The organism is Psychrobacter sp. TB15 (genome assembly GCF_000511655.1).
Classification (GTDB): Bacteria; Pseudomonadota; Gammaproteobacteria; order Pseudomonadales; family Moraxellaceae; genus Psychrobacter; species Psychrobacter submarinus.
This window is the reverse complement of sequence record NZ_AYXN01000015.1, coordinates 57672-173014: the sequence shown is the minus strand read 5'-3', so window position 1 is coordinate 173014 and position 115343 is coordinate 57672. Positions and strand designations below refer to the sequence as shown.

Annotated in this window: 101 protein-coding genes, 1 tRNA gene and 1 pseudogene (2 of these 103 cut by a window edge); 59 read left to right on the top strand and 44 right to left on the bottom strand. The window is 45.0% G+C overall.

What is annotated here, in order from left to right:
- From W234_RS0103560 to W234_RS0103545, 4 genes are all read right to left on the bottom strand, one after another.
- Positions 1-1276, bottom strand: partial view of an SLC13 family permease gene (locus W234_RS0103560; protein WP_025644809.1) — the 5' portion only. It extends 146 nt beyond the left edge of the window; 1276 of the gene's 1422 nt are visible here — the first part of the coding sequence; its start codon is at positions 1274-1276; its stop codon lies beyond the left edge, outside the window.
- Between the two features lie 576 nt (positions 1277-1852).
- Positions 1853-2764, bottom strand: a complete 912-nt coding sequence (locus W234_RS0103555; RefSeq protein WP_025644807.1) for a histone deacetylase — start codon at positions 2762-2764, stop codon at positions 1853-1855.
- A 93-nt stretch (positions 2765-2857) separates the two neighbouring features.
- A complete protein-coding gene (locus tag W234_RS0103550) occupies positions 2858-3688 on the bottom strand; it encodes a YbjN domain-containing protein (RefSeq protein WP_025644805.1) in 831 nt (276 codons plus the stop codon).
- Positions 3689-3769: 81 nt separating this feature from the next.
- A complete protein-coding gene (locus W234_RS0103545; protein WP_025644803.1) occupies positions 3770-4879 on the bottom strand; it encodes a hypothetical protein in 1110 nt (369 codons plus the stop codon).
- Between the two features lie 259 nt (positions 4880-5138).
- Between W234_RS0103545 and ccmA the strand changes: the two genes are divergently transcribed.
- The 5 genes from ccmA (at position 5139) to ccmE (ending at position 8993) form a co-directional block, all read left to right on the top strand.
- Positions 5139-5846: a heme ABC exporter ATP-binding protein CcmA gene (gene ccmA, locus W234_RS0103540; protein WP_025644802.1), complete on the top strand. Its 708-nt coding sequence runs from the start codon at positions 5139-5141 to the stop codon at positions 5844-5846.
- Positions 5847-6099: 253 nt separating this feature from the next.
- Positions 6100-6756, top strand: a complete 657-nt coding sequence (locus tag W234_RS0103535) for a heme exporter protein CcmB (protein WP_037058858.1) — start codon at positions 6100-6102, stop codon at positions 6754-6756.
- 263 nt (positions 6757-7019) lie between these two features.
- On the top strand, positions 7020-7808 hold the full coding sequence (ccmC, locus tag W234_RS0103530; protein ID WP_025644795.1) for a heme ABC transporter permease CcmC: 789 nt from the start codon (positions 7020-7022) through the stop codon (positions 7806-7808).
- A gap of 112 nt (positions 7809-7920) precedes the next feature.
- Positions 7921-8136 (top strand): heme exporter protein CcmD, encoded by a 216-nt coding sequence (gene ccmD / locus W234_RS0103525; protein ID WP_025644793.1) that lies wholly within the window; start codon positions 7921-7923, stop codon positions 8134-8136.
- A 356-nt stretch (positions 8137-8492) separates the two neighbouring features.
- On the top strand, positions 8493-8993 hold the full coding sequence (ccmE, locus tag W234_RS0103520) for a cytochrome c maturation protein CcmE (RefSeq protein ID WP_025644791.1): 501 nt from the start codon (positions 8493-8495) through the stop codon (positions 8991-8993).
- A gap of 139 nt (positions 8994-9132) precedes the next feature.
- Here ccmE and W234_RS0103515 read toward each other — a convergent pair whose 3' ends face one another.
- The 7 genes from W234_RS0103515 to W234_RS0103485 form a co-directional block, all read right to left on the bottom strand.
- A complete protein-coding gene (locus W234_RS0103515) occupies positions 9133-9981 on the bottom strand; it encodes an aldo/keto reductase (RefSeq protein ID WP_025644789.1) in 849 nt (282 codons plus the stop codon).
- Positions 9982-10445: 464 nt separating this feature from the next.
- Entirely contained in the window at positions 10446-11399 is a 954-nt protein-coding gene (locus tag W234_RS0103510) for a MetQ/NlpA family ABC transporter substrate-binding protein (protein ID WP_025644787.1), read from the bottom strand.
- A 319-nt stretch (positions 11400-11718) separates the two neighbouring features.
- Complete coding sequence (locus W234_RS0103505; RefSeq protein WP_025644785.1) at positions 11719-12405, bottom strand: methionine ABC transporter permease; 687 nt, start codon at positions 12403-12405, stop codon at positions 11719-11721.
- A 30-nt stretch (positions 12406-12435) separates the two neighbouring features.
- The gene (locus tag W234_RS0103500; RefSeq protein WP_025644783.1) at positions 12436-13206 is read right to left on the bottom strand and encodes a methionine ABC transporter ATP-binding protein; all 771 of its coding nucleotides are present in this window, start codon (positions 13204-13206) and stop codon (positions 12436-12438) included.
- Positions 13207-13398: 192 nt separating this feature from the next.
- On the bottom strand, positions 13399-15528 hold the full coding sequence (locus W234_RS0103495) for an ATP-binding protein (protein ID WP_025644781.1): 2130 nt from the start codon (positions 15526-15528) through the stop codon (positions 13399-13401).
- 80 nt (positions 15529-15608) lie between these two features.
- Positions 15609-16328 (bottom strand): response regulator transcription factor, encoded by a 720-nt coding sequence (locus W234_RS0103490; RefSeq protein WP_025644780.1) that lies wholly within the window; start codon positions 16326-16328, stop codon positions 15609-15611.
- A 440-nt stretch (positions 16329-16768) separates the two neighbouring features.
- A complete protein-coding gene (locus W234_RS0103485) occupies positions 16769-18154 on the bottom strand; it encodes an efflux RND transporter periplasmic adaptor subunit (protein ID WP_025644778.1) in 1386 nt (461 codons plus the stop codon).
- A 420-nt stretch (positions 18155-18574) separates the two neighbouring features.
- Between W234_RS0103485 and pilG the strand changes: the two genes are divergently transcribed.
- The 6 genes and pseudogenes from pilG (at position 18575) to W234_RS0103455 (ending at position 28257) form a co-directional block, all read left to right on the top strand.
- Complete coding sequence (pilG, locus tag W234_RS0103480) at positions 18575-18952, top strand: twitching motility response regulator PilG (RefSeq protein ID WP_025644776.1); 378 nt, start codon at positions 18575-18577, stop codon at positions 18950-18952.
- Between the two features lie 90 nt (positions 18953-19042).
- The gene (locus tag W234_RS0103475; protein WP_025644774.1) at positions 19043-19405 is read left to right on the top strand and encodes a response regulator; all 363 of its coding nucleotides are present in this window, start codon (positions 19043-19045) and stop codon (positions 19403-19405) included.
- A 3-nt stretch (positions 19406-19408) separates the two neighbouring features.
- Entirely contained in the window at positions 19409-19939 is a 531-nt protein-coding gene (locus W234_RS0103470) for a chemotaxis protein CheW (RefSeq protein WP_025644772.1), read from the top strand.
- Between the two features lie 513 nt (positions 19940-20452).
- Positions 20453-21502: pseudogene (locus W234_RS0103465) on the top strand (methyl-accepting chemotaxis protein); the annotation flags it as partial.
- Positions 21503-21711: 209 nt separating this feature from the next.
- Positions 21712-27579 (top strand): Hpt domain-containing protein, encoded by a 5868-nt coding sequence (locus W234_RS0103460; protein WP_025644768.1) that lies wholly within the window; start codon positions 21712-21714, stop codon positions 27577-27579.
- 141 nt (positions 27580-27720) lie between these two features.
- Positions 27721-28257 (top strand): hypothetical protein, encoded by a 537-nt coding sequence (locus W234_RS0103455; protein WP_025644766.1) that lies wholly within the window; start codon positions 27721-27723, stop codon positions 28255-28257.
- A gap of 206 nt (positions 28258-28463) precedes the next feature.
- Here W234_RS0103455 and minE read toward each other — a convergent pair whose 3' ends face one another.
- The 5 genes from minE to W234_RS0103430 all read right to left on the bottom strand — a co-directional run bounded on the left by minE (position 28464) and on the right by W234_RS0103430 (position 33213).
- The gene (minE, locus tag W234_RS0103450) at positions 28464-28754 is read right to left on the bottom strand and encodes a cell division topological specificity factor MinE (RefSeq protein WP_025644764.1); all 291 of its coding nucleotides are present in this window, start codon (positions 28752-28754) and stop codon (positions 28464-28466) included.
- Positions 28755-28756: 2 nt separating this feature from the next.
- Positions 28757-29569 (bottom strand): septum site-determining protein MinD, encoded by an 813-nt coding sequence (gene minD, locus W234_RS0103445; protein ID WP_025644762.1) that lies wholly within the window; start codon positions 29567-29569, stop codon positions 28757-28759.
- Between the two features lie 385 nt (positions 29570-29954).
- Entirely contained in the window at positions 29955-30785 is an 831-nt protein-coding gene (gene minC, locus W234_RS0103440) for a septum site-determining protein MinC (RefSeq protein WP_025644760.1), read from the bottom strand.
- Positions 30786-31075: 290 nt separating this feature from the next.
- Positions 31076-32131, bottom strand: a complete 1056-nt coding sequence (locus tag W234_RS0103435; protein WP_025644758.1) for a hypothetical protein — start codon at positions 32129-32131, stop codon at positions 31076-31078.
- 110 nt (positions 32132-32241) lie between these two features.
- The gene (locus W234_RS0103430) at positions 32242-33213 is read right to left on the bottom strand and encodes an acyltransferase (protein WP_025644756.1); all 972 of its coding nucleotides are present in this window, start codon (positions 33211-33213) and stop codon (positions 32242-32244) included.
- 962 nt (positions 33214-34175) lie between these two features.
- Between W234_RS0103430 and W234_RS0103425 the strand changes: the two genes are divergently transcribed.
- The 7 genes from W234_RS0103425 (at position 34176) to W234_RS0103395 (ending at position 42499) form a co-directional block, all read left to right on the top strand.
- Positions 34176-34832, top strand: a complete 657-nt coding sequence (locus W234_RS0103425) for an OmpA family protein (protein ID WP_025644754.1) — start codon at positions 34176-34178, stop codon at positions 34830-34832.
- Between the two features lie 222 nt (positions 34833-35054).
- Complete coding sequence (locus W234_RS0103420; RefSeq protein ID WP_156923942.1) at positions 35055-36506, top strand: imelysin family protein; 1452 nt, start codon at positions 35055-35057, stop codon at positions 36504-36506.
- Between the two features lie 309 nt (positions 36507-36815).
- A complete protein-coding gene (locus W234_RS0103415) occupies positions 36816-38468 on the top strand; it encodes a di-heme oxidoredictase family protein (RefSeq protein ID WP_025644750.1) in 1653 nt (550 codons plus the stop codon).
- A gap of 30 nt (positions 38469-38498) precedes the next feature.
- Positions 38499-39656, top strand: a complete 1158-nt coding sequence (locus tag W234_RS0103410) for an imelysin family protein (protein ID WP_025644748.1) — start codon at positions 38499-38501, stop codon at positions 39654-39656.
- 90 nt (positions 39657-39746) lie between these two features.
- Positions 39747-41150, top strand: coding sequence for a DUF1513 domain-containing protein (locus W234_RS0103405; RefSeq protein WP_025644746.1), 1404 nt, complete (start codon positions 39747-39749; stop codon positions 41148-41150).
- Between the two features lie 9 nt (positions 41151-41159).
- Complete coding sequence (locus tag W234_RS0103400) at positions 41160-41843, top strand: M48 family metallopeptidase (RefSeq protein WP_029374359.1); 684 nt, start codon at positions 41160-41162, stop codon at positions 41841-41843.
- 53 nt (positions 41844-41896) lie between these two features.
- A complete protein-coding gene (locus W234_RS0103395; RefSeq protein ID WP_025644742.1) occupies positions 41897-42499 on the top strand; it encodes a methyltransferase domain-containing protein in 603 nt (200 codons plus the stop codon).
- Here W234_RS0103395 and W234_RS0103390 read toward each other — a convergent pair.
- Together W234_RS0103390 and W234_RS0103385 are read right to left on the bottom strand one after the other, a co-directional pair.
- On the bottom strand, positions 42480-43139 hold the full coding sequence (locus W234_RS0103390; protein ID WP_025644740.1) for a hypothetical protein: 660 nt from the start codon (positions 43137-43139) through the stop codon (positions 42480-42482). The genes W234_RS0103395 and W234_RS0103390 overlap by 20 nt on opposite strands.
- Positions 43140-43145: 6 nt before the next feature.
- Positions 43146-44054 carry a hydrogen peroxide-inducible genes activator gene (locus tag W234_RS0103385; protein WP_025644738.1) on the bottom strand — a complete coding sequence of 303 codons (909 nt, stop codon included), beginning with the start codon at positions 44052-44054 and terminating at the stop codon, positions 43146-43148.
- Positions 44055-44429: 375 nt separating this feature from the next.
- Here W234_RS0103385 and ahpC point away from each other — a divergent pair, with 375 nt between their 5' ends.
- Positions 44430-44996, top strand: a complete 567-nt coding sequence (ahpC, locus tag W234_RS0103380) for an alkyl hydroperoxide reductase subunit C (protein ID WP_025644737.1) — start codon at positions 44430-44432, stop codon at positions 44994-44996.
- 285 nt (positions 44997-45281) lie between these two features.
- Here the strand turns inward: ahpC and W234_RS0103375 are convergent, their stop codons facing one another.
- Positions 45282-45530 (bottom strand): YdcH family protein, encoded by a 249-nt coding sequence (locus W234_RS0103375; protein WP_025644735.1) that lies wholly within the window; start codon positions 45528-45530, stop codon positions 45282-45284.
- 453 nt (positions 45531-45983) lie between these two features.
- On the opposite strand from W234_RS0103375, the gene ahpF reads away from it, so the two are divergent.
- Entirely contained in the window at positions 45984-47570 is a 1587-nt protein-coding gene (ahpF, locus tag W234_RS0103370) for an alkyl hydroperoxide reductase subunit F (protein WP_025644733.1), read from the top strand.
- Positions 47571-47953: 383 nt separating this feature from the next.
- Positions 47954-49402 carry an alanine/glycine:cation symporter family protein gene (locus W234_RS0103365; protein ID WP_025644731.1) on the top strand — a complete coding sequence of 483 codons (1449 nt, stop codon included), beginning with the start codon at positions 47954-47956 and terminating at the stop codon, positions 49400-49402.
- 431 nt (positions 49403-49833) lie between these two features.
- Here W234_RS0103365 and W234_RS0103360 read toward each other — a convergent pair whose 3' ends face one another.
- The 4 genes from W234_RS0103360 to W234_RS0103345 all read right to left on the bottom strand — a co-directional run bounded on the left by W234_RS0103360 (position 49834) and on the right by W234_RS0103345 (position 52928).
- Positions 49834-50166: a TIGR01244 family sulfur transferase gene (locus W234_RS0103360; RefSeq protein ID WP_025644729.1), complete on the bottom strand. Its 333-nt coding sequence runs from the start codon at positions 50164-50166 to the stop codon at positions 49834-49836.
- Between the two features lie 119 nt (positions 50167-50285).
- Positions 50286-50612 (bottom strand): beta-lactamase hydrolase domain-containing protein, encoded by a 327-nt coding sequence (locus W234_RS0103355; RefSeq protein WP_025644728.1) that lies wholly within the window; start codon positions 50610-50612, stop codon positions 50286-50288.
- Positions 50613-50757: 145 nt separating this feature from the next.
- A complete protein-coding gene (locus W234_RS0103350; RefSeq protein WP_025644727.1) occupies positions 50758-52467 on the bottom strand; it encodes a SulP family inorganic anion transporter in 1710 nt (569 codons plus the stop codon).
- 89 nt (positions 52468-52556) lie between these two features.
- Positions 52557-52928 carry an ArsR/SmtB family transcription factor gene (locus tag W234_RS0103345; RefSeq protein WP_413771570.1) on the bottom strand — a complete coding sequence of 124 codons (372 nt, stop codon included), beginning with the start codon at positions 52926-52928 and terminating at the stop codon, positions 52557-52559.
- 240 nt (positions 52929-53168) lie between these two features.
- On the opposite strand from W234_RS0103345, the gene W234_RS0103340 reads away from it, so the two are divergent.
- From W234_RS0103340 to trxC, 3 genes are all read left to right on the top strand, one after another.
- Complete coding sequence (locus W234_RS0103340; protein ID WP_025644725.1) at positions 53169-54038, top strand: MBL fold metallo-hydrolase; 870 nt, start codon at positions 53169-53171, stop codon at positions 54036-54038.
- Positions 54039-54083: 45 nt separating this feature from the next.
- The gene (locus W234_RS0103335; protein ID WP_025644724.1) at positions 54084-54704 is read left to right on the top strand and encodes a class I SAM-dependent methyltransferase; all 621 of its coding nucleotides are present in this window, start codon (positions 54084-54086) and stop codon (positions 54702-54704) included.
- Positions 54705-54806: 102 nt separating this feature from the next.
- Complete coding sequence (trxC, locus tag W234_RS0103330) at positions 54807-55244, top strand: thioredoxin TrxC (protein ID WP_025644723.1); 438 nt, start codon at positions 54807-54809, stop codon at positions 55242-55244.
- 122 nt (positions 55245-55366) lie between these two features.
- On the opposite strand, the gene W234_RS0103325 is transcribed toward trxC, so the two are convergent.
- The 4 genes from W234_RS0103325 to W234_RS0103310 form a co-directional block, all read right to left on the bottom strand.
- Positions 55367-55768: a hypothetical protein gene (locus W234_RS0103325; protein ID WP_025644722.1), complete on the bottom strand. Its 402-nt coding sequence runs from the start codon at positions 55766-55768 to the stop codon at positions 55367-55369.
- 60 nt (positions 55769-55828) lie between these two features.
- Complete coding sequence (locus tag W234_RS0103320) at positions 55829-56188, bottom strand: SirB2 family protein (RefSeq protein ID WP_025644720.1); 360 nt, start codon at positions 56186-56188, stop codon at positions 55829-55831.
- A gap of 69 nt (positions 56189-56257) precedes the next feature.
- Positions 56258-56587, bottom strand: a complete 330-nt coding sequence (locus tag W234_RS0103315; protein WP_025644718.1) for a BolA family protein — start codon at positions 56585-56587, stop codon at positions 56258-56260.
- A 215-nt stretch (positions 56588-56802) separates the two neighbouring features.
- On the bottom strand, positions 56803-57615 hold the full coding sequence (locus W234_RS0103310; protein WP_025644716.1) for a M48 family metallopeptidase: 813 nt from the start codon (positions 57613-57615) through the stop codon (positions 56803-56805).
- Between the two features lie 416 nt (positions 57616-58031).
- On the opposite strand from W234_RS0103310, the gene W234_RS0103305 reads away from it, so the two are divergent.
- Positions 58032-58106: transfer RNA gene (locus W234_RS0103305), tRNA-Gly, on the top strand.
- A gap of 490 nt (positions 58107-58596) precedes the next feature.
- Here the strand turns inward: W234_RS0103305 and W234_RS0103295 are convergent.
- From W234_RS0103295 to nadR, 3 genes are all read right to left on the bottom strand, one after another.
- Positions 58597-59049: a DUF962 domain-containing protein gene (locus W234_RS0103295; protein WP_025644714.1), complete on the bottom strand. Its 453-nt coding sequence runs from the start codon at positions 59047-59049 to the stop codon at positions 58597-58599.
- Positions 59050-59181: 132 nt separating this feature from the next.
- Positions 59182-59928 carry a nicotinamide riboside transporter PnuC gene (pnuC, locus tag W234_RS0103290; protein ID WP_025644712.1) on the bottom strand — a complete coding sequence of 249 codons (747 nt, stop codon included), beginning with the start codon at positions 59926-59928 and terminating at the stop codon, positions 59182-59184.
- Positions 59929-60044: 116 nt separating this feature from the next.
- A complete protein-coding gene (gene nadR / locus W234_RS0103285) occupies positions 60045-61091 on the bottom strand; it encodes a multifunctional transcriptional regulator/nicotinamide-nucleotide adenylyltransferase/ribosylnicotinamide kinase NadR (RefSeq protein WP_025644710.1) in 1047 nt (348 codons plus the stop codon).
- 386 nt (positions 61092-61477) lie between these two features.
- On the opposite strand from nadR, the gene W234_RS0103280 reads away from it, so the two are divergent.
- The 4 genes from W234_RS0103280 to W234_RS0103265 all read left to right on the top strand — a co-directional run bounded on the left by W234_RS0103280 (position 61478) and on the right by W234_RS0103265 (position 66029).
- Complete coding sequence (locus tag W234_RS0103280) at positions 61478-61690, top strand: PspC domain-containing protein (RefSeq protein WP_025644708.1); 213 nt, start codon at positions 61478-61480, stop codon at positions 61688-61690.
- A gap of 740 nt (positions 61691-62430) precedes the next feature.
- Positions 62431-63435, top strand: coding sequence for a glycine--tRNA ligase subunit alpha (gene glyQ, locus W234_RS0103275; protein ID WP_025644706.1), 1005 nt, complete (start codon positions 62431-62433; stop codon positions 63433-63435).
- Between the two features lie 9 nt (positions 63436-63444).
- A complete protein-coding gene (glyS, locus tag W234_RS0103270; protein WP_025644704.1) occupies positions 63445-65538 on the top strand; it encodes a glycine--tRNA ligase subunit beta in 2094 nt (697 codons plus the stop codon).
- A 173-nt stretch (positions 65539-65711) separates the two neighbouring features.
- Positions 65712-66029 carry a hypothetical protein gene (locus W234_RS0103265; RefSeq protein ID WP_025644701.1) on the top strand — a complete coding sequence of 106 codons (318 nt, stop codon included), beginning with the start codon at positions 65712-65714 and terminating at the stop codon, positions 66027-66029.
- Positions 66030-66053: 24 nt separating this feature from the next.
- Here W234_RS0103265 and W234_RS14140 read toward each other — a convergent pair whose 3' ends face one another.
- Entirely contained in the window at positions 66054-66623 is a 570-nt protein-coding gene (locus tag W234_RS14140) for a cell division protein ZapA (protein WP_025644699.1), read from the bottom strand.
- Positions 66624-66667: 44 nt separating this feature from the next.
- A complete protein-coding gene (locus tag W234_RS0103255) occupies positions 66668-67129 on the bottom strand; it encodes a hypothetical protein (protein ID WP_025644697.1) in 462 nt (153 codons plus the stop codon).
- 189 nt (positions 67130-67318) lie between these two features.
- On the opposite strand from W234_RS0103255, the gene W234_RS0103250 reads away from it, so the two are divergent.
- From W234_RS0103250 to W234_RS0103235, 4 genes are all read left to right on the top strand, one after another.
- The gene (locus W234_RS0103250; RefSeq protein ID WP_025644696.1) at positions 67319-67972 is read left to right on the top strand and encodes a UPF0149 family protein; all 654 of its coding nucleotides are present in this window, start codon (positions 67319-67321) and stop codon (positions 67970-67972) included.
- 34 nt (positions 67973-68006) lie between these two features.
- Positions 68007-68231, top strand: a complete 225-nt coding sequence (locus W234_RS0103245; protein ID WP_025644694.1) for a hypothetical protein — start codon at positions 68007-68009, stop codon at positions 68229-68231.
- Between the two features lie 30 nt (positions 68232-68261).
- Positions 68262-69497 (top strand): acetylornithine deacetylase, encoded by a 1236-nt coding sequence (argE, locus tag W234_RS0103240; protein ID WP_025644692.1) that lies wholly within the window; start codon positions 68262-68264, stop codon positions 69495-69497.
- Between the two features lie 144 nt (positions 69498-69641).
- Positions 69642-70379 (top strand): LysE family translocator, encoded by a 738-nt coding sequence (locus W234_RS0103235; protein ID WP_025644690.1) that lies wholly within the window; start codon positions 69642-69644, stop codon positions 70377-70379.
- A gap of 278 nt (positions 70380-70657) precedes the next feature.
- On the opposite strand, the gene miaB is transcribed toward W234_RS0103235, so the two are convergent.
- Positions 70658-72145, bottom strand: coding sequence for a tRNA (N6-isopentenyl adenosine(37)-C2)-methylthiotransferase MiaB (gene miaB / locus W234_RS0103230; RefSeq protein WP_025644688.1), 1488 nt, complete (start codon positions 72143-72145; stop codon positions 70658-70660).
- Between the two features lie 545 nt (positions 72146-72690).
- Here miaB and W234_RS0103225 point away from each other — a divergent pair.
- The 4 genes from W234_RS0103225 to W234_RS0103210 all read left to right on the top strand — a co-directional run bounded on the left by W234_RS0103225 (position 72691) and on the right by W234_RS0103210 (position 77890).
- Positions 72691-74841 (top strand): lytic transglycosylase domain-containing protein, encoded by a 2151-nt coding sequence (locus W234_RS0103225; RefSeq protein ID WP_084212608.1) that lies wholly within the window; start codon positions 72691-72693, stop codon positions 74839-74841.
- Positions 74842-75278: 437 nt separating this feature from the next.
- Positions 75279-75914 (top strand): hypothetical protein, encoded by a 636-nt coding sequence (locus tag W234_RS0103220; protein ID WP_025644685.1) that lies wholly within the window; start codon positions 75279-75281, stop codon positions 75912-75914.
- A gap of 515 nt (positions 75915-76429) precedes the next feature.
- Positions 76430-77413, top strand: a complete 984-nt coding sequence (locus W234_RS0103215) for a malate dehydrogenase (RefSeq protein ID WP_025644683.1) — start codon at positions 76430-76432, stop codon at positions 77411-77413.
- A 237-nt stretch (positions 77414-77650) separates the two neighbouring features.
- On the top strand, positions 77651-77890 hold the full coding sequence (locus tag W234_RS0103210) for a DUF2789 domain-containing protein (RefSeq protein ID WP_025644681.1): 240 nt from the start codon (positions 77651-77653) through the stop codon (positions 77888-77890).
- A gap of 104 nt (positions 77891-77994) precedes the next feature.
- Here the strand turns inward: W234_RS0103210 and ribF are convergent, their stop codons facing one another.
- Positions 77995-79035: a bifunctional riboflavin kinase/FAD synthetase gene (ribF, locus tag W234_RS0103205; RefSeq protein WP_025644679.1), complete on the bottom strand. Its 1041-nt coding sequence runs from the start codon at positions 79033-79035 to the stop codon at positions 77995-77997.
- A gap of 148 nt (positions 79036-79183) precedes the next feature.
- Here ribF and W234_RS0103200 point away from each other — a divergent pair, with 148 nt between their 5' ends.
- Entirely contained in the window at positions 79184-79792 is a 609-nt protein-coding gene (locus tag W234_RS0103200) for a GNAT family N-acetyltransferase (protein WP_025644677.1), read from the top strand.
- Positions 79793-79849: 57 nt separating this feature from the next.
- Here the strand turns inward: W234_RS0103200 and W234_RS0103195 are convergent, their stop codons facing one another.
- The 3 genes from W234_RS0103195 to ampD form a co-directional block, all read right to left on the bottom strand.
- A complete protein-coding gene (locus W234_RS0103195; RefSeq protein WP_025644675.1) occupies positions 79850-80479 on the bottom strand; it encodes a hypothetical protein in 630 nt (209 codons plus the stop codon).
- A gap of 104 nt (positions 80480-80583) precedes the next feature.
- Positions 80584-82134, bottom strand: coding sequence for a murein biosynthesis integral membrane protein MurJ (gene murJ, locus W234_RS0103190; protein WP_037058790.1), 1551 nt, complete (start codon positions 82132-82134; stop codon positions 80584-80586).
- Positions 82135-82251: 117 nt separating this feature from the next.
- Positions 82252-82866, bottom strand: a complete 615-nt coding sequence (gene ampD / locus W234_RS0103185) for a 1,6-anhydro-N-acetylmuramyl-L-alanine amidase AmpD (RefSeq protein ID WP_025644671.1) — start codon at positions 82864-82866, stop codon at positions 82252-82254.
- 216 nt (positions 82867-83082) lie between these two features.
- On the opposite strand from ampD, the gene W234_RS0103180 reads away from it, so the two are divergent.
- From W234_RS0103180 to lpxC, 12 genes are all read left to right on the top strand, one after another.
- Complete coding sequence (locus W234_RS0103180; protein ID WP_025644669.1) at positions 83083-85299, top strand: DUF4105 domain-containing protein; 2217 nt, start codon at positions 83083-83085, stop codon at positions 85297-85299.
- Between the two features lie 67 nt (positions 85300-85366).
- Positions 85367-86233: an NAD-dependent epimerase/dehydratase family protein gene (locus W234_RS0103175; protein ID WP_025644667.1), complete on the top strand. Its 867-nt coding sequence runs from the start codon at positions 85367-85369 to the stop codon at positions 86231-86233.
- A 47-nt stretch (positions 86234-86280) separates the two neighbouring features.
- Positions 86281-87321 carry a hypothetical protein gene (locus tag W234_RS0103170; protein WP_025644665.1) on the top strand — a complete coding sequence of 347 codons (1041 nt, stop codon included), beginning with the start codon at positions 86281-86283 and terminating at the stop codon, positions 87319-87321.
- Positions 87322-87421: 100 nt separating this feature from the next.
- On the top strand, positions 87422-88165 hold the full coding sequence (gene pyrE, locus W234_RS0103165) for an orotate phosphoribosyltransferase (RefSeq protein WP_025644663.1): 744 nt from the start codon (positions 87422-87424) through the stop codon (positions 88163-88165).
- Positions 88166-88217: 52 nt separating this feature from the next.
- Positions 88218-89195, top strand: coding sequence for a glutathione synthase (gene gshB, locus W234_RS0103160; RefSeq protein ID WP_025644661.1), 978 nt, complete (start codon positions 88218-88220; stop codon positions 89193-89195).
- A gap of 139 nt (positions 89196-89334) precedes the next feature.
- Complete coding sequence (gene murG / locus W234_RS0103155) at positions 89335-90420, top strand: undecaprenyldiphospho-muramoylpentapeptide beta-N-acetylglucosaminyltransferase (RefSeq protein ID WP_025644659.1); 1086 nt, start codon at positions 89335-89337, stop codon at positions 90418-90420.
- Between the two features lie 94 nt (positions 90421-90514).
- Positions 90515-91954 (top strand): UDP-N-acetylmuramate--L-alanine ligase, encoded by a 1440-nt coding sequence (gene murC, locus W234_RS0103150; RefSeq protein ID WP_025644657.1) that lies wholly within the window; start codon positions 90515-90517, stop codon positions 91952-91954.
- A 72-nt stretch (positions 91955-92026) separates the two neighbouring features.
- Positions 92027-93121 (top strand): D-alanine--D-alanine ligase, encoded by a 1095-nt coding sequence (locus W234_RS0103145; RefSeq protein WP_025644655.1) that lies wholly within the window; start codon positions 92027-92029, stop codon positions 93119-93121.
- Between the two features lie 348 nt (positions 93122-93469).
- Positions 93470-94282 (top strand): cell division protein FtsQ/DivIB, encoded by an 813-nt coding sequence (locus tag W234_RS0103140; protein ID WP_025644653.1) that lies wholly within the window; start codon positions 93470-93472, stop codon positions 94280-94282.
- Positions 94283-94398: 116 nt separating this feature from the next.
- Positions 94399-95733, top strand: a complete 1335-nt coding sequence (ftsA, locus tag W234_RS0103135; protein ID WP_227501897.1) for a cell division protein FtsA — start codon at positions 94399-94401, stop codon at positions 95731-95733.
- A gap of 145 nt (positions 95734-95878) precedes the next feature.
- Entirely contained in the window at positions 95879-97057 is a 1179-nt protein-coding gene (ftsZ, locus tag W234_RS0103130) for a cell division protein FtsZ (protein ID WP_025644649.1), read from the top strand.
- 391 nt (positions 97058-97448) lie between these two features.
- Complete coding sequence (gene lpxC, locus W234_RS0103125) at positions 97449-98366, top strand: UDP-3-O-acyl-N-acetylglucosamine deacetylase (RefSeq protein WP_025644648.1); 918 nt, start codon at positions 97449-97451, stop codon at positions 98364-98366.
- A gap of 288 nt (positions 98367-98654) precedes the next feature.
- Here the strand turns inward: lpxC and W234_RS0103120 are convergent, their stop codons facing one another.
- Positions 98655-99158, bottom strand: a complete 504-nt coding sequence (locus W234_RS0103120; protein ID WP_025644647.1) for a hypothetical protein — start codon at positions 99156-99158, stop codon at positions 98655-98657.
- A gap of 215 nt (positions 99159-99373) precedes the next feature.
- Here W234_RS0103120 and W234_RS0103115 point away from each other — a divergent pair, with 215 nt between their 5' ends.
- On the top strand, positions 99374-100102 hold the full coding sequence (locus W234_RS0103115; RefSeq protein WP_025644646.1) for a CHAP domain-containing protein: 729 nt from the start codon (positions 99374-99376) through the stop codon (positions 100100-100102).
- Positions 100103-100250: 148 nt separating this feature from the next.
- On the opposite strand, the gene W234_RS0103110 is transcribed toward W234_RS0103115, so the two are convergent.
- Both W234_RS0103110 and W234_RS0103105 read right to left on the bottom strand, forming a co-directional pair.
- Positions 100251-100952, bottom strand: coding sequence for a hypothetical protein (locus tag W234_RS0103110; protein WP_025644645.1), 702 nt, complete (start codon positions 100950-100952; stop codon positions 100251-100253).
- 165 nt (positions 100953-101117) lie between these two features.
- Positions 101118-101429 (bottom strand): YhbY family RNA-binding protein, encoded by a 312-nt coding sequence (locus tag W234_RS0103105; protein ID WP_025644644.1) that lies wholly within the window; start codon positions 101427-101429, stop codon positions 101118-101120.
- Between the two features lie 232 nt (positions 101430-101661).
- Here W234_RS0103105 and W234_RS0103100 point away from each other — a divergent pair, with 232 nt between their 5' ends.
- From W234_RS0103100 to W234_RS0103070, 7 genes are all read left to right on the top strand, one after another.
- A complete protein-coding gene (locus W234_RS0103100; protein ID WP_025644643.1) occupies positions 101662-102294 on the top strand; it encodes an RlmE family RNA methyltransferase in 633 nt (210 codons plus the stop codon).
- Between the two features lie 305 nt (positions 102295-102599).
- The gene (ftsH, locus tag W234_RS0103095; RefSeq protein ID WP_025644641.1) at positions 102600-104495 is read left to right on the top strand and encodes an ATP-dependent zinc metalloprotease FtsH; all 1896 of its coding nucleotides are present in this window, start codon (positions 102600-102602) and stop codon (positions 104493-104495) included.
- Between the two features lie 255 nt (positions 104496-104750).
- A complete protein-coding gene (gene folP, locus W234_RS0103090) occupies positions 104751-105653 on the top strand; it encodes a dihydropteroate synthase (protein WP_025644639.1) in 903 nt (300 codons plus the stop codon).
- A gap of 265 nt (positions 105654-105918) precedes the next feature.
- A complete protein-coding gene (locus tag W234_RS0103085) occupies positions 105919-106194 on the top strand; it encodes a succinate dehydrogenase assembly factor 2 (RefSeq protein WP_025644638.1) in 276 nt (91 codons plus the stop codon).
- Between the two features lie 106 nt (positions 106195-106300).
- The gene (locus tag W234_RS0103080; RefSeq protein WP_227501896.1) at positions 106301-106768 is read left to right on the top strand and encodes a protein YgfX; all 468 of its coding nucleotides are present in this window, start codon (positions 106301-106303) and stop codon (positions 106766-106768) included.
- Between the two features lie 145 nt (positions 106769-106913).
- On the top strand, positions 106914-107642 hold the full coding sequence (locus tag W234_RS0103075) for a YidB family protein (protein WP_025644635.1): 729 nt from the start codon (positions 106914-106916) through the stop codon (positions 107640-107642).
- Between the two features lie 230 nt (positions 107643-107872).
- Positions 107873-109330, top strand: a complete 1458-nt coding sequence (locus tag W234_RS0103070; protein ID WP_025644633.1) for an anion permease — start codon at positions 107873-107875, stop codon at positions 109328-109330.
- A 35-nt stretch (positions 109331-109365) separates the two neighbouring features.
- Here the strand turns inward: W234_RS0103070 and W234_RS0103065 are convergent, their stop codons facing one another.
- The 3 genes from W234_RS0103065 to trmB all read right to left on the bottom strand — a co-directional run bounded on the left by W234_RS0103065 (position 109366) and on the right by trmB (position 113700).
- Complete coding sequence (locus W234_RS0103065) at positions 109366-110562, bottom strand: regulatory protein RecX (RefSeq protein ID WP_025644631.1); 1197 nt, start codon at positions 110560-110562, stop codon at positions 109366-109368.
- Between the two features lie 50 nt (positions 110563-110612).
- On the bottom strand, positions 110613-111680 hold the full coding sequence (gene recA / locus W234_RS0103060; RefSeq protein WP_025644629.1) for a recombinase RecA: 1068 nt from the start codon (positions 111678-111680) through the stop codon (positions 110613-110615).
- A 1318-nt stretch (positions 111681-112998) separates the two neighbouring features.
- Positions 112999-113700, bottom strand: coding sequence for a tRNA (guanosine(46)-N7)-methyltransferase TrmB (gene trmB, locus W234_RS0103055; RefSeq protein WP_264673170.1), 702 nt, complete (start codon positions 113698-113700; stop codon positions 112999-113001).
- Positions 113701-114208: 508 nt separating this feature from the next.
- On the opposite strand from trmB, the gene W234_RS0103050 reads away from it, so the two are divergent.
- On the top strand, positions 114209-115138 hold the full coding sequence (locus tag W234_RS0103050; protein WP_025644625.1) for a DUF2628 domain-containing protein: 930 nt from the start codon (positions 114209-114211) through the stop codon (positions 115136-115138).
- Between the two features lie 3 nt (positions 115139-115141).
- Here the strand turns inward: W234_RS0103050 and W234_RS0103045 are convergent, their stop codons facing one another.
- Positions 115142-115343, bottom strand: partial view of a monovalent cation:proton antiporter-2 (CPA2) family protein gene (locus tag W234_RS0103045; RefSeq protein WP_025644623.1) — the end only. Its footprint extends 1685 nt past the window's final position; the window shows 202 of its 1887 coding nt (coding positions 1686-1887); the start codon falls outside the window, past its right edge — the gene reads right to left on this strand; its stop codon occupies positions 115142-115144.

The window sequence follows — 115343 nt, the reverse complement described above, 5'->3', positions numbered from 1 at the left end:
AGGCGCACGAAGCACCAATGCCGATTACCAGTACTAATACTTCACTTGGAATACCCATCTGCTCAGCAATCGCTGCAAACACAGGGACTAATAGTGCAGCAGATGCCGTATTGGAGGCAAATTCGGTCAAAAAGATGATAAAAGCTGAAATAGCAATCATCACTAGGATGAGCGGCGCCGCTGATAAAGCGCTAGCAACGGTTTCCCCTAGCACTAAAGAGGCGCCAGAGACTTTTAACACTGTCGATAGCGCGATACCGCCACCGAATAACATGAGCACGCCCCAGTCGGTATTATCAGAGACTTGCTTCCAAGATACTAACCCTAAGCTAACGACAGCTGCCGCGGCTGATAATGCAATCACAGCATCTGTATCAGAGATATCTAATGCTGCACCTATTTTTTTGGAGAATATCCAGCTAAGCGCTGTCAAAACAAAAACAATGATAGTGACTATTCTTGGTTTATTCCACTCAATAACCTCATCTTGCGCAATAGTGACTTGTCGATTGAGATTAGGTTTGAGTACCAAGTACATCGCACCCAGCAAGATAGGTAACAACACTAGCATCATCGGGATACCAAACTTCATCCAATCGATAAAAGCGATATCTAAAGCTTTGGCAGCGATAGCATTAGGCGGTGAACCTACGATAGTCCCTAATCCGCCAAGACTGGCTGAATAAGCAATACCTAATAACACGAATACAAAGGTGCCACGATCTTTTTCGCGATCTACTTGGGTTAAAATACCTAGCGCTAACGGTAACATCATCGCGGCAGTTGCGGTATTCGATATCCACATCGACAAAAACGCCGTCACCCCAAATATCAAAAACACGGCGGTACCCAATTTACCACCTGACAAAGATAGTATTTTTAGGGCAATCTTTTTGTCTAATTGCTGTACGTGCAATGCTGCTGCTAAAGCAAAACCACCAAAAAACAAATAAATGATGGGGTTGGCAAAGCTTTGCAAACCAATTCTTGCATCAAAATCTGGAATGCCAATCAGCGTTCCTATTACCACGACCAGTATGGCGGTAATAGTGACGTGGACCGCTTCGGTAAGCCAAAGCGCGCCGATGAAGAACAACATTGCCAAGCCTTTATTGGCACTGATATCAAATGGCAGAATGTTATAAATCACTAGACTGACTACTGCTGCTATAGCGACGACGATCAATCCTTTGCCTGTACCTTTTGGAAAAGTATCGGTAAATAAATACTCATTACCGTCTTTAGGCAGGTGATCATCTAATTTTTGTTCTGACATGAATAGTCCTTGTTATGCGCAGAGATATGGTGGGAGTATTAACTAGAGGCTACTGATAGAGAATGATGAATAGACTAATCGCTTTTAAGGACAGCTGCTATAAGTCGCCAAGTCTTATCTTTAGCCACATAAAAAATTTAGCCATAAATATGGAAGCTATAGTAGCAGAATGATGTCGGTTAAAATAATGACTATTTTTGATGCTTCACAGCCAATCCATAATAGGGCGTGTTGAACATTCGACCATGGCACTGACAGAGACTATTTTTTAGGCGATTTGCAGATAAAAATGGTAAGTTTAGTTGTTCTAAGCGTCTATTTTTATCAATAAAGCGGCAAAAAAAAGTACTGTCCCTGTTGTTGTAGTTAGGGCTGATGCTAAAATCGCCCTAGTCGTTGTTACTGTTTAAATAAAATCAGCTATCCAATGCAATAAGCATTACCTGCAATTTTCACTTAGACTAGAACTATTTTAGCATCAGCAGTGCGCATTTGTGAATGTTCAACACGCCCTAATAAAGTGAAGGGTAAAAGATTTAATATCTGGTTCATTATTGACTACTATCGATGAACCGTTTACTCATTACCGAAATAAAGCCGCTGCGCTATCCGAAAAGTATTACAGTGCGCCTCAACGACATCCTCAATATCCTCTGAATAGCCGCCGCCCATCACAATAGCGACTGGAATATCAGCGTCTTTGGCTTGCTGCAATACGTACTCATCACGCGCTTTACAGCCGGCTTGAGTGAGCGCTAGCTTGCCTAATTTATCAGTCGCTAGTACATCGACCGCCGATTGATAAAAAATCATATCGGGGGCGACCTCGTCTAGTAAGCGCGGCAAAGTGTCTTTTAATACGCGCAAGTACTCTTCATCGCCAGTATCGTTATCAAGCTCAATATCTAAGTCAGAGATCTGCTTACGAAAAGGATAATTCTTGGCGCCGTGCATGCTAAAGATAAACACTCTAGGCTCATCAGCCATAATACTGGCATTGCCATTGCCTTGATGCACATCCAAATCGACAACCAGTATTTTGCTCGCCTGTCCGCGGTTTAGCAGTAAGTTGCTGGCGATACAGACATCATTAAATACACAAAAACCCTCACCATGACCGGCAAAAGCGTGATGGGTGCCGCCGGCGACATTCATCGCTACCCCATACTGCTGAGCGTATAGCGCGCACTCATAAGTGGCATGTGCGATATGCCGACCGCGGTCGACTAAAGCCTCAGTCATCTCAAAACCGATAGGTCGCGCCTCTTTGCGGGTTAAGGTTTGAGTCTTGAGCTTATGCCAATAGTCAGCCGTATGCGTCGTTAAGATCTCCGCTTCTGTCAGCCGTTTTGGCGCAAAAAAGTTATCGGGAGTAATGGTGCCTTCACGCAATAAGCGCTCAGGAATCATAGTGTATTTTTGCATAGGGAAGCGGTGTCTTTCAGGTACGACATAACGAAACACTTCAGAATAAGCTATTTTCAACATAGTACTATCTTTTAGAACGGTGGTTTTAAAGCGGAGAATTTAAAATGGTGATCTTACAACAATAATCTTAAAGCGATGATTTTAAAAAAGCGGTTATTGCATTTTTTTGCTGGCTAAAAAATAAGTACGCGCATCCACTTGCGCGCGTAATTCGCCTAATAAAGTGGGCATATCCTCGCTAGGCTCTTGCGTATTTAGCAAGTCACTAAATACCTCGTAAGCAACAGTGGTCATAGCGACTACGCTTTGTAGTAAATGCTCAATGATATCGTCATCGAGTCCTAACACTTCGACATCAAGCGCGTTTTTGTAGCGCATCTCACCATCGCTGACATCCATCTCTAGATTACCCACGACCATATCGTAGTTGAGTTGGGTCATCAGTAACATCGCCGCACTTTGATGACTCTCTGGTATCAAAAACGGTAAAATCCCATAAACCGCGAGTAAACGCTCTTTTTCTTGGACTCGAAATAAGTAGCCGCAGTCTATTTTTCGGTTTCTCATCCGCAGTGATAGATAGTGCGACTGCTCAGCGTCCGAGATCCTAGGTTTGTAGTGCGTATAATGCCAGTGTTTACTACGAAAATAGAGCTTTAAATAATCGATAATCGGCGTCTGATTTGGGCTATTAATAGAATCTTTGCTTAAAGACGCTCGCTTTGAGAAGTCCTGTCTTGACGAGGCCTTAGTCGTTTTGCTGGTATTAATATTATCGGCTACACGATTATTTTTATTGTCATCCTTTGCACTCTCAGTGCGCAAGCTTTCAGGTTGTTTCCTGTCCGCGCCAATAGCACTGTTATCATTGCTAACATTGTCTTTATGGTCAATATTGTCAGCAGGACTGCTGTCTTGCGGCGCGCTACTGGTGAGTAGTCGCTTGAGTTTTTGCCATAAGCTGAGTTTAGACTTACTATCCATAGTTTTGTCTTATAAGTGTGAGCGGATACAAAGATAATCCATTATCTTCTAGTCTGTAAAATAATAGCAAATAAGGAGCTATTAGTCTTTTGTCGCAAATATTTGTTGAATATTAGGCTGCTCATAAAAGGCCTGCAACATATCGCGTAGATGCGCGCTCAGCCATTCGCTATTGATAGCATCCTCGATGATAGGCAATAGCGTAGGAGTGAGTTTAGATACGGCTAGCTCATCAATATTGACGCTAGCGGCTAAGGCTGCGATAGTGTCGCCTTGATGATTGTCATACCAAGTCTCGACACTCGCCGCGACTAAACTGCGCAGATAAGGCGAGAGGCGCAGACGATTATAGCTTTGCTGTACGCTGGCTTCGATGTGCTGAATACTCCCATTATCAGGATCGTTGTCTAAGTAGGTTTGTAGTTGGCTCACGGGCTGATCTTTGATACGGGCCCAGCCCATTACGAGTAGCCTTGAGACTTCCTCGTTAGATAAGTGCGCTTGGGCATTCGCTTCTGCTTTATTGGTTAAATCCTTGATATTACGGTGTAAATAAGTTTGCAGTTTTTCGTCTAAGTTACGATTGGTGGCTTTTTCAAAAGAGCTACGACCCATTTTCATCAGCTTACCGACGCCGCCCGCTTTATCTAACGTGCTTTCCATAAAGTCGTTGATAGCGTGATACAAGGTTTGAGTCAGCAGATCGGCGAAGGTGTCATTACCGATGAGCGCGTGTATCAGTCCGTTACGCTGCTGCTGATGACTGCCGATATAATTCGCTAGCGTCTGTACTTGCGTCTCATCGACAAGCTCAGATAGCGGCACGTTGTCATTGACAGGATGATAAATCACAGTCTGCAGGATAGCTCTAATATCGGTGCGCATGACTTCAGTCATCGGCTGAGTGAGGAGCCAGTCATTAATGAGATGCTGTAAGTCCTCACAGCTTAGGTATTGACGCATTGGCTGGGTACCAAGCCATTGCCAAGCGTCATTGACCAGCGGCTTAGCTTGCTGACAGAGCCACTGCTGCGTAAACTCAATCTGGGCCTCGATTAGCTTATGAATTGAGGAGTCCGCCAGCTGCTCTTTATTGGCATTATGACTGGGTGAGTTGCCCTGTAAAGTATCAGGCGTAGAGTTGTTTGTAGGCTTTGATGATGTTGTATCTATTGTTGTATTTGCGGTCATATTTACAGCCATATTTAAAATTATGAGATTCGACTATTTGCTATACTATAGGTTTGCAGTGGTGGTATTAGCATAGCGTATTATGACATGAAGGTAACGGATGTTTTTAATGAATGTTTGTGCGAGATGCTTGTGAGGATTGTTTATAATCAGTTTGTAGATTACAGACCGTTTCTCAAGCGAATGCTAAAATCGCTACGAGCCTGAGTATTGAACTGTGCTAAGACAATACTCAAGCAATAATAGATAAGAGGTTTCGATGGACGTGTCATCTTTTTGTGCTACTCAAACAATGCCGGTGTTAGCGCTTAACAATGTGACCGTACAACGCGGTGAGACGCCTTTGTGCGCGGGCGTTGATCTGCAGTTAGCAGCTGGCGATATTTGTCATCTCATTGGTGCTAATGGTACGGGTAAAACCACCTTGCTGATGCAGCTAGCAGGTCTATTGCCAGTATTAACAGGGCACATAGACTATCTAGGTCAGCAAGGTTTGCCAGTGCAACCATTATACGTCTCGCATCAGCTCGGTATTCATCCCAATCTCACTGTGGCCCAAAACCTAACTTTTTTGCTTAATCTATATGGTATAACGCCAAGCGTCTATGATATTGATGAAGCTTTAGCTTGGGTGGGTTTGCAGGGTTTTGAGACCATCAGCTCAAGCCACTTATCCGCTGGGCAGACGCGGCGTATTACTTTATCCCGCCTTTACCTATTGAGCCCTGATGTCACCCCTTTGTGGCTACTCGATGAGCCGTTTACGGCACTCGATGTCGATATGGTGGCGCGAATGCAAGAGCACTTACAAGCGTTTGCCGCGGCAGGAGGAGCGATAATAATGACCAGTCATCAGGCCGTCGATGTGGCCAATCAAGTGCTGGACTTGTCAGCGTATCTTGACTTGTCAGAACATGAGTCACTAGAGCCTGATTTATCAGATGACGAAGATTTAGATATACCGTAATGGGTTTAGGTAACGACTGTTTTGCAGTAATGACAATGCTAAACAATGCTAAGTGATGCCAACCAATGCTAGACATTGCTTATATATAGCACGGGTTATGTTCAATATATGATGCTAGGTGTATAGGATAAAGGGCTATAAAGGGTAACGAATGACGGAAAGCCGCATACAAAATATAAATAGTGGTCATATCAATAATGATGGCGATGCTAATATTGGCGATATAAATAATGCTGCTCGCACTATCAGCTTCATGCAATTGTGGCGTCGTGAATGGCAAGTCAAGCAGCAAGGCGCGGTACAGTGGTTATATCCATTAGTACTGTTTTTGGTGATTGTGACTTTATTTCCGCTTGCCGTCGGTAGCGAGCCGCAGCTATTGCAGCGCTTAGGAGTGCCAGCGGTGTGGATTGCCGCTTTACTCTCCTTAGTTATGGGCGTTGATGGACTGTTCAAGCCTGCACTCGATAACGGCACGCTTGCGCAATTGGTCGTCGCCAAAGCCTCACTACCGTTATGGGTGCTGATGCGCCTCACCATTCATTGGCTGTTTAGTAGTGGCATTGTGGCGTTACTGAGCTTATTAGCGGTGCCTTTATTTGGCCTGAGTTGGTTTGAGGCGGGTATCTTGATGGCGTCGATTATCGTTGGTAGTCCGATGTTGCTGATGCTCTCAGCGATTGCCAGTAGCTTAACGTTATCCCTAAAAAACGGCGCGGTGCTTGTACCTCTGATTGCGCTACCGATGCAGCTACCGGTATTGATTTTTGCGACGGGTGCAGTGGACTTATTTGCGACGGGCCTCAATGGTTTGCCTATTTTGGCGTTACTCTTAGCGGGTAGCATAATCTCCCTACTGGTAATGCCTTGGGTGGTTGCGATGACGCTGAAAATGTCTTGGCTGAATTAAAACAATTAGGCGCTTTAGCGATGAGCTGTGCGAAAGTTTAGGCTTTGAGTTTACAGCGTGGTTAAAAGCGCTAACTTTGCTATAATAGAGGATACTCGTTTTTGCTGGTGACCTAGCAACGATAAGGTGAGCAAAAAACGACTATAAACAAGGCGTTAGTGATAATGACTAGCTTATCGTTGCTAGTTTATCTTACTAGCTTTGTTAATGATTACTCTCTCATAAGCCTGCTTCATTTACTTGCTATGTAATAGGTCTAATCCATGCCCAACCTCAACAATGTCTCATCGCCAAATGTGTGGCAGCGCCTTTGGCAAGGTTTTTTGATTACTGTAGGGACTAAGCAGTTCTTTCGTATCTTTTCGCCTTGGGTGAAGTGGCTTAGTATTTTGGCGGCTATTTGTCTGGCTATAGGCAGTATTTGGGGTTTGGCCTTTGCGCCGCCTGATTATCTGCAAGGTAATAGCTACCGAATTATTTTTATTCATGTTCCTGCTGCCAGCCTTGCGATCTCCATCTATTTTGCCCTAGCGGTATTAGGGGTGATCTTTATGGTGTGGAAGATAAAGACGGCAAGCTTAGTGGCGCAAGCACTCGCGCCTTTTGGGTTTTTGTTGTGCGTGATTAGTTTACTTACTGGCTCAATTTGGGCCAAGCCCACTTGGGGCACTTACTGGGTGTGGGACGCGCGTCTGACCTCGATGCTGATTTTGGCGTTTTTGTACGCAGGGGTAATGGCGTTATTTGCTGCGTTTGAGCATACCTCTAATCGCGGTAAAGCCGCCGCCATTTTATCCATCGTCGGCGCGGTGAATCTGCCGATAATCAAGTACTCAGTGGAGTGGTGGAATACGCTACATCAAGGCGCGACCTTTACGCTGACCGAAGCGCCAAAAATGTCAGCAGACATGTGGCTGCCATTGCTGCTCATGGTGATAGGGAGCTATTTATTAGTAGCAGCGCTTGCGATCTATCGGACCAATACCCTAATCTTAAACCGCGATCAAAGCAAAGCTTGGGTCAAAGAATACATCCGCAATCAACGTAAATAGTAGCAACTTAAATAGTAACAACGTTAATAATATCAAAATGTTCTGAGTGTTTTAGCATCGCGCTATTGTAGTTTACGTTTTAAAGTACCTTGAAAGTACATTAGGAGAACAAATGCAGCCTTACTTTTATAGCCTCTCGGAGTTTTTTGCTATGGGTGAGCATGGCGTTTTTGTTTGGTCTTGCTGGGCGATTACTGTTGGCCTAGTTTTGGCTTTTATTTTCTATAGCCGCGCGCAAAGAAAGACGCTACTAAAACAGTTAACTATTCAACAAGCGCGTCAGGCGCAGCGCCATTCTAGTAAGCCGCCTAGCGCTGCGACCAAATAAAATGTCTGCCAGCGCTTCTTAATACTTCTCAGAATTCCTTAGGACTGTATAGTCCCTTTAGTGACAGTAGTTTCCCAATGATTAGGTTTGACCGCAGCAGTTTACTCAGGTTTTATCGGTTTTATTGATTTGTACCAGCTACGCTACCATATAAACGTTATAAAGCTACTATAGTTAGCTCAAAATAAAGTTGTTATAAATTTGAACGCGCTACTACTGGTATAAATTTTACTTGCGTGCTGTTATCTTTCGATGCTGCTTAAAATTCATCCCAGCAGCGCTATGACATTTTTATAGTGAATAGACTACAGTAAGATTTACTGCGCAAAATAGCTATTTTATAAAAGAGGTAAGATATGAACGCCGTTCGACGTAAAAAGCTTATGTGGGTTATGTTTACGCTAGCAGGTGCGGCTATCGCTGTGGTGCTCGTCATCTATGCTATCGGACAGCAAACAGATTATTATTTTGATCCGACTGCGATTGCTCAAGGTGAAGCGCCGCAAAATAAGCGTATTCGCGCAGGTGGTATGGTCGTCGCCGGTAGCGTACAACGTGCTCCTGATGACCCTTTAAGTGTGCAGTTCGCTATCACGGATTTTGCAGAGACGGTTCCGGTCACTTATCAAGGTATCTTGCCAGACTTATTCGCTGAAAATTCAGGCGTTGTCGCTACGGGCAAAATGCAAGGCGAAACCTTTGTCGCCGGTGAGGTCTTGGCTAAGCACGATGAAAATTATATGCCTGTTGAGGTGGCGGAGTCTTTAAAAGAAAATAATCGTAAGGGTCTGGCTCCTGCCTCTGAGCAGTACAATCCTGCTGAGCCTATCCATAAAACGGAAACGTTACAGCAGTAAAAACGGCTATTAAAAACTTAGATATTAAAAGCTCAGTTCGCTGCAATAAGAAAGCCACCAATACTTATATCGGTGGCTTTTTTGCGTTCAAGGGTTTTATTTTCAAGAGTAATTAGTCTATTGAAAAAAGCCTCTAAAATCAGTCGTCCCATTGTGGTGAGTAGTCAGGATGCTCGATTTTACGGCCATCGCTACGGGCCAACTTGCCGATCTGCTCTAACTCATCAGCACTGAGCTCGATCTTAGTGGCGTCTAAGTTACCTTGCAGATGCTCAGGGTTAGAGGTCTTAGGAATAGCGACGCGATCTTTATCTGAGAGTATCCAAGCCAATGAGACTTGCGCTGGCGTGGCATTATGGTTATCAGCGATTTTTTGAATCACTTCATTATCGAACACATCACCGCGCGCTAGGGGCGAGTAAGCTTCTAACAAAATATGATGATTATTCAAAAAGGTCTGCAAGCTGTCTTGCTTAATAAACGGATGAAACTCAACTTGATTGACGACGATTGGCACATCAGCGTGTTTTTTTGCCTCTACTATGTTGGCAATATTAAAGTTAGAGACGCCAATATGACGAGTCAGACCTTGTTTTTGTAGCTCGCACAGTGCAGGAATGGTCTCAGATAAAGGCACACGGTCATCTGGCCAGTGCAATAGCAGCAAATCTACATAATCCGTATCTAAATCTTTTAGCGATTGCTCGGCGGCGGCTTTTAGCTTCTCAGGTTCAAACTTCATATCATCTGGGAAGATCTTAGTGGTCAAAAAGAACTTATCACGAGCCACGCCTGATTGCTTGATACCTTCACCGACCTGCTTTTCATTACCGTAAGCTTGCGCCGTGTCTATGTGCTCATAGCCCATCTGCAGCGCTTTGCTGACGACTTCAACACAGTCGTTACCTGTAGATTGCCAAGTCCCTAGTCCTAATACTGGAATGTTAGCTTGTCCTGCCGTGCGAATAGTATAGTTTTTTGTGCTCATATTATTATCCTTGTTGCCAAAAATGTTTATCCACTATAAAAAAAAGCGACTCTAAGCGAAAGGGCAGCTGACGCTTTTCTACAAAGTACGAACAGCTTGTAACGTCTCTTAAAGTCTAGAACCGAATTGGCATAGCGACATAGATAATAATGAGTCTTTGTATTTACAAATCCTTACTCGTAAAAGGGTTTTATATTTGTACATATAAATTTTGAGATCATATAAACCGCGATTTACCGGAAAATGAATCAAGAGCTAGGCATCAAAAAAACGCCCACTACTAGAGTAGTGAGCGCTGCTCATGTTATCTGCTTGAAACAAAATTGTTTACATATGAATGTGCTACTGATGCAAATTTTACCTGCGTGCTGCTATTTTTTGATGCTGCGTCAAATTCATTCAAGTAGCGCTACGATACTCTTAAAGCAATTGAACGGTAGTCATTCCAAAATAAAATGCTTAACTTACTCAGCAGCAACTTTACCAGTAGCAGACGCCGTACCAGCAGTCGCGGTCACTTCGTTGCCATTAGCATCCCAGATCTTTGGATATTTATAGCCTGGGAAAGAGTCATGCGCGTACGCTTTGAAAGCTTCAGAGTTATAAGCATTCGTGACATCTTTCACCCACTTTTTATCAGCGTCAGCTGACTTAATCGCTGACCAGTTGACATAGTTAAAGCTTGGCTCTTGGAATAACGCTTCAGTCAGCTCGATACCAGCATCGGTTGCATAGTTGCCATTGATAACGGCAAAGTCCACTTCATCGCGCGCGCGTGGCAGCTGCGCCGCTTCTAATTCAACGATATTGATATCGTATTTGCTATTATCAGCGATATCTGTTTTGGCTGCGGTTAGCGGATCGATATTGTCTTTTAGGGTAATCCAGCCCAGATCATCCATCATCACTAGCGCACGAGCGAAGTTACTTGGATCGTTTGGCGCTGAGACGCTCATACCCTTATAAGCGTCTTGTAGGTCACTCTTTTTACCCGAATAAATTCCTAGCGGCGCGGTTGGCACCTGAAAGACTTCGATCAAATCTAGGTCGTTTTCAGTCTTAAAGGTATCGAGATAAGGCTTATGCTGAAAGATATTGATATCTAAGTCGCCATCAGCCAAGGCTAAGTTCGGACGGACATAGTCGGTAAAGGTAATGAGCTCAACCTCATAGCCTTGCGCTTCAAGTGAGCCTTTAACTTGGTTACGTACCATGTCAGCGAAGTCGCCTTCGGTGGTACCAATGGTGATTTTGCTGTGCTCAGGATCGATATCGGTCGCCGCTGCAGTCTCGTTAGTTGGCGCTTCTTTGGTCGCTTCTGGCGCTGAGGAGTTATTACAGCCGACTAATACAAGGCCTGAGACGCCGACAGTGGCAAGTCCAAGCGCTAATTGGCGGCTGATATCTGTTAATTTCATAAATTATCCTTAATAAAAATGCATTAGGGGTCACGGCTTGTCCATCAGTCATTAAAAAAATGATTAGAATAGAGTCTGTTGGGTATTCACAATCAAGCAATGCTGCTAAATAACCTGTGCATAAAAAGAGCACAAAAGTAACTTTAGTACCTTATAAAGTCAAGCGTTTTGCTTATGAGTAATCTGCATCAAAGGTGGCGTATTATTCATAAGCTTGTGCTCAGCAGTGAGAGTCGATAACTCCTTTTTATCAACGTCTTATTAGCACTAGCGTTGGCCATAAACGTTGATCATAGTGCTTTGACAAAAAAGGCTAAGACTAGCGCTTATCTAAACGCGTCGCCAGCCAATTACCAAAGGCTTGAATTGAGATGACCATGACAGAGAGCATGATGACGATAAACACCATGACTTCGGTCTGATAGCGATAGTAACCGTAACGAATGGCTAAGTCGCCCAAGCCGCCGCCGCCAATCATACCAGCCGCTGCAGAAAAGGAGAGGAGGCTGATACACAAAATAGTCACTGATAATACGATACCTGAGCGTGCCTCATTAAGGAGCACTTTGATGATGGTAAAGGGCCGAGCGCCCATAGATTCGGTGGCTTCAATGATTCCGCGCGGGACTTCGCGCAGGTTTTGTTCTACCAAGCGCGCAAAATAAAAGGAGCCGGCGATAGCTAGTACCAAGGAAGCGGCAATCGGACCGATACCGGTACCGACAATAGCTTTGGTAACAGGGCTCATCGCAATCATCAAAATTACGAACGGAAAAGCGCGCATAAAGTTCGTGACGCCGCCGAGCACTCCGTATAATGCTTTGTTTTGTAAAAACTGCCGGTCACTCGATAAAAATAAAAATACGCCGAAGAGTCCACCGATAGTCACCGCCGCGGTGGTAGAGATACCAAGCATAATAAAAGTATCAAGGGTTGCCTGCCAGATCTCTTTTTTTAGAGCCAGTAACTTATCAATCGAGGCGGATAATTCAGCACCAGTCAACATATCTATTTCTCTTGCTTTATTAGGTTATCGCTAATCTTCGTGGACTAAGCCTTGGCCTATCGGAGTGGTGGCTTGAATCAGACCGTCTCGGACTTGAGCAACTTCAAGTAGCTGTCCTTCGTGCAGGAGAGCGGCACGATCGCACAATCTACGAATGACGCTCATCTCGTGAGTGACAATGACAATAGTCACCCCAAGCTGCTGATTAATATCACGCAGGCAGGTGAGTAAGCTGCGGGTAGTAGCAGGGTCGAGTGCACTGGTAGGCTCATCAGCAAGCAATACTTTAGGGCTCGGAGCAATCGCGCGGGCGATACCGACACGCTGCTTTTGGCCGCCTGAGAGCTGCGCAGGGTAATGACTGGCGCGGTCGGTGAGATCGACAATGGCTAAGCACTCCATGACGCGTTTGTGAATATCACGACTAGGATACCCTGATACTGTTAGATTAAATGCCACATTGTCAAAGACCGTACGATTCGACATTAGATTAAACTGCTGAAAGATCATCCCAATGTTATGACGAGCGATACGTAAATCGCTCGCCGTTAAAGTGGTCAAATCCGTACCATCAATGATGACCTGTCCATTATCGGGACGCTCTAGCATATTGATTAGGCGTAGTAGGGTTGATTTGCCCGCGCCAGAATAGCCCATGAGACCGAAGATCTCACCTTGTTTGACCGTCAAAGAGGTCGGCTTCACAGCAGTAAACCAATGTGCCTTACCATCGGCCCCTTTTATGGAGCGGTCGCTCATAAAGCTTTTGGTCACATCATTTAGGACGATCATGTCACTCATGGAATGCTCAAAATTTGATAGAGAATAAAGTAAATAAGGACTAGCGTTAACGATAGAATAAGGGGCGGTAATATAGCATAATATTGAGTGATATGGCACAGGCAATTGTCAATCGTGCAGTACAAATACGAGGAATCATGCAAGGGGACGACAAGCCGCGGCAAGTGCTGCCAGGCTCATAACCTCTTATGATCAGCGCTTGATGTTAAGCTGTACGCTTTGACTGTCTTTATAGCTATAATGCGGATCATGCTTGACCGGTATCACCACCAAAAAACGAGTGTGCCCGTTGATAGTATCTGTCAAAATACGGCCTTGATGCGCGTTAACGATTTGTGAGACTAGCGATAGCCCTAAGCCTGAGCCTTTCTTCTTTTGCTGCAAACGTACAAAAGGGCTGAAAATCTCTTCGCGCTTATCTTCAGGGATACCCGAGCCCTCATCAATCACCGCGAGAACGGCATATTTAGGTGCAGGGCGCACAGGCTCTGCTTTGGCTTTTTTGAGGTGTTTTTTGAATAAGCCTTCTTTTTTTGGAGTGGTCGTTGTCTCGCTCTTACGCTCATCAGTATCTGTTTTTACGTCTGCCTTATCGTTATCATCCGCTATTCTTAGTGCGCTATCGTTAGCAACTAATTCAGTAGAATCATGGCTAAGCGGCATAGGTTGACTGACACCTTTCTTGACACTGGTCTCACCATTAGCTAAAAGTGTCTTAGAGGCGGCTTGCCAAGTTGCATTTTGCATATGATCTATCTGCTCAGCTGTGATCTGCGCGGAGCAAGAGAGATAAACGCTATCGATAATAGACGAGTGCGCTGATACTGATGTTTGTTTGAGACTTTGTGTCAAAGCGTCTGTTGCCTCGTTAGTGGCTATGTCAGCGCCGCCGTTATGGTCTATAGACAGCTCATCATTGATAGGATTAATGCCGATACTCTCACCATTACGATAAATAGGTGGCAGAGGTGCAGGCGTATCTTTCTCTGCCGAGTTACTAAAAGTATGGTCGTCAACAGGCGAGCTCATAAAACGATCAAGCTCATTACCTAGGGGCTGATTGGAGTTATCTAACGTCTCATAATCCTTGTCGTCCAAGCTATCATAATCAGCAAAGCTACTATTGAGTACCGATTGCAGCAGATAGTCAGGTACGTTGCCTGCCTCTTCGATCTGCTGCACGCCATATAAAAACACGGTAACAGGAGGCACGCCGTGGAGCATCGCATTATTAAGTAAGTTACGGATCAGGTGAGTCAGCATCGCCGATTGACCATCGATAATTAAGTGTTCACCAATTAGCGTAGCTTCAGAATAGTGCTGGCGCTCCTGATTGATTAAATCATACAGATCTAGACGCTCAACTTGCTGCAGCACATGACCGGCGTCCAAGCGGCTGACTAATAAGATACTCTCCACCAAATCATTAAGACCTGATAGGTCGCGATTGATAGCTTGCGCGCGTTTATCAAATTTGGTTTTGATGTCATTTGGCATCGCGCTTGCTAGCATATCCATCATCTCGATCTGCAAACGGATACGGGTAATAGGGGTGCGCAGCTCATGCGAAGCGTGAGCTAAGAGTAAGTTATTAGCATTGATAAGATGCTCAATCTTTTGCGCCGCTTGATTGAAGCCATGCGCGAGTGAAGCAATCTCATCATTGCCGCGAGCATTGACCCGAACGCTAAAGTCGCCGTCACCCAATTGAATCATTTGCTGGCTTAACTGATTGATTCGCCAAGTCATGGTCCGGGCAATCCACCAAAGAACGCCCGCCATAATCATTAGCAGCAGCAGTGTACCAGTAAAGAGGTTAAGGACGGCAGAAAGTACGGGTTTTTTGGGTGGTAAGCGCGACTCATATAATAGGGTATAGCCTGTGCTACTGTAGACTTGCGCTTGCTGGTTGGGCGGAGTATCGGCAAAGGAGGGAAAAACACGAGTCATCAAAGAGGGTTCTTCAGGTAGCAGCAAGGGCAGATCGCTATTGTCCGTCTGCATCAGTAGATGACCGTCGTTGTCATATAAGCCCATCTTCGCTTGCAGGGACTCATCAAAGATATCGAAGCTTTTTTTGACCACCGCTAGCATAAAGCGAGCTTGCAGGCGATTATCTTTGCTGACAGCGACATTCAAATCGTTCAAAAAAGGATCTATCTGCCCAAGAATTTGTGTCGCTAAGACTTCTGAGCGGATGCCTGCATCTTTATCGTACACCAGCTGCGTCAACAGCACCATAGCGACTGCAAATAAGGTAAGTGCCAGCATGACACTGGCAAATAACTTGGCAAAAACAGAACGAAAACCGAGCTGCTGCATTAAAGAGTCTCTACTATCAGGCAAGTATGTATCCTAAGTGTATAGCTATTGGCATACTAGGCATACGTATACTAAGCATATCATACCTGATCAGTGGCAAATTGATAACCAACGCCGCGTACCGTAATGATGCGTTTTGGCTGACGCGGGTTGTCTTCGATTAACGCTCGCAGACGCGAGATATGTACATCAATGGCGCGGTCAATATTGTCTGAGCTATCATCGTTAGGCATCGCTTGCCAGAGCTGCTCGCGGTTCAATACTTTGCCTGAATGAGTGGCAAAATAATGCAATAGTTGAAACTGATGCGTCGTCAAGCGTACCGGCTGATCGTCGATAGTGACTTCATGGCTATCAGGAAAGACGCTCAAACGGCCAAAGGTTAAGCTGTCTGATTGACTATCTGCTTGGTTTGGTTGCTCATGGCGACGAATCACTGCACGAATACGAGCCAACAGCTCACGTGGCTCAAATGGCTTAGCGATATAATCATCAGCACCCATCTCAAGTCCTAAGACGCGGTCAGTCGTATCTCCTTTGGCAGTAAGCATGATAATAGGCACCTTATTGGTGATATTACTATTACTGCGGATTCTTTGACAGACTTGCATACCATCCATGTCCGGCAGCATAAGATCAAGCACAACCAAATCAATATCGCGCTCTTTGGTGTCTAAAATATCTAACCCTTCTTGACCAAGACCGGCATGATGGACATCGTAATAGTTCATTGTTAGATAGTCGCTAATAAGCTCAGCCAAATCTGGATCATCTTCAATCAATAAAATTTGCTTACTCATGGTTCATCTCCTAAAAATACTCTCAGTGATAGATGCTTAATATAGATATTGCCATCATTTTAATAAGTACTCTTTTATAAGGGCTACGTCATTATTATTTATAGTCAGCTCTTTCGTACCTTTTGATTCAGCGCTATTATTAAAGACAACGCTTTACGCTTAACCTTTAATGGCTAATATTTTGAAACTGATATTTTATACCTAAGGTTTTGCACTTAGTGTTTTTACCTAAGCTTCATATCCAATCATCAGTTTGCCAAAAAAGCACCTGAGCAAACAAGACGCGCTTTGTTAATATTTCTACACAATGTAACTGTCTATTTAAAACTGCAGCTTTACTAAAGCATTAAGGAGTCAAAACGGCGTCAACGAAGCGGCTTCAATCAGTGACAGATCTGTCACTGAAAGCTGCAAGATCAAAAAAATCTGCATTGGTAACGTTAAGAGATAACCACTTTTTTACCTGCAGATTCCACTGGTAAATCGGCTAAACAAATCAAGCTATCATTGTTAACCCCAGCAATCAGGTACTGTTCTGTGTCTGGATTGTATTCGATGATCTCGACAGGCTGGCGAGTCAAGCGCTGATCCTGCTTGACGATCCAAACGTTTGCAGTAAGCGGTGTTATGGGCTGATAAGGAGGCCGTTTTAAAGCGCTCAGATCAGCATCGTGTATAGCGAGCTCAGGGACGATAGTACCTACCGCTATTTGACCATAATTAACGCGGCCTGTAGCAATCATACCTGCCTTAAGACTACCTTCGCGGCTGGCATCGTTCTTTAATACTTGTACATGAACTTTTAGTTTATTTGGGTTATCGCCAACGCTCAGCTTACTGATTTGGCCGGTATATTTTCTAGGATGGCTTTGAGTACTGAAATTGACGTTCTGACCGACAGAAAGCTGTGGTTCAGCTTGAATAGGCAGGGTTGCAATAAACTGCAAATGAGTGTCATCTGCTAAAGATAACAGCAGCGTACCAGCTGCAAGCTTATCGCCACTAGCTACCGGCAGCGTCGTCACTCGTCCAGCAAAACTGGCCCGAACGATAATAGCAGCGTTTTGTGCTGTTGTTTGTGTGCTCGGCTGCGACTCTGGTTGTTTTTCTCTTTCTGTAGCAGGGGTAGGGGCAGATTGCGGGTTGGCTTGCTTCGCGCCTTGTTCGCTAGCAGTCTCGTTACTTAATCCAAGGTTTGACTCAACGTTTGGCGATTGAGCAGTGTCAGCAAGCTTAGTTTTAGGTTCTTTTACAGCAGGTTTCTGCGCTGGTTGGCCATCAGTGTTACCGCGACTTGTTGCTTTGTCGCCCGACGAGTCAGTAATGTTTTCAGTGGTATTTGCAATGATACTGTCATTTATATTGTCGCTTAGCTTCTTATCTGCATTTACACTATCGTCAGCTTGCTTCTTAGCTTCGTTATTACGAGGCAGTGATCCAGCGCTGCCAGCAATGTTATTGTCATCGATATCCTGTAGCGCCAAGATAAATAGGGGCGTACCTTCTTCTACCCATTGACCTTGTTGAACCAGCACCTGTTGTACAGTGACTGCTTTGGCAGTGACAAACTTTGATTGTTTAATAGGTTCTATCTCGCCTTGTAGGCCAAGGCTTGGCTGATAACGAGAGGACTTAAGGTTTAAAATACTATCAGCAGATAAGGTAACGGTATCGTCATTGACTATAAAAGATAAGTTTGCGTCCTCGCTCATCGGCTCACTTTGCGCGATCGCCGATTGACTCGTATCTTCGGGCGGCTGACAGGCTGTCATTAGCAATATACTGATAAATAAAGCAGTATTTTTGTGATAAGAAAAACGTATCATATCAGTCACCGTTGACAGCAAATAGCTAAGTTAAAAGGAATATAGAGCCATATTTTAGGCTAAAGTGTCTAAAAAGTGACTTGGGCGGTTTTATTAATTGCAATTCAATCTTGTATTGTTAATACTTTGTTTAGTATATTATTAAAATAATGATAACTTTCGTCTTATATAGGTAACTTATCTTACACACTTATAGTAATACAGTTAGGTTGCCGTCATATTACAACAGTTGGTTTTGGATAAATGTATGAATGTTATACAGTTGATATGACTCTAATTATAAAAAAAATAACAAAGTAGATAATAATAGCAGCATAATAAGGCAAAATATCAGCTATTTATAGTACCCTTTATAGCATCTTAGCTATAACTAGAGTCTAAGCTATAGATAGTAATTTTAAAGTTTATAGGATAGTAATGATGGACAGTAATTTTGAAGGGCTAACCGTCATGGTGATTGATGACTCAAAAACCATGCGTCGTACCGCAGAGACCTTGCTAAAAAAAGCAGGCTGCGAGGTGATTACCGCTATTGATGGCTTTGATGCGTTAGCAAAAATTGTAGATAACAATCCAGATATTATCTTTGTTGATATTATGATGCCGCGTTTAGATGGTTATCAGACTTGTGCTTTGATAAAGAACAACCCTAATTATGCTGATAAGCCCGTCATTATGCTGTCGTCTAAAGATGGCTTATTTGACAAAGCTCGCGGGCGTATCGTTGGCTCTGATGAGTATTTGACGAAGCCATTTAGTAAAGATGAGCTATTTGAAGCTATCAGTCATTATCGCTAATTGCTTTTGGGTTTTATAGATTATACTCCCACTCATTTTGGCAAATTTTTATAACAGATCCTACGGATACTCATTACAAAGGAAGCAATCATGACCACTGTTTTAGTCATTGATGACTCGCCGTCTGAGATGGCAAAATTTCGCGATATATTGGCTAAAAATAACTTTCAAGTTATAGAGGCTACTAATGGTATCGAAGGCTATCAGATGGCTACCGAGCATGTACCAGATGTGATTTTGATGGATGTCGTCATGCCTGAGATGAATGGTTTTCAGGCCACTCGTAAAATCACTCGCGATCGTACGACCAAGCATATACCAGTAGTCATTATCAGCACCAAAAGTCAAGAAACAGACAGAGTATGGGGTAAGCGTCAAGGCGCAACCGAGTATCTGACCAAGCCTATCAACGAGCTTGAGCTTATGCGCATTATTCGTAAAGTTATGGAGTAAGTTGTGGCTTCTAGAGGGTTTATTGAGCTATTGCGTCTGGCTGATTTGGCTAATTCGCGCAGCAGCGGTCGTCAGGGTAGAAAAGACTATGACTGGCGCGGGGTGGTGTTTGAGAGTAGTGGTCAGCGTTTGGTGGCGCCTCTAGGTGAGGTGGCGGAGATACTGACGATGCCTGAATACACTAGCATGCCGTTAGTTCAGCCTTGGCTACTCGGTATTGCCAATGTACGTGGACGATTGTTACCACTGACAGATTTGGCAAAGTTCTTACAGACACCAAGCAGCTCAGCTCAAGACAGCTCAAGAAAGGTATTGGTCATCGATCATCATACGGTATTCTCCGGTCTCATTGTCGATAAAGTCTTAGGCATTGAGCAGTTCACCCAAGATCAATACCGGCCAGAAGCTCTGCCTAGTGATTCAGCTTTTGCACCTTATAATCATGGTAAGTTTCACAAAGATGAAAAAGATTGGTTTGTTTTTATGCCAAGCTTACTGGCGCAAGATAAGCGCTATATAGATGCCGCCATATAAGTGTGGTTGCAAGTTTTAACCGTTAAAGCTTGCGGCTATCGTTTTTGGAGTACGCTCGTTATATTAAATATTAACAGCGAGATAAATAGAGCAAAGAGTGGATTCAGCACGCACAATGAGTCAATTCAGTCATGATATAACTTAGACCACGGTTTGAAAGGAATAAGCACGATGAGTGATGTTATAAAAAGTCCTAATACTGGTGCCAGTAACCAAACACCAGCTGTAAAAGAAGCTGCAAGCAAGTGGAGAGTTGTATTAGCCGTTTTTGCTTTAGTGAGTGTGGCCTGTTTGATATGGCTTGTCAGCTCACTGGCCTCAATCAGCCAATATGTGACTGATTTTAATCAGCTGATATCTTTGCCTGCTATTATCTTTATAGTCGCGCTAATCGGGGCAGCTTACGCTTTGTCACGGCTGCTTAAAGAACGAAGTGCCAATGAGCGCTTATTGATTGAGCAAGAAACGCTGCGTCGTCGCCAAGAGGCCAACGTCGAATCAGAACGCTCAAGTCAGATTCAAGAAGAAAACGAGCGTAACCAGCTGGCTATTTTGCGCTTACTTGATGAGCTCGCCGACTTGGCAGATGGTGACCTTACAGTGAATGCTACGGTATCAGAGGATTTTACAGGGGCGATTGCTGACTCTGTTAACTTTGCCATCGAGCAGTTACGTGAGCTGGTATTGGTTATTAATGAGACGGCGGACCGAGTCACAAACTCTACCGAACAAACTCAGGTTAACGCCGTCGAGTTGGTGGAGGCTTCTGAAAACCAAACGCAAGAGATTGCCAGTGTCTCTAAAGCGATTAACGAGATGACCATCTCAATTGACCAAGTTTCTAACAACGCTACTGAGTCGGCGAATGTTGCCCAGCGCTCGGTTGCGATTGCTCATAATGGTGCAGAGGTCGTTCAGCGTTCGATAGAAGGTATGAACGTCATTCGTGATCAGATTCAAGAAACCTCTAAGCGTATTAAGCGTCTAGGTGAGTCCTCGCAAGAGATTGGGGATATCGTTAGCTTGATTAACGATATTGCTGATCAAACTAACGTTCTGGCATTGAACGCCGCTATTCAGGCATCGATGGCAGGGGAGGCTGGTCGAGGCTTCGCGGTCGTTGCTGATGAAGTACAGCGTCTAGCAGAGCGCTCAGCCAACGCCACCAAACAGATCAAAACTTTGGTAAATACCATCCAGGCCGATACCAGTGAAGCGGTGACTTCAATGGAGTCAACGACCTCTGAGGTCGTCCGCGGTGCTCGCTTAGCCAAAGATGCAGGTGAGGCCCTAGAAGAGGTGCAACAGGTATCGAATACTTTGGCCGATCTAATTGAGAGTATCTCAAACACTGCACAGCAGCAGGCCGCATCTGCCGGTCAGATCTCTAATACCATGACGATTATTCAAGGCATTACCTCACAAACCTCTTCAGGTACGATGGCAACCGCGCGCTCAGTCGGTGAGCTAAATGAGATGGCAGCCGCCTTGCAAGAGTCAGTGACTGGTTTCAAAGTCTCTAATGATGAAGAGCATTTTGAGGATGTCGAAGAGATTGTCTAGTGCCTTGACCTTAAAGGGCAATACAGGCATTTGGTATCTAGACCACTACTGAAGGTAGAAGATGAGCCACAGCTTATCGTCATCGCGCTATTTTTATAACGGCTTTGGCCATTATAGTTATAGTCTGACAACGAGTCTTTGTGGCCGCTTCGCTGTCAGTCAGTCAATACTGGATAAGACTCGCAATATAAACGATTTGGGGCCACCTTATGAAAAACCAGCCTAATGATATCGCGGCGCTAGGATCATTGCTGCCTTTGTCAAAAGAGCAATTATCACAGCTGTCTGATGGCTGGCAGAGCAGCACGGATGCTACTGCTGAGCAGATAACCCAATTTTATAAGTCGATTGGCTCTTTGCTGACTAAGGCGAATGAGCCTGACTATCCTCCTAAATACTCGCCAACAAAACCTCTAAAGCCAAAGCAGTATCAGCAGTTATTGACTGGATGGCGGCAGCGAGTGCAGCAGCTATTAAATACCAACAGCAACGATCCTGCATCCTTGACAGCCCTTGCAAAAGCTTGTCATTACTTATGGCAAGGCGTTGATCTATCTCAAGAGAGCGCTAGTAAACAGCAGCGCTTATGGTACTTAGCGGAGCTTTGGCTTCGGAATTTAGCGCATAACCAAGAACCTCTACCACAAGATTACGTGCTCTTATTATCAGGGTTAGATCAGCTGCTTGAGACGAGCTATCAGCAGACTGCTACTCAGCAAGAAATAGACGCTAAAACAGTAAGAGAGTTAGACCAACGCTCTTTTATTCATCTACTCGATAAGCTGCTGGTGACGGTTTATATTAATATGAGCACGCTTGCTACATTAGATGGCACATCGCGCGCGCTGATTGAAAAGTTGTCCGTGCAAATGACAATGATGCATAACGATAAAAATGCTAGCTTTGTTGATGCTGACAAAACCCGCTTTGATGACAATAATGCGGCCGCCTTGACAGCTTGGCAAGCGGCGAAAGCGCAAGTGCAGCCTGATGTCTTTGATATGAACGAAGAGATCCGTCAGATCTTTATCGAGGAAGCCACAGAGAGTTTGGCAGAGTTAACGAGCTTATTGCCTGTTTGGCAACAAGATATCCATAACTTGACGCCATTAAAGGCGATACATCATAACTTTTATACCCTCAAAGGCTCAGGGCGGATGATTGGCGCTTTTAGCATCAGTGAGATAGCGTATGCTATCGAAAATATACTGATTCATCTACTAGACCAGTCTTTGCCAGTGAACGATGAGGTCGTAAGCTTAGTGGCACAAGCGGTAGAGGAGCTACCGACTTTGATTGCCAACTTTAGCGCCGCTCAGCCGCCACAATTCGACCCTGCTTTGATTATTTTGCAAAGCCATAACTTACTTGCCGGCTTGCCGTTATCTCACGGTATGGAAGTACAAGATGAGAGGGATGAAGCTAATGTGACAGAGGCGTCCGTTTCTGAAACACAGCTGCCATTGCAAGCTCAGCCACCAGTAACCACTGAGTCTGATAATATCGCCGCGCCGCAGATACCGGCTGTACTTGCTCCTTTTGTCGAACAAACAAAGCAGATGCCTGCAGACGCTGATGACGCTGACCCCGACATCAAAGAGATATTCATAGAAGAGGCTTATGAGGTCTTAGAAGAGATCGTGCCGCTTTATGACAATTGGCAGCTAGATGATACAAATGTCGCGAGCTTAACTGATGTTAGACGCGGCTTTCATACTCTAAAAGGCTCAGGCCGTATGGTAGGTGCTAACTACAGTGCTGAGCTTGCTTGGGCATTAGAGTCTATGCTTAATCGATGGCTTGATAAGAGTCTGACGCCATCGGACGATATGAAGCAGTTGGTGGCTGATGTTTTAGCCGCTTATCCTGAGATTGTTAACACCTTTGCGGAAGGCAAGCAGGACTATCCAGCTATGGTGCCCCTATGGGTCGCTGCTGCAAACGCTTATAGTCAGCAGTTGGGCGATGAGTTTAGTTATAGTGCGCTAGCTGCTAAAGACGTGTCGGCAACGAGTGCTACAGCTACAGACAATACGGCTACTGATGAGCTTGCGCCGGTAGATAGTACTATAGTTGTGAGTGATATATACGATGAGAGTATACAGGATAAGCCAGCTGTTGATGCAGTCAGTAGCGCTGAGACGATGTTAAAAAACATCCACTCTATCAGCGATATGATGACCGAAAAACCTATCGTTATAGCACCGCAAAGCGGCGAGGAGCGTGAAATCCTTGATATATTTGTAGAAGAAGCCAAAGAATTATTACAGCAAATTGATGACTTTATTAGTACCCATCAGCATCAGCCGCCCGTACAAGTGAGTGAAGAGATTGTCAGGGCTTTTCATACCCTGCGCGCTGCATCGGGTTCTAATGCGCTGGCCGCTATCAGTGATGTGAGTGCAACGATTGAAAAAAACTTAGAACACTTGCAAAAGCACGATACCCCGCTTAGCGCTCAACATATAGAAGCGTTAGCACAGTCGGTCGCGCTTATCAAAGGCTATCTCGATGCTTATGAAGGAAATATCCAGCAGCATTCTTCGACAGCGACTAGCCAAAGCAAGCAAGATGTTGAGTCGCTACAAGCAATGCTAGATAGCTCGGAGGAACCAAACACGCAAACTGATAATGAGCTCAGTATAGAGCAGCTATTAGCATTAGATATCGATACTTTGTTAGATGCAGAATGGCAGTTATCAGAGGCGTTCAATGAGCTCAGTATAGAGCCGCTTAAGGCTTATATCGAGCAAATAGCACAGCAGATCTCGCGCTTAGCAAATAGTACTGCCAAGTCGCCGAAGTTCACAGCGATACTAACCGCGCTAGCTGACAGTTATCACTATCTAACTGATGCGCCGCAAGCGAGTGATGATAGCCATATTCAAGCTGCATTATTGGCCGCGCATACTCATTTGGTGGCTTTATTTGACTCGCTTGCGGGCCGTATGTCGTTCAAAGTGAATCAGTCTATACTCGATGATTTGCAAGCCGCTATAAGCAGTCACCGTCAGCATCATGCCGGCGAGCTTGCCGTTACTAGCAAGAGTGACGCTGAGAGTAAAGCGCTATTATCAGTAGCAAGCGGGGCTATGGATGGGCAGCCTGTTGTCGAAAGTATCTCAGTAGAGGAGTTACAGTTAGAGGCCGTCAATACCGATGTCGAGCTGTTAGAGATCTTCTTAGAAGAGGCGCAAGAGCTCGATAGCGCGATTGCCCAAACTTTCAATCAGTGGCGTCAAGATGTCGCTGATATCAGCACGCTAAAAATATTGCAGCGTCATTTGCATACCATTAAAGGTGGGGCACGGATGGCGGGTATTCGTAGTATTGGTGATCTGACTCACGCTGCAGAAAGCATCTATGAAGCCTTTACTAATGAAAAAGTAACAGCGACGCTGCAATGGGTCAGTGTCATGCAAATGATACAAGATACCTTGTCAATGCAGCTTGAATACGTCGCGCGTTATCAGCAGTCGTTTTGGACGCGTGATCTCATCGAGCAGCTAGATGAATTTGAGCAGCAAGGCGAACTACCGCAAACCGTTACGCTAAAATTACCAATTCTCAAGAATCCTGCGCAGACGGCAACAGCTGATAGCGAGGATCATATAGAGCCAACCGATGCTGCTGAGACTATTAGCTTAGAGGCGTTGATAGCCAACTCTTGGTCAAACGGCTTGCCCGATACAGATATTTTGGAGGTTTTCTTAGAAGAAGCAGAAGAGCTGGTCGAAAATGGCCAAAAGTATCTACAATTATTTTTAAACAATACCAGTGATGTGGCAGCCGTACAGACGCTGCAGCGCGACTTGCACACCGTCAAAGGTGGCGCGCGTATGGTAGCGGCCAATGGTATCGCTGATCTTGCCCATCAGATGGAAAGCGTCTATGAATCGTTAGCGATTGGGCGTCGTCCAGCGACCAAAATTATCTCTGAGCTATTAATCAGCTGTCATGATTGGCTAAAAGATGCGGTATTTGTCCTCAAACATCATATTAATCCTGCTATGCCGACGGCGCTGATTAGCGCGTTGCAAGACTTTAGCAAAGACACGCTGTCCTCTAGGCATATACCTGCTGAGTCATTACAGACTGAGATTAGCGCGATATTGGCTGTGCAAGACAAACAGAGCGCGATACGCGGCGACATAGATATCCGTCAGATGCCGGCTATGTCTGGTAGTTTCGCTGAGCCTGAGCGCAGTATGGATAGCAGTGATGAGATGATCCGAATCTCTGGTAGCTTAGTTGAGCACATGATTAACCTATCAGGGGAGTCGGCCATCAACCGCGCTCGTATCGATATGGGTATGAGCAGCCTGACAGGCAGTATCGGCGAGATGAGCTCTACGGTTCAGCGTCTTGCTGATCAGCTACGCCGTATGGAGATTGAGCTTGAGGCACAGATTCTATCGCAAATTGATGAAGAGTTAATTCAGACTGAGGATTTTGACCCGCTAGAGATGGATCAGTACTCCTCACTCAATCAGTTATCAAAATCATTGTCGGAGTCCGCCTCAGATTTAATCGATATTAATAATACACTGCTCGAAAAAACCCGAGATAACGAAAACTTGCTGCTGCAACTATCTCGTACCCAAACTGAGCTGCAAGACGGTCTAATGAACTCGCGGATGGTACCGTTCTTACGTCTCAAACCGCGCTTAGAGCTTATCGTCAGGCAAACCGCAAACGAGCTAAATAAGTCGGTAGATCTAACGATTATTACCGCAGATGACGAGCTAGATAGAACCATTCTAGAGCGCATTACTTCGCCTTTGGAGCACATGCTGCGTAACGCTGTGGATCATGGGATTGAGAGTTCACAAGAGCGCCTAGCAACAGGTAAAGATCGTAGTGGCCATATTACCTTAGAGGTTTTACGCGAAGGTAGCGAAGTGGTCATTCATCTCACCGATGACGGCCGCGGTATCGACGTCAATGAAGTTCGCGAAAAAGCAGTCTTAGAGGGCCTGATTAACCCAAGCGAGTATCAATATACTGATGTTGAGATCATGCAGTACGTCTTTAACGCTGGGGTAACGACCTCAAAGCAAGTCACCCAAATCTCTGGCCGCGGGGTCGGCATGGATGTGGTCGCAAGCGAAATTCGCCAGTTAGGCGGAGCCGTCTCTGTCAGCTCCAAGACCGGCGTGGGTACACGCTTCACTATGCGCATACCATTGACAGTAGCCGTCTCTGACGCCTTGGTCGTCCGAGCAGCGGATCATTATTACGCTATTCCACTGATTCAAATCGAGAGGGTAGTCCGGGTTAACCCAGAAGCGCTATACGACTATTATCATTCCAACAAAGAAACCATGCAGATTGAAGATAAAGACTACCGCGTCCGTTATCTCAATGAGCTAATATTGGGTAGTCAGTTCAATGAGCTGATGATGAACACCAATACAAGCCTACCGGTTATCATCGTAAAAAATAGCTCAGGTCAGAATTTAGCGTTACAAGTCGATCAGATTGCAGGCTCCCGTATCGAGGTGGTAGTTAAGCCTATGGGCCAACAGCTGTCGCATTTAGATGGTATCTCAGCCGCTACTATTATGGGCGATGGCTCAGTGATGCTGATATTAGATATCATTGCACTATTACGTCAGTCGACCATTAAGACGGTGACTGCGCCTCAAGCTGCTAAGCCAAAAGCTGATCTTGAAGCGGCAGAGCGCAAACCAACCATCTTAGTAGTCGATGACTCCGTGACGGTACGTAAGGTAACCTCTCGCTTCTTAGAGCGTCAAGGTCTAAACGCCGTAGTCGCCAAAGACGGAGTCGATGCTATGGAGATCTTACAACAATCAACGCCTGATCTAATATTGCTCGATATCGAGATGCCGCGTATGGATGGTTTTGAGGTTGCGACCCAAGTCCGTAATAACCAGCGTTTGCAGCAGATTCCGATTATCATGATTACCTCGCGTACTGGGGATAAGCATCGTACGCGTGCGTTCAAGACTGGCGTCAATGATTATATGGGTAAGCCTTTCCAAGAAAGCGAGCTACTAGAAAAAATTCAAACATTGCTAAATATAAAAATCGATGACAAGCAACAGGCATAAGCATAAAGCTTATATCTGCAGCATTAACGACTGAAAATTAGTAATGACAATCAAAGAAAACTAAAGCCTTTGTTAAGCTTTTGAGCTATCAAAGGCTTGAGTTGCTTATTAAGTAACCTTTATATCTACTGTGAGTGATGTATGAGTCAGATAAAGAAACATTCCTTTGAAGCCGTTAGTCTATTGACTGCCGCAAACGGCATGCTTGAAGCGACTATTATCCCAGCGGTGAATCAACCAGACTGGATCGTACCAAGCTCACTGATACTAGATAGCCTAGACTATAATCAGGATTATAGCGATGTAGCTGAAAACGAGGAGTCTGTTACAACTTATACTTGGCAACAGCAGTCAGTCGCGGTATTTCGTTTGTTAGCGACAGAGCAAGCGCCAGATAGAGTGGTGATATTGGAAGGTAATACGGCCGAGGAGCGCTTAGCTTTATTCACTAAAGGTGAGCTGCGCCGCATTGAAGTCAGTATCTCTGAGGTTCAAGATAGCGAGTTACCTAAAGAGTATATAAAACAGAGCACCACAGCTAAAAGCGCAAATGATGATAAGGTAAGCGAAGAGTCAATCCCCTCTTACTTGTATCAAGCAATTGTCATTGAAGAGACGCCTTATATCGTACCAGATTTAGACAAGATTGCGCATCAGCTCGTCACGCTTAGCCAATAAGCTTTTAAATCTATTACTTATTTTATTTAGTCAATTTAGCGTAAGGGTAACAAGCCTAAAAGTCGATGAGAAGAAAACGCTAAAAACCCCTAAATACTTAGAGCTTAGTATTTAGGGGTTTTTTTTAGGGCTACTAATATCTATAGAGCGCTTAACTTACAGAACGCTTATAGTTAGGAAGCTTATAATAGTACAAGCTAACCAGATTAGCGCTTATGCTCAGGCAGATTAATATTCATCTCTAATACATCGAGACTATCTTCGGAGCGATGATTGATATTGACATCATCGATCTGAACGCCGTTAACGTATTTATTGACCACTTCTAGTATCTCACGTTTCATTTTTTCGATACGGTCTGTAGTCAGCCGACTATTTAAGCGGTTTTCACTAGCAACGATGACTTTTAATCGTTCGGTTGCCATGTTGGCACTGCCGCCACTGCGGTTGTCATCTGTGCCAAATAAACTGCTCCAAAATCCTTTCTTTTTACTCATCCTTAACCCCCAAACCAGCGCTGTAATAGACTCTTTTTCTTCACATCGATATGACGTAATGGTCGCTCTTCTCCTAAGAAGCGCGCAACAATATCATCATAACATTGACCGGCTACCGAATCGGTGTAGTGAATCACCGGCTCACCATGGTTAGAGGCTTCAAGTACAGAATGACTCTCAGGGATGACGCCAAGCAAAGGCACTTTTAGAATGTCATTTGAGATAGTGTCAATGTCCATCATCTCATTAGCCGCCGCGCGCTCAGCGTTATAGCGACTGATGACCAGATGCTCGCGCACGCTTCCTTGATTCTCTTCAATTTTCTTAGTGCGACTTTGCAATATACCAATGATGCGATCAGAGTCACGTACAGATGAGATTTCAGGGTTAGTGACGATGATAGCTTCATCAGCGTGGTACATAGCTAGCTGGGCGCCGCGCTCGATACCGGCAGGAGAGTCACAGATAATATAGTCAAACTGCTTGGACAGCTCAGCCATAACCTCAGCGACGCCTTCATCAGTAAGCGCATCTTTATCACGGGTCTGACTAGCAGGCAATATATATAAGTTCTCAAGCTGCTTGTCTTTGACTAAAGCCTGCGACAAGCGGGCGTTACCGTTAATGACATCAACGAAGTCATAGACAATACGGTTCTCACAGCCCATGATTAAGTCTAAGTTACGCAGGCCAACATCGAAATCAATGACCACTGTCTTATAGCCACGTAATGCTAAACCGGCGGAAAAAGAGGCACTAGTCGTGGTTTTACCGACGCCGCCTTTGCCTGAAGTGATTACAACAATCTTTGCCACAGTGGCACACTCCTATGAATGAATGAAAACTAGAGTCCCTTTTAGACCCTAATGATATCGCTATTGAATAAGTTTTAATTCGTCAAATGCTGGTTTAATTCGCTAAATACTTATATTTATTTATCAGAACCATCAGCAAGCTTTCAAGCTTAAGGTTTATTTACAGTTTGCGCTCATAACCCTAACATAAATCGGTAGAGAGTTACAGTTGCTACCGCTATTGTCCTTTAAGCTATATTAATTCAATGTTTACCAATATCGTATAAAAATATCTATCTATAATGGCGAATTATCAAAGCTATGATAGCGTAGTTTTGTTACGGTAAACTACCGTTATATTTCTTATGAGTCAACATTCTCTTCTAAACATTGACTACAGTAAGAATTAGGCACCATCCATAACCGTAAATACTAAGCCTTCACCTTCTACAAAACGCACTTGCACTGATTTGTCGATGATATCTTGCGGTATGTTGTCGCGTAGACAATAAGTACCGGCGACTGAAACTAACGAAGGATTGAATACTTGGCAGAATATACGAGCATCTTTGTCGCCTGTTGCACCTGCCACCAGTCGCCCTTGGGCACGGCCGTACACGTGCAAGCTATTATCCGTAATCGCTTCGGCGCCGCTGTTGATACTATTGGTCAAGATTAAGTCGCCGCCAACGTGATTTAGGCTTTGACCTGAGCGTAGCATTTGATCATAAATCATACTGGTGATATGTTCAGCAGGTAGCCAAGACTCGGAGTCTGTCGCTGCCGAAGCGCTACTAGCTTGAGAGTCAGTCGTTAACGCATCTGCGGCATTGCTAGCGCTATTATTGGGGGTGTCAGTAGCTTGAGCGCTGCTATCGGCTGCCGGCTGCGTGATGGGTTTTTTGACAGGTAAAATCCGTTCAATACGCTTGCCATCAGCAGGAAAAATAGCCAGACGCTGCGTGCGCGCTTGCTCTTCGAGTATACCAGTGACTGCGCCAATAGGCTGTAGCCCCCATGACCACAGAAATTCAACCAAAGCTGGCAAGTCTTGCTCGACGCTACTATCAATAATGACAGGTATATTGCTGGTCTTATTACTAAGGGTGGTCGCCAGTTGTGCATCAATCAAGCTCAAGTCGTTAGTATGCAGTTGTAAGCGCGAAAACGTTAGCATCTTGCCATACAAAGTCATAGCAGGAGTAGCAGTTTGGCGGTCAGTATCCGTCATGGTCATTATATAAATCCTTAAAAGACTAAGCTTGAAACACTACAGAGTAAGAGTAACAGAATAAAACGATGTTTATGATGATTATCAGACATTTACTATCAATGATAATAAGCTGACAGTGTACTAAGGGTGACTAGAGATTAACAAGCCTTTAGGCATAAAAATTAGCAGCTTTAACAGACCCTATTCTTCTTTTGATAAAAGCGTTCATGTCTACAAAAAAACTATTATTTAAAGCATTGTTCAAAAAAGTAATAATAAAGTTATTAAGAAAGGTATGAATAAAAAAGCACCAATCAAAATCTTAGCATATCTTGATGTTTCCATTGCTGTATTTTTACTTTCGCCTCAAAAGCAATTAAGCTGTCACTGATAATCTTTGCGATCAGGGTATTTAGAGCAGGGTGGTCGATATCAAGCTGTGCCACTCCTTTAGCAATGGCTATCATAAGAGGGTCTAAGTTTTTGTCATCAAGCAGCCGTGCATTGAGTGAAGTCGCTGTGTTGACGCCGATATTGTGCGCGATGCTTTGCAGTTGCGACTCAATAAGACCGCCTGCGATAGGAATCAAGCGTAGCAAGCGATGCAGCTCAGGCGTATTAGCAATGCCGTCTTGGATAGCATGACCCAACTCTTGAGCGATAATATCCTCACCCGTGGATGAGTTGTTAATTTTGCGCAGCTGCGGTACTAGCTCAGAGCGTAGCAAATCGAGTAATACGGCCTCAATGTCATCACGATTGTCGCCTAAGCTTGATTTGATAAGTGATTTTTGAGTCACCGGATTAGTAAGCTGTTGCCGATAGTTATCGATAGCGGTAAGTATTACTCGATCTGATAACTCTTCTAGTACTAGGTCGATATAAAATTTAATTCTATTCAACCAAGGCTGAGGCAATACTTGATAGCCAAGCTGATAGAGACGACGACCGATAATCACGACTCGAAACAGCCGTAGCGCCCGCAATTGCGGGAAGCAACCAAGCACTTCATACCAGTGCACAAAGGGGAAGAAAAACCAACGATAATAGACGTTTTCTTTGATAGCAATCGCCCAGCGCACCAGCAGCTCAAAGATCAAAAAAAGCGTAAAAAAACCACCTAGAGTACGCAGGGGCTCGTGCAGTACTTCTCTGTACCAGCTCAGCGCTTCAGTGAGTGACAGCCACCCTGCGACATTACCACTAAAGCTACTCATCAAGATAGCATCAAGACTAATCAAAAACAGATCGATACTGATGACGATAATCATGATGATATCGTAAGTCAGCTTGAAGCGATTGGGCTTTGGATGCTCTGGGGATAGCTTTGGGTCTATAGTTGGCTTGGCAGCGCTATAAGGTGCGGACACAGTTATCCCTTTTGTTAAGTTGTAGATGTATAAAATTTGCGTGGTTTGAGCTGAGTACTATCATATGAAGTCGAATCAAGACAAAGCATAAGTTAAGAGTTTAGCTGAGTTTAAGCGGCAGACACAGTATCATTTTCAGAGTTTTTTTCAAAATCAGCCAGCATCTCAGTGATACGCTGATCTTTTGCTTGCCAAGCCTTGTCAACCCAAGCAAAAAACTGCTCTTTTATTGCAGTATTGGTTTGATAATCATTGCTTTGCATATCGATCAGTAGTTGTTTGGGTATGTCAATGTAGCGTACCTCCACGCCTAAGCGCTTGATATTTCCTTTCCATAAATCACTATAAGTCGGTATGCCATCGGGATAGACAATAGTCATATCCAAAATCCCATCAATCTCATCTCCTAAAGCATTGATAGCCAGCGCTAGCCCTCCTGCACGCGGTTTGAGCAGATGCGTATAAGGGGCGTTTTGTGCATCGCGCTTCGCCGGAGTAAAGCGGGTACCTTCGATATAATTGAGTAGGGTGAAGGGTTTGTTTTTTAACAATGCGCAGGCACGCTTGGCCTCTTCGATGTCTTTACCCTTGAGTGCTGGGTTTTTTGCAATGGCTTCTTTGGAATGGCGGCGCATCATCGGGAAGTCCAAAAAATAAAAAGCCTGGCCAATAACTGGGATGTAGATAAGCTCAAACTTGGTAAAAAAGCGCGTCAGTGGCAAACGGTTTTCACTAATGTACTGCACAATACTGGTATCGACCCACGATTGATGATTGCTAATCAGTAGATACTTACCCTCAGAGCTGATATCTTCAGGCAGGCTGATACGCCAATCCTTATTAGGTAAAATATTATCTATCAGCGCATTATTACTATGAATCCAGCGATTGGTCACATTAATGACCGTTTTATCAGCTATTTTTGAGCCGGTAATGACTTTGGCCGCACCCATCAACCATACTGGCAAGCCTGCTGCCATACTAGTACCAGTAATCACGCCCGTAGCAGTGGTCAAAGAAACCGCTTTGCCAAGCTTTGGTGTACGCTGATGGAGTTTTTGCATAAATGTGGCGAGTTTCATAAAGTATCCTTACTGATATCACGGAGCGCCTACCGAGTGGTCATCACCAAAATCTAGCGAATAATGATAACTAAAACCAAATGATAACGACTGAAAATAGCATCGATTTTAGCAGTTTTTTAGTTAAGTGTACGAGTGTAAACGTAAATAATAATACTGAAACGATCGTCTCATTAACTCAGCTAGCACTAATATTAGCTACATTAATCATTCAAGAGTAACTAAACGAAGATAATTCTACTAGACCACTCAATGAAACTCGGTTTATATAGGGCGTGTTGAACATTCACAAATGCGCACTGCTGATAGCTACTAGTTTATCAAAGCTGTGTTCTAGTCGTCGTTAAAATTGCAGATAATGCTTATTGCATTAGTTAGCTGATTTTATTTAAACAGTCACAACGACTAGGGCGATTTTAGCATCAGCCCTAACTACAACAACAGGGACAGGACTATTTTTTGCCGCTTTATTGATAAAAATAGACGCTTAGAACGACTAAACTTACCATTTTTATCTGCAAATCGCCTAAAAAATAGTCTCTGTCAGTGCCAAGGTCGAATATTCAACACACCCTAGTAATAAATGACATCAATCAAAGACAATTTATGCAGTTTTTGTACAGAGGTATGACAAAATATTACACATAGATAGCGTCGTCTGGTCATAATAGTAACGATTGTCATAGATGACCGGTGAGCTATTTTTGTAATCGCTATAATTTTTTGCTTAAGGATAAAGTAAAAATATAATCAACTAGGAGTATAGCGTTTCAACAAACTTAGCTGTATGAACGGGCTTGTCGTCGTTATTAGTCGTTCAAGGTGTCAAAAGCGATTGTTATAAATCTTTAGTCACCAAGCGTTAATTAAAAGTCACTGATTATCAAAATAAAGTAGCAACATTTTTAAGTGATACTATATAATACATTATAACTATTCATTCAATTTGAGAGGAAATAATTATGCGTAACCAACTTATGATTGCAGCAGTAGCATCAGGTCTAGCTTTAAGCGGTTGTACTACTGATCCAAACACCGGACAGCAGCGTCTAAATAAAACTGCTTTAGGTACTCTAGCAGGTGCAGCAGGCGGCGCGGTAATCTCTAAAGCAACAGGCGGCGAAAAGACAGGTCGCGACGCTGCTATCGGTGCAGCTCTAGGCGCAGGCGTGGGCTATTACATGGAGCGTCAGGCCAAGCAGCTTGAGCAGCAAATGGCAGGCACTGGCGTTACTGTTGAGCAGAACCCAACGACAGGTGACATTGATCTAGTTATGCCAGGTAATATTACTTTCGGTTTTGATGATGCGACCTTAAGCCCTTCATTCAAGCCTACGCTTGATAAGCTGGCTTCTACTATGAATCAGTATAATAAAACAACGGTAAATATCGCTGGTCACACTGATAGTCGCGGTGCTGCTTCTTATAACATGGGTCTGTCAAGAGATCGCGCTTATTCAGTAGCGAACTATTTGAGCGCTCGCGGTGTAGCCTCTAACCGTATTAATGTCGTCGCTTACGGTGAATCGCGTCCAGTCGCTAACAACAACACAGATTCTGGCCGTCAGCAAAACCGCCGTGTTGAGTTAACTATCAACTCTCCACAGAGTGTCAACTAAGCCATAACATAAGGTTATAACTGGTTTATATCGTCTACTCAATAATTAAAAGTCAGCTTACGCTGGCTTTTTTTTGTTTAAAAAAACTTCTAACGGACATAAATTTGATATAAAAGCTGCGTAAAAGTGAATTAAAATCGGCTTAATTTATAGTTGATAATAGTTATCAATAACAATATAATTCGTAAACACTACTATTTTATATATAAGGTCTTACTAAGGATGCCCATTACTATCAATACCGCGCCGAACCGTAGAATCCTGCCCACGACTTTAGCAGCGGCTCTAGCGGGTTTATTGCTGCTATCAGGCTGTACCAAGCAGACCGATGAGGACGGGGTGGCAGCTGAGACACAAACCACGCAAACTGAGACTACCAATGCAGGGTCAGCAGCAGAGCAAGCGGGAATTGATAGGCTACTAGTCAGCTATGCAGATATGGCGCACGCCGCTTATAAAGACTCGCTTGAGACCGCAAAAGATTTACAAAATGCCGTCAACACGTATGTCGAGGCGCCTACTGAGGCGAATCTTGAGGCAGCAAAAGCGGCATATAAAGCAGCGCGTCAGCCGTATTCGCAGACTGAAATCTTCCGCTTTGATGAGGGTTTTGTCAGCGCTAATGATGAGCGTGAAATAGCTAGCGTCGATGGCTGGGAAGGGCAAGTCAATGCTTGGCCACTTGATGAGGCGCTCATTGATTATGTCAGCGATGATTATCAAGGCGAGTACAATAGCCAAGATAATATTATCAATAGCGATAGCATTGCAGTCGGCAGTATTCAACAAGATACCAGCGCAATTAGCCCTGATCTATTGGCTGAAATGAGCGAGATTGGCGGTAGCGAGGCCAATGTGACGACGGGCTATCATGCCATTGAGTTTCTGCTTTGGGGTCAAGATACTAATGGCGTCTCTGAAGGCGCAGGCAATCGTCCTGTTAGCGACTATCTGACTACTGAGGGCGAATGTACTAGCGGTGATACGGTTAATACCGATGCGAGTATATGTGAGCGCCGTGGTGAGTATCTAAAAGCGGCAACTCAATTGTTAGTCGATGATTTGAGCGCGATGGAAGCCGAGTGGCAGCCTGCGAGCGAAAATACTTTACGTAGTGACTTACTTGAGCGCCGCGGTGATAATGCACTGCGTCAGATCATGTATCAGATGGGTAGCCTTGCCTTGGGTGAGCTGGCCTCTGAGCGTATGCAAGTGGCCTTTGTCACCGGCTCGACTGAAGATGAGCATGAGTGCTTTAGTGACTTGACTCATCTAAGCTACGCTAACAATGCGCGCGGTATCCAAAATGTCTTTAATGGTACTTATAAAACCGTCGATGGTAAATCAGTGGGCGGCTATGGTGTCAAGCAGTATCTCGTTGATAAAGGTCAGACGGCCGAAGCTGATAAGCTCACTGCTGACTTTAAACGCGTAGAAGATGCCTTTAATGTGGTCGTTGAAAAAGGCGAAAACGAAGGCATTAAAGTCGATCAGATGATAGCGACCGTCGGTCAAGCAACCAAACACGGGATCACCGCTGAAGAGCAAAACAAGCGCCGCAGTTGGATCGAAAATAGTATCAATAGCTTACAAGAGCTGACCGCTGGTATCGAGAGTGCGGCCAAAGCGGTCGGTATTGATAACCTAGATGCTGATGCAGGCTCGCAGTTTTAGCGTCAAAACTTAGCATCAAAGCTTAGCATCAAAGCTTAGAATCAAAACTCTGCAGCATATTTGCTAAGTCAGTATGTATTGATAATAGCAATTTTGGTAAGCGCTTGATTTTGCTATACTGACATGGTTGCTGTCATGATAAAGCTATTGGTAGCGCTATCTAGGCGTTGATACAACAGGCACGTTGTCAACTGAGTTTGGCAACGTGTTTTTATTTAGATATATCCCCTGCTTAAAAAGCGTTTTGTATTCAGTATCTTATGCCACAACCCTTCCTACGAATAACCCATTAGGAAATAAGGTCACTTTATGAGTGTCATCTCATCAGTCTCAACACCAGTATCTAAACTAGTGAAGCTCAAGTCTGCACCATTCAATAAGGTATTAAATATAACGCTAAGCCTATCAGTACTGGCCTTAGTAGCTTGTCAGCCAGCAGAAAATATCTCGGACGAAAAGACTGTTTCAGAAAAAGAGACCATATCAGACTCAGCGCTATCTGCCGAGCGCACGCAAACCATAGAGCAGTTGGCAGGCGTGCCGATGCAGACTTTAGCGACCTTTGATCCGCAAGAGATTAAGCAGGGCGGCGACACTGGTATCACCATTACCAGTAGCGAGAGCTACTCAAAACCGTCTTCTAACTTGACGGCCTCGCGTAAAGGCGACTTTTTTATTGGGAATGCTTTTTTTAAGCAGCCTTGGGTGGTCGCGCCCGCTAGCACCGATAGCCGCGATGGTCTTGGCGCGTTATTCAACGTCGCCGCTTGTCAGTCCTGCCATGTCAAAGATGGCCGTGGTCACGCGCCGATGACTAGCGAAGATGATGCCGATAGCCTATTGATTCGTCTCGCTATGCCAGCGACAACTGATGAAGAGCGCCAGCAGCTGGGTAACTCCTTAATCGAAAAAATTGTGCATCCGATGTACGGCGGTCAGCTGCAAGATCGCGGTATTCAAGGCGTGCCGGCTGAGGCGCAAGTCACCGTGACTTGGACGGATAAACCAGTAACCTTTGCTGATGGTCATATCGAAACGCTACGTGCGCCAACTTTTGAATTGACCCATCCAGGCTACGGTGATTTTGATGATGAGCTTATGGTTTCACCAAGGGTAGCTTTGCCGATGATAGGGCTTGGCTTGCTTGAGCAAATCCCTGATGCCGATATCAAAAAACAAGCCGATAGTGAGGATAGAAATAACGATGGTATTCGCGGTACCTTTAATTGGGTTATGGATCCACAAACGGGCAAAACGGCACTGGGCCGCTTTGGCTGGAAAGCGGGGCAAACGAAGCTCTTAACCCAAAATCAGAGCGCCTTTAATGAAGATATGGGGCTGACCTCAAGGATTCGTCCTAATGAGTCTTGCACGCCGTTACAAACCGCTTGTCTTAACGCAACCACTGGCGCTGATGATCAAGGGGATGGCAAGTCGCCTGTCGAAGTCAGCGATGAGGTTGCCAGATTTGTGGAGTTTTATACTCGCAACTTAGCTGTGCCGCATCGCCGTGATGCTGATAGTGAGCTAGTACTAGCGGGTAAAAAACGCTTTTATGAGATCGGCTGTCAAAGTTGTCATACGCCCAGATATGAGCTACCAAAAACGGACGATGATCATCTTGAGCAGCATGGACAAGTGATTTATCCTTATACCGATTTGCTCTTGCATGACATGGGCGATGATCTTGCCGATCGGACGATCGCCGGCGCATTGCCGCCAAAGGATGCGCAAGTTGAGTTCCTAGCCAACTCCTATCAGTGGCGCACGCCTGCGCTCTGGGGCATAGGCCTTGCGCAAACGGTCGATCCGCAAGCGACGTTTTTGCATGATGGACGGGCGCGCACGCTGATGGAGGCGGTGCTCTGGCATGGCGGCGAAGCGCAGAGTCAACAACAAACAGTGCTAAAACTTGATAAACAAGGCCGAGCTGAGCTTAACGCTTTTTTAAAGTCGTTATAGTCAGTACAGTCTAAATATACCGAGAAAAATATGAAAAATAACACCAATCCTTTATTAGTGATGGCATTATCGGCATTGAGTGCAGGCATACTTATCAGCTGCGTCAAACCCGCCGATGACAAGCCCGCCACTGACAACGACCGCCCAAAAGTGGTCGAAGAAAATAGCGCGACAACAGAGACAACCGGTGCAGCTGCTAGCGCTTCAGCTGACATTACCCCTGTAGAGATTAGCGCGGAGACCGAAGAAACCTACCTCACTCATGTCGCCGATGATCTGATCATTCCCGCTTACGCGGACGCCGCTCAACACAGTGCAAGCTTGCATAAGTTAGCGAAAAAACACTGCCAGCAAGCGCCTGTCAGTGGTATTGAGCTACAAGAGCTGCGCAATCAATGGCTCGTATTAGCGCAAGCATGGGCCAGTGCCGAGATGATTAACTTTGGCCCCGCAACTGAGAGCATGAGCAATCTATATATTAACTATTATCCTGATGAGCGCGGTCTGGTGCATGACGGCGTCGCTGAGCTAATAGCGGCCAATCCAAATTTGACCAAAGCGCAGCTCGCTGATGAAAGCGCTATTGTCCAAGGTGTGCCGGGTTTAGAGGAGGTCTTGTATGCCAATGATAGCTTAGATGCCGCGCAGTGCGCTTATATCATTGGTGCCAGTAGCGCTTTGGCGGATCGTCTAACAGCGATCGAAAATAATTGGCGTAGTGATGCCGTCCAGCTACTCGCTATCGATAAAACTGCCAATAGCGATCAAGGCCTCAATCAGTGGTTCAACTCGTTGCTATCCATGATTGAGACCACCAAGTCGAGCGCTATTGATCAGCCCTTAGGCCTCACAGGTACCGCCAAAGGTCACGTGCCAGCAGCTACAGCAGGGCAAAGCCGCGCGATCATTAATGCTAAGCTTGCAACCTTAAACAAAGCGCTGACAGATCCGGTACTCAGCGCCATCTTGAATAGTAAAAAAGAGAGCGTCGTCGGTAATAATCTATCGACTTCCTTGGCGCAGACCACGACTTTGCTCGCGCAAATGCCTGAGGACATAACCCAAGCGGACAAGGCCGATCAGCAGCAGTTGCTTGAGCAGATGGCAGAGATTACCCGAGTCATCAAACGCCAACTGATTCCTACGCTTGGCATACGTGTTGGTTTCAATAGCACCGACGGAGACTAGAATTTTGGTGGTTAAGCTAAGGGTTTATCGTTTTATAAATAATGAGTCAAAGACTTATGATAGCTGACTACAAAACTACGAGAAATAGTAATGCAAAATAAAACGTCGAATCCGGCTTCTAATGACTTTTTGAGAACTCTATCCGCGACTGTGACTGCGACAGCGGCGATAGTTGGCGTGCATCATTATTATCGTAAGCAGCGACAGCCAGAAGCGCGTTTGCAAGACTATGTGATTGGCATCAGCGCTAAAATGCATTCATCAGCACCACTACCGCGCCTACAGTACGCTTATCAGCAAGCAAAGTTGGCTTATCAAAATTATCCTGATAATAGCGCGCAAGCGGTAATTATTGAGGATAAGGCAAATGCGCTAGCTGAACGTCATACCACCACTATGTTACCGCGCCCAGTCTGCTGGGTGAGCGGAGTGGCAGCAATGCCTAAAAGCGTAAGCTTGGCTAATAGCAAAAACACGCACAATGACAATGATCATGACTTTGGCGTCGTCGGTATCGACGCTGATCGGCAACTCGTCTGGCAAACCACTATGCCTGAGCGCGTGCACGATATCGTGGTGCAGCCTATGGCTACCAAAAACACCCAATCGCGCGATGTGGTCGTCATGGGTCGCCGTCCTAGTGAAGGCTTTTGGGTGCTAGATACCGCAAAGGGGCAAGTCAAACACACTATCAAAGCCGCTACCGATCGGCACTTTTATGGTCATGCTTGCTATAGTTCGGATGGCGCCCAGCTATATATTACCGAAAACGATACGGTCAGCTTAGAGGGTAAAATAGGCATTTATAACGCTGCTAATGGCTATCAAAAAACGGGCGAATTTGACTCACATGGTATCGGTCCGCATGAGCTGATTATGCATCCTGATGGCGAGACTTTAATCGTCGCTAATGGCGGTATCAAAACCGAGCAGGCCTCGCGCGAGGAGCTAAATCTAGACAGCATGCAGCCGTCTTTGGTTTATCTCAATCGCTATACAGGCAAGCTCCTAGAGCAAATCACCCCTGAGCATAATCAGATGAGTATTCGTCATCTGGCTATACATAATGACGGCACAGTGATGATAGGGGTGCAGTTTCAAGGCGAGCGGCATATTAATGTGCCGTTAGTGCTGACGCATCAGCGCGGAGACGCAGACTTTGCACCTTTATTTATGCCAAATAACCAATGGCAGCGCTTCCATCAGTATATCGCTAGCGTCGCGGTTAACAGCGAGCGTAATCTACTCTGTGTGACCACGCCTATCGGCGGCTGCGCGGCTATTTATGACGTAACCACCCGCCAGCTGATAGACTCAGTGCCCTTGCCTGATTGTGCAGGCGCGTCAGTGCGCGTAGGCGAGCAAGGCGGTTTTATTGTCAGCGATGGGCAAGGGCAGATAACGACTTTACTGACCCCTGATCGCACTGCTATCACTACTGATAGCGTGACGCACAAAATGTCTTTTGACAATCATTTGCAGGCACTTTTATGAGAGTGCTCCGTGCCTAGCCAAAACCTCATTGATAAACATAGGACGCCTTTATTGCAAAGCGCTATCGAGCGTTTGGCGGCAGCTAATATTGAGCTGCAAATCAGTAAAAAACGCGTTAAAAACATCAACTTTCGGCTAAAACCCAATCTCTTAACCGTCTCTGTGCCAGTATCTGTAAGCACCATACAAATGGCGCAGTTTATCGATAAGCGTGTCGCGTGGGCATTAGCGCACCATCCGCAAGTGCTAGAAAATTACCAACGTAAACAGCAGCGACAATCCCAAGCTGGTTTACCTAAACTCGCTGAACCTTTATGGTTATGGGGCGAGCAGCAGGACTTTATACTCAGTCACGATAAAAAAATCGCGCTTTATCGTCAGCAGCTTTTACAAGTTATGCCAGCGCTGTTTGAGAAGTGGCAGCCAATAGTTGGGGCAGAAGCGGCAGAGACGCGTATTAAAAAAATGCACACGCGTTGGGGCAGTTGCAATACGCGCGCACGCCGTATTTGGCTATCAGTATACTTGCCTGCTTATCCTATAGAGTGCTGCGAGTACGTCATCGTCCATGAGTTATGTCATCTACATCATGCTAATCACAGCCGTGAGTTTTGGCAAACGGTAGCCACAGCGATGCCGGAATATAAACAGTGGCATGATACATTAGCAGGTAAAGACGGGACGTTAGATTAATTATCGAAATCTTTGTTTTGTTTGTCTCATGTGTTTTAGAAAAAGGCTAGGTTATGGATAACGTTAATCAATTCAAGTTTTGGCAGCAGCGCTACGAAACCGACAGTATCGGTTGGGATATGAGACAGGTATCACCGCCGCTCAAAGCCTATATCGACCAATTACCTGAGTCGGCAAAGCATGATGCTATCTTAGTGCCGGGCGCGGGCAATGCTTATGAAGTCGGTTATCTTTATGAGCAAGGATTTACTAACGTCACGTTATTAGACTTTGCGCCTGCGCCGATTGCCGACTTTGCTAGACGTTATCCTAACTTTACATCTGAGCACTTAGTCTGCGCCGACTTTTTTGAATTATCACCTGAGCGCTATCAGTTTGACTGGGCGCTTGAGCAGACGTTTTTTTGTGCGATAAACCCGCAGCGCCGTGACGAATATGTACAGCAGATGGCCGGTTTATTAAAGCCAAAAGGTAAGCTAGTAGGGTTGCTATTTGATAGGGGTTTTGACCATACTCATCCACCGTTTGGCGGTGACGTCGAAGAGTATAAGCAGCGCTTTGAGTCGCATTTTGCTATTGAAATCATGGAGCCTTGCTATAACTCTCACCCTGCGCGCCAAGGCAGTGAGCTATTTATTAAGCTGCAAGCAAAGTAAGCTCGCGTTGGATGTTCGCTCGTGCTGGCGTCTCAAGCCGCTCATAGTAATAGCAAGTTAGATAAAGCGTTGGATGGGCCAATAGTTTGTTTAATACCGCCATTCTTCCTGTACGATATTCGGCTAATGACACATGGCTATACTCTTGTCGCACCGATTTAGCGTATTCTTCATACTCAGGCCAACTTGCGCCTAAAACAGATAAATCCATATCGAGCAAATAGGCGGCGTCAAGGTCGGCATGGTCAGTAAGCTGATGATCTGCAGTCATCATTATTAGGTCGTAAATACGTTTAACCTGTTTAGAGGTCAAATATTTATCTAAGACTTGCACTGCATACTCAGCGCTTTTTAGCTCATTATCATTACGTATCGGCGCATAAATCACGTCATGATAAAACAATGCTAAGGCAATAATAGCCGGCTGCTGTAGCTTATGGTTAATCTGCTCAAACTGACAAAAAAGCTGCTGCAAATGTGTGAGCGTATGATAAGCGCGAGTAGACTCATTGTAACGATTGGCGATATCCTGCCAAAGCGCATGAGCTTGCGCAGGCTTAATATCGCTATTTGTAGCCGATAGTAGATGCTTCTCAAAGCATTGACTAAGACGAGAGCTGGTTTGCAAGAGGTCGGTCATATTTGCTTAGCTCTTATTGGCCGCTTCTTCTAATGCTTGTTTAAACACATTACCCAGTAGATTTACGTCATCGACACGAGCGTAGTTTAGACGCGTGACAAAGGCAATGTGACGATGCGGTCCGGCCTCGGCAAGTGGCACAGCGACCGCGTTTTGGTTATGTAGATGCAGCTGATCGAGCGCCATTTCAGGGACCAGCGTTGTACCCATATTCGCTAGCGCCATCTGAATTAGGGTGTTTAGACTGGCATCAGAAAAACTTGATTTCATCTCAGCGCGATCGAAATGACAGACGGATAAGGTCTGATCAGTTAAGCAGTGACCCTCGCCCAATAGCATCAGATTCGCGGTCGCTAGCTCATCTGAGCTAATGCTATCAAGCTTGGCGTGTACATCATCATTGGGGAATACCGCAAAAAAGTTCTCTGACCAAAACTCGAAGCTGTGTAGTCCATCGACCGCATAAGGCAGTGCAATAATAGCGGTATCGATATGACCATAGCGCACTTGTTCGAGCAAGCGCTCGGTTTGCTGCTCAACGATCGTCATGCGAAATTCAGGATGATGCGCGCGAAGAGCGGGCAAGACTTTAGGCAATAGATACGGCGCAATGGTCGGAATGATGCCAACCGTCATCGGATAAGCTAGCGGCGCTTGATGACTATGAGCGCGAGTCGTAAGATCATTGACCTCAGAAAATATACGCTGGGCGCGTGTCAAGATATCTTGCCCGATAGGGGTAATCAGCACTTGCTTGTTATTACGCTCAAATATTTGCGTATCGAGCTGCTTTTCTAGCTCTGCGATACCGAGACTCAGCGCAGACTGTGAAATATTACAGTCTTCAGCAGCGCGCTTGAAGTGACGATGCTTGGCAACGGCCAAGGCAAACTCGAGTTGACGTAAAGTAATCATAGGGACTCTCTAATACCATTTATATAAAATTCTTCGGAAGTATTGGTTTATCTTATCGCTCACAAACCGATAGATATAGCCGCTTTACGTATCATTATTTTACAAATAACAGCGGATAGAATAGTTTAACAAGATTAATAAAACAAAACATCAAATTAAAAACTTTTAACTGGATTAACCATGAAATTCGCGTATAGTTTGTCTTGTAACCCAGATAGGTAAAGCTGGCAGCAATATTAATTGAACAATTAATTATTAGCAGTCGCTTACATGATACTATAATGTAGGTCGCTTTATGACTTTAGCTCCTACATAGAAATCATCGATTAACTATCATTATCTTGTAACCATAAACTTCACAAAAAGGAGCCACTCATGGCCGCTATTATTAATCAAGAAATCCCAGAGTTTTCAACCGAAGCGTTTGTAAATGGTGAGTTCAAAACTATCACCTCAGACGACGTCAAAGGCAATTGGGCTGTATTCATGTTTTATCCACATGACTTCACGTTTGTTTGCCCAACTGAGCTTGAAGACATGGCAAACCATTATCAAGAGCTAAAAGACTTAGGCGTAGAAGTGTACTCAGTATCAACTGACACGCATTTTGTGCACAAAGCATGGCACGACTCTTCAGAAGCGATTGGCAAAGTCACTTTCCCAATGTTGGGTGATGGCACTGGTAAAATCACTCGTGGTTTTAACATCATGATCGAAGAAGACAACGCAGCGCTTCGTGGTACTTTCATCGTTGATCCAGATGGCCTCATCAAAGTTGCTGAAATTCATGACCTAGGTATCGGCCGTAGTGCAAAAGATGTGGTACGTAAAGTAAAAGCCGCTCAGTACGTTCGTGACAACGACGGTGAAGTATGTCCAGCCGCTTGGGAGCAAGGTCAAGCAACCCTAAAACCAAGCCTAGATTTGGTTGGTAAAATCTAAGTAGTTGATACACTATTGAGATAACTTTATAGCACTGATCATTACTTATATTTGACCAGTATTATAGATGAAGACCCTATTAGCAGATGCTGATAGGGTCTTTTTTTACATCTCATCCACAGGCTGACACCAGATTTTACCCAATGTTTATCTTAGGTTATTTATGCTGATAATAAAGCCCTCATCAGCATAGTGTGATGAGGGCTTTCATATCGTTATCTACTACTCTCTATCACCAAAAATCTTTATAACCTAAAAAAAGTTTTTATTGGTTTTAAATCGTCATTAAACATGTGACTGTAGTTGGTTTTTCTCAATGACTCTATAAATCTCATCTTTGAGTTGCAGCTTTCGTCGTTTCATCTGTTCAATCTCATCGTCCCAGCTCGCTTGCGTGACGCGGTCTTTTTCTAGCCTATTAATTTGCTCGTCGAGCTGAGTATGCTCATCAAATATCACCGCGAAGTGGCTATCTTTTTGTCTAAGCTCGTCAATAATCTCTCTATTATCTTGCAGGGTATCAGTCTTTCTCATGTTTTCATCCTTGTTAGTAAGCGTCAAGTCGTTATAAACGACCGTCCACGCATAATGATTAAAACCATTAATGAATTTAAGACTCTAAAGCGCCAAGAGTTACTGGTATAAAGGCACTGCATTTATTAGAGTGACTACTCCTAAAAACAGTCGTTTTTCTTAGCACTTCTCTCGATTGTAGCGAAATAACAGGGTGGGTTCTAGGGTGATTTATTAATAATAGGTTTAAATTACTAGATGATATATATCTTATGATTTGTTTTATAAAACATATGGTTTGACTTTATCCGCTTGTCCATGGTCCTAAAACGTCCGATAATAGCTTTATCAACAGTTAGGGGCATAAGAGTAATAGCGTATTAGCCAGCTAAGAATAAAGCTGAATTAGCCCAATACTTTAACTTTAAGCAAATGAACTTAGTATTTTTTATATTATGAAAATAAGGATTGATTATGATAGACCAAAGTTTATTAGATGCAGTAAAAAGCTATAGCGAAAATATGACTCGTCCTATTAGCTTCGTACTAGGTACAGGCGAGCACGAAAAGCGCGCTGAGCTAGTTGATTTTTTGACCAAAATCGCTGGAACAACGGATAAGATTAAGTTTGAGCTGGACCAAGCAGACTATATCGATAGCAGCTTACCAAGCCCAATCAGCTTTGCAGTACGTAGTCATATCGATGGTGAAGTTGTCGATAACGGTATCGTCTTTAGTGGTATTCCAGGCGGTCACGAATTTACTTCACTGATTTTAGCTATTTTGCAGGCCGGCGGTCATACGCTCAAACTTGACGAAGGTATCCAGAAGCTCGTGAAGCGCTTTAATAAGCCGCTAGAGTTTCAGACTTATGTATCGTTATCTTGCCACAGTTGCCCAGAAGTAGTGCAGGCATTAAATCAGTTCGCCCTACTAAACGATAATATCAGTAACGAGATGATCGATGGCGCACTGTTCCAAGAGCAAGTCGAAGCCAATAATATTCAGGGCGTGCCCGCCGTATTCTTAAACGGTAAACCGTTCGCTAATGGTCTTATCGATACCGCTAAACTGATTGAGAAGCTACAAGAGCAGTTCCCTGATCTACTAAGCGAGGGCGGCGATGATAGCGAGCAACTAGAGCAGCAAGACGTCACGATCATTGGTGCCGGTCCCGCTGGTGTTGCCGCCGCGATTTATACCGCGCGTAAGGGTCTAAAAGTCGCTATGGTGGCTGATCGTATCGGTGGTCAGGTCAAAGACACGCAGGACATCGAGAACCTGATCTCTGTACCGTTGACTACGGGTAACGAGTTGTCAGCCAACTTTGAAAAACACTTGCGTGAGTACAACATTACCCTAAAAGAGCACGTCAGTGTCAAAGAAATCGGTGAGACGGTCGAGGAAAATTACAGCATTCATCTAAACACCGGTGAGAGCTTTGAGACGCGCAGTATCATCCTTGCGACTGGCGCGCAGTGGCGTAAGCTTGGTGTACCAGGCGAAGAAGAAAACATCGGTCAAGGCGTGGCTTACTGTGCTCACTGTGATGGCCCGTTCTTTAAAGGTAAAGACATCGCCGTCATCGGTGGTGGTAACTCAGGTGTCGAGGCAGCACTGGACTTAGCGGGTATTGTCAATCATGTGACGGTGCTTGAGTTTGCAGACGACCTCAAAGCCGATCAGGTGCTGATTAATAAAGCCAAAGAAAAAGACAATATCGAGTTTATCACCAATGCGGCCACTCAAGAGATCAAAGCGACTGACAATAAGGTAACGTCTATCGTTTATCAAGATCGCAGCACCGGTGAGACCCATGAGCGCGATTTGTCAGGGGTGTTTGTTCAGATTGGTCTTGTGCCAAACACGGATTTTGTCAAAGGCTTTGTCGATCTAAATCGCTTTGGTGAGATTGAAATTGATGAGCGCTGCCGCACTGACCGCAAAGGCATCTTTGCTTGTGGTGACGTGACCACAGTCCCCTTTAAGCAGATCAATATTGCTATGGGCGAAGGTAGTAAAGCCGCCTTAAGTGCATTTGAATACTTGGTTATGCAGTAAGTTTACGCTTAATATCAAAGAGCCCACTCTCAAGCATAGCTTGAGTGGCTCAGCCCTAAAAACCGTCTCCCAGACGGTTTTTTTAACGGTCTTCGGGGCGAGGGTAGTAAAGCCGCCTTAAGTGCATTTGAGTATTTGGTGATGCAGTAAGTGATATATGAGCTTTAAACATAAACCACCTCTTTTGAGGTGGTTTTTTTTATGGATTTTATATAAGGATTAATCTGTCATAGAAAAGCGTTTATTTAATCGACAAAATAAGGTAGCTTTTATTCAAAAAAGTAGTATTGTTGGTATTAGAGCGCATTTCTACTGTAATGCTTTTGATGCAATACCAGTATCAAAAAACCTACCGAGGCATCATTTAATTTGAGGAAGCAGCCATGGGATATATTGAAGCATTTTTTACTCAAATTGGCGACTTAACATGGGGTTGGGCGCTCATCCCAATGCTCATAATTTTTGGACTATTATTTACTATTGTAGGTAGGTTTGCCCAATTTAGATATTTTAAGCGCATGTTTAAGGTATTTAAGACGGATGAGGTAGGAGACGAGGGTATTTCCGCTCGTCAGGCCTTGCTGGTCTCTATCGGTGGACGTGTCGGTGGCGGTAATATCGCGGGCGTTGCCGTGGCCATTTCTTTGGGTGGTCCGGGAGCTGTATTTTGGATGTGGGTCGTCGCCTTGATTGGCATGATGACCAGTATTGTTGAGTGTAGTTTGGCTCAGCTCTATAAGCGTAAAGATGCTGATGGGAATTTTCGCGGTGGTCCTGCGACTTATATCTTACATGGCTTGGGTAAAGATTATCGTTGGCTCGCGGTCATTTATGCTATCTCCTTGCTATTGTCTTTTTCCATTGGGTTTGTGGCGTTCCAAGGTAATACGGTTGCCGGTTCTGCGCTTGAAAGCTTTGGGATTGAGCGTTGGATATCGGGCGTAGTATTGGTGATTGCAGGTGGCTTTATTGTCTTTGGCGGCATCCAGCGTATTGCTAAAGTCGCCGATGTGGTCATTCCTGTGATGGCGCTCATCTATATCGCTATGGCGCTTATTATCATAGGGCTGAACTTTACAGAATTACCGGCATTGTTGGTTTTGATTGTAAAAAATGCTTTTGGTATCGAGTCTGTCGTGGGCGGTGGTATTGGTGTGGCGATTGAGCAAGGTATGAAGCGTGGCCTCTTCTCTAATGAGGCAGGTTTGGGCTCTGCGCCCAATGTTGCAGCCACTGCGTATGCCACGCATCCTGTGAGCCAAGGTATCTCGCAGTCGTTATCGGTGTTCATTGATACGATTGTAGTGTGTAGTGCAACGGCGTTTATGATTTTATTGAGCGGAGTATATCAGTCAGGGGCTGAAGTAGATGGTATTGTACTGGCGCAGCAAGCATTGAGTAATCAGCTTGGCGATTGGTCACAGTATATCTTGACCATAGCGTTATTGTTATTCGCCCTCAGCTCTATTATGTATAATTATTATATGGGCGAAAATGCGATTAACTTTTTGGTCAAAAAGAATATCAAAATGGCGACTTTGGTCTTACGCATTGTGGTTATTGCGATATTATTCGTCGGTGCAGTTGCGCCAGCGGCAACCACTGTGTTCTTCTTCGCTGATCCTCTCATGGGCGTACTGGCGCTAGCCAACTTATTGGCATTGATTATGTTATTCCCGCGAGCCAAGCGTTTGCTCAATGACTTTGCAAGACAATTAAAAGCTGGGGTCAAAGAGCCTTTATTCGATGCGCAAGAGTATGAGAAGTTGGATATTGACCTCAGCGCTTGGGGTAAAGAGGCGGTGAAAGAAGCATTGGATCAGAAGAAATAGTCTGAGTAATGCAGTAGGTTTTATATTGGTTCTTAAAAATTAGCCATCTCTTTTGAGGTGGTTTTTTTCATAAACTTTGTAGCTCATTACGCCATGCGTTTCTAGCCAACTGTGTTTGAGACATAGTGCCAAACACACATAATCGATTCACGCTCTCAAACCGCCCCTGTCATACAACGGATTAAATAATAGACTGCTATTGACCTATAAGCCCATTTAAGCAACTATAGTCGTGCTGATAGCAACTGACCGCATATCCCTTTTGCAAAATAAAAAATAAGACGCTGATTTATGAATTTTGTCCATTACACCTTAAAAACCTAGCTGCATCTGCTTGAGTTAGAATATCGAGATGGCCATAACGGCAAACGCCCATTCAGATCTGAACGGGCGTTTTTTATTACTATCATATGAGGTGCTTATGAATACTATCAATCATCTAATAAATCCATCTGCTTCGCCGCTTCATAAATGCCGGTTGAGCGATTGCCCGTACGGCAAAAGATTAAGATCGGCTGCTCAGCTTGATTAAAAAAGTCGGCAAACTCTTCGACATGGTTTTGATTGAGCTCACTACCGGCAAACGAGATCTCTTTATAGGCCAGTCCTGCCTCCTTTGCAGCGGCCTCAATATCAGCGCTGGTCGGTTGGTTGGGTTCTTCGCCATCAGGACGGTTATTGATAATGGTCTTAAAGCCGTTTTCGGCGATCATAGGCACTTGGTCTGGGGTGATTTGACCGGTGATACTGATTTGGTGGCTCATGCGAGCTCCTTTTTTATTGTCGATATTAAAGGTTGAAAGGTTTAAGGAATAAAATAGTCAATAAGCAGGGTAGAGAGTAGGATGAATAGCGTTAAAATAAAAGATACGCTATGTAACGGTTATAGTAGACCTTGCATCAAGGCGCTCTGATATAAGAGTTTGGCGCGTACGCCCGTGCCGCAAAACATTAATATCGGCTTGGGGCAGGCATGATAAAAGCGCGCGAACTGCTCGACGGTCAGCGTACTTAGACGCTCATCATCGAACGGCAGATACTCATAAGCCAAATTAGCTTGCTCACTAGCACTTGCTAAATCAAGGCTTGTCGGCTGGCTCACCTGTTCATCATCAGGGCGAATATTGATGACTGAGCGATAGCCAAGCTGGGCAAGTTTCGCGCATTGCGATGGGTATATTTGCTTATAAATCGTAAGATTGTCAGTCATAATTTCAGTCGGTTATCTAGATAAAGTTGAATAAGGCCAAACGTGGTAAGTGACGTAAGTAACGGTGTATTGTCAAATAATATGCAACATAAGATATAAGACTATAATAGCAATAAAGTATCACCATTACTAAAAAACTGAATGATTACAGATCTTTTAGCGCGTTTACCGCCGCATTGGTACTCAAAAACACTTGCCCTGACAGCTCAGTAATCAGCGGCGTATGCTCAATCTTATCCATTACAGGCCCTTTGATAAAGCTAAAATGCAGATGCTTATCATCAGCGGCAAGCTCTCTATTTAAGGTAATCAGCATCTCTTGCGCGGTGAGGTCAATATGATTGACCGCTGACATAATCAGGATAATCTCACGGGCGTCGCTATAGTCCTTGGTCGCTTGCAGAATGCGGCGATGGATAGAGTCGGTATTACCAAAGAATAAACTCTCATCGATACGTATCATCAATAGATGCTCATAAGTGACGACGCTATGACGATGAATATTGCGAAAGTGTCCAGTCTCCGCCAATTGCCCAACGATAGCCACGTGCGGATGACTCGACTGCCAAATTAGGCTAGCAAAAGATACCATTAGGCCGATGACTAGACCGGTATTAAGACCAAATATCAACACCCCTGCAAAAGCGGCGATAAAGCTCGCGGCATCTAAGCGATCGCGCTGCCAAGCCGATTTTAAGGTTGCGATATCGATTAGCCCGATAATAGAGGCCATGATGATAGCGCCAAGAATCGCATAAGGCAATGGCGCCAGCACATCACCAAAAAATAGCAAAGCTGCGACCATGACGGCTACGGTGACAAAGCTTGCCAGTTGCGTCCTAGCGCCTGAGTCGGCATTGATAGCTGTGCGCGAAAAGCCGCCAGCTACTGCAAAGCTCTGAAACAGGCCACCTGCAATATTCGCCAGTCCCAAGCCGGTCAGCTCGCGATTGGCATCGAAGCGCTCATCGCGCAGTCGGGCATAGGTACTGGCCACTGAGCTACTAGAGACGAAGACAATCAGCGCCATCAGTCCTGCGGTTGGTAGCAGATTAGCCGCTTCACGCCAGTCTGGCAGATGCGGTAGCGTTAAGCTTGGCAGACCATGCGGAATGCTACCGATAGTGGCGACGTTATGTGCGGACCAGTGACCGATGACACTCAAGATAATAGCAACTATTAATAAAATAAGCGGAAACAAGCGCTCCGCCCATTTAGCCTGCCTAGCTGAGAGCCAAGAGCGCCAAAGCCACTTGCCGCCATAACGGTTGGCGACTAGTAATACAAAGGAGATGACACCTATCAATAAGGTTAGCGGGTGTAGCTGCTGCGCGAACTGCTGTATGCTTGACAAGTAGCCGATCAAGCTATTACCAGTGACTGGGATAGCGGTGAGGTATTTGAGCTGACTGACAAAGATGAGTACTGCTGCGCCGCTGATGAAGCCTGCGGAGACCCCGCGGCTAATAAACTGCATAATCCAGCCAAGCTTAAGCCTGCCTGCAATCCATAATAACGCGCCTACCATGAGGGCGAGCAGGCTTGCCATAAGCACATATTGCTCCGCCCCTTGATCACCATAAGTGCTCAAAGCGCTTGCGGTCATAATCGCAGTGATCGCCACCGGGCCGACCGCTTGTACATTGCTCGAGCCGATCCACGCGTAGACGATAACGGGCACGATAGCCGCGTACAGACCATACACAGGGGGCAGGCCGGCGAGCACCGCATAACCTAAGCTCTGCGGAATGACTAATATGCCGACTACCAGTCCGGCAATCACATCAGCAGGCAGGGTGGCAAACGAATAGTGACGCAGCCAAGCGGGTATGAGACGAGTGGCAATAGAGGCCATATCAGTACGCCATTATCCTAATACAGTGTTGCTTATACAGTGGCAAATGGGAGCGACAAAGAGCTTAGCGTTCATTCATACTCTCAAAGCTATTTGGCACAAAAGCGCTCATATAGCAGCTGCAGTACTGCCAGAGCATCGTCGCTGGCGATACGGTAGTAAATCTGCTTACCTTCGCGGCGCGTCGCCACTAGCTCGTCTTTACGCAAGATGCCAAGCTGCTGCGATAGGCTTGGTTGACCGACACCGACCAACGTCTCAAGCTCGCTTACGCAGTACTCACCTTGGGTCAACTGACATAGCAGCAATAAGCGATCGGGGTGCGATAGCGACTTGAGTAGCTTGCTGGCTTGCTGTGAAGACTGCTGCATTTGTTTGGCTAAGTCAATCGCTGCCAAATCCTGCGTGGTATCGTCCGCTGTATGGATCGATGACCTCTTATCTAAGGTAGAAGTAGTCAAGTAATCTCCTTGGGATATCACGATTATCTTATTGATATAAATTGAGCCATTATCAAAGATTGATTATCTATATTCTAACATTAATCAGCTAAGACGCTTTATAATAAACTACATTATAATAAATTACATTATATAAATTTATAAATAGTAGTATAGATGTTATATTACCGTTATAGAGCTAAGTGTTATAAAAATAATAAACAATCAGCTTTTAACGAATCATCAATAAACGAGGTAAGCATGCAAGTACATTCTTTTTTACATCAAGATACCGAAACTTATACTCATGTCTTAGCAGATAGCGCGCATCAGCTCTGCGCTATTATCGATCCGGTATTGGACTTTGATCCCAAGTCGGGGAGTACCAGCACAGATAGCATCGATGAAGTGCTTGAGTTTGTGCGCGAGCAGAACTGGCAGCTGGTCTATATTATCGAGACTCATGCGCATGCTGATCATATGTCAGCGGCCATTCATGTCAAAGATGAGCTTGGCGGCCAGTTGGTTATCGGTAAATATATCACTGAAGTACAAAAGATATTTAAGCAAGTCTATAACTTCGATACGAGCTTTCGCACCGATGCCAGCCAGTTCGATATCTTGACCGATGAGGCGACGGTTCTGACTTTAGGTGATATCGCCATTACCGTGATGCACGTACCTGGGCATACACCTGCAGATATGGCTTATGTGGCGACTGATAGTGACAAGAGTGTCGTGTTTGTCGGCGATACTATCTTTGCCCCAGACGTCGGCACGGCTCGCTGCGACTTCCCTGGCGGCGATGCCAAGACGCTGTATCACTCTATCCAGAAGCTGTTGTCGCTACCCGAGGAGACGATGATTTATCTGTGTCATGACTATCCTAGTCAAGGTCGGCAGCATTGTCCTAGTACCACTGTTGCTGCGCAAAAGCGCGGTAATATTCATGTCAAAGACGGTATCAATGAAGCGGAGTTTGTACAGATGCGCGAGCGCCGCGATGCCACCCTTGCCATGCCAAGATTAATTATCCCCTCAGTACAGGTCAATATCGATGCTGGGCAGTTGCCAAAGCCTGAGTCCAATGGTACTCGTTATCTAAAAGTGCCTATTAATGCGCTAGGCTAATCGCTAAAATGACAACTGACCCAAGCCAATTCGAGGAAGCACACCATGAATATTTATCAGCATTATGTACTCCCGAAGATGATCGATATGGCGTGCGGTACCGGACAAGTGATGAAAGCGCGCGCCAATATCGTGCCGCAAGCGACAGGAGAGGTGCTAGAGATCGGCATCGGTAGCGGTCTGAATTTAGAGTTTTATGATGCCAGCCAAGTGACCTCTATCATCGGAATCGATCCTGCTGCGCAGATGCAGGCGTTAGCTGATAAACGGGCCGCACAGATGGCTATTCCGATTGAGATCATCGCCGCGGATATCTATGAGATTGATGCAGAACACGCGCGTTTTGATACTATCGTCATGACTTTTACGCTTTGTAGCATTGATGATCCGATACCGGCGCTAACAGAGATGGCGCGGCTACTCAAACCTGAAGGTCGGCTGCTATTTTGTGAGCATGGTCTTGCACCTGATGCGAGCGTCAAGCGTTGGCAGCGCCGTCTGACGCCGCTATGGAAGCCTATGGCGGGTGGCTGTCATTTAGACCGTGATATTGCTGCACTGATTACAGCGGGCGGTTTTACTCTTGAGGAGTTAAATGAGGAATACTTACCCGGACCCAAGCCTATGAGTTATGTCTATAGCGGCTCGGCTAAGAAAAAGCTATAGAAGGAAATTTGTACAAATATTAGAATAATAATTTGAGCTAAGTTTTTTCATTTGCAAGATATAAAACTAATAAAAGAAAATTAATAAAGAAGGACTTAAATTATGAGTACTGAGAGTTTACATATCGTTTGCCCTAATTGCCAAGCGACCAATCGTCTGCCAAACGATCGCCTTAGCGCAGCGCCCAACTGTGGTAAATGCGCCAAGCCTTTACTGACAGCAAGCCCGCAGGAGCTAACTGCGCAAACGGTAAATAAAGTCATTCAAAAAAATGAAGTGTTGACAGTGGTCGACTTTTGGGCAAGTTGGTGTCAGCCGTGCTTGATGATGGCACCGCAGTTTAAAGAGGCGGCAGGGCAACTGCCGCAAGTGGTGTTTGCTAAGCTGCAAACGGACAAGTACGAGCAAGCAGCGGCGCCTTATAACATTCGCAGTCTACCGACGATGGTGGCGTTTAGAGGCGGGAAAGAAGTCGCTCGCCAGTCAGGAGCGCTGCCTAGAGATCAGATTGTGCAGTGGGTGCAAAGCTTGCAAGGATAGCGCTTAACTTAATACTCAATACATTCAAAACCACATAAAAAGCCAATACGTGGATAGCGTATTGGCTTTTTGCTAAAAGAGTCATTAATTATCTATAAGTCAAAATAGACATCAAAGAGAGCTTACTCTCCATAAATCTTAATACCATTGGCAAAGGTACAGCGTTTTATACGTGCCGTTTGAATGATAGCGTCGGCTTCACCGTATAGACGCGATAGCTTCGCATCACGCGCTTTACTATCGTTACTTCGACCCACGCCAAAGCTAATATTAGGCGAGATACCCCAGCGTCCAGCAGAGATACCGACGCCGACTCCTGATGCCGACAGGCTCGATTGCTGCTTTTGCGTCGCATTGACATAGCGCTCAACGCGATTGTACTCTTGAGCGAGCGCTTGACAGTCGTAGCTTTGATAAGTGCTTGGCGGCACATACTGCGGGGTGAGATTGCCACTGGTTGCACAGCCCGAAAGCGTAAAGATGCCAGCGGTGGCAAGTAACGCTGTTGCGGTAAAGGTTTTCATAAAAACTCCGTTGAACCAGTAGGAGGTATTTAAGATAGCAAATATAGCGAGCTTATGATATTAAAATAAGTTTGCAGGTTTCGCATACGCCAAGATGACAATCCCTATATAAGCGACGCCGGCGATAAGAATACCGACTTTACTTTGAGTTGGCGCAGCATTGATATTGAAAGATTTGGCGCTAGCACTGATTGCGGCGACTAAGAGTATAATTTTGGCAAACACCCACTGTACAGGTGCGTTCACACTCATCAATTGCATCAGCATCCAAGCCCCTGTGACTATCACTAAGGCATATAATATGTGATTGGCAATCTTAACCGGACGCGGCGCGCGGCGATTAGCGCTTAACACCAAAACGCTCTGGTAAATAAATAGCCCAATCAATATAAATACTAATAGCATGTGTAGATGTTTCATTGAATCTTATTCCTTGTAGAGTAAGCTCAGCACTAGTCAGTCTAAGCGAATCTAGCGCAGTGACAGCGCTTATTTATTTTGTCCTGCACATAGCGGGCTCTCAGGGCTTTGGGTTTGCTGTTGCCACTCAGTAGGGGTGTAAGCGTAGATCGCAAGCGCATGCACAGTACCGCCTTGCGAGGTTAGCAGTGGATCTACCAGCTGATAGACAAGCTGATGGCGCGCAACCAAACGCTTGCCTGCAAAGGCTTCACTAACTAGCGTTAGCTTGAAGTGACTCTCTTTACCGTCAAAGTAACCAGCATGATTCATTGACTCATTGACTAAGTCTAGATATTGCGGCTGTAACTCTTGCAGCTTGTCTTCAAGGGCGATAGCAGTAGGGGCGGTAGTCGTCATAACAGTCCTTCAATAGTCAACACTGTGCTGATTTGATAAAAATAGATGGAAGCATTATACCAGAGCAAAGCTGACAAGTGCTAAACGCGCTCTTTGTCAAACTATTAGGATACTGCTCTTTTATGAGACTGCTTTTTATAACAGAAACAGCAGTCACAAAAAAACAGGGCATGAATGTATCCAAGCCCTGTTGTTAAGACTGTTCGAATTAACCACTAACGGCGCGTTTTTTGATACAGTGGCATCACTTTAGGCATTAATGCCTGCATTTGTGAGATACGTGTACTGCTTGCCGGGTGAGTACTCAAAAACTGAGGTGGCTCACCTTGACTAGCGCGCTGCATTTTTTGCCATAAGGTGATAGCCGCTTGCGGGTTGTAACCAGCACGTGCCATTAGCTCAAGTCCGATTTGGTCAGCCTCAGACTCTTGGGTGCGGCTATGCGGACGGCTCAAACCAAGATCACCGGCAAGACCCGCTAGCTGCGCTTGACCTTGCGAGAGACCAAAGACACTTGCAGCAAGGCCAATACCAGTCTGCGTGGCATATTCGCGAGAAATACGTTCACGAGAATGCTCACGTAGCGCGTGTGATATCTCATGACCCATAATGGCAGCAATCTCATCATCAGTTAGGTTCAAGCGATCGATAATGCCAGAATAAAACAGGATTTTACCGCCTGGTAATACCGAAGCGTTGAGCTGCTGTGACTTAATGGTATGAACCTCCCAGTTCCACTGAGCAGCATCAGGACGATAAACACTAACTTGACCGACTAAGCGATTAGCAATTCTTTTTAGGCGTTGTAACTGTGCTGGATTGGTATCTAATACCCGCTCTTGACGCGCTTTTTGTAGCACTTGATTGTAGCTTTTGGCAGAGAGTTGTAGCACCTCTTCATCAGAGACCAGTAATAGCTGCTGACGATCGACGCCGACAGCGCCTGTATTGGTAGTGCTCGTACAGCCAACCAGTCCCAGTGTCGATAATGAAGCCGCCATCAGTGACGTAGTGAGCAATTTTTTCATAATAAACATCCTCGCTGTTAATAATTAATACTTATTAAAATAATACAAAGTTAAAGTCTCGCAAATCTAATCTAAGATATGCCATAGTATAATAAGCCTACTGTCACAAGACTAGTGCAGTAAAAGTAACATTACTACGTGCAAATGTAAGTACATCTCTGTCATAAATAATAGGTGATAGCTGGATAGAGCCTAAAGGTTATAAAAAGATCCCAGCTAAACTTAAAAGATGCGCTAATAAATAATCGCTAGATTATCAAAGAGATAACTGAATATTCGGCAGTTTAGCGGTGCCAAACGTAATTAAAACAAGCAAAATTTAAAAAAATATATTGACACCAGCAAAATAGTTGCTAAAATAGCCATCCTATCGAGACGTAGTCATTAATATTTATTAACGATACGCTTTGATTTATGCGGGATTAGCTCAGTGGTAGAGCATAACCTTGCCAAGGTTGGGGTCGAGAGTTCGAATCTCTTATCCCGCTCCAAATATGGCTACTGTCTTTTATACAAGACATAGCAAAAACCCTCACTATTATATAAATAGTGAGGGTTTTTTTTGTCTGTGTTTTGCGAATTTTTCTAAAAGAATCTGATATAAAAATAATGAGAAGCAATACTCAGAAGTGCTAAGGCTACAAAAGTCAGTCAACTTGCCATATCTACTTGAGGTTCGCACGGCATAATAAATGAGTAACTTTTAAAGCGATATCTGCAATATAAGTTTTCGATCTACAGACTTAAGATAGTCGTTAATACAAGCCTACCTAATAATAAATCCTAATTAAAATAGGAGCTTTTTATGCCAGAATTTAAAGAAAAAAGCTTTGATGAGCTGTTTGACCTGTCCGGCAAGACCGCTATCGTCACTGGCGGCGGCGTGCAGACTCTGAGTTAAATAAATAAAACTTTATCAGATCTTATATTTCACCCAGCAGCGCCATATATTTTTAAAGAGTATTGACTACAGTAGTTACTCTAAGCCGTTTGTTTATTTTTGCCGCCCATTAAGCTATTGACCACCCAAGCTGGGCCAATTAATAAGAACTGCAAATCTTCAAAAAAAGAGGGTTTTTTGCCTTCGATTTTATGACCGACAAACTGACCGATCCAAGCAACCACGAAGATACTAGCCCAGACCTTAAAACCGATAGGTAGTACTGCCATTACTGATAAGCAAATCAAGATAAAGATACCCATCGCTAAAAATAATGGCGTTGAGAGCTGCATATAAAATAGCAGCACTAAGGCACTAAGCACTAAGGTAATCCAAACCGATAGCGACATACCCATGCCTAAGATACTGACAAAAATAGTCGGCACTGCCATCCAGTGGATTTTTTTATTGATTAAGTTTTGGTGACTGACCGAATATTCGCTAAGCCACTGCTCAAGCGAGCGTTTCGATAAACGTTTTTTATTACGAGACATCCTAACCTCCTTGTTAGTCATTTGATGAATAGAATTAAAGAGCTGCGATATCTTTAGTTGTAGCATTATTTATAGTGCTCTACCACTTTATCGCGTAGACCCTCGCGTCATAACCGCTTGCTTTAACCGTTATTATGACGCTTTAGCGGCGTCTTGTTCGCTGCGATACCACTCGTAAAGCCCGACAAAAGAGTTGACTTGATAAACCATCGTTTGAATCGCAAAGATATAATTGCCTGACATCAGATTGACTGTGAGCCATACGAAGTTGGAGATAATCCACAACCACCAGTTAAACGAGTAGCGTAATATCATCGCTGCTTGGGCGGTGATAGAGAGAATAAAAGCGATGACGTTTATCCAAAAAAAGGAGATAAACCCTAAAAATAAACTACTGTCATTTTCGACGACGGCATAGCCGTAGCTGGCGAGTAGCGCGTTCACCGTGGGGAAAAGTGCTAAGCCGATGATCATAAAGGTAATGGTAATCAGCCAAACCCACTTATTGGCGGATTTGGGTATCATATCGCCGTCAGCATCGGTATTCTTTGACCAATAAAACAGACCGTAAAGGTGGGTGAAAAAGTTAAATAGTGGCGCGAGCATCAGACCAACGGAGCCGGCCGTACCTTGTACCACCACTTCACCAGCGGTCGCCGCCATACCAAAACCGTTGCCTGCGACGTTTTTGCGAAAGGATAACGACACCACGCAGATCAGACCAATAAAAGACACCGCTAAATAAAACCAGTCCAAAGTGCTGTGCTCAGTGGTGAGCCAAAACCCCGCACTCAGCGCTAAGACTCCTGAGATAAACCAGATAATGATCCATTGTAACGACCATTTGCCAGTGATATTGTCCAGTAACTGAATGCGCATAGAGTGGTTGTCCTTTAAGTCTGAGGTTAGTTATTAAATCGTTTATGAGGCTTGTTAGAGTCGTAGAGCTATAGGGTTGTGACGTTATAAATAGCGCTGCTGTTATCTCGTCTATTCTACAAAGCTTTGCCGTAGATATACTTATCGATAAATGCCACAGCCTCATGATAACGAGTATCGTAATTTGGCGCGTCGATAAGGTGCGGCTCAATGTTATGGCGAGCAAAGATGTCTAATAGCAGCTGCTCGAAGCGGCCGCGAGCTTCCGCGCTACCTAGCGAGCGCATACCGTCATCGACCCAAGGTGTATTATTATCGAGCATCACCGTATAGTCTAACCGAAACTCATTAATACAAGCGTCAACGAAAGGATGAGTACGGCCTTCATACTCTTCACAGAACGCTTGCGTAGTCACAAAGTCAGTATCAACGATAGTCACCGGCGCGGTCGCATTGATCTTAGCTTGGCGAATAGCCTCGGCATGATCAAGCGCGATAGGGCCGTAATCGCTATATTGCAGACCAAGCTCACTACCACCCAGGTCAGTCACGACATAAAGTCTACCCATCTCTAGCGCAAAGCTTGCGCCGTAGTAATTGGCAAGCTTATGTACCAAAGTGGTTTTGCCTGAGCTCTCACCGCCGACGATAGCGACAGTCTTGGTATAGTTGGCACGCGCTATTGGATGAATCGCGGCCCAATTTGCGATAGGGTGGCTTGCGATGGCATAAGAGTTAAACTCTGACTGTAGCGGTGTCGTTAAGACCGGCATGCTCAGTTGAGACTTGACCGCCTCTTGCGCGATAGGATGATTCTCTGCGACAAATAATGCGGTATCATCAGGTAGCTCTAACTCATGGGCGATATAAGTGAGTTTGGCCTGAGTTTCAGTGACATCGATAGCAACATCGCTAAAATCATCATGGATAGGTAGCGCAATCTCCTCAGAGATATGCAGATGAATAAAGGGCAAGTCCGCACAAGCCATCTGTAGCCAGCGCGCTTTGTCCTTTAAGGTAATATCAAAATCTGGATGCGGCGCCGGATGGGAAGTGATAACGATATAAAGGCTTTTGACTTGTCCTGCTGCTGCTAAGATACTGCGCATTTGTCCTAAATGTAGTGGCTGAAAATGCCCAATCATTAAACCGGAATCAATCATTATATCTCCTATCTAACTTCATCATATAAACGGCGCTGTTTGTGCGTTAAATTAATAGCATGGTATAAAGCTTTGGACGTAGATACAGGTGAGTTATTGTAAAAGTTTGAAAAATGAGTAGCGAAAGCAGGCAAGTTGTTGAAATTAATAATAATCGTCGCAAATAAGCATCTCAGTAAACTCAGCGAAAAGAACCCGTAACATGGCCTTTTTTGAAACATTTTGAAATAACTATTTAAAATCAGGCAGTTACCGCGCTTTATGACAGATTACGGCAACTTTGATTATCATAAAGTCACAAAGCACGCTTAAAGCATCAACAGATAAATAGCGAATACTTGCTATACTTATTTACAAGTTAAATCGCTCGAGAAGGAGTACAAACTTTGAGTAAGTTAGTTAAACTGCATCGTTCGCGAAACAATAAAATGATCGCAGGTGTCATGGGCGGTATCGCTCAGTATTTAGGATGGTCACCGACTTGGGTAAGAGTGTTGTTTGTTATTATCTCTTCACTTAGTGCAGCAGTCCCAGGGATTTTGATTTACATCATATTATGGATTGTTATGCCAAAAGCAACTCCTCAGTCCTATCAGTAGTTAGATGTAGTGAAAGAAGTACCCATTTTAAAGTTACTAAAGCTAAAAATATCAAATTTAAAAGTATTTGGGTTAAACAAGTACTACAGTTCTAAAAGTAATGCAGTCAAAATAAACAGTAACGCTTAAACCTATAATAATAAAAATAGAGTAGCGATAGTGTCTTATAAAAAACAAAAAGCCTGATACAACAGGATACCGGTATCACACTTTTCCTCCTGCCCAGATGCTTACGCATTTGGGTATTTTTTTGTTGTGCCGTGTATACTGATTTATGCGCTGCTGATTTATGCACTGATGTAGTGAGTTCATTGTAAAAACGATATAGCGGGATTGGGATGCTTTTGTTTAACTATTAGTTATGCAGCATCTGTCTGCATAGGCACAGCACGCCAGTAAAATTCATACCCGTTCCGCGCCTAAAAACTATCTCTCTACTTTATTTAGAATTGACTATACCTGTCATCATCGGTTGAACTTTAATACGCGACGCCTAGCCAGCGTAGATATTACATATGATGCTATAGGTAATACTATAAATATAGTTACTGTATATATGGATAAAATGGCAATTTTTTAGTAAGGTAAGCAGGTTAATAGAGGCGTAGCCGAACAAGCTAGCAAAGCTTAACTGTTTTTAGGTAAGCTCGCCCTAATCCTACTTATTTCATAGTGATTTTTTTATGACCTCCCAAGATAATATTTCTAATAATGACAACTCCCGCAAAGACTCTAAACCGATGAGTTTTCAAGATTTGATCTTGACCCTACAAAACTTTTGGGCATCCAAAGGCTGCGTGGTATTGCAGCCTTATGATATGGAAGTCGGGGCAGGGACTTTTCATACCGCGACTTTTTTGCGCTCGTTAGGCCCTGAGCGCTGGAATGCGGCTTACGTACAGCCTTCGCGCCGTCCGACCGATGGCCGCTACGGCGATAACCCTAATCGCTTGCAGCATTATTATCAGTTTCAAGTGGTGCTCAAGCCCAATCCGCCCAATATACAAGAGCTATATTTAGACTCTTTACGTGCCATCGGTATCGATCCTTTAGTGCATGATATTCGCTTTGTAGAAGACAACTGGGAGTCGCCAACGCTTGGCGCGTGGGGCCTAGGGTGGGAGATTTGGCTTAACGGTATGGAGGTCACTCAGTTCACCTACTTCCAGCAAGTCGGTGGTATCGAGTGCTTCCCAGTCACCGGTGAGATTACCTACGGTCTTGAGCGCCTAGCTATGTATGTGCAAGGCGTCGATAGCGTCTATGACTTGGTTTGGGCAGATGGCGAATTTGGCCGCGTGACTTATGGCGATGTGTTTCATCAAAACGAGGTGGAGCAGTCGACTTATAACTTCGAGCACGCTGATGTGCCGAAGATGAGTGAGTTCTTTGACTTTTATGAAGAGCAAGCGGATAAATTAGTCGATGCAGGCCTACCGTTGCCCGCTTATGAGATGGTGCTCAAAGCCTCGCATGCTTTTAACTTGCTCGATGCTCGCGGCGCGATTTCGGTCACTGAGCGTCAGCGCTTTATTTTGCGCGTGCGAACGCTGGCGCGTAAAGTAGCCTTTGGGTATGTCGAAGCAAGAGCCAAGTTAGGGTTCCCGTTAGCAGACGCGGAGCATCGTCAAGCTGCTATTGATAAATATCTGCCAAAAGAAGACGTGACAGAGTCTACTGAAGACTCCGCTGAAAATCAGCCTAGTAGTGATAATAACCGCACAAATACTGACACTAAGAAATAGGAGCATCCCATGAGTACCATTTTATTTGAACTGGGGTGTGAAGAGCTGCCGCCCAAGAGCCTAAAACCGCTACGCGATGCCCTGCAAGCTAGCGTTATCGAGCAACTAAAAGAGGCTGATATCAGTTTTAATAGTATTAAAGCCTTTGCCGCCCCGCGCCGTTTGGCGATACAAATCACTGGGATTAGTGATAAGCAGCCTGATCGTACTGAGCAAAAGCGCGGCCCAGCTATTAAGGCAGCTTTTGATGATGAGGGCAATCCCACCCGCGCGGCTATGGGCTTTGCCAAGGGCTTAGGCATAGAGACCAGTGAGCTGACGACTATCAATACTGATAAAGGCGATTATGTCGGCTATGAGCAAACCATTCACGGTCAAGCGACGACTGAGTTGTTACCTGATATCTTTCAAACGGCGCTCGATAATCTGCCGATTGCTAAGCGTATGCGCTCCGGTAGCGGCCGAGAAGAGTTTGTGCGGCCGGTGCAGTGGGTGGTGTTGATGCAAGATGATCAAGTCATCGATGCGACCATTCAAGGTCATCAAAGCGGTGCAAAAACGCGTGGTCATCGCTTTCATAGCCCAGACTACCATGAGCTCGATCATGCTGATAACTATGAGTCGCTGCTTGAGCGCTTAAAAGTGATCGCTGATTTTGATAAGCGCCGGATGATGATTAACAATCAGGTCAAAACTTTAGCTGATCAAGTCAATGCCGATGCGATTGTGCCAGCAGAGCTGTTAGACGAAGTGACAGCTTTAGTTGACTTACCGATTGCGTTAAGAGCAAGCTTTGAGCCAAGATTCTTGCAAGTACCGCAAGAGGCGCTTATCTCCACCATGCAAGCGGACCAGAAGTACTTTTGTCTGACCGACAAAGACGGTAAGTTACAGCCGTATTTTATTTTTATTACCAATATTGAGTCTAAAGACCCTAATCAAATCGTCGAAGGTAACGAGAAAGTCGTGCGCCCGCGTCTGGCCGATGCAGAGTTTTTCTTTTTGCAGGATCAAAAGCAGCCATTATTTGCGATGACTGAAAGCTTAAAGACGCGTGTGTTCCAAGATCAGCTGGGGACGATTTGGGAGAAGTCTGAGCGTATCGCTAAGCTTGCTGGATTTATCGCTGGGCTACTGCAACAGCAAGGGCAGAGTATTGATCTCGATGAGACGGTACGCGCCGCCATGCTTGCCAAAGCGGACTTGACCAGCTCCTTAGTCGGTGAATATCCAGAATTGCAGGGCATCGCCGGCACTTATTATGCGCGTCTAAATGATGAACCTGAAGCCGTCGCTGCCAGTATTGAAGAGCAGTATCTGCCTAAGTTTAGCGGTGATATTCTGCCGCAGACGCCGATCGGTATTTGCTTAGCGCTAGCCGATCGCTTAGATACCTTAGTGGGTATCTTTGCTATTGATCAAGCGCCGACAGGTTCAAAAGATCCGTTTAGCTTACGCCGTTCGGCTATTGGTATTTTGCGCATTTTAATCGAAAAGCAGTTGCCTATTAACTTAGTGGCGCTGGTGGAACAAGCGATTAAAGGCTACAGTAATGAGTCAGGCAGTAAAATTGCGAAGATGGGCGATACCTTTACCCAAGTGATGGCGTTCCTCAATTCGCGTTATCGCGCCATGTACACTGAGAAAGGCGTCAGCGTCGACACCATTCAAGCCGTACAAGCGATCAACCCGCACATGCCGCTTGATTTTGATCAGCGTATCCGCGCAGTGCAGTCTTTTAGTAAGCTACCGCAAGCGTCGATGCTAGCGGATTCTAATAAGCGCGTGGCGAATATAATCGCTAAGTCAGAAGGCGCAGTCGCTGATAGTGTCGATGAGTCGATACTAGCGGAAGCTGCTGAACAAGCACTATACGCAAAAGTGCAGCAAGCACAGCAGCAAGTTGCGCCCTTATTAGAGCAAGCGGACTATACGCAAGTACTGCAAACTTTAACCAGCTTAGATGAGCCACTCACGCAGTTCTTTGATAGCGTTATGGTCAATAGCGAAGATGCCGCGCTAAAAGCCAATCGCTTAGCACTATTAAAGCAAGTCCGCGCACTATTCTTAACAGTTGCTGATATCAGCGAGCTGCAACTCTAGAAGCTATCGTTTTACTTATAAATTGATATAAATCAAAAACTGGCTTTATTGAGCCAGTTTTTTTATGAGCGCCTGCTATGCTAAGCGCGTTACTTATCGTAAAATCTAAAGGTGACAATGTAATATGCTCTAATATATTCGGAGCCTTGTCCGCTACTCAAAGGAGCCTTGCCGTGTTTGCTGTTATTACCACTATTATAATCATCTGGATCTGTATGTGGCTGTTTTATAAAGTCATGTATCCGCGCCCGCCTAAAAGCATGATGCCAAAAGAAGGCGATGTCACCACACCGCGCACCTGCAACTTTTGTGGCCATAGTCTCGCTGAGTATCGCGGCGTGCTCGAAACGCAGCCTCATAGCGACGCGATGCTAGCTACGGATGAAGTAGTAGCGGATACAGCAACGACAAAAAACCAAGAGCTGTTTTTTTGTAATTACGAACATCAGGCCGACTTTCATGCTGGTAAAACCTATAAGGCTCACTCCTAGGCGTGTCTAGGTTTAAAAATAGGTTTAAAGAACAGACTGCGCTTCTTGCATGATTTTATTTAATAGCTGCTCGTTGTGTTTGCTTTGCTGCTGACGCTCGGCTTCTGATTTTTTATGTGCATTGATTTGCTCGTACAAGTTTAAGCAAGACAAGACTAGCAAATTCTCTTGATTCAGTTTAGGCGCGTCTTTTTTAATGTTAGTAGCAAAATCATTAATAAACTTTTCTGCCGCTCTTAGCTCTTGTTCTTCATCAGCGGGACAAAAGATAGGGTAGCTGGCGCCCGCAATCACGATATCTATTTTTTTGCTTTCCGGCTGCTTATGCTCTGGCTTTTTGTTTTGTGGCCCTGAGGCTGGCTTAGCGGATTTATTATTATTCATATCATTGCTTTTATTGGGGTCAGTGGTTTGGCTCGAGCTATTAGCATTGACCGATGGGCGCGCCGCTTGGCTTTGGGCGACTCGGCTTTGCGTGCTTGTGTCTTGGGTCTGGGCCGGCGGTGTTTTTGAGTTATTAGCCGCTGTTACAGTGCTATCCTTGCTAGTCGTTTCGAGCGCTGGTTTTTGCGAGTCAGTACGGTTATCAGTCATAAAAAATCCTACACAATAAAGGTTTGAAATTAGCGTGAGAGCGCTTAGCTATCCATTTGGTCAATACGGGTCAAGCGCTGCAGTACCACTTGAGTACGCTCAGCCGCCAGTTGGTTTTTTTGCTGTAAATCGCTATTTTGTTGCTTGATATCGTCGAGCTGCTGCTTTGCTTCTTGGTTTTGCTGCTCTAAGCGCTGATTGATCTGTTCAAGCTCATTATTTTTTTGTTGTAAATCGCTGAGCTGACTCTGCAGTTTGTCTTGCTCTTCTCCTATCATGTGATGAGCCTCAGCCAAACTTTGGTAGCGCTTATCTAAATCGCTCAGTTGTTTTTTGGCAGTGTCGCGCTCATTGGTGCTACTGCTGAGCTGAGACTTTAAGGAGGACAGCTCTTTTGGGTCAGGCTGAGGCTGTTGTTTTAGTTGACTGAGCTCACGACTGACCAGTTGATGCTGTTTTTTGATATCTAGTATCATTTTTTCTAATATTTTTAGTTGATCATACATAGTCAGTTTTTATCCTTAATGAACGTGATGATAATGAATTGGCTTTATGCGTTTAATAATGCCATAAGTGACCTCATAATATCTATATCAACAAAGTAATTGCCATTGAGCTTATAGTAGGCATTTTGGGCATCTTTATACTTTGTCGCACTTATTTACCCTTAATTTATTTTGAATCAGGATGTTTTTATGAATGATAATATCTCAGGCTGGAACACTTGGTCAGATGCGTTTGCAGGTTGGACGGATGTGACAATCAGTGAGATACATGGCTTGATGACTGGGCTGATGACCGCTTGCAACGCGCCCGATGAGGCAGGTTGGGCTGCTATCTTGAGCGAGCTTAGCTTTGAAGCTTTGCCTGACGAGGCGCTAACTTTATTAACTGAGGAGGCTGAGGACACCGTGTTTCAGCTCAAAGATAAAGATGATGCTTATGCCTATACGCCGCTAGTGCCTGACGATGAACATGATTTGTACGAGCGTGTAATGGCGCTGAAACAGTGGGCCAATGGCTTTATGACCGGTTTTGGTATTACTGATTGTCGTCTAAGTGCTGAGGAGAACGAGATGCTCTCTGATTTGGCGAAGATTGGCGCGATTCGTCTAGCCGAGGATGACGAGTTTGAGGGTGGTGAGGAGTCTTACCTATATATTTATGAGTTTGCGCGTATGGTGCCTGTCAGCTTTGCCACGCGCAAACGTAAATCGGTGAAGGAGTTGGCACTGATTGCCGGACTACCTATCGATGCTAAGACCACGAAGGAATTGCAAGCAGAAGGTAAGCTGCCAAAGCCCATGCCGCCAGTCATGGATGTGATGAATCAAAATAACCCATCGTAAGTAAACCGTTTATACTTCAGGTGAGCACTGCGCGATGTGCTCTGCTGCACATGGGCTGGCGGGTCTTGGCCGTATCGTTTATGTCAGCTCGGTCAAGCAACTCGGCGAGTGGATGGCGGAGATGGGTGTAGACTCGCCGCTGTCGATTAATGCGTTAGCTATCTCAGAGGTCGCGCCTGATATCCCTATCGATGGGCCAGTTGACGGCTTAGATGAGGAAGTAAAAGCCCTACAACAGCGCTTTGTTAAAAATAGCTAACCTCTTTTTTAGATAGGCTAAGGATATTTTATGACCATAACCGCTAGCAATAGTGATGCAAAAACCAACACTAATCAGGCTGACTACCCTACGCAAAGTATCGATTGGCTGACGCGGCTCATTGGCTTTGATACGGTCAGTCGCCATTCAAACTTGGCGCTGATAAAAGATGTACAAGGCTACTGCGAGCAGCTGGGTTTGAGCGTTGATCTCACCTTTAATGAGGCTCAGAACAAAGCCAATCTGTTTGTTACCGTACCCGCAGGAAAGAACCGAGATATTTTAGATGGCGGTTTGGTGCTCTCAGGTCATACTGATGTCGTACCAGTTGATGGGCAGGACTGGAGCTCAGATCCATTTAAAGCGGAAATACGTGGCGATAAACTGTACGGGCGCGGGTCGTGCGATATGAAAGGCTTTATTGCTTGTAGCTTAATGGTGCTACCTAAAGCAGTCAAATTATCTAAAGCGGGTAAACTCAGTCGTCCGCTACATCTGGCACTATCGTTTGATGAAGAGGTGGGCTGTTTGGGTGCGCCGCTGATTTTGGCGGATATTGAGGCGCGCGGTATCACTCCTGATTATTGTATCGTCGGTGAGCCAACTTTGATGACTATGGTGGTCGCGCATAAAGGCATTGCGGTTTATCGTTGCCGCGTGCATGGCAAGTCCGCGCATTCCTCCTTAACCCATAAAGGCGTCAATGCCATTAGCTACGCCAGTCGTTTGGTCGGTTATGTCGATGCGTTAGCAGAAGAGATCAGCCAGCGTGATGACAATGATGCTATGTTTGATGTGCCTTTTTCGACCCTGTCGGTCGGTACGATACAAGGCGGCACCGCGACCAACATCGTACCCAATCTGTGCGAGTTCACCTTTGACTATCGCAACTTACCGCACATGACGCAAGAGGATATCGTAGCACCGATCAAAACTAAAATTGCCGAGCTAAACGCGCAAATGCAAGCGCGGTCTCCTGAAACCGGTATCGAGCTGATACAAGAAGAGGGCGTACCAGCGATGAGTGATGATAAGAATGACGAGCTACAAGAGTTAATCGCAGCTTTGACGGGCGATGATGAGCGCCATAAAGTGGCTTATGCCACCGAAGGCGGACAGTTTACTAACGCTGGCATTCCGACCATTATTTGCGGCCCAGGGAGCATTGAGCAGGCGCATAAAGCCGATGAGTTTGTGGCATTAAGTGAGATTGAGCGTTGTGATGGTTTTCTGCAGAAACTGTTAGAGAGCTGTACGGTTAACTAGATCTTTATCGATAAGAAAATTGTAGCTTATGCTCATAAAGTCAAAGCACTTAGAGTATAATTAGGTTTGATCAAACACCGTCGTAATGGCGGTGTTTATTTTTTTAACATCAGTAAGTTTCATAATACAGAGTAGGGGTTGCAGATGTCTTGGCATCTATTTACCGTGTTTTTTATCAGTACCTTTTTTATCTCCGCGACGCCAGGGCCTAATATGCTGTTGGCGTTTCAGTATGGGCTAAATTATGGGGTGAAGCGTACGCTATGGACGCTGGCAGGATTAAGCCTTGGTTTATTCATCCTATTGCTGTCAACCTTGCTAGGGCTAGACGTTATCAGTCGTCAATCGCCTTGGGCTTTAGAAGTAATCAAAACGGTAGGCGCGCTATATCTCATTTATCTGGGTATTCAGTCATGGCTCGATGCTGGTGAGGGCAGCTTGATGAGTGATGCCAAAGAAATGGGCGAGGAGGTCGCGACCGATTATCCGACTACTATGCCATTTATGACTGATGAGAAAACACCGCAGCCGCGCTCACTATCGAGTGCGGCAGTTAAGGTGTCACCAAACAATATGACCTTATTTCGTACCGGCGTTTGGGTGTCACTGTCTAACCCAAAAGCTATATTATTCTTCGCTGCTTTTTTCCCCAAGTTTATCAATTTTACGGCGCCCCTTTGGCCGCAGTATATAATGCTGACTGTTGGCTTGTTTTTAAGCGAAACCATTTGGCAGATCATCTATACGCTGGGCGGAAAGCAATTGGCTGGCTGGCTTGATGTTGGTGATCGTCTGGCTTGGCTTAATCGTGCTTGCGGCGTGATATTTATGTTGATTGCTGCAGCTTTATTGGCTGAAGTGGTTAGTCATTTTATGGTTTAAAGAACACTATGGTCAGTGCGAAATAAAGTCGATACGCTTAATATTAACGTGCAACTGCTATTCATTTTCCTTGCGTGCTGTGTCTTCGCTGTTTCGATGTTGCGCAGCTCTCATTGACAAGATGAATCCCAGCTGCACTGCATCGGTTTTAAGGTGATTCAACACTATTAGTTACTCCATAAGATACGGTGATAATCATGACAGCCGCATACAAAAAAGCCGTCCACTATTAATAGCAAACGGCTTTTCTTATCTAAAGTCGTATTACAAACATTGTGTTAGGCCAAAACCTCAACTAACTCACCCTTAACCATATGCGGACTGACAAAGTCAGTAATACGGACGCTAACGAGTTTACCAAGCAGCTCATCCTTTTGCGCTTCCTCAAACGGGAACATCACGGTGCGGGTATTGTCCGCCGTACCTAGCAAGCAATCAGGATGTCGATCCGCTACTTGTTCAACCAAGACGCGAGTGGTGGTACCGACCATTTCACGGGTCTTTTGTAGGGTTGAGTCGATAATCACCTTTTGAAACTCTGCCAAGCGCTCTTTTTTGGTAGTGAAGCTAACATTATCAGGCAGCTCAGCAGCTGGCGTGCCTGGACGCTTGGAATAAATAAAGCTGTACGAGTGATCGAAGTTTAATTCTTTTGCTAAGTTCAAGGTATCTTGGAAGTCCTGATCGGTCTCACCAGGGAAGCCAATAATAAAGTCGCTCGACAAGTGAATATCAGGGCGAATGGCTTTTAGCTTGTTAATCTGATCAATATATACATCGATCGTATGATTGCGTTTCATCGCCGCTAAAATAGCATTTGAGCCACTTTGAACTGGCAGGTGTAAGTGCGAGACCAGCTCAGGCAATTGCGCATAAGCATCGATAATATCATCAGTGAACTCGAGCGGGTGGCTAGTGGTATAGCGGATACGTTCCACACCGTCGACGTGCGAGACATAATGCAATAGCTCGGCAAAGCGGCAAATACTACCATCATCTTTTTCGCCGCGATAGCCGTTGACGTTCTGACCTAATAGATTGATTTCGCGTACGCCTTGTTCGGCAAGGTTGTCAATCTCAGCAAGTACATCATCTAATGGACGCGATAACTCTTCACCGCGCGTATATGGCACCACGCAAAATGAGCAATATTTTGAGCAGCCTTCCATGATAGAGACAAAGGCTTTATAGCCTTCGACTTTAGGCTCAGGCAAGAAGTCAAATTTCTCAATGCTAGGAAACGAGATATCGATTGTGCCGATACGGTTTTTGGGCGCGATACCTTTTTGCTCATTAGACTGATCATACAGCTCTGGCAGACGGTGCAAGGTCTGCGGCCCAAATACCATATCGACATACGGCGCGCGCTTTTGGATGTTATCGCCTTCTTGTGAAGCTACGCAGCCGCCAACACCAATGACTAAGTCAGGACGTTTTTCTTTCAATTTACGCCAGCGGCCCAGCTCTGAAAATACTTTTTCTTGCGCTTTTTCGCGAATAGAGCAAGTATTCATCAAGAGCACATCAGCCTCATCGATATCATGAGTGACTTGCATACCGTGCGAATCGCCGAGCACGTTGAGCATTTTGTCAGAGTCATAGACATTCATCTGACAGCCCTGAGTGGTGACAAAGACTTTTTTGACAGGAGCGGCCGCAGAATGGGACTCTTCAAGCGCTGTTGCTGCTTGCGCAGCAAGGGTCGTTTCAGCAGTAGAGCTCGTATCGGTAGTATCGATACGCGGGTCAAATACAGTAACACTCATAACAAGACATCCATGGTTAAACAGATTGGCAGGCTAAGCGCTGAAGACGAGACGCTGCAGACCAAGCACTAAAGATAAGGCGCGTATTTTATCATAATCAGTCTGTAAAGTGAAAAATAAGCATCAACGAATGTCATTCATCTACCAAATTATTTATAATAGTATCAATCGCTTATCATTTGCTCATCAATGACTCGTTATTGTCTAATGACTCAGAACTGGAGCAAGAGTGCCCGCTTGTCATTATGTATTGTCACTATGTACGGTCACTATGCTTGTCATTGTGTACTGCTGATACGCGCTGCTAGTATGCGTTATAAAAGACGAGCAATATCATTTTGTTGTTACTGGGTACTATCCTGATTAGAGACAAATGGTAAAGTGATTGGTTGAAAGTTAACCAAATATAGTATGATCAATAGTATGGTAAGTGCACTTATCGCAGCGCTAAGCATCAAATCGCTATACACAAGCCGCTAATTCACCTGATACTCATTTACTTGATACCAATTTACTTGATACTGAAGAATATAAAGAGAGTCCGTATGACAAAATTGCGCGTTACTCATAACAGCAAAGAAAAAACCACTACTAAGCACACTCTAAATTTACAGTTATTGAAGAGCGTCAAAAACAGTAAGCTGCGAGTGAGTGCGCTGAGCTTAGCGACTGCTATGGGGGCGCTTGGAGTATCACAAGTGGCTTGTGCTGAGCTGACTTGGGGAGACGGCGAGAGCTTTGAGCAAGAAGGCAGCTACTACTCAGGCAACAGCTATCAGCAGGGTAGTAGTGGCGTCGACTATTTTAATGCTGCCGCACAAGCTGAGAATAGAGGCGATATCAGTGCTTTGTTCAACTATGAGCAGCTGATGAGTGGTAGCCTGTTTGCCATGTACCCGACTTATTGGCGAATGAATTTGGATCTCAATTCACAAAGTGCAGCGGCTATCTCGCAGTTTGTACGTCAATACCCAGGCAGTGTTATGGCCGAAAAGCTCGTCGCTGATTTTGCAGAGACCAAAGCCGGCGCTAATGATTATGCTTCCGTCCGTCAAGTGGCTAATCTGATTACTAATGCCGATAGGTCAGAGCGCTGCGCCATTGCCCTTGGGTTCAATAATGGCGGCGATACGATGCGCGCGCTGAGCGAGAAGTCTGACGTTTGGCTAACCACCAAAAAACAGCCTGCGCTATGTGATCAGCTAGCGATGGAGATGAATAATCACGCGCTTATTAGTAATAGCGATCGGGCCTCAAGACTGAAACGTATGCTGCGTGTCGGCAACACCGGCGATATTATGGCGCTATCCTCACGCTTAGGCACGCCTATTCCTTATTCAGCTTTGAGCGAGATTCAGCTTAATCCTTCCTCGTTTCTTAGCCGATTTACTAAAGAGCCTAACAGTCAAATTAATCAATACCTTTATCTATATGCGATAGGCCGCCTTGCCGATAAGTCTTACCGCGAAGCGGCGATGCAGTTAGATTTTGATATCAAGCAAGACAATCAGCGCCGCGCTCGCTTATTAAACGATGACACGCGCCGCTACGCTTATCGCATTATTGGTGTCAAGCGTATGAACTATAATACCGATGATGGCTTTAATAGTGAGGCGGTAGATTGGTTCCGTAAGAGTCTGGACGATGATTTTAACTTTGAAGAAGCCGAAGATTATGCGATGGCTGCTATTCGTTTTAGTCGCTGGGATGATGTCGCTGAGGCGATCTCTCAGATGGATAGCGAGACCCAAAGATCCAATATATGGCAGTATTGGCTCGCGCGCGCTTATGAGCAATCAAGCGATGCCAATAAGCGTACTACTGCCAAACGTATGTATCAGCAGCTAGCAAAAAGTAATGACTACTACGGGCTAATGGCCAAAGACAAAATCGGCCAGCGCTTCTATGCCAGCCGTTTGGGCGGCAATAACTTGCCTAATATTAGCAGCGCTGATCGCGCACGCGTGATGCAAGAGCCAAGTTTTGCACGCGCTTTTGCACTGTATAATTCAGACGCCAATCGCTCGTTTGCCAATCGCGAATGGAACTGGGCGGTCAAGCAGGCTCGTGATAAGCGTGATGATAGTCTGATCATTGCCGCGGCGCGCGTAGCGCATGATATGGGCTGGCTCGATCGCGCGATTTATGCCATCGATAATGCCGATAGAGTAGACAGCTTGGCACTATCGCATCCGATGCCGCACCAAAGCGCGGTGGTACGCTATAGCCGAGAGGCGGGCATTGATCCGGCGTGGGCTTACGGCATTATGCGTCAAGAGAGCCGCTTTGTGACCTCAGCGCGCTCGAACGTTGGCGCTAGTGGTTTGATGCAAGTCATGCCTGATACGGCTAAATACATCGCGCGCAATCTAGGCGAGACTTATAGTGCTAGCCGCGCCAATAGCGGCGATACTAATATCCGCTATGGCACTTGGTATATGGGCGATATCTTGAGTAAGCTCAACTATCAGCCTGTACTGGCAACCGCAGGTTATAATGCTGGTCCTAACAATGCCAAGCGCTGGCAGCCGGTTTATGGCTCGCTCGCTGCAGATCAGTATGTTGAGTCTATCGCTTATCCCGAAACTCGCAATTACGTCAAGCACGTGATGGAAAATGCCACTATCTATAGTAGCTTACTAGGTCGTCCGCAGCCGATTACTGATCGTATGGGATCGGTGCCCGCAGCTTTTTAACAGCCTCATGGCTGAGCAATAGCGTTTGACGTGGTTAGTAGTGCATCTTTATAGCAAAAGCCATCAGCAAGTAGTGTTGATGGCTTTTTTTAATCTTTTTAGGATATTAATGTATTAAAAATAAAGGTTCAGATAAGGTTTTATCAGGCCGCGTTATCCTTTGCTATATCAGGGGATAGAAGTTTTTAAAGTTGATTTACGTTTTTGCTATAGAGTAAACAAAGTGTTTTGGTAGTATTAGACTAATCTGTCTACATGTTATAGATTACTAGCTCTTTATTTAGTTAGCGTCCAAAAACAGAACGATAACTATAGGCTATTTTTATACCTGCTTCTACTGTTCGATAACTGTATATACCCTTTTGACTATGATAAATAAATATATAAATTTTATAAAGTATCAAGCGAACAGTCGTCAATCGTCTGTTTGGTTCCGAGTGTCTGCTACCTCAGCCAAGCTAGCGGGTCTAATGCTATTACCTAGCGTCTTTATAGCTCCTGCGCAAGCGGCAAGCGCAGTCAAAAGTGGTCAGCGGGTACTCATGGTTGAGATGACCCCAGCGTTATGTAATCTACAGCCAACGCGCGCGCGGATGCGTCAATGTTTAGAAGGCTATTCTTTTACCATATCTGGGCTAGATTTGGGCTATGGTGAGCGCTGTGGCCGCGGTAGTGAGCCGCGTCTAAGTCCTCTACAGCTCAAAGTCGTCAACCGCATTATGCCGGACACGACAGTGCGCAGCCAAGCATGGCATCGCTATGGGACTTGTAGTCCGCTGAGTGCGAACAGTTATTTTCGTCAAATTATTAACTATGCCGGAGACCTAAAGCTGCCCAGTGAACTGACAACAGGTAATAGCTATACAGTGTCCAAATCAAGCTTTCTTAAACAGATGATAAGACTTAATCGTGGTATGAGCGCATCTGACATCGATCTGATCTGCCAAGCAGGCAGTCGCCGCCAATCGATTTTGACTGATATCAATGTCTGCTATGAAGGCAATGATTTTGCCAGTTGTAGCAATGTCATCGACAGCTGCGACAAAAAATTTATTATCTCTGGAGGTCAGTAATAGATCGCGTAGATAAGGATATAGAGCAGACCGCTCGGTGCGCCCGATAAATATAAAAATGCAATAGAATAGACAGCACGACTATGGTTAAAAAGTGCTTTGCTATGGTGTTAAAAGCTTTTTCTGAGCATATTTTAGAGTGTGTTTTGAATTAAGCAGTCGCCTTTTCTATAAAACTCTTATCCGTATTCATTTGCTACTCTATTCATTTTAAATTGATTTTTGGGCGCTATCGAGTATTAGCGCTTAATTTGGTCCTATTATAGATGTTTACTTTGGTCGCTCATACTATAATAGTACGCGCATAAAATGTAACAATATAGCGCGCAAATCTTATACTCGCCTGCTATTGTTCCTAGACGGTTCCCTAAACGAGGTGCTACACTAGCTCTCGTTTTATGCGCCTTTTGCATAAAAGTCGTGTTTAATTCGAGCCGTTGTGACTGAAAAAGCGACTACTTAATAAAGATATTGTCGAACAAGATACTGTCTAATAATCAATTGGAGAATACTCTATGAAACAGCCTGTACGTATTGCCGTCACTGGCGCTGCTGGTAATATCAGCTATGCTATGCTATTCCGTATTGCTTCTGGTGAGATGCTAGGTAAAGATCAGCCGGTTATTTTGAATTTACTTGAAATCACTCCAGCACTTGACGCCCTAAAGGGTGTAGTTATGGAGCTACAAGACTGTGCTTTTCCGTTATTAGTAGATATCGTGCAAACTGACGATGCCAAAGTTGCTTTTAAAGATGTGAGTTATGCTTTATTAGTAGGCTCGCGTCCACGTGGCCCAGGTATGGAGCGTAAAGACTTATTAGAAGCTAACGCTGCTATCTTCTCAGCACAAGGTAAAGCGTTAAATGAAGTGGCTAAACGTGATGTTAAAGTCCTAGTCGTTGGTAACCCAGCGAACACTAACGCCGTTATCGCTCAGCGTAATGCACCGGATCTAGATCCACGTAACTTCACTGCGATGACGCGCTTAGATCACAACCGCGCTATTGCTCAATTGGCCGAAAAGACCGAGAGCACTGTCAACGATGTGAAAAAGATGATTATCTGGGGTAACCATTCGTCAACTCAGTATCCAGATCTAACCGCTTGTACTGTCAATGGTAAGCCTGCGTTAGACTTAGTCGATCGCGACTGGTACGAAAACACGTATATCCCAGAAGTACAAAAACGCGGCGCAGCAATTATTAAAGCGCGCGGTGCCTCTTCAGCTGCGTCAGCTGCTAATGCGGCGATTGACCATATCCGCACTTGGGTTATGGGCACAGATGGCGACGATTGGGTCTCTATGGCGGTCTACTCTAACGGCGAATACGGCGTTGCCAAAGGCTTGATCTACTCGTTCCCTTGTACTTGCAGCAATGGTGACTGGTCTATCGTTGAAGACGTCGATGTCTCAGCAGAGTTCTCAAAAGAGAAAATGGCTGCCACTGAGCAAGAGCTAAGCGAAGAGCGTGACGCAGTATCTCACTTACTGCCATAAGCGCAATGGGATTAAGTGCTGATTAAAGATACAAAAGCCTTGCTTGTATAGCAGGGCTTTTTTTTGCCTGCTCCGTTAACACAACTGGTAAGCTTAGATAAACTTTGACTAACAGCTTTTATCAGTAGGTTTGCTACAATAAAGACGTTCGCTAAAAAGCATTAAAAAAGCACTAGAAAATAAGTCAGATAATAAATAACCCTGTTAAAGCTTATATTAACGTTAAGGAGAAGCAGTATGTTAGGTGAAGTCGATTACAATATGAATGAACTATTCGCTCAGTTAGGTCTGGATAATTCAGATGAAGCGATTGACAAATTTATCGCTGATAATCAGTTAGGCAAAGATGAGAAGCTAGTAGAGGCTGACATCTGGACCGACAGTCAGCGTATGTTCTTAAAAGAAGAATGGAAAAAAGACGCCGCTTGGGTAGAGGTTATTGATGAATTAAATGTGCGTTTGCATCCTGATGCTTAGTCGTTAGAGCTTTCATTAGTTAGCACGTAATAAGTCATATATCAAAAAGCCACTTTAATAATAAAGTGGCTTTTTTAGTGGAAAGGTGACACGCGCAAATCTTGTTAATTTAACTGCTGCTCTCGCCAAGCAAGCAGGTCAGTCACGTCTTGATGAATGCCTTGCTTTAGAGCGGCTAAACCCTCATAGTTACGCTCGCCGTGCAAGTAGTGCAAAAAGCGCACCTGCAAGCTCTCACCATATAAGTCGCCTTGAAACTGCGGAAAATGCACTTCTAAGCGCCATTCTTGCTCTTTAGTCACTGAAGGCCGAGTACCGATACTTGCGGTACCAAATAGACTATGCTCTCGTAGTCCTGCTACGCCCATTTGCCCTTCTTCTGCAAGAGCGCTCAGTCCATCTGCTACGATATTGCCTTGTTTATCAAGACGGACCACGTCGACTGCAAAGATACCGTGTAAGGCAGGCTTTATCCGAGACAGCTCAATATTAGCAGTCGGAAAATCCATAGTGCGGCCGATTTTATCACCGCCAACGACTTGGCCCATAATCGTATAATCGCGGCCTAATAAGCGATTGGCTGCATCAATATCACCGGCTAATAGTAAGTCGCGTACGCGGGTTGAGCTGATGCGATCATCTTGCTGCTCTTCATCTGTGACGGTTTGCAGGTCGATGACTTGTAGGCCATAGTTCTGCAAAAACTGACTGTCACCGGTGCGATCATGACCAAAGCGAAAGTCATCGCCTAAAACAAGCGCTTGTACGTTTAAGCGTTTCGCTAATAGGTCGGCAAAAGCAGTAGCTGACAGCGCGCGAAAATCACTATCGAAGCCAGCTACAATTAACGTATCTACTCCAAAATCCGCTAGCAGCGCTTGTTTTTCTGCTAAAGTAGTCAGGCGCGCAGGGGCCTTTTGCGGGGCAAAAAACTCTCTCGGCTGCGGCTCAAATATCATCACCGCTGCGTTCAGGTTTTGCTCATCAGCTAAGGCACGTACCTTTGCCAGCATCGCTTGATGACCTAAATGCACGCCATCAAAATTGCCAATGGTTAGGACGCAAGGCGCTAAGTCAGTCGCTTTAACACTGTCATTAACAATATAAGGCGGTGCAATCAGTTGTTCTAAATAATAGGTATTCATAATTTACAGCTATGATAGGAGCGGTTGAATAAAAGACACAGGTCATGAATCTAAGAGCATAAAAGGCGTCAAGGGCTGCCATTATAAAGTAAAATAGCCAAACTCACACTGCAAACTATAGACCACAACCTATCCTATTAGGAGCGCTATGTTAGACAATGTCACCCGTCGTCACCAGCAGACGACTACCACTTCATTAGCCCCAATTGCACTAAATGATAAGTTTGCTGTAGGGCGCGCTAGTCTCAATGACCTAACGGCTATATTAGATATCTATAATCAAAGTATCGCCGGCAAACAAGCGACCGCTCAATTGGCACCTGTCACTAGTGCTGAGCGTGCCAGTTGGTTCGATGAGCATCTCAATGATCCCAAACGGCCCATTTATGTGGTCACTACAACATCAGCTGACTCGCCAGCGGTTATTGTCGCTTGGGGCAGCTTTAGCGATTTATATGCGCGTACCGCCTACCATATCAGTAGCGAGGTCAGTATTTATCTGCATCGCGATTATCACAGGCAAGGCTTAGGCCGCTTATTGATCGAGTGGATGCTCACTCAAGCGCCAAGTCTCGGCATTCACAATGTCGTGGCGCTAATCTTCGCTCATAATACGCCAAGCTTAACCTTGTTTCGTAAGCTTGGCTTTGAGCAATGGGGCTATATGCCGCAAGTTTGCGATATGCAAGGCTTTATCGCCGATGTAGTCATGCTCGGTATCGCGATTGACAATAATGTCAGTGAAACCGCGATCTAAGCGAAACAATAACTGCAACCAATAGTCGCCAACCGTTGTTTTAGTCGCTAAACCAAACTAGCCCAAAATCTTCCACTGACCGTTGACTTTGCGGAGCTGATACGTCAAAGGCGCAGGCTCGTCTTGGCCTTTGAGCCGCAGCTCACCTGTAATAGTCGCTTTGGTGTTATCAGCATTATATTGAGTATCGGTGATAGTCACACTCTCGACTGTCTGCTGAAACGCGCTTTGGGTATTGGAAAGCTCTTGCTCAAAGTTTGCCATATCGACCTGATAGTAGCCGACGGCATCTTCGACATCACCGTAATATAAAGTGTCTAAGGCTTGTTTGACGGTATCCTCTGGAGTATTGGGCTCAGTAGGGTTAGTGACTAGGCTTGGCTGATCAGGAGCTGTAGTCACAGGAGTAATATTACTGCTTGGCATACTCGTCTCATTCGTGGCATCGCTATCGAGAACGAGCGTATCGTCATCGGTCGCAGCGTCATCTGCCATAATACCATCATCTTTAGCCGCTACAGCTTCTTCCACTGGACCATTGCTATTAGCAACGACTGTCTGTTCGCTATTATCTTCGCTTATTTGTACTTCATTACTGTCATTATTACTACAGCCAGTAAGCAGTAGACTGGCTGTCAATAAACCTGTCGCCAGTACTAGTGGTTTTGATACGAGAGGGGTTGTCATGGTAGACCTCAACATAGGTTAATATAGGGTTTTAGTACATCAATCATTATGACGATTCTGCCTAGTATTGACAAACGCTACTTATGCCAGCGCTGCGCCTCAAGTTAACCGTGCTTAAGCTGATGCGGACGAAACCCAGTTATGAGTAAGACCACACCATAAACCACGGCACCAATTATGCAAATAATCAGTAGCGCTACCAGTCGGCGCCACTGTGCCGAATCCGTTGGAAAGTAGGGCAGCATCAGATAGAGCGCTGCAACCATAGCGCTAGTTGCGATAATAAACTGCGCAAATAGCTTTTTCCAATGGCTATCAAAACGGAAAATACCACGCTTATGTAAGAAGTAATATAGTAAGCCGGCGTTAACAAAAGCCGCCCCCGTCGTTGCTAGGGCAAGGCCACCATGCAAAGGAAGCTCAAAGAAGTAAAAAATACCAATAAACAGCACGCTAAATATCATATTGGCAAACACCGATACAATACCGATTTTGACCGGAGTCTTGACGTCTTGACGAGCAAAAAACGCGGGTGCAAAGATTTTGATCAGCATAAAGCCTAAAATACCGCCGGCCATACTGCGTAGCGCTAGACCGCTCATCTCAGCATCACGCAATAAGAACTCACCGCGTAAAAACAGCGCTTGCATCATCACATCAGAGAGGATAAATAGTGCCGCGGCAGCTGGCAGACCTACTAGGATGATGAGACGCGCCGCCCAGTCGATGGTCTTTTTAAAGGTAACATCGTCCTTTTTGGCTTCACTAGCAGAGAGGCTAGGCAAAATAACCGTGCCAATCGCCACGCCAATCAGTCCTAATGGTAGCTCACTCATACGTTCAGCGGCATACAGCCAAGAGACGGAGCCGCCGATCATTAGCGAGGCAAAGACGGTATTGAGTAATAAATTAATCTGGGTAACCGATACGCCAAAGATAGCGGGCAGCATCAGCTTTAAGATACGCTTGACGCCTTCGTGCCTAAAGTCGACTTTCGGCGCGACCAGCAGCTTTTGTTGCCATAGCTGCGGCAACTGAATCAAGAACTGCAATAACCCTGCGATAGCCACCGCGTAGCCTAAAGCCATGATGGGCGTGTCAAACATCGGCGCAAATATCAAGGCCGCGCCAATCATACAAAGGTTTAATAATACAGGCGCAAAGGCGGGAGCGGCGAAGCGTCCATAACTTTGTAGAATACCGCTAGCAAAAGCGGTCATCGAGATAAATAGAAGATAGGGAAAGGTGAGACGGAGTAAATCAGCAGTGACCGCAAATTTATCGGGCTGATCGGCAAAGCCTGGCGCAAATAAGGTCACCACCCAAGGCGCTAATAAAATCACCACTACTGTCAACATCGACAAAATCAGCAGCAAAGCCCCAGAGGTGCGACTGACCAATAGTTGTACTTGTTGCAGATTGTACTTCTCTTTATACTCAGAAAGCACTGGCACAAAAGCTTGGCTAAAAGCGCCTTCAGCGAATAGACGTCGCAGAAAATTTGGAATTTTGAACGCCACCAAAAACGCATCCATTAAGCCGCCGGCACCAAACACGCCTAGCAGCACTATGTCACGTACTAAACCCAAAACCCGTGATAGCATGGTCATGCTGCTGACGACCATTGTGGAGCGGAACAAGCGACTTTTTGCCATGAGAACCTTTTTTGTTTGCTGATGAATATAAGAAGGTCAAAAATTGACGGATTATAGCATTTTAAGACGCTTGATAAATGGATTGACTGTAAAATCTAGTCTATTATCAAAGCATTATTACTCATCGAGCTTGTTGGCTATCATTGAGCGCAGTCGTGCCCAGTCAAAATAGTCACCCGGATCGGTTTTACGACCTGGAGCGATATCGCTGTGTCCTGTTAAGTGCCGGCGGGTTTTGGGATAAGCTTTGTATAGCGCCGTGATGACTGCGCTTAAGACCTGATACTGAATATCGGTAAAAGCAATAAAGTCTGAGCCTTCAAGCTCAATGCCGATGCTATAGTCGTTACACTCAGGACGGCCTAAGTAGCTTGACCTGCCGGCATGCCAGGCACGCTCATTGAAGTTGACAAACTGAGTGATAGCGCCATCGCGCTCAATAAACAGATGCGCCGATACTTCAGCGCCTTTGATCGTTTGAAAGTAGGGGTGGGCATCCCAGTCGAGGGTATTGGTAAATAGTGCTTTGACATAATGTAGGCCATTGCTGTCAGTCTGAGCAAACTCATTGGGCGGCAAGCTAATATTATGAATGACAATCGTATCGATATAAGGACTTGGAGCACTATCACTGCTATGAGGTTGAGTAGGTCGGTCATTTTTATTGGGCGAGCTCAGCCATGCGGCAGAGGATAATTGACCATTAGCAATAGTCATCGGCGTGGTGGACATAGTAGTCTCTGTTATAATGAGAAAAGGATATAAAAAATCGACGATAAAGTCAGCTCATAAAGAGCCATTTGATTATAAAAATTTATGGTTAATAGTCAATTCAAGATGACATATCATACACGCTAGCTAAACGAAAGATAAGCGCACGCTTATCATCAGCAAACATTGATAACTGGTTATAAAGCGTTAATAAAGCAAAATACGAGAGACTAATCCATGTCTATAAATCATAATGTTAAAGCTAGTGTGAAAGCGGCAGCTTATCATTCAAGATATCTAACCAAGACAGCTCGCCTGCCGCTTGCTGTTGTTGGGGTGTTATTGAACGCGCAAGTATCCGCTTTTCTACCGACACCATCGTCAGTGGTCGAGGGTGACGCACTATTAGCGGACGCCGCGAGCGCGGATAATATGATTGCTGCAGCTAAAGCAGCATCTACGCTCACATCACGCTCAGTCGCAGTGACCAGTGTTCGCCCTAGCGCTACTCTTAGCTTAGTAACTAAAGCCGCCAACACTGCTAGCACTAACAGCTTAGTGGCTGATAAACAAAATAAAAGCGCAAACCTAGCAGCAGAGCAATTATTAACAACTTGGCGTCAGCAAGCCGCTACGCAAAATTTGGCTCAGCATAAAAGCTGGCGCCGGCTGCTTTATTTTCTTGATGATAAAAAGGGACTGTTTACTAAGGCCAAAAACCAAAGCACTATCAATGATCCTACGTTTTTTTTAACTGCTAATGGTAATAAAGACTCAGCCGCTGAGCTTGACGCGACGCTTGTCGCCTTAGCGAAGCAAATCACTATGCCAAACCGCGCCGACGCTACGAATGACTCGGTTATATGCCGCTTTCCGGCGCGCGTAAACTGGCTAGCTGAGCAGTTAGATATCGATAAGTCGTCTCTACAGGCCGACTGTCCAGAGCTAAAAGAGTGGATGGCGATGCTGGCGCCTGAGCAGTTATCTATTATGTTTGCCGAAGAGTATTTGGATAATCCCATCTCAGCTTTTGCTCATACGCTACTGCGTATCGACTCCAAAGCGAGCGCCGCTGACTTTACCCAAATCAATCACGCTTATGCCTTGAATGATACTGTCGATGGCGATCCCGATGATCCTTTTGTGCTTTATGCTATCAAATCGATCAGTGGCGGTTATGATAATCGTATTGAGATTGACCCCTATCCTGAGAAGCTTGCTAAGTATCTCAAAGACGATGAGCGTGATACTTGGACTTATCGGCTGGATTTGACGCCAGCGGAAGTACAGCAAATCATCGCCCATGTTTGGGAGACCAAAGATTTAGAGATCCCTTATTATTTTACCACTGACAACTGTGCTTCTGAGATACTGCGCCTGATTGACGTGGTGCGTCCGCAGCAAAGCCTCTTAGCTCAGCTGCCTTACGTGGTCGTGCCTTCTGATGTGATCAAGCTGCTTAATGATGAAAGCCTGCTAGCTAGTCGTCGTTATACCCCAGCAGATAGTAGCGTTAGGCAAGCGCAGCTTAATCAGGCCAAACGTTCGGCCAAACTTGGCTACACAACGCTTAGTAAAGATGAGATTAATAGTATTAAGTCAGAGACGGTCAATTCAGCATCCAGTATGTCAGCCGACGAGCAAACGCTATCGATGTTGCCGATTGCTACAGCGGATAACGACCCGATAGATCGTCATCGGCTGCAGCGCACTCATATCGGCACCGGTCAACGCGGCGATAATAATTATATCGAGATCGGCATGCGTGCAGGCTTTCACGATACTCTTGATCGGCCAAGCGGCTATCCGCAGTTTTTTGATTTAGAAGGGCTTAAAGCTTCGCTACGGATATATGATACTGAAGACGACAATGTCAATAATGACCGAATTGAACTGCAGAATTTTACTTTGTTTCGGGGGCGCTCATTTAATCCGGACAATGCTGCCAAAAAAGGTCAGACCTGGGGCGCTAGCATAGAGGCCACGCAAATCAACGACGGCTCGCAGCAAGATGGCGCGGCGCATTTAGTTGGTAGTGCTACTTTTGAGTACGGTAAGTCCTGGGTATTTGGGCAGCCGCCTGCTGTAGATGCTGACAGCGGCAAGCTGACAGGGGAGATGCCGCAGCAGTTATGCTATACCTTAGCAACCGGAGCGCTACAAGGTGGCCGCGGTATCAATAAGGGTTATCGTGTTGGCGCTGGTGTCAATGCGGGCTGTCGTTACCAGATTAACAATCGCTTACGCGCGCAGGCTGAACTGCAATTACCATATTGGTATCATGGCAGCGATAGCGCTGAGGTACGCGGTCACTATTGGCAGCCGATCAGCACTATCGGCATGCATTATGATATCGACAAAAACCAAGCGCTACGTATAAAGGCCAGCTACGATTGGCAAGACCGCGTTGAAGATAATGACGATATCCAACTGTCTTATATGCGCTATTTTTAAGTGCTGTCAGCAATAGTAGTGGCAAGAAACTATGCCAAAAAAAACTATGCCAAAAAAAGGAGACGCTATGAGTACGCAAAATTTGCTGGTTATTGGTCAAGGTGATATCGGTCTACCCGTCACCAATCAACTTGCTACAGACGGCGTATCTGTAACAGGCCTTGCTCGCAGTAAGCGCGAGCATTATGATTTGCATGATCGTGCTCAGTTTATGCAAGCCGATGCTTTGCACTTGACGAGCGATCAGCTACAAACGTTTGGCGCGATCGCCATTATTGTCACTCCTGATGAGTATTCCGCCAGCGGCTATAGCGCCAGTTATTTAGCCATTTGTAAGCATTTAGCGTCTTTAGCTGATAAGTTACCTCAGCTTAAGCGTGTAGTTTTTATCTCTTCAACAGGCGTTTATGGACAAGATAATGGCGAGTGGATTGATGAGCATACCGCGCCTATAGAGCCTGAGCGTGAGGCCTCCAAGATAATCTTGCAAGCAGAGCGAGCACTACAGCAAGGATTTAATGATAAAGCTATCATTATTCGCCCAAGCGGTATCTATGGCCGCAAGCGCCTGATGCGCGTGCGAAAATCGCGCGAATTAAACAAAGAGGCCATTGCCGCTGAGCATTGGAGCAATCGCATTATGGATCGCGATTTGGTGACGATTATTGCTAAAGTGCTAACCTTAGAGACCACAGATACCGAGCAAGCAAAGCTATTAAAGCCGCTTTATATCGCAACTGATTATCTACCTGTGACCACACTTGAGCTTGATGCGTGGCTTAGTAACAAGTTAGGCGCAGCCGCTGCTAAGAGGGATGATAATAAAAGACTAACTACCGGTAAGCGCTTGCACAGCAATATTCCGTTAACTTGGCTCAGCTATCCTGATTGGCAAACTGGTTATAATGATATTTTGCAACATCTACAAGAGTAATTTTTCATCTATTCAACTTCAATGTAACTCAACTGTTTGGAGCCGCTATGACCCAGCCATTTACTTCTGATACTCGTTTACCGAATGCTTTGATTAGTGGGGCACAAGGTAAGCTTGCAGATAGTAATGCTGAGGCCGCGCAGACCGCAAGCTGCGAGCAGCCAGCTATCGTCCATCCTAACTTTGACCCTAAGCAGACACCACTTGATCCCGCCCGTCCATTGAGCGATATTCCAGAGCCTGCACGAAGAGTCAATGGCCAGCTGCACAGGTTTTATGGTAAGTCAGCGCATTTTCGCGCGCCAAAAACGCAGTCATTATCTAAGTGGCAATTGATGGCCTCAAAACCGTTTGCAGAGCATTTATCGCTACTCAGCGCAGCTAAGCTGATAGAACTGCCGGACAGCTTTTATCGCCGTTATCCTAAGCAGGGCTGTTATCCTAAGCAAAATAGTGATCAAGCCGTATCACCATCATCGGCTAACCGTTTACTGTCGCCCCTAGATGAGATGGTTTTGCTGGATATGGCAGATATTCAAGACGCTATTACTCATTATCCCAAGCTTAGTCGTTATGGGTTTTTAGCAGAGCACTCATTTTCAAATGAGGGTTTAAATACAGCTTCAAAACCTGCTGCTTCACTACGCACCTTGGTCAAGCGTTATAATCCTGATGAGCTGCTTAGCAGTTTATATGCCGATGACTGGCAAGTGATTTTGCAGCCACAAGATTTTGAATTGGGTGAGGGCAGCTTAGCAACAGACATTATGGCCTGTAGTGTGGCGGTGCACGCTCTAAAACAATGCGCAACTCGTAAAAGTATCAATAAAAGCTATAGCGCTGAGCAAATTTGTCACTATGTGCGCAGCTATTTGTTAAGCCAGCTTTATCATGCGCCGGCTAGCCGTTATCATTATCGGCAGATCCGCTTATTTGCCGGTCATATTATTGTCGCCGCGCATTATTTAGGCTGGGAAATCCAAGTCAGTCACGATGGCCAAGCGCATTTTAATATCTCATCGCGCTGTGGTCTGTTGACTCGCTATGCCAATATGAACGACTATATGATTAACGGCTGGTCAAGCTAGCTTTATCTACCGACTTACCGTTGACTACTTTTTTATTATATTTAACGATTATCTATTAAGCAGTTATTACTAATTATCTAACACTAAAACAGGAATGCTCATGCCCGTTGCCAACGCCCCTGCACAACATACTACGCAAGCCTCTTTTTCAGCCCAGCAGTTTATCGAACTAGCCCTCGAGAACAAAGTGCTAAAATTTGGCGAATTTGTGCTCAAATCAGGACGAATTAGTCCTTATTTTTTTAATGCTGGATTGCTAGCATCAGGTGAGATGTTGTCATTATTGGCTCGAGGGTATGCTGATGCTTTGGTTGAGCAAATGGCGACACATAACACAGACAGTAGTGACACAGATAACGGCGATAACAGGTTAGTTATTTTCGGCGCCGCTTATAAAGGCATTCCGTTTGTGGCTGCGACTGCTCAGGCTTTATGGCTGCATCATGGTATCAACGCAGATTGGGGTTATAATCGCAAAGAGGTCAAAACGCATGGCGAGGGCGGCAATCTAGTCGGCGCTGAGGTACAAGGTAAAGCCGTTTGGATCCTCGATGACGTGATTACTGCCGGCACGGCAATGCGAGAAGTAGTAGAGATTTTGCAGCAGGCAGGCGCTAGCGTTGCTGGTATCCTTGTCGCGCTAGACCGTAAAGAAAAAGGCCAAAACGAGCAGTCCGCTATTCAAGAGTTGGCAGCCAATTTACAAGTGCCGGTACGCGCTTTAGTCGATATTGATGACTTGATCGGTTATCTGGCTGATGACCATGGCACCCAAAACAGCCAACATAAAGATGCGACCCAACTTGCAAAAATGCAGCATTATCGCGAGCAGTATGGCGTTTAGCGTTTGCGCTTAAACACCTATCTAAACAATAACAAAAATAGTGAGCCCTATTATGAGTAACGACAAGCAAAAAGCGGACAAACCCTTAAATATACTGGTCATCATGGATCCTATTGAGCGAGTCAATTATAAAAAAGATACCAGCCTTGCAATGATGTGGGCGGCGCAAGATCGCGGCCATACGTTAGGCTATTGTCAGGTTCACGACTTATGGCTAGACCGAGGTCAGCTGATGATAGATTCGCAGCCCGTCACGGTATACCGCGACCCCGAGAATTTTTATAGTCTAGGCGAGAAGACGACGGCTACGGTTAAGGATTATGATGTTATCTTGATGCGTAAAGATCCACCCTTCGATATGCGCTTTATTTATGCCACCTATATGCTCGATCACGCCAAAGCGGCTGGCGTGCTAGTCGTCAACGACCCGCAAGCGATTCGCGATTGTAACGAAAAGCTATTTGCCACTTGGTTTAGCGAATATATGAGCCCGACGATTGTCAGCAGCAAACAAGCTCATATTCGTAAGTTTATCGCAGAGCAGCAAGACGTCATCGTCAAGCCGCTAGACGGTATGGGTGGCACTGGTATCTTCCGTTTGACCGCTGATAGCGCTAATATTGGCGTTACTTTAGAGATACTAACAGAGCTTGAGACCCTACCTATCATGGCGCAGCGCTATTTACCAGAAATTAAGGAAGGCGATAAGCGCGTACTGATCGTTGATGGTGAAGTGGTCGATTACTGCTTAGCGCGCATCCCGGTCAAAGGGGAGACTCGCGGTAATCTAGCCGCTGGCGGTAGCGGTGTAGCAATGCCATTGACCGACACCGAGCGCGAAGTGGCGCTAGCAGTTGCGCCTATCGTCAAACAAAAAGGGCTGATGTTTGTGGGCTTAGATTTGATCGGCGGCCGTATCACCGAGATTAATGTCACAAGCCCGACTTGTGTACGCGAAATCGATGATCAATGCGGCACCGATATCGGTACTGATTTCATCATCGCGGTAGAACAAAAAGTAATAGCATAAATTATAAGTGCTTAAAGTAAGCTGTTTTAGTGATAAAAAGTACTATATATGAGCGCGCGATTTCCTCTATACTAGGCAAATTTTAGTCAGCTGCTGTTGTAGCTTTATAGATATTACCAAAATAGATAGGCAGGCGTGCATGAAGACTCCGCATATATTAATGATGGCTGCTGGTACTGGCGGCCATGTGTTTCCAGCGCTCGCCGTAAGCGAAGAGTTGGCTCAGCGCGGCGCCGTTATCCACTGGTTAGGTACGCCAAATGGTATGGAAAATGGTTTGGTTAAGCCGCTTAACTATCCGTTCCATGCTATTGATATGCAAGGACTGCGCGGCAAAGGCATCGGCCGCTTATTAAAATTACCAGTGACTCTACTATCCGCGACGATGGCGGCGATGAAAGTCATTCGTGGCAATCAGATCGATATGGTCGTAGGCTTTGGCGGTTACGTGACTGCTCCTGGTGGTATTGCCGCGCGTATGACCGGCACACCGCTTATTATCCATGAGCAAAATGCTATCGCTGGTATGAGCAACCGTTATTTGGCCAAGATGGCGAATAAGGTGTTGCAAGCTTTTGAGGATACTTTTGCGCACAGTCAAACCAGCCCCAAGCTGGAGACGGTGGGCAATCCGGTACGTAATACCATCACGGGAGTGGCAGCTCCTACTGAGCGTTATGATATTCATGATGATTCGCCGTTGCGCCTGTTAGTCGTTGGCGGCTCTTTGGGCGCGCAAGTGCTCAATGATAATGTCCCTAAAGCCCTAGCTCTGATAGACAAGCCTTTTGCGGTGCGCCATCAATGTGGTCGTAATAATGAGTCAGCCACTCAAGCAGCATACGACAATGAGGATTTGAGCCGTCATAGTACGCAAGTTCAGCCGTTTATCGATAATATGGCCGCCGCTTACAATTGGGCGGATGTGATTGTTTGCCGCGCAGGCGCGCTTACGGTGACTGAGATTCAAAACGTTGGTATCCCTGCCATATTTGTACCGCTACCACATGCTGTCGATGATCATCAGACTGCCAATGCACGCACGCTAACCGAGCATGGCGCTGCTATTTTATTGCCGCAGTCTGAGCTGACGCCTGAGCGCTTGCGTGCGGAGCTGGCATTGCTTGACCGAGCTAAATGTTTAGAGATGGCAGAAAAAGGTCATGCGCTTGCCAACCGCAGTGCTACTGAGCAAGTTGCTGATATTATTTGGCAGTCGTTGTAAGTCTGCCAGCCTTCTGACCTGTTTTCATTACAGACTTTTAGCCGTTTTAGTCTTCTAAAATATTTATATCTACTTTTTCTATTGAGAACCTTTTATGTCTACCTCTACTAAAGCTCTGCCGAAACGCCTGATTGAGATTCCAGAGATGCGCCGTATTCAGCATCTACATTTTGTTGGTATTGGCGGCTCAGGGATGTGCGGTATCGCTGAGGTGATGCATAATCAAGGCTATCAAGTCAGCGGTTCTGACATCAACGACAGTCTAGTGACTCAGCGTTTACAGAGTATTGGTATCGAGATATTTATCGGTCATGACTCAAAAAACATCTCTAATACCGATGTGGTCGTGGTGTCATCCGCGATTGACCGTAGCAACCCTGAGATTAAGGCGGCGCTAAAAGCCCGTCTGCCAGTGGTCCGCCGCGCTGATATGCTTGGTGAGCTGATGCGCTATCGTCATGGTATCGCGGTCGCAGGCGCGCATGGTAAGACTACAACGACTAGTTTGCTGACGATGATGATGGCTGAGGCGCAGCTAGATCCTACTTATGTGATCGGCGGTAAGCTCAACGCGTCAGGCAAGAACGCCGCGCTTGGCAGCAGTCGTTTCTTGATTGCTGAAGCTGACGAATCGGATGCGTCGTTTTTGACCCTGCATCCGATGTCGGCTATCGTCACCAATATCGATCAAGATCATATGGAGACTTACGAGAATAGCTTCGATAAACTCAAAGCCGCCTACATTCAGTTTTTACAGAACATGCCTTTTTATGGCTTAGCGGTCGTTTGCGGTGATGATGCTGAGTTATATGCCATGATAGATGATATTAGCCGCCCAGTACTGACTTTTGGACTTGAACCTTTTAACGATGTACAAGCGATCGATGTGGTAGCGCAAGGCACTAAGACCCACTTTACCGTATTGCGCCGCGACCATGAGCCGCTGCGTTTAACCCTTAATATCCCAGGAATTCATAACGTCTATAATGCGCTTGCTGCCATTACGATGGCCACTGATGAAGGCGTGGATGATGACGCTATCAAACGTGCCCTACAGAAGTTCGCTGGCGTCGGCCGTCGTTTTGAACAGCATGAAGCAGTCACCCTTGATGATGGCGATGTGTTATTAATTGACGATTATGGTCATCATCCCAAAGAAGTCGATGCCACGATCAAAGCCGCTCGCCAAAGCTTTCCTGAGCGCCGTTTGGTAATGATGTTCCAGCCGCATCGTTATAGCCGTACTCGCGACTGTTTCGATGATTTTGTGGAAGTGCTCTCTGCTGTCGATGAGCTACTATTATTAGAGGTGTACTCTGCAGGCGAGAACCATATCAATGGCGCAGACACCAAGTCGCTAGCTCGTAGTATTCGTCTGCGCGGTGAAGTGGAACCGACCATCGTTGACAAAAACAATATCGCGCCAGTGATGCAGCGTTTGTTAAAAGCCAACGATATGCTGATCACCCAAGGCGCAGGTAATGTTGGGCAGATTGCGGTTGAATTGGCTGCGAATCAATTGTACTTAAAATAGCTTCTGGAAGAGTTTGCTCTACCGTTATAGAGCGCCTCGCTTAGCCGTCAAAAGAACGTTAGGAATTCATATATGAACCGTCAAAACAACCAAAGCCTCAGCCAAGACAGCAACGAGCACAGACAACAAGACAATATAGAAAACCCAGAGTCGGCACTAGCAGCCGCTCAGAGCGAGCAAGAGAGCGATGATAAGCCAGCGTTGGGTAATGGAAGAGTCAATAATGACGAAGCTTCCAGCAAGGATTCACAAGTCAAAGACGCCAGTGTGTTTGGTAAAGTTGCAGTGGTATATGGCGGCAACAGTAATGAGCGCACGGTTTCTTTAGATAGCGGTGCTGCAGTACTACAAGCGCTACAGAATCAAGGCGTTGATGCCGAGCATTTTGATCCAAAAGATCAAGATATCACTGAGCTGCGTGCTTATGACCGTGTGTTTAATGTGCTGCATGGTCGCGGCGGTGAAGATGGGCTCTTGCAAGGTGTATTGCAGTGGTTAGATATCCCGCAAACAGGTTCTGGCGTATTGGCCTCTGCGCTGGGTATGGACAAGGTGCGTACTAAGCAGCTGTGGCAAGGCTGTGGTCTGTCGACAGCGCCGTTTTCATTACTGACTGCGGATACCGACTGGCAGCAAGTGGTCAATATGCTCGGTCTGCCTTTGATTATAAAGCCAGTGCACGAAGGCTCTAGCATCGGCATGACGAAGGTCAATCATTTAGATGAGTTACCAGCAGCCTATGCTACTGCGGTACAATGCGGCGATGCGGTGATGGCTGAGCGCTGGATTACCGGCCGCGAATTCACTATCGTAATCATCGATGATGAAGCTTATCCGGTCATTCGCTTAGAGCCTGCTGATATTAGCAATTTTTATGATTTTGAAGCCAAGTACAATCGCAACGATACCAGCTACTATATCCCTTGCGGTTTAAGTGCTCATGATGAACAGCACTTACAAGAGCTAAGCTTAGCCGCTTTTCGAGCGTTAGATGCCAAAGGTTGGGGGCGTATCGACGCCATGCAAGATAATAATGGCAGTTTTTGGTTACTTGAGATCAATACGGTGCCAGGTATGACCAGTCATAGTTTAGTGCCTATGGCCGCCCAAGCGCGCGGTATGGATTTTGAGAGCTTATGCTGGCACATTTTGTCGCAGACATTGTAGGGGGTTGGGTTCTAGGTAATCTAAGCGAATCAGGGGCGATAACGTGGTCTAAGCTTGCTATAGCATAGCTTAGTGTAAACTTGTGTAAATTCAACACTCACAACTCGGGTTAGGCTATTGTTTCACTAGAAAATACGTTAATATTGCAGTGATTGTGTTGTTTTTGCTAGGATTGTCGGATTTTAACCTTAGTAGTACTCAATCACGTAGCCAATAACTGTGCTTTTATAAACCACGTTAAAATAACTTTATAAATGAACGGTCTATTGACACATGTTGCCCCAGTAGCTAGTAAAATTAAATGCATATTAAGTGTAAAATCAATCAAGTATATGGACGGATGCAATTATGGCTCAAACTGTCGATGATGTGGCTGAGCTCATGGATAGTAAAGCGGATCGTCCAAAAAGAAGTTTACCACTTCCAAATTCGGCTAAATACTTTTTTACAGCTATTGTCGTTGCGCTATTATTATTGATATTAGCGATGGGCGCTAAGGCTCTACGTGATGCACCGCCTGCTACCATACAAGTCAGCTCACAAGGTCTGAGTCCGGTCCAGTATCAAAGCTTACAGCAAACGATGAGTCGGCAAACCGTTAGTAGCTTTTTTACCAATGATTTGCAGTCCCTACGTGATATTGCCATGAGACTTGCTTGGGTCGATCAGGTCAGTGTGACTCGTGATTGGCAACGCGGAATTGTAATTACCGCGCTACCAAAGCAAGCGATCGCTAATTTTGGTACTGAGCGACTAGTAGATGCTAAAGGCGAGGTGTTTGTCCCTGTTGATAATAACGACTTGCGCCAACCTCAGTTCGCAACTTTACAAGGCGATATCGAGCAAGCACCGGTCATCATGCAGCAAATGCAGCAGATTAACGACTGGTATGCGCCGCTTGAGATGCAAGTTGAAGATATTATTTTGACCCCGCGTATGACTTGGTTGGTGCGTTTTGATACTGGTCTACGAGTGATTGTAGATAATGAAAACACTGCTCAGAAATTACTGAGCCTAAGCCAGTTATTAGCCGCGCAACTGCACGACCGCCGTGATGAGATGCAGTCGGTAGATTTACGCTACAAGAACGGCTTCACTATAGCGTGGAATGTGAGACAAGAGTCTGATACAGCTAGTACCGATAGCGCTGCGAATCTTTAGCTTATATTTTATTCATCTTTGTGAAAAGGATCTTTACTTTAGAGACATCTAAAGGATAATTTAACGAAACTCGTTAGATAGATTGCTTCGCAAGTACTTTTTAATAATTAATGGGGATGTGCAATCGTTCCCTGATTAGCGATAATTTGTCTGGTAACATGAAAAATACTGAAAACCTCGTTGTTGTCCATCTAAGCGCCACTGCAGTTTATGCTGTGATTGGCAGTGTTGTCTCTGCAAAAGACATCCGTATCATGGGTATCGGCCAAGTCAAAAACAACGACTTCTATCAAGGTCGAATCAAGCATCGCGAACGTCTACAAGGTGCGATAAAGCAAGCCATTCAAGAAGCAGAAGATACCGCAAACTGCCGTGTGCATAGCGTTTGGCTGACTTTAGCGACTCCTGAGCTACTCAGTAAAAACAGTACCGGACAGGTCGATGTTGAAGAGGATGTGGTACTGGCCAAAGACATGGTACAAGCCTTGTCCAACGCAAAAGCTAAAGACCTGCCTTCTGATTATTATCTCATGCACTGCTGTCAGCAAGGTATCTATATCGACGATATGGACTCTATGGTCGATGATGCTATTGAGATGGTTGCCAAAAACATCACCGTGCTTTATCACATGATGATGATGCCAGTGGCCAGTCGCCAAAACATCCAAAAACTACTGCAAAGCTGTGATGTCGGTATCGACCATATCGTCTTTGACGCCGTTACTAGTGCCGAGTACAGTTTGATGAGTGAGGAGCGTCAGCAGGGCGTCTGCTTGGTCAATATTGGCGCAAGTACCACGAGTATTTGCGTCTATAAAGAAAACAAGCTTATCTTTACTCATTGTATCGCGAGCGGCAGTCATGAAGTCACTATGGATATCTCAGCCGATGTAGGCATCTCAATGATAGAAGCTGAGAGACTCAAGAAGTCTCATGGTACTGTCGATACCAATAGCATAGACCCTAGCGCCTTCTTTTTGTTTAAGCCCCAAGGTTCAAATGATGAGATCAATATCGGTATTTATAATTTAGCCCGTATTATTGAGGCGCGATTTATTCAGATATTTACCGAAGTGGCGCGCCAGCTCCATGAGGCGGATTTGATAGGTTTTATTGATCGCGGTATCGTCCTGACAGGCGGCGGCAGTACGATTAAAGGTATGGTGCCATTTGCCAAAAAATTATTGAAAATGCCAGTCGTCATGAGTAATACTCATCCGGCAATCAGTGCTTTTAACCATTTTGACAATGAAGATACCTTTAAACAGCTCAATGCTCAGATTAACGATCGCGCTTATCATACAGCTTTTGGCGCTTTGTTATATAGTCAGAGCGAGCAGTTTCGTCATAGCGAACAAAGCGAGCCTGAAGCTATTCAAGAGAGCCGAGTAAAAGGCACCTTTCAAAGAGTTGGTCAGCGTTTTACTAACATCTTCAAAAAAATACTATGATAGTTGAAAAAGATAGTTTGAAAACGAAACTAAGCTATACTTATTTTATTTAAATACATTTATATATAGTCCGTCGATATGACAGAACCTGCCTGCACTATGACGTGTCGACCCTTACGCTATTTGCAACTGGAGAACCCTTTTTATGTCAAAATATACCATGCCAGATGATAGTCAAGTTCAAGATAACGGCCAAGCGCGCTTCACCGTATTTGGGGTAGGCGGCGGCGGCGGTAATGCGGTAGAGCACATGGTACAGCAAGGTATCAGGGGCGTCACTTTTGTCTGCGCTAATACGGATAGACAAGCGCTAGATCGTCTAACCGCTCCTAATAAGCTACAGCTAGGCGCTAAGACCAATCGAGGTCTAGGCGCTGGCGCTAACCCAGAAATCGGTCGTGAAGCTGCAGAAAGCGAAGAAGAAGCGATCCGCGAGATGCTAGACAACTCTGACATGGTCTTTATTACAGCGGGTATGGGCGGTGGTACCGGCACAGGCGCCGCTCCAGTCGTCGCTCGTATCGCCAAAGAGCTAGAAGTACTGACTGTCGCTGTGGTCACAACGCCTTTTAAATTTGAAGGCGGTAAACGCATCAAAGCGGCTAAAGCAGGTATTGAGCAGCTGACGAACTTTGTGGACTCTATCATTACTATTCCTAATGATAAGCTGATGAGCATCTACGGTAATATCTCCATGCAAGACGCCTTCAAAAAGGCCGATGATGTTTTATTGCATGCTGTACAAGGCATCGCTGAAACTATCGCGCGTGAAGGGCTTATCAATATTGACTTCAATGATATTCGTACCGCAATGACTGCTAAAGGTCATGCGATGATGGGTATTGGCCGTGCTAGCGGTGACGACCGCGCGCGTCAAGCGACTGAAAAGGCAATCAAATCACCACTGCTTGACGATCTGCGTTTAGAAAACGCGAAAGGCTTGCTAGTTAACGTTATCTCTTCTGAGTCGCTATCTTTAGACGAGTTTAGCCAAATCAGTGAAATCGTTGAAGGCATCACTGATAATGACGACGCCAATATCTTTTATGGTTCAGTCATCGATGAGAAGATGGGTGATGACTTACATGTTACCGTTATCGCAACTGGTCTGACTTTGAATGAGGATATCCCTGAAGTACCAGTGCCTTCGGTGACCAGCACGCAATCAGTAGATCCGAGTACCCATACGAGCGCTCTAAACAGTCAAAAGCAGACTCAAGCACAGCAGTATCAAGACTCTACGCCGCGTACAGCACCGCAAGAGCAGCCACAGACTAAGACCAACAGTATCCAAGATTATCTAAAGCGCCAGCAGAATAAATAACGTTTTAGTCATTGGTTTGTTCAGGCCAATAAAGAAGAACCAGCGTTGAGACGCTGGTTTTTTTTGCTTAATAAGTAGCTAATAGCATGAATAGATTACAAAATTATATTTTATTATTAAGGGAAAACGTTAAAAAGTTGTTATGAATAGGTAGAATTATTGAATAAAAATAAGGGTTTAGATCAGGTGGGTCACTACCAGCGATAAAGCTGCAGCCCTTGACTGGCGTGCTCTCAGCCATATTTTGATGAATAAATATAGCTAAAATAGTAGTGACAATAAGTATTATCAATGGCTTAAATATGCAAATTAGTATTTTTTGGCTATAGCGAATTAAGGGGTACTAATGGTACACTAGGGCAATTGTAACAAAATATGTGGGATTACAGCCATGAATCAGAGAACTATAAAAACAGCTTTAGCGGTCACTGGTACCGGTTTACATAGTGGTCAGCCTGTGGATCTTGAGTTTCATCCACAGCCTGTTGATACCGGTGTTGTTTTTGAGCGTTCCGATATACTAGGCTCAGCACCGATTCCAGCTAGTGCCTTTTTGGTGCAAGATACCATGATGTCATCTAACTTAGTATTTGGCGGTACGCGCGTCGGTACGGTTGAGCATCTACTAAGCGCTATTGCTGGCCTTGGTGTCGATAATCTACTGATACGAGTCTCTGCAAGCGAGATTCCTATTATGGATGGTAGCGCGGCGCCTTTTGTGGGCTTATTACTACAAGCAGGCTTTGAAGAGCAAGAAGCGCCTAAGAAGTTCTTGCGGGTGGTCAGACCAGTACGAATCAAAGTCGATGACAAATGGGCTGAACTGCGTCCTTACAATGGCTTTGAGATGAACTTTGAGATTGACTTTGAGCATCCAGCCTTTGATAAGGATTTCCAGCATGCTCAGTTCCACCTTTCCACTCATAACTTTATCGAGCAGTTAAGCGAAGCGCGTACCTTTGGTTTTATGAAAGATATAGAAGTCCTGCGCAAGAACAATCTTGCTTTAGGTGGCAGTATGGACAATGCTATCGTCATTGATGAGGCAAGAGTGTTGAATGCTGAAGGCTTACGCTTCAATGATGAGTTCGTTCGTCACAAGATTTTGGATGCATTAGGCGACTTATATCTTATCGGTTATCCTATTTTGGGCCGTTTTAGTGCGTACAAGTCAGGTCATGCACTCAATAACTTATTGGTTCGCGAAATACTATCTGACCCAAAAAACTTTGAAATTGTAACATTTGATGACAATGTAACTTGTCCTATCGAATATTTGCCACTCTCTGGGCTAGTCGTTGAAGGATAAATACACGAATATACAGGATGTATCGCAACATTTACGCAATATTACATAGTTTACGAAATAACACATTCATAATTTTGAATATATTTAGTCGTTAAAACCGAATAAAATCGCTGAAAGTTAGGTAATACAAAAGCTAACAGCTATCAAAAAACGTACGATGATAATGTCAAATCAAAGACAATCTTCATCATACGTTTTTTTTTGTGCAAAATTTTTTGGATAACGAATTAATAGCGACTAATTTTTAATATGTTATTTACATAACTTTACAATGTAATCTGCAAATTTTTAGTCATTTATTAGCCGCAAAAGTGCTTTTTGCAGCTTTTTATCCGTGGTGACATGCTCAGCTGCCTGTGATATAGTCCGCTTTGTGTTTTGGCTAAGGGCCTGATGCACATTGGTTTTATTGGATTTTGAGACCGCTAGTTGTTCTGAAACTTTAGAATCATGAGCGGCAGTATGAGCTACCACGACGCTGATTTGCTTGAGTTGTTGAAATGTAATTGACTGCTCTGTTAACACTGATAAGTAAGCATTTTGTAAATAGCGAATGTGATTAGCCGCAGTTACTGAACCTACACTGAGTGTGAGTTGCTCATCGTTCAGACCGACAACCCAGCAGGTATTAAGAATCTCTTCTGGTAGACAATCTGCCAATAGTTTTTTTATCTCAGTGGTTGCTTGCGTAAAAACACGCATATTATCGCTCAAGCTTCGAGGTAGTGCGCTACCAGCAAATGCTTGATGATCGATAAGTTGGGCAAGTCGATTAGGCTGTTTTTTTGACATCGTGTTGCTCATTGCAAGATATAAGGTTAAAGCGGACAATCTACGAGGCGAATGACAAAACTAGTAATGATGCTAGTGTCGGGCGCTTAAGACTAGAGTGTTAGCTGCTATACCTAGGATTTTATCATGATTGTTTAATGGCTATATCCTTTAAATGAATTGATGCTTCGTTATGGATGACGAGCGCTCTTGTATTAACTATAGGTAGTAAATTTATGAAACAAGCTTTATTAATTTTGTCAGTACTAGGAATGGGCATAGCACAAACAAGTGGTGCTGCCGAAACGACCTTTCAATCAAATAATACCTTGACTCATACCATCACAAATATCACGGCTGCTTCGAACTACGGTTCTAGCCAGAATATTTATAGCACCAACAGTGGCGCTCGCGTTTATAGCAATGACGAAATCAGTCAAGCTATTGATAACCTAAGCGAGCACGCCAAGCAAAAAGAATATCAGTTAGCATCACTAACTAGCCGTTTAGCGTACGAGCGCGAACAGCAAATCCGCAGTAGTATCCCAGATAGCAATTCAGCGCCAGCTCGCGCTGCAGCGCGTGCAGCAAGAGCAGCGCACGCTAGAAGTACAGGCTACTGTGCCCGTTATGTGCGTAAAGCGCTACAGTCTGCCGGTTACGAGTTTACTCCAAACCCATCTGCTTATCAGTATGCGACGCGTGGCACGCTTGCTCAAGCAGGCTTTACCAAAATCAGTAATGACACACCGCATCAGGTGGGTGATGTGATCGTCTATGACCGTAGCTCAAGACGCCCGCACGGTCATATTCAAATATTTGACGGTAACGGCTGGGTCTCAGACTTCCGCCAAAAAGGTATCAGCCCATACAGCGGTGTCCATAGTTATACCACATGGCGCGACTCACAATACGTAGATGATGCCTCAGATCGTGGTATCTATCTTGCGATGGCTGACGAGTAACTGCTACTATATTTGTAGTCAATTATAATCTAGCTATCGTTAGTTCAGCAAAAAACCCAGTAATGATCTAAATGACATTGCTGGGTTTTTTATGCGGCATCTCATGCTACGCCTATGAGTTTTATCATCTTTTAGATCTGCTAAGTCATTACTCTTTATCCAGCTGCAGCTTTGACCAGTGCTGGCGCTGATGAAAATCGGCTGGCGTGGCGTGCTCAGTTGCAAAGTAAAGTGGCGTGCCTGCGAAGTTGAGAATGACGCATGGATGTATCAAGGCAGTCAAGTTAGAATTGAGTATGCGCGGCATAGAGTCAGGTAGCATATCTAATGCGATTGAGAATTGGCGCTGTTTCAATAACGAATCACTACTTGCTAGTGTTTTATTATGCCATTGAATATGGACGGGATGTTGACTGCCTTTTATCAATAAGGGTATGGGCGGCAGCGTAACAGGGGTACGGTAGTCCGTAAACTGATAGACCGCATATTGACCATTTGGACTGGCATTTATCTCCACATAACTTGCCGCGTTATTGGTTATAAAACACTCTAAGCAAGTCTGCTGCCATAGATAATCTGCAAAGCCGACTTTTTGTTTATTCCAAAGCGGCCATTGCAACTGATCCAATAAGGTCATAGACGGCAGCTTAACCTCATAGCGGAGGCTTAAGCTAGTATCCATATCGCTACTTATTGTATTTAGCGTATCGCTGTCAGCATTCGCTGAGTCCATAATCGTAGCCGTTACTTTAACGATAATTTGCTGTAACTGGGAAACGGACATACCGATCTTTTGAGCATCACTCACTAAGCTATCGTTTGCAAGCTTAAGAATAAAAGTCTGACTCATATTATGGATTGCCTTATCGTAAATAGGTTAAATGCTGACAACTCGCTGAGCGGCCAAAAAATATAGCAAAAGTAGAAGAGTAAAAATGACAAAAGCCGCAAGTCTAATCAGCTGCGGCCTTTAAGATAAGTCTATAAAGAGTATTAAATCATCACTCTTTATGCATTACTGAGCATAACGGGCTAAGTTAGATAGCTTAGGATTGGCGTTTGGGTTTTGGCGTAATAACAGCGCCATACGGCCGATAGTGTGAATCACATTGGCATTCGCTGTAGTCGCAATCTCAGTGCTCACGATATCACGCTCATGCTTAGTGCCTGCTGGCAGCTTCACTTTAATCAGCTCGTGATCGCTCAATGCTCTATCAATCTCTTCACTAATGGCAGGGGTGATGCCTTTATTGCCGATCATAACGATAGGCTTGAGCTCGTGGCCAATACTTTTTAGGCGTTTAATGGTTTCATTATCAAGTTGCATAACATTCCTTATATCAATATAAATAAGTTTTAGTGTCTGTATCAACGACAGAGTACACCGGCGCAGTACAAACGATATCATCAAAAATTTAATGCGTATTATAAGCAATATGAGACTATCTTGCTTGAATTCATTAGGATTTTGGACGATTTTAGGTGAGGGAAATGTTAAACTAAGCGTCTTAACTTGGTTTTTGTAGCGCTTTTTTGTGATAGGTATAGGAGCAAGTATTTTGGCTACGCGTATTGAAAATAAAAAACTCTCAAAAAGTAGCCGTGCTTGGATGAAAGAGCATCTTGATGACCACTATGTCAAGCAAGCGCAAAAAGACGGCTATCGTGCGCGCGCCGCTTATAAACTGTTAGAGATCAATGACAAAACCCAGACTATCACTAAAGGGATGACCGTAGTCGATTTGGGCAGTGCGCCGGGGAGTTGGTCGCAAGTAGCGAGTAAGCTAGTAGGCGACACTGGCACCTTGATAGCTTCTGATATTTTACCGATGGATGCTTTGGCTGATGTCACTTTTATCCAAGGTGATTTTCGTGAGGCTGAGGCTTTTGACGCGATTATGGCGCAAGTGGGCGATAGCCAAGTCGATGTAGTGCTATCCGATATGGCCCCTAATACCGCGGGTAACAGCGCGGTCGATCAACCACGCATGATGTATCTGTGTGAGTTGGCAGTAGATTTTGCCTTAGCAACTTTGCCTAAAGGCGGCGCGCTGATTATGAAAGTCTTCCAAGGCGAGGGCACACAAGAGCTTAGGCAGCAAATGCAGCGCGACTTTAGTAAGGTTCGCAGTATCAAACCGGCTGCTTCTAGACCACGCTCCAAAGAGATGTTTTGGATAGCGATTCGATAGTTTTGAATAAGATTTAAACGCTGCTAGTGTTGCTACAATAGTTAACTGAAAAGTGATATCTAGTGGTTGAATTGTACCGATTAAAACCATATATCGTGGTATATTAGCTTTGTTTTAAGCAATTATTAAAATGAAGTCGCCTTAGAGTAACGGGTTATTTATATTAGTTTTTATCTTTTAATCGCGGTGTTTAGTCACCATATACTATATATAGTCCACACAAAGACTGAAATAAATAATAGGTTAACGCTTTGAAGGCGTCACGTGTCGAGTTGACACACCAATAAGTAGGGATGGGAAAGCTTGTGAGCGACATGGTAAAAAATACCTTATTGTGGCTGGTGGTAATCGGCGTTCTAGTGCTAGTGTTTAGCGGCTTTGATCAATCATCAGAGCCTGATAACCTTAACTACTCTGAGTTTGTGACCGCAGTGTCAGAAAATCAAGTAGCTAGCGTTGAGATCGACGGTGAACAAATCACTGGTGAGAAGAAAAATGGCTCAACATTTGAGACCATTAGACCGGCTGTGGCTGATGAGCAGTTAATGCCAATGCTGCGTGAAAATCAGGTCGAAGTAGAAGGCACAGCACCAAAACGCCAAAGCATACTAATGCAGCTATTGATTGCTAGTTTCCCGATTCTATTGATTATTGGTCTCTTCTTATTCTTTATGCGTAATATGCAAGGCGGCGCTGGCGGTAAAGGCGGTGGCCCTATGAGCTTTGGTAAGTCAAAAGCCAAAATGCTGAGCGAAGATCAGATCAAGGTTAATTTTACTGATGTTGCAGGCTGCGAAGAAGCCAAAGAAGAAGTCGTCGAAGTGGTTGAATTCTTGCGTGACCCTGATAAGTTTACTAAGCTTGGTGCGACTATTCCGCGTGGTATCTTGATGGTCGGACCTCCAGGTACCGGTAAAACCTTGCTAGCTCGAGCTATCGCTGGTGAAGCCAAAGTACCGTTTTTCTCAATATCAGGTTCTGATTTTGTGGAGATGTTCGTTGGTGTGGGTGCTTCGCGTGTTCGTGATATGTTCGAACAAGCAAAAAAGAGTGCGCCTTGTATCATCTTTATTGATGAGATTGATGCGGTCGGTCGTCATCGCGGCTCAGGTATGGGCGGTGGTAATGATGAGCGCGAGCAGACACTGAACCAATTACTCGTTGAAATGGATGGTTTTGAAGGTAATGAAGGGGTGATTGTCATCGCCGCGACTAACCGTGCTGACGTCCTCGATAAAGCGCTACTCCGTCCTGGCCGTTTTGATCGTCAGGTACAAGTAGGCTTGCCAGATATTAAAGGCCGTGAGCAAATCCTAAAAGTACATCTGAAGAAACTGCCAAATACGATCAGTGTCGATGCGCGAGCTTTGGCTCGTGGTACACCTGGCTTTACTGGTGCTCAGCTTGCTAACCTCGTCAACGAAGCCGCACTATTTGCCGCGCGCCGTAATAAGCGCAGCGTCGATATGAATGACTTTGAAGATGCCAAAGACAAGCTCTATATGGGTCCTGAGCGCAAATCTATGGTGATACGTGAAGAAGAGCGCCGCGCCACCGCTTATCATGAGGCAGGTCATGCCTTAGTTGCTGAATTACTACCGGGTACTGATCCGGTGCATAAGGTAACGATTATGCCGCGCGGATTTGCTCTAGGGGTTACTTGGCAGTTGCCTGAGCATGATCAGACAAGTATGTATAAGTCAAAAATGCTCAATGATATCGCTATTTTGTTCGGCGGTCGTATCGCTGAAGAGGTGTTTATCAATCAGATGTCGACTGGTGCTTCTAATGACTTTGAACGTGCGACTAAGATGGCACGAGCAATGGTGACTAAGTATGGTATGTCAGATGCGCTAGGTATCATGGTCTATGAAGACGATGATAGCTCGCAAGGGTACTTCGGCGGCGGTGGTCGGACGATTTCTGAAGCCACGCAGCAAAAGGTCGATGACGAAGTTCGCCGGTTGTTAGAAGAGCAATATGACATCGCGCGTGAATTAATCGAGGCAAATCAAGATAAAATGCACGCTATGGTAGACGCGCTTATGAAGTGGGAAACGATTGACCGTGATCAGCTGCAAGATATCTTAGCAGGCGAAGAGCCACGTCCACCAAAGATTTACCAGCATAACGAAGTTAATTTATCAAAAGATAGAGAGAAGCCTGAAGGTACCATTCCGCCGCCCCTACCAGCGATGTAATGACTTGGTATAGTGGATATAAAACCATTGAAATTAAGAAGCCCTTTTCATAAAGGGCTTTTTTTGGGTTAAAAATTAGAGATCTAATACCCCAATCCTAATGTAGGAGCTGAATGTCGTAATAAAAGGTTTAGACTCCGTTCTGAGGAATTGTAAAGGTCAGACAGACTTTAGGAGTACCGCTCATTTACTGATATGATAAGCTAAAAATTAATAGTGCTTTATTAATAAATTTTCATCTACATGAGATCAGTTATGCCGTTGTTTCAGCCCTTACCTGCTTATAGTATCCGCATACGTCACAAAACATTAGACTTATCGAAGCCGCAAATTATGGGTATTTTAAATGTGACCCCAGATTCGTTTTCGGACGGTGGGCAGTTTAATGCTGTAGAAAGTGCTCTAAATCGAGCGCAGGAAATGATCGCAGCAGGTGCCACTATTATCGATATCGGCGGTGAATCCACACGCCCAAATGCTGAGGCAGTAGCGACAGATGAGGAGATAGCTCGCGTCATACCAGTAGTTGAAGCGATTCGCGCACACTGCGGTGATGAGATATGGTTATCGATTGATACCAGTAGCCCACAAGTGATAGAAGCGGCATTCGCAGCTGGCGCAGATATTTGGAATGATGTCCGTGCGCTCAAACGTGAAGGCGCGGCTGCCATGGCCGCTAAGTTAGATATTCCGGTGATGCTGATGCACATGCGCGGTGAGCCGGCAACCATGAACAGCTTAGCGCAGTACGAGGATGTGGTCAGCGAGGTAATGACGGAGCTTGCAGCGCGTGTAGAAGACGTGACTAGTCTTGGCGTCAAACGTGCTAATATAATCCTAGATCCAGGATTTGGCTTCGCTAAAGATTACGCACATCATTGTGCGCTGTTGACTCAATTAGCAAGCTTACAAAGCTTAGAGCTACCGCTGATGTTTGGTATTTCACGTAAGCGTTTTTTGGCAGAAGTACTAGACAAGAGCAATATAGCCCGTTATAAAAACTCCAAAGCTATCGAACGTGATATAGCGAGTACGGCAGCCGGTTTATTTGCACTACAACAAGGCGCGAGTATCATACGTACCCATAATGTGGCGATGATGCAGCAAGCCGTAGCACTTTGGCAGCAGCTCACAGACTATAATCATTTATCAGCTTAGCTTAAACAAACGATGCTTGACATTTAAGACGGCACTTATAGTTAAGTATGAAAAAGATGTAGCGAAACTGGGATGAATTTTTTGCAGCCTCTGTCGACGTAGGCACAGCAAGCCAGAAAAATTTATACCAGTTTCGCGTATTAAATAACGTATCCATTTTATTTAGTATCGGCTATATATAAAATAAACTTGTCTTCAATCAAACATCATATTATTAATAATAAGCGCTTAACCAGCAAGCGCGTTAACGACTAAAGAGTTATTTATGACTACCCAACCCGAGCCTACCGCTGAACAGCGCCGTATTATTTATCAAGCCCGTCGCGGCCTCAAAGAGCTAGATTTTTATATTGATCCTTACGTAAAAGAGCTTTATCTAGCGGCTGATACTGCCGAGCAAGCTACCTTTGCTGAGCTGCTCACATATGAAGACCCTGATTTATTAGATTATTTTACCAATCAAAGTCAGCCGGATGACGCTGCGGTTTGGGAGCTAGTCAATAAAATTAAGACTTGGCGTCATAGTAAGGACTTAACCTAGTAAGGACTTAATGCGTTAGGCACTGTGCTAAACTGTACAGGTGTGCGCTAAACTGTACAGGTATTAATCACTCGGCTCTACTTTACGCAATTTGCTGGATAATTAGATGACCATGTCGCGCTTATCGTTACGGATTGATACTCCTGTACAGCCTACTAGCTATTTGCGTGCCTTATTATATGGCAGTTTGACAGCTATTATTATTCTACTCGCTTGGTTAGCGAAATTATGGCTTTGGCAATATGTGCTCATTTTGCTGGTAGCTGCTGCGGTTGTGAGTTATTTGGCTTTATCAAGGCCAATCTTAATGCATCTTAGTCAGCCTCCAATGAGCAAACGCATCGATCTAGGTTGGCAGCTGCTGATGCGTACCGGACGCGCTGACGAGCTTTGGCAAGCTACGCTCTCTACAGCCCATCACTATCCGTGGTTGATACATTTAACCCTGATAATAACTGAACCTTATCAGCGGCCCTTTACCGTGACCATATTCCGCGATCAAGTGAGCGCTGAGCAGTGGCGACAGCTGAGCGTATTAGCTAATAGTGTCGATGGCGCCACTCAAAGCGATTAAAGTACCACGGTCGAATGTTCAGCACGCCCTAAATCTATAAGCTACTAGACGATACAAGCCATAACAAAACACCTCTCTAGCTATATAAATGGATTTGTTATATTAGGGCTGTTGAAAACAAATATAACGATAAAAGGAGAGAGTTATGAGTTTATTAGGAAATTTAGTTTCGCAAGTCGCGCGTAGTGCTATGGATCCAAATGATGCGCAGCGTAATCCGATCAATCAGCGCACCAGCCCGCGCCGTACTGGTGGTCTTGGTGATATATTGGGCAGTGTGCTCGGCGGTTCGGCAGGCGCTAGTAACCAAGCAGGTGGCTATAATCCGCAGCAATACGGCCGTCAAGCAGATAATGGCTTCGGTCTAGATGATCTATTAGGTGGCTTAGGCGGCGGCGCACAGCGCGGCAGTATGAGCTCAGGTGCAGGCGGCCTTGGCGATATCTTAGGCAGTGTGCTTGGCGGTGGTCAACGTAGTAGAGGCGGCTTTGGCGGTAAGGGTATGCTAATAGCCGCGCTGATGCCGATGGTGCTAAGCTGGATACAGCGCAATGGCGGTCTCAGCGGTGCGTTATCGAAGATTACTGGTATGGGCCATGAAGCACAAGCGCGCTCTTGGATGAGCAATAGTGAGCCTAATGATAACTTAGATCCTAATGAGATCAATCGTCTATTTGACGAAAACGAGATTCAGCAAGTGGCCGCGCAAACCGGCGCTAATGATAGCGAAGTTCGCCAAGGGCTAGCAGAGCTGTTACCTGAGGTAATGAATCAGCTGACCCCAAATGGTAACTTAGATAATGAGGAAGAAGCGAATCAAGAGATTGATCAGATTATCGGTCAGTTGTCCAACCGTCTAGGCACTTTACGATAATGGCCCCATGTTTGTGTTATAGCTACCTTTAACTGTGTAGTCTGCCGCTACTTCTTACGCAGACAGCAGATAGCGGCCAAAAGAGCACGTTTGTATAGCGTGCTCTTTTTTATTGTGAGGACTTCAATAATACATACTACATAGATATGTTAAAAATGGTGAACAAATGCGCAACGGTGCTGGTAATCTTATAAGATGAGGGTATCAGCCACTGCATAGGATACTGACGCATGCCGTTTAAGCCGATCCAAGCCGCTATTGCCATCGTCGTAGGTCTTATCATCTGGTTTGTCATTCCTGTACCGACGGGCGTCACCGCTGACGCATGGCACATGCTGGCTTTATTTATCGCCACCATCGCTGCCATTATTGGTAAAGTACTACCCATCGGGGCGATAGCGGTCATCGCCGTGACGCTCGTGGCTTTGACGGGTGTGACCAGTGACAGCCCAAAACAAGCCATCAATGATGCGCTCTCTAGCTATTCAAGCCCGCTGATATGGTTGATTGGTATCGCAGTGATGATATCGCGCGGCCTTATCAAAACCGGTCTTGGTCGCCGCATTGCTTATTATTTTATTTCTATCTTTGGCAAAAAAACCATCGGAGTCGCATACTCATTGACGGCGGCTGAGCTGATGATAGCGCCTATCACGCCGTCGAATACCGCGCGTGGTGGCGGTATTATTCATCCTATTATGAAATCTATCGCCCAAAGCTTTCATTCAACGCCAGAGGAAGGCACGCAAAATAAAATTGGTCGCTATCTGGCAATGGTCAATTACCATGCCAATCCGATTACCTCAGGGATGTTTATCACCGCGACCGCGCCCAACCCTTTAGTGGTAGATCTGGTAAATAAAGCCACAGGCGGCAACATTCAGCTGTCGTGGACAACGTGGGCAGTGGCGATGTTTGTGCCGGGCATCCTGTGTTTAGTGGTGATGCCCTTGGTGATTTATCTGATCTATCCACCTGATGTCAAAGTCACACCCGACGCTAAAGGTTTTGCAAAAGACAATTTGGCAGACATGGGTAGCATCAGCCGCCAAGAAAAAATCATGCTCGGTGTGTTTGGCCTGATGCTACTACTCTGGGCCAATATCCCAGCGCTGCTATTGGGTGAGCAATACAGCGTCGATTCCACGACGACGGCTTTTATCGGTCTGACGACTTTGATATTGACTGGGGTGCTGACGTGGGAGGATATTCTCAAAGAAAAATCTGCTTGGGATACCATCATCTGGTTTGGTGCCTTGATTATGATGGCCGCTTATCTGAATGAGCTTGGCTTGATTCGCTGGTTTTCTGATAATATCGAGGCGATGATTGGTACGACGGGTCTGGGCTGGGTAGGTGCCGTGGCGATTTTGACGCTGGTGTATTTGTACATTCATTACTTCTTTGCAAGTACGACTGCGCATATCACCGCTTTATTTGCCGCCTTTTATGCCGTTGGGCTGAGCTTAGGAGCGCCGCCCATGCTATACGCGCTGATTTTGGCAGCAGCGGGCAACATTATGATGACCCTCACTCATTATGCGACCGGCACCGCCCCCGTCATCTTTAACTCAGGGTATGTAACCTTAAAAAAGTGGTGGGGCATCGGCGCTATCATGAGTGTGGTCAATCTGGTGATTTGGATAGGGGCAGGTATGATATGGTGGAAAGTGCTTGGCTATTATTAATAGGTATCTGAGTGTTAGAATTAGATGAGTCACGGTTAAAAGCGCTCATCCAAAGTTTCTAAAGTATAGTTAAGCGCTTGAAAACAGATGTCCGTCTTAAAGCCGCGATACTGCAAAAATCGCAGCTGCTTAGCTTTTTCTTTTTGCTCCACTGGTATAGTGTCACCATACTTCTTAGTGCGAGCCTCTACCGCTAGTTTGAGCCAATCAACCCCCTCAACTAAGCTGTCATCAGGATCAACGAACTCGCGAAACTCTTCAGACTCACTATTTGCCATATCAATGAGCTCATCAATATTGCTTGGCATAGTGATTTGCTTTTTATAAAACTCCTGCTTGATACGCTGACGGCCGCGGCCTTTACGAATGTTTTCACGAATTAGCATAAGGGTAGTGCGGTAGTCACTTTGATAACCTTTCTCTTCAAATTCAGCAAGCAGCTTATCAATACTATCCGGGTCTTGCTCTTTGTCGATAAGCTTTTGTTTGAGCTCCGCCTTACCGTACTCACGCCGTGACAGATAATAAAAAGCCAACCAGCGCAAACGGCTCTCAGCTTTGATAGCATCGAGCTCGGCTTGCTTTTGTTCAGGGGTGCGCAGGTAAGCTTTAAGCGCCGGGGGTAGGTTGTCTATCTCGCAAGCCGTGAACGCCGCTGTAGACGCTTCTGTGTTCTCTTGATCAAGAGACGTCGCAATATTATCGGTTACTTGTTTGGCGATATCGTGAGAGCTATCTGCTTCGTCACTACTGCCGTCTGTATGATCTTCATCTGTATGTACCTTGCGCTTAACTTCAGCTAGCATCTGCTGAATGCTTTGTGAGTCTGGCGGCACGTAAGCGGGCGCATCATTGTGCTCAGCGACAAAAATTGCTGCAGCATGGAAGCGCTTTTTGCGTTTTTTTGATTTTGATTTAAGGGAATTTGATGAAGGTTTAGCTAATGATTTATTTGAAGATTGGGATAAAGCATCAAAGCTTGAAGAATCCTCTGCAAAAAAGCTTTTGTCACTCTCATCAGTGGATGTAGTATGAGTTTTCTTCTCAGAAAAAGGCTCTGCGCTTTGTTGCTTTACGCGCTGTGCTTTTTTTGATTTTCTGCGATTAAATAGCTCGGTATTTTTGGTAGTTGAGCTTTTATTATTATGACGTTTTGGTTTACTGCTAGCAGCAGAACTAGCCGAGTCGGTGTCCGACTCGGCTAGAATTTCAGCTAATGTTTTAATCTGCATTTTTAACCTATAAGCTATTCAATAGCATGAAGATTTTTGTGCTTAAGCCATTACTGTATAGGCGATGCTTCTAAGTCCTGACCGGCGTCTATATCTTCGTCATTAGCTTCGGGCTGTTCTTGTGTCCCTGACCCTAACTTTTCTGCACGAATCTTAGCTTCTATCTCTTCTGCGATGGCAGGGTTTTCTTTGAGATAGAGCACTGAGTTGGCTTTACCTTGACCAATCTTTTCATCGCCGTAGCTATACCAAGAGCCCGCTTTGCCTACTGCGCCAATCTCAACGCCAAGGTCAATGACTTCAGCTAAATGGTTGGTACCTTCGCCATAAGTAATCTCAAATTCGGCTTGGCGGAACGGCGGCGCCATTTTGTTTTTGATGACTTTAACGCGAGTTTGGTTACCGATGATGTCATCACCGTTTTTGACCGCGCCGATACGGCGAATATCCATCCGCACCGAAGAATAAAACTTCAATGCGTTACCACCTGTCGTGGTCTCTGGACTACCAAACATGACGCCAATCTTCATACGAATCTGGTTAATAAACACCACCATACAGTTGGAGCGTTTAGCATTACCAGTGATTTTACGTAGTGCTTGGCTCATCAGACGCGCCTGCAAGCCCATATGCGAATCGCCCATCTCACCCTCAATCTCCGCACGTGGCGTGAGAGCGGCGACCGAGTCAATCACGATCATATCGATAGCGCCTGAGCGTACTAACATATCGGTAATCTCAAGTGCCTGCTCGCCATTATCAGGCTGGGAAATCAATAAGTCGTCCGTATTAATGCCTAACTTACGGGCATAAACCGGATCAAGCGCGTGCTCAGCATCGATAAAGGCACAAGTACCGCCTTGCTTTTGGCATTGAGCGATCGTTTGTAGCGTCATGGTGGTTTTACCTGAGCTCTCAGGGCCATAGATTTCAATGATACGGCCTTTAGGTAGGCCGCCAATTCCTAAGGCAATATCTAAGCCTAGAGAGCCTGTTGAGACTACATCGACATCCATAGCAACAGAATCGTCACCGAGATGCATAATAGTGTTCTTACCGAATTGCTTCTCGATTTGTCCTAGTGCTGCTTTGAGTGCTTTTGCTTTGTTGTCGTCCATAATGGACTCCTTGTCAGTAATGAATTTACAAGTGATGTTTTAAGATATAAGAGTGACTAAGTAAACAGAGTAAGTGAGTTGGGATAGTCTTTATAAGCCCAAAATAGTCGAAACGGTTAGAGCTATGACTTAGATAGCTATCTTTACTATACAGTAAAAAAAATAGCGTTAGCAGTAAAATTAAGTTTAGAGCGTAGTCGTCAGCAGAGTAGCTACTGTACTGACTAACTCCTGATAAAACCTTTATAAAAATTACTAAGCAAATGATAGAGTTAAAAACTAAAAGCCTATAAGGATGCGCTTTTTGTTTGATTATTAGATGAGGTAATTATAACAAAATCCAAGCTAAATAATGAGTTTGTCTCACTCTAAACGACAATAGATGTCGCCTAACTTTTATAGTTTTTATAGGTTTTTATTAGCGCTCAGCTAGCCTGAATGAAGAGTAAATAGTATGATTTGTGCGCTCTGAAAAAATACAGATTTGTCAAGAGCAAATATAGTTGTCCACAGCAAAAATAAAATAAAATTTTGCTCGCTGTGAAACATTTGCGGCAATCAAATTTATTTTAAAATAATTATAAATAATTTTTTATTGTTTTAAATTAAGTGTAAGTAATTGATTTTATTATAAAAATAAATTGTATAAAAAATGACCAATTTTACCTAAAGCGTTAAGCTATCGACTCATATCCTTGTCAAGTACCTAGTTATCCACAGGGTTATCCACAGCTTCTGGGGAGAACTCTGCAACCCCTTATTATATCGATGATTGCACAAATTTGAAAATTATTAGAGTCTATCAATTTTTGATATAAACACCTTAAACATATCGGCTTGAGAGTCTTTTGAGCATAAGGTTTCACATTTAAAAAGGGAGATAATTTGTCTATTTGTTAGTAAAAATTTGAGACGTCTTAGCATTTCGCAGCAAAACCCTAAATAGAAGAGCTCAAGATGCAAAAAAGCGACTGTTGGTAGCAGTCGCTTATGGTACGTAAATAAGGTTTTAGATATTGACTATAGGGCGTCTGATGGCGACTAGGGCGTGTTGAACATTCGACCGTGGCACTGACAGAGACTATTTTTTAGACGATTTGCAGATAAAAATGGTAAGTTTAGTCGTTCTAAGCGTCTATTTTTATCAATAAAGCGGCAAAAAATAGTCCTGTCCCTGTTGTTGTAGTTAGGGCTGATGCTAAAATCGCCCTAGTCGTTGTAAAAATTTAGCTAAGGCATCTGCATTACCTGCAATTTTCCCTTAGACTAGAACGATTTTAGCTATCAGCAGTGCCTTCTTGTGAATGTTCAACACGCCCTAGTCTTTCGTATAAATCAAATCCCATACGCCATGATCACGGTCGATACCGCGGCGCTCAAACTTAGTCATCGGGCGAAAATCAGGACGAGGTGTAAAGTTGCCTGTACCGGCTTGATTGCTCAGTCCTGCAAAGTTATCGAGTACTTCTAGCATCCAAAAAGCGTAATGCTCCCAGTCTGTTGCGGTATGAAACCAGCCGCCCGGTTTTAGAGTGCGGGTGACAATCGCCATACGCTCAGCACTAACAAAGCGGCGCTTAAAATGGCGTTTTTTGCGCCAAGGATCTGGGAAGTAGAGCTGAATACGATCGATATGGTTTTCAGGGAGCTGCTTGAGCAGTTGTATGGCGTCGCCGTTGATAATTTTGATACTAGTCAGATTTTGCGTGCCTGCCATATAAGCGCATTTACCAATACCAGGCTCATGCACCTCAACACCGATGAAGTTGCGAGTCGGATCGGCTATCGCCATCTCAATCAAAGAGTCCCCGAGCCCAAAACCTATCTCTACTGTGAGCGGCGCATTGCTACCGTTTGGACTATCATTGAATAAGACACGTAGATCATCAATGCCGTCAAGATTACCATCGCCAAAACTGTTGTTGACTAGATATTCTGCAAACTTGGGATCGGTTAACGCTTGCTCCGCGTTTTTATTCATATGCGTGCGGCGCTTCATAAAAGTATTCACAATACGCATATGCTTATCGTTATTAGCCTCCTTGTCATCAGTTGTAGAGGCCGTACTAACGGCTTCAGAGCGGCTATCGCTGCTATTGTCTACTGAATGATCTACTGGGCTGGCGACTGGAGTGTCAATAGAATGATCGGAGGGAGATTGTGAGCTCATAATATGGCTAAGACTTTATAAAGTAATAAGTAGACAGGTATTATAGGTTAAATCTATTGGGTTTTTAAGCGAAATATAGCGAGCAAAAGCGCGAACAGCATTTAAAGGCTTGGATTAGTCAAAGGCAGCTCCAACGCCGTCTTAAACTGCGAGCCTAAAAGCCGGTTAGCATTTGACTAGTGGATGCATTGAGCTTGGCGATATCTTATAATAGTTATACTAATGCTAGTTAGTTTAAGCTATATCCTAAGTTTACTATTTTTAAGTGCTCTATTTTTATTAGACAAACACGTTTAATACGACCTTTCAGCCTCTCTAAAAAAGCCCCAATGCTTAAAATAACAATAGGGCCACTACCATGCTATTTATCGAGACGGATACGCCGCCCCCTTTCTACCGAGAAGAGCTGACCGCTGCTCGGCGCAAGCAGCTAGACCAGTGGTTTATCAGCCACCGTAGCCAAGACTATTACCTCAAGCGCTTTGAGCAGTTCGATGAGCAAGGATATCTGTCTCCTAAGTGGCATTGGGCCGCCTTTTTTATGACCTTTTTTTGGCTGCTCTATCGCAAACGTTACATCGATGCGATCGTCTACAGTGTCGCCGGTTGGTCATTTATTCAGCTCACCATTACTATCGTTTTAGTCTTTGTTGAATTTGCGGCGATGTCTTTTATTCCGCTGGCTTATCAGATGCCGCTGCGTATCGCGATTGCCGCTATCATTTGGTTGTTTTGGTCATTTATGGTGGCGCGCTGGACAGACGCTTATTACTACCGAATGGCAAGGCGTGAGATCGCCGATGCTTTAGACGATCATCCGCGTGATGAGACAGCGCAAAAAGCCATACTACGGCGTGAAGGCGGCGTCAGCTTATTTGGTTTAGGACTGGGATTCGCTATTTTTGTGTTTGCCTTAACGGTCATCAAGGTGCAGTTTTTACCTATTATCGCAAAGCCAAAAGAAAACGAAGTGCTATTCGATGCTTACGATATCACCAAAACCGCACAAAATCAGGTGGCTCTAGCTTATCAGCAAACAGGCGAGTGTCCTACTCAGCTGCCGATAGCGACTAGCAACCCAAAAATACAAGTGCGCATTGATACGCAAACGCCAAGCGTGCCAGAAACCGACTGTACCGTGACAGGTACTATCCAAAATGTCAGGTTTCCACTGCGCTATTTGAACGGTCAGACACTGGTGTTTTATCATCTACCAAATGAGGAGAATTGGCGCTGCACGAGCTCATTAAATGAAAAGCAAGCGCCGGCCTATTGCGTGGCTGATTAAGCATTAGTTTTTTGAATGGGGCAGAGGGTCTTGATCCTTATCAACTGGCGTGGCTTGGTTTTTAAGCTCTTCATAAAATTCGCTTAAGTCCATTTTGCGCGCTTTATCTATATCTTCATCGAAGAGACTCTCAAGCTCAGCCATCGCCGACTGCGCCGATTCGATAAGGCTTGCTTCATCATCATAGATGGCCTGCTGGCGTTCG

Excerpts from the sequence above, each read along its gene's own strand:
- W234_RS0103555 (WP_025644807.1), bottom strand. The coding sequence starts at position 2,764 with ATGTTGAAAATAGCTTATTCTGAAGTGTTTCGTTATGTCGTACCTGAA.
- W234_RS0103550 (WP_025644805.1), bottom strand. The coding sequence starts at position 3,688 with ATGGATAGTAAGTCTAAACTCAGCTTATGGCAAAAACTCAAGCGACTA.
- W234_RS0103545 (WP_025644803.1), bottom strand. The coding sequence starts at position 4,879 with ATGACCGCAAATACAACAATAGATACAACATCATCAAAGCCTACAAAC.
- ccmA (WP_025644802.1), top strand. The coding sequence starts at position 5,139 with ATGGACGTGTCATCTTTTTGTGCTACTCAAACAATGCCGGTGTTAGCG.
- W234_RS0103535 (WP_037058858.1), top strand. The coding sequence starts at position 6,100 with ATGCAATTGTGGCGTCGTGAATGGCAAGTCAAGCAGCAAGGCGCGGTA.
- ccmC (WP_025644795.1), top strand. The coding sequence starts at position 7,020 with ATGCCCAACCTCAACAATGTCTCATCGCCAAATGTGTGGCAGCGCCTT.
- ccmD (WP_025644793.1), top strand. The coding sequence starts at position 7,921 with ATGCAGCCTTACTTTTATAGCCTCTCGGAGTTTTTTGCTATGGGTGAG.
- ccmE (WP_025644791.1), top strand. The coding sequence starts at position 8,493 with ATGAACGCCGTTCGACGTAAAAAGCTTATGTGGGTTATGTTTACGCTA.
- W234_RS0103515 (WP_025644789.1), bottom strand. The coding sequence starts at position 9,981 with ATGAGCACAAAAAACTATACTATTCGCACGGCAGGACAAGCTAACATT.
- W234_RS0103510 (WP_025644787.1), bottom strand. The coding sequence starts at position 11,399 with ATGAAATTAACAGATATCAGCCGCCAATTAGCGCTTGGACTTGCCACT.
- W234_RS0103505 (WP_025644785.1), bottom strand. The coding sequence starts at position 12,405 with ATGTTGACTGGTGCTGAATTATCCGCCTCGATTGATAAGTTACTGGCT.
- W234_RS0103500 (WP_025644783.1), bottom strand. The coding sequence starts at position 13,206 with ATGAGTGACATGATCGTCCTAAATGATGTGACCAAAAGCTTTATGAGC.
- W234_RS0103495 (WP_025644781.1), bottom strand. The coding sequence starts at position 15,528 with ATGCAGCAGCTCGGTTTTCGTTCTGTTTTTGCCAAGTTATTTGCCAGT.
- W234_RS0103490 (WP_025644780.1), bottom strand. The coding sequence starts at position 16,328 with ATGAGTAAGCAAATTTTATTGATTGAAGATGATCCAGATTTGGCTGAG.
- W234_RS0103485 (WP_025644778.1), bottom strand. The coding sequence starts at position 18,154 with ATGATACGTTTTTCTTATCACAAAAATACTGCTTTATTTATCAGTATA.
- pilG (WP_025644776.1), top strand. The coding sequence starts at position 18,575 with ATGGACAGTAATTTTGAAGGGCTAACCGTCATGGTGATTGATGACTCA.
- W234_RS0103475 (WP_025644774.1), top strand. The coding sequence starts at position 19,043 with ATGACCACTGTTTTAGTCATTGATGACTCGCCGTCTGAGATGGCAAAA.
- W234_RS0103460 (WP_025644768.1), top strand. The coding sequence starts at position 21,712 with ATGAAAAACCAGCCTAATGATATCGCGGCGCTAGGATCATTGCTGCCT.
- W234_RS0103455 (WP_025644766.1), top strand. The coding sequence starts at position 27,721 with ATGAGTCAGATAAAGAAACATTCCTTTGAAGCCGTTAGTCTATTGACT.
- minE (WP_025644764.1), bottom strand. The coding sequence starts at position 28,754 with ATGAGTAAAAAGAAAGGATTTTGGAGCAGTTTATTTGGCACAGATGAC.
- minC (WP_025644760.1), bottom strand. The coding sequence starts at position 30,785 with ATGACCATGACGGATACTGACCGCCAAACTGCTACTCCTGCTATGACT.
- W234_RS0103430 (WP_025644756.1), bottom strand. The coding sequence starts at position 33,213 with ATGAAACTCGCCACATTTATGCAAAAACTCCATCAGCGTACACCAAAG.
- W234_RS0103425 (WP_025644754.1), top strand. The coding sequence starts at position 34,176 with ATGCGTAACCAACTTATGATTGCAGCAGTAGCATCAGGTCTAGCTTTA.
- W234_RS0103420 (WP_156923942.1), top strand. The coding sequence starts at position 35,055 with ATGCCCATTACTATCAATACCGCGCCGAACCGTAGAATCCTGCCCACG.
- W234_RS0103415 (WP_025644750.1), top strand. The coding sequence starts at position 36,816 with ATGAGTGTCATCTCATCAGTCTCAACACCAGTATCTAAACTAGTGAAG.
- W234_RS0103410 (WP_025644748.1), top strand. The coding sequence starts at position 38,499 with ATGAAAAATAACACCAATCCTTTATTAGTGATGGCATTATCGGCATTG.
- W234_RS0103405 (WP_025644746.1), top strand. The coding sequence starts at position 39,747 with ATGCAAAATAAAACGTCGAATCCGGCTTCTAATGACTTTTTGAGAACT.
- W234_RS0103395 (WP_025644742.1), top strand. The coding sequence starts at position 41,897 with ATGGATAACGTTAATCAATTCAAGTTTTGGCAGCAGCGCTACGAAACC.
- W234_RS0103390 (WP_025644740.1), bottom strand. The coding sequence starts at position 43,139 with ATGACCGACCTCTTGCAAACCAGCTCTCGTCTTAGTCAATGCTTTGAG.
- W234_RS0103385 (WP_025644738.1), bottom strand. The coding sequence starts at position 44,054 with ATGATTACTTTACGTCAACTCGAGTTTGCCTTGGCCGTTGCCAAGCAT.
- ahpC (WP_025644737.1), top strand. The coding sequence starts at position 44,430 with ATGGCCGCTATTATTAATCAAGAAATCCCAGAGTTTTCAACCGAAGCG.
- W234_RS0103375 (WP_025644735.1), bottom strand. The coding sequence starts at position 45,530 with ATGAGAAAGACTGATACCCTGCAAGATAATAGAGAGATTATTGACGAG.
- ahpF (WP_025644733.1), top strand. The coding sequence starts at position 45,984 with ATGATAGACCAAAGTTTATTAGATGCAGTAAAAAGCTATAGCGAAAAT.
- W234_RS0103365 (WP_025644731.1), top strand. The coding sequence starts at position 47,954 with ATGGGATATATTGAAGCATTTTTTACTCAAATTGGCGACTTAACATGG.
- W234_RS0103360 (WP_025644729.1), bottom strand. The coding sequence starts at position 50,166 with ATGAGCCACCAAATCAGTATCACCGGTCAAATCACCCCAGACCAAGTG.
- W234_RS0103355 (WP_025644728.1), bottom strand. The coding sequence starts at position 50,612 with ATGACTGACAATCTTACGATTTATAAGCAAATATACCCATCGCAATGC.
- W234_RS0103350 (WP_025644727.1), bottom strand. The coding sequence starts at position 52,467 with ATGGCCTCTATTGCCACTCGTCTCATACCCGCTTGGCTGCGTCACTAT.
- W234_RS0103340 (WP_025644725.1), top strand. The coding sequence starts at position 53,169 with ATGCAAGTACATTCTTTTTTACATCAAGATACCGAAACTTATACTCAT.
- W234_RS0103335 (WP_025644724.1), top strand. The coding sequence starts at position 54,084 with ATGAATATTTATCAGCATTATGTACTCCCGAAGATGATCGATATGGCG.
- trxC (WP_025644723.1), top strand. The coding sequence starts at position 54,807 with ATGAGTACTGAGAGTTTACATATCGTTTGCCCTAATTGCCAAGCGACC.
- W234_RS0103325 (WP_025644722.1), bottom strand. The coding sequence starts at position 55,768 with ATGAAAACCTTTACCGCAACAGCGTTACTTGCCACCGCTGGCATCTTT.
- W234_RS0103320 (WP_025644720.1), bottom strand. The coding sequence starts at position 56,188 with ATGAAACATCTACACATGCTATTAGTATTTATATTGATTGGGCTATTT.
- W234_RS0103315 (WP_025644718.1), bottom strand. The coding sequence starts at position 56,587 with ATGACGACTACCGCCCCTACTGCTATCGCCCTTGAAGACAAGCTGCAA.
- W234_RS0103310 (WP_025644716.1), bottom strand. The coding sequence starts at position 57,615 with ATGAAAAAATTGCTCACTACGTCACTGATGGCGGCTTCATTATCGACA.
- W234_RS0103295 (WP_025644714.1), bottom strand. The coding sequence starts at position 59,049 with ATGTCTCGTAATAAAAAACGTTTATCGAAACGCTCGCTTGAGCAGTGG.
- pnuC (WP_025644712.1), bottom strand. The coding sequence starts at position 59,928 with ATGCGCATTCAGTTACTGGACAATATCACTGGCAAATGGTCGTTACAA.
- nadR (WP_025644710.1), bottom strand. The coding sequence starts at position 61,091 with ATGATTGATTCCGGTTTAATGATTGGGCATTTTCAGCCACTACATTTA.
- glyQ (WP_025644706.1), top strand. The coding sequence starts at position 62,431 with ATGAGTTTTCAAGATTTGATCTTGACCCTACAAAACTTTTGGGCATCC.
- glyS (WP_025644704.1), top strand. The coding sequence starts at position 63,445 with ATGAGTACCATTTTATTTGAACTGGGGTGTGAAGAGCTGCCGCCCAAG.
- W234_RS14140 (WP_025644699.1), bottom strand. The coding sequence starts at position 66,623 with ATGACTGATAACCGTACTGACTCGCAAAAACCAGCGCTCGAAACGACT.
- W234_RS0103255 (WP_025644697.1), bottom strand. The coding sequence starts at position 67,129 with ATGTATGATCAACTAAAAATATTAGAAAAAATGATACTAGATATCAAA.
- W234_RS0103250 (WP_025644696.1), top strand. The coding sequence starts at position 67,319 with ATGAATGATAATATCTCAGGCTGGAACACTTGGTCAGATGCGTTTGCA.
- W234_RS0103245 (WP_025644694.1), top strand. The coding sequence starts at position 68,007 with ATGTGCTCTGCTGCACATGGGCTGGCGGGTCTTGGCCGTATCGTTTAT.
- argE (WP_025644692.1), top strand. The coding sequence starts at position 68,262 with ATGACCATAACCGCTAGCAATAGTGATGCAAAAACCAACACTAATCAG.
- W234_RS0103235 (WP_025644690.1), top strand. The coding sequence starts at position 69,642 with ATGTCTTGGCATCTATTTACCGTGTTTTTTATCAGTACCTTTTTTATC.
- miaB (WP_025644688.1), bottom strand. The coding sequence starts at position 72,145 with ATGAGTGTTACTGTATTTGACCCGCGTATCGATACTACCGATACGAGC.
- W234_RS0103225 (WP_084212608.1), top strand. The coding sequence starts at position 72,691 with ATGACAAAATTGCGCGTTACTCATAACAGCAAAGAAAAAACCACTACT.
- W234_RS0103215 (WP_025644683.1), top strand. The coding sequence starts at position 76,430 with ATGAAACAGCCTGTACGTATTGCCGTCACTGGCGCTGCTGGTAATATC.
- W234_RS0103210 (WP_025644681.1), top strand. The coding sequence starts at position 77,651 with ATGTTAGGTGAAGTCGATTACAATATGAATGAACTATTCGCTCAGTTA.
- ribF (WP_025644679.1), bottom strand. The coding sequence starts at position 79,035 with ATGAATACCTATTATTTAGAACAACTGATTGCACCGCCTTATATTGTT.
- W234_RS0103200 (WP_025644677.1), top strand. The coding sequence starts at position 79,184 with ATGTTAGACAATGTCACCCGTCGTCACCAGCAGACGACTACCACTTCA.
- W234_RS0103195 (WP_025644675.1), bottom strand. The coding sequence starts at position 80,479 with ATGACAACCCCTCTCGTATCAAAACCACTAGTACTGGCGACAGGTTTA.
- murJ (WP_037058790.1), bottom strand. The coding sequence starts at position 82,134 with ATGGCAAAAAGTCGCTTGTTCCGCTCCACAATGGTCGTCAGCAGCATG.
- ampD (WP_025644671.1), bottom strand. The coding sequence starts at position 82,866 with ATGTCCACCACGCCGATGACTATTGCTAATGGTCAATTATCCTCTGCC.
- W234_RS0103180 (WP_025644669.1), top strand. The coding sequence starts at position 83,083 with ATGTCTATAAATCATAATGTTAAAGCTAGTGTGAAAGCGGCAGCTTAT.
- W234_RS0103175 (WP_025644667.1), top strand. The coding sequence starts at position 85,367 with ATGAGTACGCAAAATTTGCTGGTTATTGGTCAAGGTGATATCGGTCTA.
- W234_RS0103170 (WP_025644665.1), top strand. The coding sequence starts at position 86,281 with ATGACCCAGCCATTTACTTCTGATACTCGTTTACCGAATGCTTTGATT.
- pyrE (WP_025644663.1), top strand. The coding sequence starts at position 87,422 with ATGCCCGTTGCCAACGCCCCTGCACAACATACTACGCAAGCCTCTTTT.
- gshB (WP_025644661.1), top strand. The coding sequence starts at position 88,218 with ATGAGTAACGACAAGCAAAAAGCGGACAAACCCTTAAATATACTGGTC.
- murG (WP_025644659.1), top strand. The coding sequence starts at position 89,335 with ATGAAGACTCCGCATATATTAATGATGGCTGCTGGTACTGGCGGCCAT.
- murC (WP_025644657.1), top strand. The coding sequence starts at position 90,515 with ATGTCTACCTCTACTAAAGCTCTGCCGAAACGCCTGATTGAGATTCCA.
- W234_RS0103145 (WP_025644655.1), top strand. The coding sequence starts at position 92,027 with ATGAACCGTCAAAACAACCAAAGCCTCAGCCAAGACAGCAACGAGCAC.
- W234_RS0103140 (WP_025644653.1), top strand. The coding sequence starts at position 93,470 with ATGGCTCAAACTGTCGATGATGTGGCTGAGCTCATGGATAGTAAAGCG.
- ftsA (WP_227501897.1), top strand. The coding sequence starts at position 94,399 with ATGTGCAATCGTTCCCTGATTAGCGATAATTTGTCTGGTAACATGAAA.
- ftsZ (WP_025644649.1), top strand. The coding sequence starts at position 95,879 with ATGTCAAAATATACCATGCCAGATGATAGTCAAGTTCAAGATAACGGC.
- lpxC (WP_025644648.1), top strand. The coding sequence starts at position 97,449 with ATGAATCAGAGAACTATAAAAACAGCTTTAGCGGTCACTGGTACCGGT.
- W234_RS0103120 (WP_025644647.1), bottom strand. The coding sequence starts at position 99,158 with ATGTCAAAAAAACAGCCTAATCGACTTGCCCAACTTATCGATCATCAA.
- W234_RS0103115 (WP_025644646.1), top strand. The coding sequence starts at position 99,374 with ATGAAACAAGCTTTATTAATTTTGTCAGTACTAGGAATGGGCATAGCA.
- W234_RS0103110 (WP_025644645.1), bottom strand. The coding sequence starts at position 100,952 with ATGAGTCAGACTTTTATTCTTAAGCTTGCAAACGATAGCTTAGTGAGT.
- W234_RS0103105 (WP_025644644.1), bottom strand. The coding sequence starts at position 101,429 with ATGCAACTTGATAATGAAACCATTAAACGCCTAAAAAGTATTGGCCAC.
- folP (WP_025644639.1), top strand. The coding sequence starts at position 104,751 with ATGCCGTTGTTTCAGCCCTTACCTGCTTATAGTATCCGCATACGTCAC.
- W234_RS0103085 (WP_025644638.1), top strand. The coding sequence starts at position 105,919 with ATGACTACCCAACCCGAGCCTACCGCTGAACAGCGCCGTATTATTTAT.
- W234_RS0103080 (WP_227501896.1), top strand. The coding sequence starts at position 106,301 with ATGACCATGTCGCGCTTATCGTTACGGATTGATACTCCTGTACAGCCT.
- W234_RS0103075 (WP_025644635.1), top strand. The coding sequence starts at position 106,914 with ATGAGTTTATTAGGAAATTTAGTTTCGCAAGTCGCGCGTAGTGCTATG.
- W234_RS0103070 (WP_025644633.1), top strand. The coding sequence starts at position 107,873 with ATGCCGTTTAAGCCGATCCAAGCCGCTATTGCCATCGTCGTAGGTCTT.
- W234_RS0103065 (WP_025644631.1), bottom strand. The coding sequence starts at position 110,562 with ATGCAGATTAAAACATTAGCTGAAATTCTAGCCGAGTCGGACACCGAC.
- recA (WP_025644629.1), bottom strand. The coding sequence starts at position 111,680 with ATGGACGACAACAAAGCAAAAGCACTCAAAGCAGCACTAGGACAAATC.
- trmB (WP_264673170.1), bottom strand. The coding sequence starts at position 113,700 with ATGCGTATTGTGAATACTTTTATGAAGCGCCGCACGCATATGAATAAA.
- W234_RS0103050 (WP_025644625.1), top strand. The coding sequence starts at position 114,209 with ATGCTATTTATCGAGACGGATACGCCGCCCCCTTTCTACCGAGAAGAG.